Here is a 97494-nt window from a genome sequence, read left to right on the forward strand (position 1 = left end):
CGCGACGCGTACCCGCCCCGGACGGCCTCACGTCGCGGAGCGGTGGAGCCGGCCGGCGGCGCGGCGATCACATGCACGCTCAAGCGTGCGGTGCGCTATCGCCCGCGGCGGGCCCGCCGGGCCTCCGTCAGGGCGTCCGACCAGCCTGCCGCGTACGCCCGTGACTCCCGGGTGAGCAGTTCCTCGTACAGCTGGTCGAGCAGCGCATCGCGGTCGGGGGCAGGGGTGCGCAGGAGGTGGGCGAGGCGGGTGTAGGCGTCGATCGGCTGCTGTGGGGAGTTGCTCGTGCCAGTCACCATGTCTGCCTGCTTTCCGGTCTGTCCGCTGGGCTGGTGGTACAGGTGGCGCCTCTGGGGCGCGTGAACCCCATATTCGAACGAGTGTACGAGCAATCCGGGGGTGCTGTTCCGTGTTCGGCCGGGACGCCCACCCGGCCCATGTCCCACCTGCGGCGATGCGGGGTGCGATGAAGGTCGTGTCGGTGTCGTGGAGTAGGATCCGGCCGTCCTCCCGTCGGTGAATGAAGCGTGAACAGCGGCCCTCATCCGGGGAAGTGAGGGTCTGTCAGACGACGGTGGACGGCGGTGGGGCAGCCGTCCTCGCGCGGGGGCGCGATGGGGCAGGGACGAGAGCAAGGCCTATGGGGTGGATCGGGACGCGAACGCGCGGCATCAGCATGCGATCGACTGGCTTGAACTAGCCCCCGATCTGCCACATCTCATCGCCCGTGTCTCCGAGCTCGTCCTCCGCCTCGGATACGCACCGGACGAACTGGTGATCCTTCCCCGGGGCGAGCTCGACCGGCGCGAACTGTCCGCCTACAGCGCGGGCTGGGCCGATGTGGTCGACGAGCGGCTGCCCGCGATACGGCGGGCGTACGAGGAGCGGATCACCGCCGCCTACCTCCAGGGGCAGGAGGACGCCCGCACGGGACGCCGGCCGCGCCGGGCCCGTCGGCCCGAGGGCGAGCGGGGCGGCGGCGAGGTGATACCGCTGCCGTACGTCCAGCTCCTGCGCCCCCCTTCGGAGGTGACGAGGGTGGAGAGACGCGGGGAGCGGGAGCGGTCCGTGGCGGACGGGACGCCGGTGCGGGGGTCCGGCGCCGGGGGTGCGCCCGGGGCGTCCCGCGATGCCTCCGCCGCGCCGTACGGCCGCGAGGAGGGGGTCCGCGAGGGCGGCGGTCGGCGTGCGGCCGACGCGCTCCCGTCCGTTCCCCCGCCGCCCAGCGGTACGGAGGCTGCTGCCGACGCCGGGGACGAATCAGGGGACCCGAGCGGCTGGCCGGCGACCGGTTCCGCGGCCGACATCCTGCTGTCCGCCCGCGAGATACGCGAGAAGCGGTCGGCGCCGTCGGACCGGCGGCCGGTGGTCCGCCGCAACGGGCGGCCCAGCGTGCCCCCGCTCGACCGGCCCGGTGAGACGGGGGCCGGGCGGGACAGGGGACGACGGGCGGAGCCGGAGGAACGGCAGGAGGATCCCGCCGAGTCCTCGGCGGCCCGGGGCGCGGGACGGCCGCGGCTGTCGGACCGGGCCCGCGCCCTCGCCGACGAACTGGAGGGGCGGGCGGCCGGCCGACGGAGCGACGAGCAGCCCGGGCCGTCGGACTCCCGCTGAGCGGGGCGGGACCGCCCGGTGGTTCAGGCGAAGAACCTGGCCAGTTGCACCGGGGACGGGGCCGTGCCGGTGCCGGTGCCGGTGCCGGTCCCGTCCCCGGTGCCGGCTCGGGAATCGGGCCGGGAGCTCTGCGCGGCACCCGCCCGCGGGGTCGTCGTCCCGGCAGCGCCGTCCTCGGAGCGCTCGGCTTCCGCTCCGCCGTCCGGCTCCTCCGCCGGGTCCGCAGGGCGCGGCACCGGAGCCGGCGGTTCCGGCTGGTCCCCGTCCTCGGCCGAGTTGACGCAGGCGAACATCCAGTTGGCGGCCGCCAGATGGTCCACGGCGGCCGCCAGCAGATGATCCGTCACCGACCAGTCGGCCGCCTCGCCGTGCAGCTCCCGGTTGAGGGCGCTGTCCCGCGGCAGGTGTTTGACCAGCACCGCGAGCCGACGGGCGGAGAGGCGGTCGCGGTGCCAGTCGAGCAGGTCGATGCCGTAGTAGCGGAGCAGGTCCGCTTCGAGGGCCTCGGCGTGTTCGTCGACGAACCCGACGAGGCTCAGTCTTCCCCCAGGCCGAGCCCGGTCTCCTTGCCGTAGGCCTCCAGGACGGCGGCGATGTCCTGCATGGTGACCTCGTGCCGCTCGAAGCGGGTGAACTGCTCCTCGCCCATGAGCAGTCGGAGCAGCCCGTCCACGTCGTTGTCGTCGAGCCTGCGCAGCGACTTCGCGGTCGCGCGCGTCAGCTCGGTGGGCAGGGTGTAGGTCTCGCCATCGAGCTCGAACGACCAGGTGTGGCCGAGGGCTTCCAGGCGCTGGGCGCGGGCGGCGTTGACGTCGAAACGGGCCATGGTGATGTGTGCTCCTTGTGCGTCCGTGGGGCCCAGGGGGCCGAGTGGGTCCTGATGAGCGGATGGGCGGGGCGGGCGGGGCGGCATCGGCCGCCCCGCCCGGTGGATCGGCCGGTGGATCGGCGGGTGGCTCAGACCAGGTACGAGGCGTCCTTCATCACGAAGCTGGCCAGCGCCGACCCGTCGGCGGCGGCCATGGCCGTGAAGGTGATGCCGAGCTGGGCCGCGGCCTTGCGGGCGAGCTTGATGTCGTCCGACGCCGTGACCTGGCCGCGCGGGACGCCGAAGCGGTAGGTCACGGTGGAGCCGTCGTCCGCCCGGACGTCGGTGAACTCCAGGCCGAGCGCGCGGGCGTCGGCGTGCGGCTGGTCCGCGACGTCGTACTGGTAGACGCCCGGGTTGTTGGTGGGGTCCACCGCGTTGACCGTGCCGCCGCCCATGAAGAACGGCAGCGTGTCCTCGTTGAACTGCATCAGCGAGAACTTCAGCGTCAGGTCCCGGTCCGAGTAGACGAAGTGGACCGGGCTGACCGCCTGCCACACGTCGATCGGCTCCAGCTTGTCCTTCTTGCTGAAGGTGACGCCGTCGCCGCTGGTGAAGCCGAGGTCCTTCCAGCCGGTGCCCCAGTCGGCGGCGGAGTCGCCGGTGAAGGCGGTCGGTACGGCCGTGCCGGGGGCGGCGACGTAGAGGCGGCCGACGCCGGCGATGCGGATCTCGGAGGAGTTGGTACCTGCCATGGTTGGTTTTCTCCTTGTACAGAGGGTTGTTGGGGTGCCGTCCCCGTGTTGGTCCGGGTACGGCGAAGGCCCCGCCGGGGACGGCGGGGCCTTCGGTCTGTGGGGGCGGTGGGAGCACCGCCCGGGCGTGAACGTTCGTGGTGCTCAGTAGACGTTCAGGAACACCTTCAGCACGGCCACGTAGCGGTTGGCTCCGGAGTAGAGGTAGTCGGGCAGCCAGCGCGGGCCGTCCATCTCCTCCACCTCGGTGATCTGGTTGGTGCCGTAGGTGTTGCCGGCCGCGGCCATCAGGGCGCGGCGCGCCGAGTTGGCCAGGACGTGCGCGTCGTGCTTGGTCGGGCCGTACACCTCCAGCTCGATGAGCGGCTGGTCGACGTGGAGCTGGCCGATCCAGGCGCCGCCGCGCCGGTTGACGAGGACGGCGGCGGCCGTGCCGTCGAAGCCCGTCGGCGGCTGCACGGTGACGAGCGCCGTGGACAGGGCGGAGTCGGCCTGCAGGATGTCGACGACCAGGGCCTCGACATCGGGGAAGGCGCTCGGTGGGGTGGGTGTGGTCATGCCGGGTCACCTCGGGACGGCTGGGCGGAGTGAGAGACACCGGGCCGGCGCCGCGCGGGGGAGGGGAGGGGCCGCGGCGCCCCGGCCCGGCATACGGCGAGATGACCTGGCCCGCCTCGCGGGCACAGCTCCGCCGCTGCACCAACTGTGACAGATGAGCGTGCGCGCGCGCAACTAAATCGGCGAGGTGCTTGCGGTGAGGGGGGCGAACGTGATGGAAAGGCCGGGCGGGGAGGCGGCGGTCGGCGGCGGGCGAGGCGATGGGACGGGAGGCGGTGAGTGGTGAGCGGTGAGCGGTGGGGAGGTGCCGGGGCCGCGGTTGATGTGTGCGGCGGAGGGCGGTGGGGGAGTGGGGTGGAGCGCGGCGGGGAGCCGGGCGAAGGCGGCGCGGGTGATGTGAACCACCGCCATGGGTGCGGGTCGACGGCGGTGAGGTCAGCCGGTGCCGAGGGAGGTCCCTGTCGCCGGCTCCATCGGCGTCCGCCCGTCCTCCAGTGCCTGGGCCGCCTCGGTCTCCGCCTCGCTCGGCAGGAACTGCTCCACGACCCGCACGAACATGTCCCGCCGGTCGGCGGGCACGCCCAGCAGGTCGGCGACCTCTTCGAGCGTGGGACGGCGGGCGAACTCCGCGCTGGGCGCAGGGGCGGCCAACTGGTCGTGGGGGTCCGCCAGTTCCTCCGCGGTCAGCCGGCCGGAGCGGATGAGCATGTCGCGCACCGGCACGCCCAGGGCGCGGGCGAGTCGGCGCGTGGTCTCCAGGTCCGGCATGCTCTGGCGCTGCAGCAGGCGGGTGACGGCGGCGCGGTGCACGCCCGCCTCGTCCGCGATCCGCGACTTGCCGCCGCCGCGTGGGCTGTCGATGTCGTAGCCGCGGTCGCGCATCAGGCCCTCGACCCACGCGGCGAACGCGTCCAGATCCTGGCTGGTCATCGTGTGCTCGCTTCTCTCGGGGGAAGGCAAGTTTAGCTTGCTTGCGCGCGCGGAATTACATGCTCTCGTGCAAGCGGTGCGGAGAAACCGTCGGGATTCGGGGCGTCCGTGAAGAGGGTGCCGCGGACGGGGACCGAAAAACGTTGCGAGCGCGCACGCAATCTGTAACCGTATGGGCGTTCGCTCCGCCTGGCTCGTCCCCGAGCCGGCGTTCCCGGAGCCACAGGGAGGTCCCATGTCCGCATCCAGCTCCTGCCCACCCGCATCGGCCTGGCGGTCCGCCGCCGCCTGCGCCGGGCTTCCTCCGCGCGTCGTCTTCTCCAAGAAGCCCGGGGAGGCCGCCCCTGCCCTGCGCGCCTGCGCCCGCTGCACCGTGCGCCGCGCTTGCGAGGAGACGGTGGCCCCGGCCGAGAACTGGTTCGACGGTGTCTGCGGCGGCCGCCTCTGGCGCTCCGGCCGGCCGGTCCCCGTACCGGCCCGTCACCTCCCGGCGGCCCTGGCGTACCTCCCCGCGCAGGGAGGTTCCGTTGCCTGAGGAGAGCAGCGCGGCCCAGGCCGCCCTATGGATCACCACCCTCCTCCAGCAGTTCCCGGAGCTGTCCGCCGAACTCGTCCCGGGCCGCACCGCCCCCGCCCACCACCGCCCCTCGGTCCCGCCCCCGCCCGGCCTCGCCGGCCGGATCCGCGAGGAGCGCGAGGAGGCCCTGCTCCTGCAGCAGCGGCACGGCCTCGTCGCCCCCGGGCACAGCGCGGCCCCGCTGCGCCTGCACATCTCCGACGCCATCCGCGACATCACGGACGGCGTGATCGAACTGGAGGAGGCCGTCCGCGACCGGCTGGGCCTGCCCCGGGCGCGCCGCGCCCCGGTGCCCGAGCGGCTGCGCCGCATCGCCTCCCTGCTCGACGGCATCGCAGCCGACCCCGTCCTGGCGGCACATGTGCGCGACGAGACGCGGCGCATGGCCCGCCGCTGCGCCCGCGCCCTGGGCGACACCGAGACCGTCGTACGGGTCTTCGGCCGCTGCCCCTGGTGTGACTCGGTCTCCCTGCGGGCCTTCCCCGACCGCAGCGCGGTGCTGTGCATCAACCCCGCGTGCCGCTGCCCGGACCCGGTCTGCGGCTGCCACGACGATCCGGCCTACCGGCACACCTGGGACGAGGGGGAGTGGGAGCGCGCGGCGGCCACCGGGGAGGCCGGCGCATGACCGACGGCCTGCCGGCGCTGATCCCCGGCCCGCTGGCCGCCCGGGAGGCCGGTGTCGCCCCCGCGACCATCCGCAAGTGGGTCCAGCTGGGCCGCCTCAAGCCGGCCGGCAGGGCGGGCCGGGCCCAGCTCTTCCGCTTGGAAGACGTCTTCGCCGCGGAACGCGCGGTCCGTGGGACGGCCCGCCGGGTGCGGTGATCCGGCGCGGCGGGGCGCGGCGCGGCACGGGAGCGCGGCGCGGCGGGGCGCGGCGCGGCCGTACAGAACCGTCCGGCGTACTTCGTGGGCCGCGACACGCGCGGGACGGATCACACTTCGCCGGTCCGTGTGCCCGGGGCCCACAATGCCGGGGACGACAGGAATACCGCCGCCCCGATGGGGTAGACGAGGAGAGCGTCCGCTACCCGCGCCCGGCTGTCGGCAGTCGGCGGCCGTGCGGGTGCCCGCCGGTCGTCCCGCGCCATGTGGCGCGCCACACACCCGACACGCGGCCCGGACGGCGGGGACGCCGGCCGTGATCGGCCCCGTTGCTTTTGTTTTGACCGGAGTCAGTGCGCTGGGTACGCTCAGACCTTGTGCCTGGGGTGTGCCCTGGCTCTCGTGCGTGCCTGCAAACCGCACCGGGGGCCGTCACCGGCCACCGTAATCTGCGCCTCTTTCTGCCTGGCGGCGGGAGTCCGCGGGATTCGACACACCCGACCGCGTGGGTCGGCGACGTTCCAGGTTAGCTGTACCCATCGGCACACAGAAACCGGAGAAGTAGTGCCTACGATCCAGCAGCTGGTCCGCAAGGGCCGGCAGGACAAGGTCGAGAAGAACAAGACGCCCGCACTCGAGGGTTCCCCTCAGCGCCGTGGCGTGTGCACGCGTGTGTTCACGACCACCCCGAAGAAGCCGAACTCGGCCCTGCGTAAGGTCGCGCGTGTGCGTCTGACCAGCGGGATCGAGGTCACGGCCTACATTCCGGGTGAGGGACACAACCTGCAGGAGCACTCCATCGTGCTCGTGCGCGGCGGCCGTGTGAAGGACCTGCCGGGTGTTCGCTACAAGATCATCCGTGGCTCGCTCGACACCCAGGGTGTCAAGAACCGCAAGCAGGCCCGCAGCCGCTACGGCGCCAAGAAGGAGAAGTAAGAATGCCTCGTAAGGGCCCCGCCCCGAAGCGCCCGGTCATCATCGACCCGGTCTACGGCTCTCCTCTGGTGACCTCGCTGATCAACAAGGTGCTGCTGAACGGCAAGCGCTCCACCGCCGAGCGCATCGTCTACGGCGCCATGGAGGGTCTGCGCGAGAAGACGGGCAACGACCCGGTCATCACGCTCAAGCGCGCTCTCGAGAACATCAAGCCGACCCTCGAGGTCAAGTCCCGCCGTGTCGGTGGCGCCACCTACCAGGTTCCGGTCGAGGTCAAGCCCGGCCGTGCCAACACCCTGGCGCTGCGCTGGCTGGTCGGTTACTCCCGCGCCCGTCGCGAGAAGACCATGACCGAGCGTCTGCTCAACGAGCTCCTCGACGCCTCCAACGGCCTCGGTGCCGCGGTGAAGAAGCGCGAGGACACGCACAAGATGGCCGAGTCCAACAAGGCCTTCGCGCACTACCGCTGGTAGTCGCTACCCCATCGAGACCGAGAGAAGACTGAAGCCTTATGGCTACCACTTCACTTGACCTGGCCAGGGTCCGCAACATCGGGATCATGGCCCACATCGACGCGGGCAAGACGACCACCACCGAGCGGATCCTGTTCTACACCGGCGTTTCCTACAAGATCGGTGAGGTCCACGACGGCGCTGCCACCATGGACTGGATGGAGCAGGAGCAGGAGCGTGGCATCACGATCACCTCTGCTGCCACCACCTGCCACTGGCCGCTGGACAACGTCGACCACACCATCAACATCATCGACACGCCGGGTCACGTCGACTTCACCGTCGAGGTGGAGCGTTCCCTGCGCGTGCTCGACGGTGCCGTGACGGTGTTCGACGGCGTTGCCGGCGTCGAGCCCCAGTCCGAGACGGTGTGGCGTCAGGCGGACCGCTACGGCGTTCCGCGCATCTGCTTCGTCAACAAGCTCGACCGCACCGGTGCCGAGTTCCACCGCTGCGTCGACATGATCTCCGACCGCCTGGGCGCGCAGCCGCTGGTCATGCAGCTGCCGATCGGTGCGGAGGCCGACTTCAAGGGCGTCGTGGACCTGGTCCGCATGAAGGCCCTGGTCTGGTCCGCGGAGGCGACCAAGGGCGAGATGTACGACACCGTCGACATCCCGGCCACGCACACCGAGGCGGCCGAGGAGTGGCGCGGCAAGCTGCTCGAGGCCGTCGCGGAGAACGACGAAGAGCTGATGGAGCTGTACCTGGAGGGCGAGGAGCCCACCGAGGAGCAGCTCTACGCCGCGATCCGTCGTATCACCATCGCGTCCGGCAAGGGCACCGGCACCACCGTCACCCCGGTGTTCTGCGGCACCGCGTTCAAGAACAAGGGCGTCCAGCCCCTGCTCGACGCGGTCGTGCGCTACCTGCCGTCCCCGGTCGACATCGAGGCCATCGAGGGCCACGACGTCAAGAACCCGGAGACGGTCGTCAAGCGCAAGCCGTCCGACGACGAGCCGCTGTCCGCGCTGGCGTTCAAGATCATGAGCGACCCGCACCTGGGCAAGCTCACCTTCGTCCGCGTGTACTCCGGCCGTCTGGAGTCCGGCTCCGCCGTGCTGAACTCCGTCAAGGGCCGTAAGGAGCGCATCGGCAAGATCTACCGCATGCACGCGAACAAGCGTGAGGAGATCGACTCGGTGGGCGCCGGCGACATCGTCGCGGTCATGGGCCTGAAGCAGACCACGACCGGTGAGACGCTGTGCGACGACAAGGCCCCGGTGATCCTGGAGTCCATGGACTTCCCGGCGCCGGTCATCCAGGTCGCCATCGAGCCCAAGTCGAAGGGCGACCAGGAGAAGCTGGGCGTCGCGATCCAGCGCCTGGCCGAGGAGGACCCGTCCTTCCAGGTCCACTCGGACGAGGAGACCGGCCAGACCATCATCGGCGGCATGGGCGAGCTGCACCTTGAGGTGCTGGTCGACCGCATGCGCCGTGAGTTCAAGGTCGAGGCCAACGTCGGCAAGCCGCAGGTCGCCTACCGCGAGACCATCCGCAGGAAGGTCGACAAGGTCGAGTACACCCACAAGAAGCAGACCGGTGGTACCGGTCAGTTCGGCCGGGTGATCATCTCGATCGAGCCGATCGAGAGCGGTGACACCTCCTACGAGTTCGTGAACCAGGTCACCGGTGGCCGTATCCCGAAGGAGTACATCCCTTCGGTCGACGCCGGCGCCCAGGAGGCCATGCAGTTCGGCATCCTCGCCGGTTACGAGATGACCGGCGTGCGCGTCATCCTGCTGGACGGTGCCTACCACGAGGTCGACTCCTCCGAGCTGGCGTTCAAGATCGCCGGTTCGCAGGCGTTCAAGGAGGCCGCCCGCAAGGCCAGCCCCGTGCTGCTCGAGCCGATGATGGCCGTCGAGGTCACCACGCCCGAGGACTACATGGGCGACGTCATCGGTGACATCAACTCCCGTCGTGGCCAGATCCAGGCCATGGAGGAGCGTGCCGGCGCCCGAGTCGTGAAGGGCCTGGTTCCGCTGTCGGAGATGTTCGGCTACGTCGGCGACCTCCGCAGCAAGACGTCGGGTCGCGCGAGCTACTCGATGCAGTTCGACTCCTACGCCGAGGTTCCGCGGAACGTCGCCGAGGAGATCATCGCGAAGGCCAAGGGCGAGTAACGCACCCCGTTACACGCTTTAGGCTTGACACCGACCGCCGGGGGTCCGATCCGCGGCCGAGACCCCGGGTCTCGGGCCCCGGAGAGAACCCCGGCGGGCGGCACCCCAGCAAAGATCACCTGGCGCCGATGAGTAAGGCGTACAGAACCACTCCACAGGAGGACCCCAGTGGCGAAGGCGAAGTTCGAGCGGACTAAGCCGCACGTCAACATCGGCACCATCGGTCACATCGACCACGGTAAGACGACCCTCACGGCCGCCATTACCAAGGTGCTGCACGACGCGTACCCGGAACTGAACGAGGCCACCCCGTTCGACAACATCGACAAGGCGCCCGAGGAGCGCCAGCGCGGTATCACCATCTCCATCGCGCACGTCGAGTACCAGACCGAGTCGCGTCACTACGCCCACGTCGACTGCCCGGGTCACGCGGACTACATCAAGAACATGATCACCGGTGCCGCCCAGATGGACGGCGCGATCCTGGTGGTCGCCGCCACCGACGGCCCGATGCCGCAGACCAAGGAGCACGTGCTCCTGGCCCGCCAGGTCGGCGTTCCCTACATCGTTGTCGCCCTGAACAAGGCCGACATGGTGGACGACGAGGAGATCCTGGAGCTCGTCGAGCTCGAGGTCCGTGAGCTCCTCACCGAGTACGAGTTCCCGGGCGACGACGTTCCGGTCGTCAAGGTCTCCGCTCTGAAGGCGCTCGAGGGCGAGAAGGAGTGGGTGGACTCCGTCCTCAACCTGATGGCGGCTGTCGACGAGTCCATCCCGCAGCCCGAGCGCGACGTCGACAAGCCGTTCCTGATGCCGATCGAGGACGTCTTCACGATCACCGGTCGCGGTACGGTCGTCACCGGCCGTATCGAGCGCGGTATCCTCAAGGTCAACGAGACCGTCGAGATCATCGGCATCAAGCCGGAGAAGACCTCCACCACGGTCACCGGCATCGAGATGTTCCGCAAGCTGCTCGACGAGGGCCAGGCCGGTGAGAACGTCGGTCTGCTGCTCCGCGGCATCAAGCGCGAGGACGTCGAGCGCGGCCAGGTCATCATCAAGCCGGGCTCGGTCACCCCGCACACCGAGTTCGAGGCGCAGGCGTACATCCTGTCCAAGGACGAGGGCGGCCGCCACACGCCGTTCTTCAACAACTACCGTCCGCAGTTCTACTTCCGTACGACGGACGTGACCGGCGTGGTGACCCTCCCCGAGGGCACCGAGATGGTCATGCCGGGTGACAACACCGAGATGAAGGTGGAGCTCATCCAGCCCGTCGCCATGGAAGAGGGCCTGAAGTTCGCCATCCGTGAGGGTGGCCGCACCGTGGGCGCCGGCCAGGTCACCAAGATCGTCAAGTAAGTTCCTCTTGCTTGAGGGTCGGTATCCGGCCTGAAGGGGCCCGTACGACGTGAGTCGTACGGGCCCCTTCGCGTTCCTGGGCAGCGGATCCGACGGTGGCGGCGCAGCCCGCCGGGGGACGGGGGACACGGGTGGGCTGTGACGCACCTGGGGCGTGGCCTGGATCCGCTCGGTCACCTGCGCAGCCCTTGGCCGAGCTGAACTTTGGGGCATGGCGGGTCTTCGCGGCTCGAAGGCCCGTCATGCTTCCGGTGCGGAGGGTGCCGGGCCGGGCGTTCTGAGGCGGCCGGCTGTCCGTCCGCGGTCCGACCGTGGCTCGGCGGTGCGGTCCGGGGGCGTGGGGGTGCCGTCCGGATTCGTCCCGGGTTTCGTGTGGAGGATCTCGCGGGCCTGCTCCGCGGCACGGGCCGTGCTCTCGGCGACGAAGTCGAGGAAGCGGGCGATGTTCTCGAAGCGGACGCCGGCCGGGGTGCGGGGGCCGAGGATGCCGACGCCCTGTCGTGCGGTCTCGACGATCTGGGCCATGGACCGGGCGCTGGCCATCATCGACTGGTACATGATGTCGTCGTCGACGACATAGCGCTCGCGGCGGCGTCCGTCGCGCTCCCGGCGGACCATGCTCTGGCTCTCCAGGAACGCGATCGCCTTGGAGACGGACGCCGGGCTGACATCGAGGCGCTGCACGAGTTCGGACGCGGTGAGGCTGCCGGTGTCGGTGAGGCTGAGGGCGGCCATGACCCGGGCCATCATCTTGGGCATACCCGACTGCATCATGGCGGTGGTGAACGTCTCTTCGTACGCGCGGACCGCCTCGGCGTCGCGCCCGTGGGCCTGCGCGGGCGCCTTCGCGCCCCGGGGAGCGGCCTGCCGGCGGCGGTGGGCGCGGTGCTCGGTGGCGCGTTGGGCGAGGTCGGCGCGGTAGGCGGTGGGGCCGCCGTTGCGCATGACCTCGCGTGTGACGGTCGAGGTCGGGCGCTCCAGGCGCCGGGCGATCTCCGCGTAGGCGAGGCCGTCGGCCAGGCCCAGTGCGATCTGCTGGCGTTCCTGCTGGGTGAGCCTGCCTCCCGGCATCGCGGTCTCCTCGGTGCTCCCTGACGGCCTGTGGCCCGCCGAGTTTAGCGTTCACTCCAACTCATTGCAACGTTGCGCGGATGTGGAATTGCATTGCGTGACAGTGTTGTTGCAACAGAATTGATGCCCGTAGATGCCTTTATGTCAACCATGCGCAACGCATTTGTTTCAATATTTATAAACGCAACGTAGCGTTTTCAATATTGAGAATGGCGGGTCGTTGCCGCCGCCACCGACGCCACTGCTGCGCGGCTGGAAAATCCGGCGACCGGGCTCCGTCGTCCGCTGGAGTTCTGGCCGGACGACGGCTCCTGGCTGGGCGGCGCGGGCACGCGCTTGGAAGCGTACGGCCGCTTCGAGCCGCGCTGACCGCCTGCGGCCCGCCGACCTGCACTCCCCGCGCGCGTGCCGCACGTGGTCCGGCCCGTGACGTCGAGTGCGTACCGGTTCGATCACGTGTTTGGCATGACCCCGCATATGGCTTGTGAGCAGCGGTGACACGGCCTACCAAGGATCTTGCGCCGGTGTCCGGGCCGCGTGTGCCGCGGCCTGCCGTACCCGCGGGGACCGTGCCCCTGCACCGTTTGTCCCATCCCCGCAGTGCCCCGACGAGAGTGAGCCCGTGAGTACCGTCCCGCCACCCGAGCAGCCCGACGAGCGGCCCGGTGAGGAGTCCTCGATACCCGACGAGCAGTGGGAGGCGTTTCTGCGTGACGCCGCGGAGAGTGGCGGCGCCGGTGCGCCGAAGGAGCCGTCGGCGCGCGCCCGGATGGTGACCCGGCGACTGCGGGAGGAGGAAGCGGAGGAGCAGCGCGGCGGTACCCACCGCCGGTGGCGGCCGCGCGCGGGACGGCGCACGCGGCAGCAGGGGCCGCAGCCCTGGACCCCGGCCGGCTGGCACACCGGGCCCGCGTGGCGGGAGATCAACGGAAAGGGCCGCCGTCGGCGGCGGTTCGGTTCGGCGGTCGGGGTGCTGCTGGCCGTGGCACTCGCCGTGGTCGCGGTCCGTCCCGCGCTGGTTCTCGACCGGCTCCCCGGCCGCACCGGTGCCGACGCATCCCCGTCGCCCCTGCCCGCCGAGACGGCGCTGCCGAGCGGCGCCCCCGGCGAGGTCGACCAAACGGGGCTGCCCACGCGCGACCACCCCTTCCGCGGATCGCCCGCCCTGGCCTGGGCCGACGGCGCGGATGCCATCGAACTGCCGACCGCCAAGGCCGTCGGCGGGATGAGCAAAGCCGATGTGGCGCTGGCCCTGCGCCGCACCAAGGAGTTCCTCGTCGGGACGAATCTGGATCCGGCCGTCCTGCGCGGCGGGCAGCCCACCCGGGCGGTCGCCCTCCTCGACCCGAAGGCCGCGGCCATTGTGGTACGACTGCGGCGGTCGCTGCGGGATCCCAGCCGGGACAACGACCCCACGGACCTGGTGAGCCGTTTCGACCCGGACGAGGTGCGCCTGGTCGGCGCGGTGGTCAAGGTGCGCGGCCACATGACCTTCGCCGCCGGGAGACCGGGTGAGGTACGGGTGCACGCGGATTACACGTTCGTCTATCCCCTGGTGAAGGCCGACGGGGGCAGCGATGTGGTGGCGCGCACCATCATCCGCCGAGACCTGACCATGTCCCTGGCAGATCCGCGCAAGTGGGTGGCTACCAAGGGCAAGCTCATGGTGGAGAACTACGACGCCTACTTCTTCAACAGCGAATGCGGTGTCCACGACGGGTACTTCCACCCCGTCTTCCCCAACGAGGCTCCCACCGGCGCACCGCCCAGCGGCCCCGCGTCGGATCCGTACGACCGCAGCCGGCCCCTGTCGAACGAGCCGGACGCCACGTCGGAGGAAGGGGAGTCCTGCGGAACGGTCTCCCGTACGTGAGTGGGTGAGGGGCGGCGGCACGGTCCGGCTCCGCGCTCCTGTCGTGCGACAGGTCGAACAGCGCCTCTGCGTATGTGCCCGATGCCGAGGACGTCTTCCACGCAGGTCGCGGTGATGGCACGCGGGAGCCAGGCAGGCGGGATGTCGGGTACCGGGACGGCACGGCAGAACACACGCCGGCCTCCCCTCCCCCGGAGCCCCGGGCAAGCGATCAGCGCAGGGTGGGAACCTCGCCTCCTTCGGCCCTCGTGAGCGTGACCCCGGCCAGGCCGCGCAGCCGGCGCTCACCGACCGCCGCGAGGTGATCGGCGGTCGGCGGGGTGGGGCCCAGGCCGATGGCGTAGCGGGCGGGGGCCGTGGAGAAGGGGCGGGGCCAGGCGTGGCAGGCCGGGGCCGCCTCCGAGAGATCGGCGACGAGGGCCCGCATCCTGCCCCGGACCCGGCCCTCCTCCGCGCCAGGGCCCACGGTCACGACCGCCCAGGCCGCGTGGCGGCGGTGCAGCGGGGGAGGCGCGAGCAACTCGGCCCACGGGCAGGGGTCCGTGGTCGCGTCCAGCAATTCCCATGCACGGAACAGCTCTTGGGTGACGAGGTCGCGCATGCCCGCCGTGACCTGGTCCGTGCAGGGGCGCACCGGGGCGGACGGTGTCGTGATGGTGAGGGGAAGGGGCCGAGGCGGCCCGTCCGCGGAGCCCACGGGGTCGCGCCAGTCCCAGGCCGCCCAGGTCGCGAAGAAGTGCCGCAGCAGATCGGCCGGCGGCAGGTCGCCGGCCTCACCCGCGGTGCGGGCCGCCAGGACGCACCAGGCCAGGTCCGGCAGGCCCCCGAACGGCGCCGAGTCCAGGCCCCGCGCCTTCGCCCATGCCTTGACCTGCCTGGCCAGCCGGGCGAAGGCCGACCCGTGTGCGCCGGCCGAGGCGAGCACCGCGTCGGCGTCGCTCACGGCGCTGAGCGCGATCGCCGCCGCCTCGCCCAGCTCGGCCCGGCGGTCCACCGCCTCGGGGGGGTCCATCGAGCCGGCGGCGACGACGACCAGGTCCACGTCCAGCCCGTCGAGCCGCAGCCGCAGGCCGGGTACGCGTGCCCCGACCACCTCGCGCACGTCCGCGGCCCCATGCAGCGCGGTCCTCAATCGCGCCTGCACGGCGGCCGGTTCGACCGTGCCGGGCAGTACCGCGACCAGATCCAGGTCCGCACCGGGCAGGGCGCAGCCCATGCGCCGGGAGCCGACGACGTGCACGACGCCGTCGCCGAGCGCGTCCTCGATGCGGCGGGTGACACCTTCGGCCACGGCGGTGTCGGCGGCCATGGCGGCTTCGAGTGGACCCACCGTCTGGACCAGCTTCGGGAAGGCGCCCGACCGCCAGCGCCAGGTCGCGGCGACGGCCTCCTCGACACCGGCGATCCGCCCCTCGGCGCATGCCCTGCGTGCCTCGGCCCGGCAGCGGACGGCGGCGTCGGCCGGCAGATCGGCGAACGCCTCCCGCACCGCACCCTCCGTCCATGGCCGTGATGTCGTCGGCGTGCAGCGCCGACCACTCCACCTGCTCGCGCGCCTCGTCCGTCTCCGCGGTGGCCCGGGCGACAGCGTGCAGCAGACCGAGGTCGGCGGCGTGGGACATCCGCGCCAGGCCGGGCCGCCGCTCCTCGTCCGGATACGGCCGGTGCAGCGCCGGGTGCGGCCCCACGAGATCGGCGACCCGGCGCGCGAGCGGCATGCCCGCCACCCCGGCGAGCCGCGCCGCGAGCCGCGCCCGCCCGCTTTGGTGCAGCAGCGCGGCCAGCACGCCGGCGAGCCGCTCGTCCCCCGCCCACCGCGCCTGATCGAACCGGGCGGCGGCCCGCGGGTCCCCCTCGCCGGGCAGCCCCACGGCCTCCCCCAGCGCCGCGGCCTCGACAGCCGCCCCGGAACGCGCCGCCCACAGGGCGGCCCCCGGCCCGAGCCCGTTCTCGACGACGGCCGCGTGCATCCAGTGCGTGTCCGTGCGCACGGACGGACGCACCGCGGCGCAGGAGGGTTCGAAGCCGAGCCCTGCGGCTTGCCGGTCGGCCTCGCGGTCAGTCCGCGGTCGCGAAGACGTTGCGCTCCACCACGTCGGTGAGAACGCGGCCGACGGCTCGGAAGTCGTGGTCGTCGTGCAGGACGACGAGCCTGTGATGAGCGGCCGTGGCACAGACCAGCCAGTCGACCGTGGACAGGCTCTGATGCTGTCCCCGCTGGGCGAGCCGGTACTGGGCCGCCTCGATCCAGCGCCAGGCCCCCTTGGGGACCGGAACGTCCGGGTACAGATCGGCGAACATATCGGTCATGTGGTCGTACTCGTCGAGGTTCCGCGCCGACTGGAGGAACTCGGTCCGCTGCGCGGCACACGACCCGATGGCTCCTTCGTCGATCTCGTGGGCCCAGAGATCGTTGAGCTTGCGGTGTCGCTGGAGCCGCCACACAGCAGTCGAGTCGGCGAGATAGCGGATCACGGTCAGGCGACGCCCTTCTCCGCTCGGTCCCCGTCAGCGGAGCCCTTCTCCGCCGCGTGGCGGCGCCAGAACCCGTCCTCGTCCCAATGCTGGGCGCGCTCCAGATGGCGCAGCCGTGCCTCTGTGCGCCGCCGACGCTCGGCGTACTCACGCAACGCCAGGTTGACCATCTCCTTCTTGGTCTTCGCGCCGGACAGCCTCATCGCGTCGGCAAGAGCCTCGTCGTCGATGTCGATCTGAGTGGCGGACATGGTGTACCTCCACGAGATGTGCTTCATACAAAGGTATCCAATCTTCCATACATCGGCGATCCTGCCCGAGGACCCTGTGCCCCACGGCCCCGCCACTGCCGACGCGGCCCAGCTCCCGGGGTGCGCGGGCCCTGATCGGCTGCCTCCGGGAGGCAGTCGCGGCAGCGGCCGGGCTCGGGTGCGCGGAAGGCGCGGTCGCAGCCGTCGCAGGTCTGGAGGGGATGCCGGGCGGCTGCCGGCTCGGCCGGTGTGCGGAACGGGGGGCGGGGGTGGCAGCTGGGCAGTGAGCCGATGGGCGAGGAGGGCGGCGGGACGGCGCGGGCCTTCGGGAGGCAGGTCGGTGGCGAGGGCGTGGCGTACGGCGGCGGGGGGCACGTCGCGTTCGAGCCAGGCGGCGACACCGGGGGCCAGGTGGGCCGTGTCGCAGGAGCTGAGCAGCAGGCGGGGGTCTTGGCGGTGCAGGGTGGCGAGGAGGTCCGTGGCCGTCTGGAGGAGGGGCGGGGAGGGGCACGTCGGCTGGGGGACCGGGGGGAGCGGGTGCTTCTTGCGAGGGGCGCGGGGCTTCCTGTGCGGGGTGTGCTCCTCGGGGGCCGTCTTCGCCTCGGCGGGGGTGGTGGCGTGGTGGCGCGTCGGCTTCGGCTGGTTGCAGCTGATCGTGCGGGTGACGATCCGGCCGGTGGGGGTGCGTTCGCGTACGCGGCGCAGGTAGCCGTGCGTCTCCAGATCGCGCAGCCCGGCGGCGATCCGGGCGCGTCCCTCCGGGAAGCGTTCGGCGAGCGTCTTGATGTCCACGGGCGCGTTGCTCGGCAGGGACTGGATGTGCACGGCCAGCGCGATGGCGACCAGCGACAGCTCCGGGTGCTGGGCCAGGTGGTTGCCGATCACCGTGAAGCGGGTGGTGTGGCGGGTGTTGTCGTGGGTGACGCCGTAGGCGCCCCGGCGGGCACGCGTGCGTGGATTCGCCCGGGAGTGGGGTTCGTTGGCGGCTACGGCTGACTCGGCGTGCGGGGGCACGCTAGGGTTCTCGGTACCCATCGGGAAGCTTCCTCTTCCTCGGTGGCCAGGCCCTCGATCGGGATCGCTAGTCCCGGCCGGGGGCCGATGCATGTGTGCAATTGTTTGCGCTGAGCGTAGGGGACTTGAGGGCCGCGAAATCCAGCCGAGCCGTGGATGTTCACCCGCCCGAGTGAGCATGGGCCTCGGGCGGGAGGGGTGGGCTTGGTGGGGTTTCTTTCTCCTCATGTTCCTTGGGAGAAGGAGCCGTCGGGACCGGGGCCCGTGGGGGCGGGTTCCGGCGGTGCGCAGCGCAGTTCCGCCCATACCGTCTTGCGCGGGAAGCGGTCCTCCCGCACGCCCCAGCGGTCCGCCAGCGCGTCCACGAGGAGCAGGCCGCGGCCGGACTCGGCGCCGGGAGCGGGCTGTTGGAGCTGGGGGAGGCGTTCACACCGGGTGTCGGTGACCTCGATGCGGAGCGTGCCGTCGACCACGTAGAGCGTGAGACGGAAGTCCCGGCCCGGGACGCGGCCGTGGGTGACCGCGTTGGCGGCGAGTTCCCCCACGATGTGGCGCGCGGCGTCCGATGGGATTCCCCAGCTGCGGAGCTGGGCGTCCGCGAGCAGGCGGGCGAGGCGGGCACCGCGCGGTGTGGACGACAACAGCACGGTGAAGTGGGGGAAGCGGCATGCCGGTTCGGCGGCCGCGGGCTCGGCGGTTTCCTGGTTCACGTCACTCAGCGTGGCTGTTCCCGCCTACCGTGAGCAGTGATCGAGTGGATGCGTACGGTGACTGTCCGGTGTTTGTCCGGTGCTGTCCGGGCTGTCGGAGCGGTTGGTACGGGCAGGGCGCAGCGGTGCAGCGCGGGACGACGGAGGGGTGCATGCCGGTGGACGGTGAGGCGGTACGGGTCAGGGACGAGGCGGACGAACCGGGGTGGGAGGTGGATCCCGACGACGAGTGGGGCGTCGCCGTCATCACCACGGTGGGACGGCAGTTGAAGCTGCGGCGGGAGGCGGTGGGGATGCGGGCCGCCGAGTTCGGGGCGGCGGTGGGCTATGGAGAGGACCTGGTCTACAAGGTCGAGGGCGGCAAGCGGATTCCGCGGCAGGAATATCTGGACAGGGCTGACGAGGTGTTGGGGGCGGGTGGGCTCATCGCCGCGGCCTGGGAGGACGTGAAGAGGGTCCGGTATCCGAAGAAGGTGCGGCAGCTGGCCAAGTTGGAGGCCCAGGCGGTAGAGATCGGCATCTACGAGAGCAATGGGATCAACGGACTCTTGCAGATCCCTGACCATGCGAGAGCGCTGTTCGAAGCCATGCAACCGCCGTACTCCCCGGACGAGGTGGAGCGGATGGTGGCCGCACGCGTGGCTCGTGCGTCGATCTTCGAGCGCTCACCCGCGCCCGCGCTCAGCTTCGTCCTGGAAGAGGCGGCTCTGCGCCGTCCGATCGGGGGCACAATGGTGCGGCGCCAGCAGCTCGAACGTCTGTTGGAGGTGGGTCGACTGCACAACGTCGTTCTTCAGGTGATGCCGTTGAACTGCGAGACCCACTCCGGCATGGACGGCAAGATCGAACTGCTGAAGTTCGCGGACGGCTCGGCGGTGGGCCGCTCAGATGGCGCGTTCAACGGTCGGCCGACTTCAGATCCCAAACACCTACGCATCTTTGATCTGCGCTATGGCACCATCCGGGCTCAGGCGCTCTCGCCGCGAGAGTCGCTGGTCTTCATTGAGCAACTGCTGGGAGAAACATGATCCGCACGACCACTGCCGGTGATGCCTCCGAGCTGTCGTGGTTCAAGAGCAGCTACAGCAGCGGCAATGACGGCAACTCCTGCGTCGAGATCGCCATAGCCCCCCGCACCATCCACGTCCGCGACTCCAAGAACGTCGAAGGCCCCCGGCTGGCGCTCACGCCCGGCGCCTGGGCGCACTTCGTGGCGTACGCCTCGGGGAGCTGACCCCGGCGCAGTGGCCTCCGGCCCGCGCTCGGGCCGGAGGCGCTGACCGCTACGGCGTCACGACCTTGCCGCCGAAGGTGACGACGAGGGAGCCGCCGGCAGTTGCTACAGACGCGTCAACAGGCGACTGGTTGATTCTTATTCACGCATGTGAACTGCTGGAGGGTTTGCCTTCGGCTGGGCGGGCGCTGCTGCACAACAGGGGTGCCCAGGCGGCGGTGGCGGCTGCCAGGTCGTCTCCGCAGGCCGTACCGGGGCGGGGCCGGGCCGCGGTGGCGAGGACGACCCGGTCGGGGCGGAGCAGGACGGCACCCGCGGTGCCCATCCAGTGGATCAGGGCGCTGGTGCCCGGTGCGGCGGGGTGCTCGGCGCCGCCGGTGCCGGGCTGTTGGTGCCGGGGGGTGCCCAGGTGGACGACGCGGGCGTCCAGCGTTCGCACGAGCGCGTGCAGGGCGGGACCGAGCGGCTCGGTGGTCAGGAGCGCGAAGCCGTCGCCGAGCAGCTCGTCCAGTGGGCGGGGAGTGCCGTCGGCGCCGGGTACGAGGGGCTGGGGGCACAGCGTCCCGGGGCGCGGGTGGCCCGGGCGGCGGGGGCCGGCCAGGGGACCCGGTCTCAGCGGTGGGCTGACGGCGGACAGGACGAGGCGGGAGGCGCCCGGCAGACGGGAGAGCGCGGGCAGGACGGCATTGCGGGCCAGTGCGGTGCCCGTTCCGCCGCCGGTCATGACGGCGCCGACGGCCACGGCGGTGCGAATCAACTGCCGTGCGTGACGCTGGCGTTCGGCCTGGTAGGTGTCGAGCAGGGGTTCGCTCGCGCGGCCGGTGAGGACGCGGGCGAGCTTCCAGGTGAGGTTGTGGGCGTCCCGCACACCCGCGCACATTCCCTGCCCGATGAAGGGCGGGGTGAGGTGGGCGGCGTCACCGAGCAGGAAGACGCGGTCGTTGCGCCAGCGGTCGGCGACCTGGGCGCGGAAGGTGTAGGAGGCGGTGCGCAGGACGTGCAGTTCGTCCTCGGGGATGCCCGGCGTCCAGGGGGCGATCAGTGCGAGCAGACGCCCGCGGTCGGTGAGTTCCTGCGGCTGCTCGCCGGTGCGCAGGCGGAACTCCCAGCGGTAGCGGTCCTCGCCGACACGCATATAGGTGGCCGCCCGCTGCGGGTCGCAGATCTGGTGGACTCCGTCCCAGGCGGGCAGCGGCAGGCGGCAGCGGACATCGACGACGAGCCACTGCTGGGGGGCGGCGAGGTCCTGCATCCGGGAGCCGATGGAGGCGCGGACCAGGCTGTTGGCACCGTCGCACCCCAGGACGGCGTCGGCCAGGAGCGTGCGGGGCACACCGGTGCCCTCGTCCCGGAGGGTCACCCGCACCGGTGCGCCGCTGTGCGGGGGCGGGGTAACGGCGGTGACCTCGACGCCTCCGCGCAGCGTGACCAGGGGCTGGAGCGTGAGGTTGTCCCTGAGCAGCCGTTCGAGTTCGGGCTGGTCGAACATGTTGGCCTGGGGAAAACCGTGCCGGCCGCGGGCGTTGTCGCGCAGGAACTCGGCCAGCACCCGGTGGGAACGGTCCAGCAGCCGCATGCCGCGGGCGGGGCGGGTGATCGCGCCGAACGTCTCATGGACGCCCATGGCCTGGAGGATGCGGTGTACCTCGTCGTCCAGGTGGACGGCGCGCGGCAGCGGATACGGGGCGCGGTGGCGTTCCAGGACCAGGGCGGGCACGCCGTGGCGGGCGAGGAGGGCGGCGGAGGTCAGGCCGGTGGGCCCGGCACCGATCACCGCGACGGGCACATGCTCGGGGGCCGTGGTGTTCACTTGCCCAGGGCTTTCATCAGGCCCAGCAGACGGGCACGGTCGATTTCGTTGTCCTCGCGCAGCGCGGAGAGCGCCTGCAGGAGCGTTCTCGGCGAGGGAGTGGTGCCGAGGAAGTCGCGGGTGGCCGGCGGGCCCCACTGGGCCAGGCCGGAGGCGGACATGGGGGCCCAGCCGGGTTCCAGCGTGTGGTCGAAGACGTCGCCGTCGGCGTAGTGCTCCAGCATGAAGCGGTCGGGGTCGCGCCAGTAGTCGAAGATCTGGCTGCCCTGGATGTGCCGGCCGATGCCCCAGGAGTGGTGGTAGCCGCGTTCGCGCAGGTACTCGCCGCCGGCGGCCAGCGCGTCGAGGTCGGCGACCTGGTAGGCGGAGTGGACATAGCCGGTGTCGGGGCCGAGGTGCATGGCCAGGGTGTGGTGGTCGGCGGGTTCGCTGCCGCGGTCGCAGCGGATGAAGGCCATGGTGGGGCCGCGGTCGCGCTGCCCGTCCAGGTAGAGGAAGTCGCTGACGATCAGCCCGAGGTGCTGCAGGTACCAGTCCAGGGCGCGCCGGAAGACGCGGCTGGAGAGCACGACGTGGCCCAGGCGCTGCACCTGGGAGGGTTGGCGGGGCGGGCGCTGGGCGGCGTTGATGCGGGCGGCGGTGGCGGTGGTGCCCGTGTTGAGGACGAGGGGCCGTTGCAGCGGCCGAGCGGGCTCCTCGGCGACGCCGTGCACGACGCGGACCGGGATGCCGGAGGGGTCGAGCAGGTCGACGGCGCGGCCGCCGCCGTACTCGGTGAGGGTGCGGACCTTGTGGCCGGTGGCGCGGGCCAGCCGGTCGAGGTCGGCGGCGTCGGCGGCCTGGAAGGCCGGGCCGATGAACCGGGAGCCGGGGCCACGGCGGATCACCAGGCAGTGAGTGCCGGTCATGGCGCCGCGCAGATAGAGGGCGTCGTGGGTACGGGCGGCGGTGGTCAGCCCGAAGTCGTGGGCGAAGGTCTCGGCGCGGTCCAGGTCGGGCTTGGTGAATTCCAGCCAGGCCAGGTCGGCCACCTTGATGACGGGCCGGGGCGCGCGGCCGGGGTGTTCGCCGCGCAGGGCGCCCTGGTCGCTGTGCAGGCCCTGGTGGGCGTCGGCGGTGGGGACGGGGGTGGATGCCGGGTCGTTCACGGGGGATTCCCTTCCTGTGGCTCCAGGGGGGCGGGGGTGAGGCCGGGGCCCGGCCCGCCGACCGCGGCGGCGATCGGCGGGCCGGGTGGCGTGGAAGGCGAGCGGTCCCTACCGGGCGAGCAGGGTGTCGAGTGCGGTGGTGAGCTCGGCGACCGGGTCGGTGGCCGCGCCGTGGGCGCGCCAGCCGATGAAGCGGTCCGGGCGCACCAGGACGGCGCCCTGCGGGCTGTGGCCGCGTGCGGCGGTCCAGGTGGAGCGCAGGTCCCGGTAGTCGCCGTCGAGGTGGCCCAGGCGGATCGCGTCCAGCGGCAGCCCGCTCCCGGCGGCGATCTTCTCGGCGGCCTCGCACCAGGCCTGGCCGTCCTCGCCGGCGATCAGCAGGAAGCGGCCGGGCCGGACCAGACGGGCCAGGGCCACGCGGTTTCCGTCCAGGTCCTCCAGCCAGGCGTGCGGCAGCGGGTGTCCGGGGCGGGCGGCGGGCCGGTAGATGCGGACGGGATCGGGGTTCTCGGGTGCGGGAGTGCCGTCGGGGACGATCGCCGCGGAGTCGTAGGTGTAGCCGAACTCGACGGCCAGTTCGTTGAACTCCATGGACTGGGCGGCCACGGCGGCCAGGAAGGTGCGGCGGAACTCGGCGTCGGCGGGGTCCCCGCTCCACAGGCGGCGGGCCTGACGCCAGTTCTCCTCCTCGCCGGCCTCCGGACCGCCGCCGAAGAGGGCGTTGATCGCGATGTGGTTCATGGCGTTCTCCAGCGAGCGCTGGACGTTGGTGGCGTCCGCCGGGCGCCGCTCGGGCTCGTAGGTGTCCAGCAGGGCGTCACCGGCATGGCCGTTCAGTACGGCCGCGAGCTTCCAGGTGAGGTTCTGCACGTCGTGCATGGCCGAGGTCAGGCCGAGACCGCCGGTGGGCGGGTGGCGGTGGGCGGCGTCGCCGGCGATCAGGACGCGGCCGGCGCGGTAGCGGTCGGCGACCACACCCTCCAGGGACCAGCGGGAGATCATGTGGACCGTCACCTGGTCCCCGGCCAGCCCGAGCGCCGTGCGCAGGTCGGCGAGCACGGCGTCGTCGTCCAGCGCACGGCCGTCCTCAGCCCCGTAGTTGAGGTGGAAGACCCACTCCTCGGACTCGGGTCCCCAATGGTCGGGGCCCATGGGCACGAGAACGCCGGGGATGCCGAGGCCGGGCAGCCACAGCCAGCGGATCAGCACCTCCGGATCGCGTGCCCAGCGGGACAGGTCGGCGGAGATGTGGAAGGAGACCACGCGGGCGAGATCGCGCACGCCCTCTTGGACGATGCCCACGGCGGGTCCGACGGTGCGGCCGCCGTCACAGCCCAACAGGTAGCGGGCCCGCACCCGGTAGGTCTGCCCGGTGCCGCGGTCGGTGACGGTGGCGGTGACACCCTCGTCGTCCTGGGTGAGTCCGGTCAGCTCGTGGTGGAAGCGGACCCGGCCGGGCGCGAGTTCCTCGGCGCGGGCGCGCAGGAGCGGCTCCAGGCGGATCTGGGGCAGGTTGGCCTGCCGCTCGGGACTGGCCGCGAGCCACTCGGGGGAGGCGCCGCCGGCCCCCCATGCCTCCATCTTGGCGACCCGGCGGCCGTAGTCCTCGTGGTCGCCGGCCAGGCCGACGTACCAGGCGGTGTGGGACATCTGCTCGGCCGGGGTGGAGGCGGCGTGGATGGCGTCGGCCGCGCCGGCGTCGCGCATGACCTCCATGGCGCGCTGGTTGAGGACGTGGGCCTTGGGCAGGACGGAGGTGCTGGGCCAGGCGGTGACGAGCAGGGACTCGATGCCGATGCGGCTGAGCAGCATGGAGGCGGTGAGCCCCGCACCACCGCCGCCGACGATGAGGACGGGGACGTCGATGTCGATGTCGATGTCGTTCATGGGTACTCCGTGGGGTGTTGCGGCTCGGGGCGTGGGGTGGGTGGGGACGGCTCAGGAGAGGCGGGGGAACAGCGGTAGTGCGTTGCCCCGGTCGATGGCGTGGCGGCCAGCGGCGTCGAGGGCGGGGTAGCGGTCGTACTCGCCGGTGAAGTGGGCGACGGCGAGTTCGGGTGCGAAGGGCCAGTCGGTTCCGAAGAGCACCCGCTCGGCGCGGGCGAAGGCCAGCAGGCTGGGCAGCGCGGTGGGGCTGCCGGACAGGGCGGTGTCGAACCAGAAGCCGCGCAGGTCCTCGAGGATCTCCTCGTAGCCGCGGCCGGTCTCGGCGACCAGGGCGGCGGTGATCCGGTGGGCGGCGTACGGGAGGAATCCGCCGGCGTGGGACAGGATGATCTTCAGGTTGGGGTAGCGGCGCGGGATGCCGTGCAGGACCAGGTTGGCCGCGGCGCGGGTGGTGTCGAGGAGGAAGTCCGCGGCGAACGGCGGCAGCCCGGGGACGGGCGGTGCGGGTAGTTCCGAGGGATGGACGAAGACGACGGCGGCGCGCCGGTCCAGTTCGGCCAGGAGCGGGTCGTGGCCGGGGTGGCCCAGGTAGATACCGTCGGTGTTGGCGAGCAGTACGACGCCGTCGGCGGCCAGTTCGTCCAGGGCGTGGGTGGCGGCGTGTACGGCGGCGTCCAGGTCGGGCAGCGGGACGGTGGCGAAGTAACCGAACCGGTCGGGGCGGTCCTTGACGAGTTCCGCGCCGAACTCGTTGACCTGCCGGGCCATTTCAGCTGCCTCGGCACCGTCGCCCAGCCAGGTGCCGGGGGTGGACAGGGACAGCGTTGCGGTTCCGATGGCGTACGTGTCCATCAGGGCGATGGCGTGCTGCGGGCTCCACTGCGGCAGTTGGCGGCCGCCGGGAGCGTCGATGCCCTTGGACCTCAGCCATCGTGTATAGACCGGGGGCAGCAGATGCTGGTGGACGTCGATGCGGCTCATGGTGGTGCTCTTCTCGGTGCTGGCGGGTGGCTGGACGGTCACGGCCGCGCCCGCTGACGGCGCGGCCCCGTTGTACGGGCCTGCTAGCCGCCGGCCAGCAGGGCGAGATGGGCTGCGGCCAGGGCGCCCATGACGACGGCCGGCAGACAGCGGGCGGCCGGGTCGCCGGCGCGCAGGTGGACGACGACGGCCCCGGTCATGAGCAGGATCAGGCCCGTCGAGGCGGCGGCACCGAGCGCGGGGATCCGCAGGCCGGTCAGCAGCCCGGCCGCTGCCGCCACCTCCATGGCGCCCAGCAGGCGGTAGCGGTTGGTGGTCATGCCGACGTGGGCTGCGGCCTGGCGCATCGCGGCGACTGCCGCGAGCTTGGCCGCCCCCAGGAGGAGGAAGACCCCGGCGAGGAGGACGGCCAGGACGGCGGTGAGGGTACTCATGGAGGTGCTCTCTGTGCGGAAGGGGATGGCTCGGGGCCGTCCGGAAGCGGGTCGCCGCGCCCCGGTTCAGGCGACGGGGCGGGGGGCGTACTGCCAGTGCAGGACGTACCGGTCGAGGGCTTCGGCGACCCTGCGCCGTACCGCTTCGTCGGCGGGTGCGGGCACCGCGCCCCGGTTCAGGCGACGGGGCGGGGGGCGTACTGCCAGTGCAGGACGTACCGGTCGAGGGCCTCGGCGACCCTGCGCCGTACCGCTTCGTCGGCCGGTGCGGGCACCGTGACCCGGACACCGCCGTCGTGCGGCCGGCACACGATGAGTTCCGGGTCGCAGTCCGCGCCCTGCGCCGCCAGTTCGGCACGGACCGCGCGGCGGGTGGCGTCCAGGCGCAGGCCGAGCTTGTAGGGCTTGCCGACGGCGGTGAGCGGGATGGCGTCGATCACGAGCACCTCCCGCGGGGCGGCGGCGCGTTCGGGGACCCGTTCGGTGGCCCAGGCGAGCAACTCGGCGGGGTCGGCCGCGGCGCCGGGGGCGAGGGTGACGTAGGCGACGGGCACCTCACCGGCGTGCGGGTCGGGACGGCCGACCGCCGCGGCGGCGGTGACCTCGGGGTGGGCGAGGAGGGCGTCCTCGATCCCGGCCGGGTCGATGTTGTGGCCCCCGCGGATGATCAGGTCCTTGGCGCGGCCGGCGAGCGAGATGAAGCCGTCGGCGTCGATACGGGCCAGGTCGCCCGTGTCCAGCCAGCCGTCGCGGATCTTCCCCGCGGTCTCCAGACGCGGCCCTCGCGGGGTGTGCTCGGCGACGTAGCCGGCGAAGACCACGGGGCCGCTGACGGCCAGTACTCCGGTGGCGCCTGGCGGCAGGTCGTGCCACTCGCCGGTGTCCGGGTCGATCCGCACGGTCTTGACCTGCTGGTAGGGCAGGCGCCGGCCGACGGTGCCGGGCCGGGTGCGACCGGGCAGGCCGAGGGTGGAGGCACAGGTCGCCTCGGTCAGCCCGTAGCCCTCGCACAGCGGGATGCCGGTGTGCTTCTCGAACGACTCCCGCACGGCGGGCGGCAGCGGGGAGGCGCCGACGGCGGCGAACCGCATGCTGGAGATGTCCGCGTCGACGGGGAGGTGGGCCAGGACGGAGTACACGGTGGGCACCGCCGACATGGCGGCGATGCGGTAGTGCTCCACCAGCTTCCAGAACACCCCGTACAGCTCGGGATCGCGGTAGCCCAGCGGCCCGGCCCACACCACCCGCCGGCCGCGCAGCAGCGGGCCGAGCAGGGTGACGACCAGGGCGTTGACGTGGAACAAGGGCAGCGCCGCGAACATCACCGAGTCCTCGTCCAGGGGAGTGCTCGCGGCCACCGTCCAGGCGTCGACGACCTCGTTGGTGTGCGTGTGCGCGGCGAGCTTGGGAGTGCCGGTGGTGCCCCCGGTGTGGAAGTAGGCGGCCAGGTCGTCGGCGGCCGGGGGCTCGATGTCCACCAGCTTGTCGGCGGGATGGGGCGCGGCGAGCTCCGCGAGGTAGCCCACGCGTACGCCCTCGACGGGCTCCAGAGCGGGGGCCGGGTCCTCGGCCGCGGTGGGGGCCAGGGCCAGCAACGCGTCCAGGCCCAGGGCCGCGGCCACCTGCCGTGCCGCGGTCCACACCTGCGCGTCCAGCTGCGGACCGGCGGCGATGAGCACCCGTGCGCCGCCGCGCCGCAGCAGCTGCTCGATGTGCTCGGCGGCCAGGCCCGGGTTCACCGGGGCGGCGATGCCCGCGGCCTGCGCGGCCAGCAGGGCGGCGGGCAGCTCCGCGGTGTTCGGCGCGAGCAGGCCCACGGCCGCATGGCGGGTGACGCCGAGCGAGCGCAGCAGGTTGGCGGTGCGGTGCACCTGGTCGCGCAGCTGCGCGAAGGTCGTGGTGGCGGGGCGCAGGAAGCGCGCGGCGTCGGGCAGCACCGTCAGGGCCGGTTGGTCGGGCCACAGACGGGCGGCGCGCAGCAGGGTGTCGTAGGTGGTGGCGGGCAGGCCGCGTTCATGGAGCGGGACGGCCTCGATGGCGGTCAGGTCCGCGGGGCTGTCGCAGGCGGGCCACAGCAGGTCGGTGGGTGTGAGTGTCACCGGTGCGCCTTTGCAGGGTGAGGGATGGGGGCAAGGGGCCGACTGGTACGGGGAGCCGGTCGGGCCGGTCCCGGGCGGGGGCCCGGGAGTCGTCAGCGGACGCGCACCACCGTGCGCTGCTCGCCGAGATCCAGTGCGCCGTCGTCCGTCGCGATGCGGGCCGTGACGACGTCGCCGTCCTTCAGGTAATCGGGGTTGGCCCGCTGGCGGGCGAAGAACTTCTGCCAGCGCTTGTGCGGGGGCAGCAGGGCGGCGAGCGTGGCCAGGAGCCTGCCGGGGGACTTCAGGGCGGTGCCGCCGGGAGTTCCGGTGAGCAGGACGTCACCGGGCTGCAGGGTCTGGAAGCGGGCCAGCAGGCTGAGGGCGCGTGCGGGCCGGACGATCATGTCCGTGGTGGTGCGGTCCTGCCGGGTGGCTCCGTTGACCTTCAGGGTGAGACGCAGGTCCGGCAGGCGGGCCAGGTCGTCGGCGTCCACCAGGAGCAGCCGCGGGCCCAGGGGGGTGAAGGTGGGGTACGACTTGGACTCGTAGAACTGCGTCTTGGGCAGCTGCAGGTCACGCGCGCTGACGTCGTCGGCCACGACCAGCGCGGCGACGAACTCCGGCAGAGAGGAATCGGTGACCTCGGCGCCGACCGGTAGGGCCGCGCCCATCACCAGCCCGAGCTCGACCTCGTAGTCCAGGAAGCGCACGTGCGGTGGCCGCACGATGTCCTGGTAGGGACCGCTGACGGATCCGGACGCCTTGCGGAAGAAGGCGGGCGGGACGGTGTCCGGGTCGAATCCGGAATCCGTCGCGTGGGAACGGTAGTTGACCATCTGCGCCACCACCCGGCAGGGGGTGGTGACGGGCGACAGCAGGTCTCCTCCTGCGACGGGAGGCCCGGCGTCGGGGTCCGCCGCGGCGCGGGCGGCCGCCTCCCGGACGGCCGGGCGGTCGGCGAGCAGGCCGGCGGTGGTGGTCGCGTCGGTGCCGACGCGGTGCAGCCGTCCCGTGCCGCTCTCCACCCACCAGCCGTCTGTGGTGCGGACGACCTGGATACTCATCGGCTCTCCTGAGTCCTGGACAGGCGTCGACCGGACCGCCCTCACGAGCAAGCCACGGTCAGTAGTGATGAAAGCATCAATACAGATGGCATTCTCGTCAAGGGTCATCGTTACTGATGTAATCATCAGCACTGATCCATGCACTGATCCATTCGGTAAGGTGGTGGGATGAGTACCGACGGACAGGGCGGGGCCGACAGCCGGACGCCCAGCCATGCGCCCAACCGCCTGGACCGGCGCAAGGCGCGTACCCGGGCCGCGCTGGTCGCCGCCGCGCAGCGGCTCCTCGCCGAGCAGGGCCGGGCCGATGTGAGCATCCAGGAGATCACCGAGGCGGCGGACGTCGGCTTCGGGTCCTTCTACAACCACTTCACCAGCAAGGACGAGCTGTTCGACGCCGCCGTCGCCCTCACCCTGGAGGAACACGGTGCTCTTCTGGACTCCGTCGTGGGAGACCTGAAGGATCCGGCCGAGGTCTTCGCCGCCAGCGTCCGCCTGACCGGCCGGCTGCAGCGCACCCACCCGCAGATGGCGAGAATTCTCGTGCGCACCGGTATGTCCTATCTGACCTCCGACGGCGGCCTGGCCCCGCAGGCGATGCGGGACCTGCAGGCCGCCGCCGACAGCGGACGACTGGACATCGACGACGCGTACACCGCCGTGGCCATGGTCGGCGGGGCGCTGCTCGGCGTGCTGCATCTGCTGGAGACGCGCCCCGACCTGGACGCCGAGCGCGTCACCGATCGACTGGCCTTCCGTCTCCTGTGCATGTTCGGCATGGCGCCGGCCGAAGCGCAGGAGATCGCCACCCGGCCCCTGCCGTCACCGCCCGTGAGCTGACCTGGGTGATGGCGGGCCGGCGCCCGGGCGCCGCACTGCTTCGCATGTCGCTCACACCCCGCGGTCCGGTGGCGGGCCCGGCGCGCTCCGAAGGCGCGCGTCGACGCGGGGCGCCCGTGTCGGCGCGCCGGCGATCCGGCCGGACGACGGCACGCGCTGCTTCGGCGGGAGCGGGCAGAGGCCGCGCGGGAGGCCGCGCGAGGAGGGCGAGACCGCCGCGCCCGTCGAGGCCGGGCGAGGATGCCGTGGCCGTCGGACGGCGGCCGCGGTTTGACCCACGTGACGCCCGGGGTACCCTCTTCCGCCCGATTGGCCAGCCCCCCGCCCGCTGTGGCAGACTAGCGGGGTTGCTCGGTCGAGTGTTGATGCTGCGCGCCTCCCGCCGGGAGGACCGGAAGCGAGTCCCACAGTACTCGTCGTCCTAACTGCCTCACGGCAGCGCTGGGGCGGACGTACGGGAATCTTCCGGGAAGCGTGGGCGCGGCGCCGGCCAGGCACCCGGTGGGCCTTCGCCCTCGGTCTCACGGCTCCGGAAGGGCCGTGTTCCCCCGGCAGGGATGCTCGGTCAAGGGGCATCTGTGTCAGCGGGAGCGCGACACGCCCGACCGCGTGGGTCGGAGACGGGGGATGGGGACACCGGGTTCCGGAGCGTAAGAGAGACAGGACTACGAAGTAGCCATGGCGGGACAGAAGATCCGCATCCGGCTCAAGGCCTACGACCACGAGGTCATCGACTCCTCGGCGAAGAAGATCGTCGAGACGGTGACCCGTACCGGTGCGTCGGTCGCGGGCCCGGTGCCGCTGCCCACTGAGAAGAACGTGTACTGCGTCATCAAGTCGCCGCACAAGTACAAGGACTCGCGCGAGCACTTCGAGATGCGCACCCACAAGCGCCTGATCGACATCCTCGACCCGACCCCCAAGACCGTTGACTCTCTGATGCGACTCGACCTGCCGGCCGGTGTCGACATCGAGATCAAGCTCTGAGGCCGGTGATCTGAAGAGATGGCTAAGCAGATCAAGGGCATCCTGGGCGAGAAGCTCGGCATGACGCAGGTCTGGGACGAGAGCAACCGCGTCGTCCCCGTGACCGTCGTCAAGGCCGGCCCGAACGTCGTGACCCAGGTCCGCACGAACGACGCCGACGGCTACGAGTCCGTCCAGATCGCCTTCGGCGAGATCGACCCGCGCAAGGTGAACAAGCCCCTCAAGGGCCACTTCGCCAAGGCCGACGTCACCCCCCGCCGTCACCTCGTCGAGATCCGCACCGCGGACGCCTCCGAGTACACCCTCGGCCAGGAGATCACCGCCGAGGTGTTCGAGGCCGGGCAGAAGGTCGACGTCACCGGCAAGAGCAAGGGCAAGGGCTTCGCCGGTGTCATGAAGCGTCACAACTTCAAGGGCCTCGGCGCCGGTCACGGCACCCAGCGCAAGCACCGCTCCCCCGGTTCCATCGGTGGCTGCGCCACCCCGGGCCGTGTGTTCAAGGGCCTCCGCATGGCGGGTCGCATGGGCAACGAGCGGGTCACCACCCAGAACCTGACCGTCCACGCCGTTGACGCGGAGAAGGGTCTGCTGCTCATCAAGGGCGCGGTTCCCGGTCCGAACGGCGGCCTCGTCCTGGTCCGCACCGCGGCCAAGGGGGCCTGAGGTAACCGATGAGCACTGTTGACATCCTTTCGCCGGCGGGCGAGAAGGCCGGTACCGTCGAGCTCCCCGCGGAGATCTTCGGCGTTGAGAAGGTCAGCATCCCGCTGATCCACCAGGTCGTCGTCGCGCAGCTGGCCGCTGCCCGCCAGGGCACGCACAAGACGAAGACGCGTGGCGAGGTCCGTGGTGGCGGCAAGAAGCCGTACCGCCAGAAGGGCACCGGTCGCGCCCGCCAGGGTTCGACCCGCGCGCCGCAGTTCGCCGGTGGTGGCGTCGTGCACGGTCCCGTGCCGCGCGACTACTCGCAGCGGACCCCGAAGAAGATGAAGGCCGCGGCCCTGCGCCACGCCCTCACCGACCGGGCCCGCAACAACCGCATCCACGTCGTCACCGACGTGGTCGAGTCGGACATCTCCACCAAGGCCGCCAAGGCTCTCCTCGGCAAGATCAGCGAGCGCAAGAACGTGCTGCTGGTCGTCGAGCGCGAGAACGAGAAGGCCCTGCTGTCCGCTCGCAACCTGCCCCAGGTGCACATCCTGGAGCCGGGCCAGCTGAACACGTACGACGTGATCGTCTCGGACGACGTGGTCTTCACCCAGGCCGCTCTCGAGTCCTTCGTCGCCGGCCCGAAGGCCAACGACACCGAAGGGAGCGACGTCTGATGGCCACGCGTCACCCGAGCATCGCCTCGAAGGCCGCCAAGGCCGCCAAGGCCGCGCGCGTCGCCAAGGCGAGGCGCCATGCCACCGAGGGCAAGAACACCGTCGTCACCCCGGCGAGCAAGGCGTACACGGACCCCCGTGACGTCCTGCTGAAGCCGGTCGTGTCCGAGAAGAGCTACGCGCTCCTCGACGAGAACAAGTACACGTTCATCGTCGACCCGCGTGCCAACAAGACTCAGATCAAGGAGGCCGTGCAGTCGGTCTTCTCGGTCAAGGTCACCGGGGTCAACACGATCAACCGCCAGGGCAAGCGCAAGCGGACCCGCACGGGCTTCGGCCAGCGTGCCGCCACCAAGCGCGCGATCGTGACCCTCGCCGAGGGCGACCGCATCGACATCTTCGGCGGTCCGACCGCGTAAGCGGGTCGGATCGTCCGATATCGGACGAGGACTGAGAAATGGGAATCCGCAAGTACAAGCCGACTACGCCGGGCCGTCGTGGCGCCAGCGTCGCCGACTTCGTCGAGGTCACGCGGTCCACGCCGGAGAAGTCGCTGGTCCGCCCCCTGCACAGCAAGGGTGGCCGTAACAACTCGGGCCGAGTGACCGTCCGCCACCAGGGTGGTGGCCACAAGCGCGCCTACCGCGTGATCGACTTCCGTCGTCACGACAAGGACGGCGTGCCGGCGAAGGTCGCGCACATCGAGTACGACCCCAACCGCACCGCGCGCATCGCGCTGCTGCACTACGCGGACGGCGAGAAGCGCTACATCCTCGCGCCGCGTGGCCTCAGCCAGGGCGACCGCGTCGAGAACGGTCCCGGGGCCGACATCAAGCCGGGCAACAACCTGGCCCTGCGCAACATCCCGGTCGGTACGACGCTGCACGCCATCGAGCTGCGTCCGGGCGGCGGCGCCAAGTTCGCCCGCTCCGCCGGCGCGTCGGTGCAGCTGCTCGCGAAGGAGGGCGCGATGGCCCACCTCCGCATGCCCTCCGGTGAGATCCGCCTGGTCGACGTGCGCTGCCGCGCCACCGTCGGCGAGGTCGGCAACGCCGAGCAGAGCAACATCAACTGGGGCAAGGCCGGCCGCAAGCGCTGGCTGGGCGTCCGCCCCACCGTGCGTGGTGTGGTCATGAACCCGGTCGACCACCCGCACGGTGGTGGTGAGGGCCGTACCTCCGGTGGCCGCCACCCGGTGTCCCCGTGGGGTCAGAAGGAAGGCCGTACTCGTTCTCCCAAGAAGGCGAGCAACAAGTACATCGTCCGCCGCCGCAAGACGAACAAGAAGCGCTAAGGACGGGTTGAGATGCCTCGTAGCTTGAAGAAGGGACCCTTCGTCGACGACCACCTGATGAAGAAGGTGGACGTGCAGAACGAAGCCGGTACCAAGAACGTCATCAAGACCTGGTCCCGCCGCTCGATGATCGTCCCGGCCATGCTCGGCCACACGATCGCGGTGCACAACGGCAAGACCCACATCCCGGTGTTTGTCACCGAGTCGATGGTCGGCCACAAGCTCGGCGAGTTCTCGCCGACGCGCACCTTCCGGGGTCACGTCAAGGAAGACCGGAAGTCGAAGCGCCGCTAGTCAGCGGGGTGAATGACCATGACAGACACTGAAGGGACAACCATGGAAGCCAGGGCCCAGGCGCGGTACATCCGCGTCACGCCCATGAAGGCCCGCCGCGTGGTGGACCTTATCCGTGGCATGGACGCCACGGAGGCTCAGGCGGTCCTGCGTTTCGCCCCGCAGGCCGCGAGCGTGCCGGTCGGCAAGGTGCTGGACAGCGCCATCGCCAACGCCGCGCACAACTACGACCACACCGATGCCGGCAGCCTCTTCGTCTCCGAGGCGTACGTCGACGAGGGCCCGACCCTGAAGCGGTTCCGTCCGCGTGCCCAGGGCCGTGCCTACCGGATCCGCAAGCGGACCAGCCACATCACCGTGGTCGTCGCCAGCAAGGAAGGAACCCGGTAATGGGCCAGAAGGTAAACCCGCATGGGTTCCGGCTCGGTGTCACCACCGACTTCAAGTCGCGTTGGTACGCCGACAAGCTGTACAAGGACTACGTTAAGGAAGACGTCGCCATCCGTCGGATGATGACGTCCGGCATGGAGCGCGCCGGCATCTCCAAGGTCGAGATCGAGCGCACCCGTGACCGCGTCCGCGTCGACATCCACACCGCGCGTCCGGGCATCGTCATCGGCCGCCGTGGCGCCGAGGCCGACCGCATCCGCGGCGACCTGGAGAAGCTCACGGGCAAGCAGGTCCAGCTGAACATCCTCGAGGTCAAGAACCCCGAGACCGACGCTCAGCTCGTGGCCCAGGCCGTCGCCGAGCAGCTGTCCTCCCGCGTCTCCTTCCGCCGCGCCATGCGCAAGAGCATGCAGTCGGCCATGAAGGCGGGCGCCAAGGGCATCAAGATCCAGTGCGGTGGCCGCCTCGGCGGCGCCGAGATGTCCCGCTCGGAGTTCTACCGCGAGGGCCGTGTGCCCCTGCACACGCTCCGCGCGAACGTGGACTACGGCTTCTTCGAGGCCAAGACGACCTTCGGCCGCATCGGTGTGAAGGTCTGGATCTACAAGGGCGACGTCAAGAACATCGCCGAGGTCCGCGCCGAGAACGCCGCCGCCCGTGCGGGCAACCGCCCGGCCCGCGGTGGCGCCGACCGCCCGGCCCGTGGTGGCCGTGGTGGCGAGCGGCGCGGTCGCAAGCCGCAGCAGGCTCCCGCTGCCGAGGCCCCCAAGGCCGAGGCCGCGCCCGCCGCTCCGGCTGAGAGCACCGGAACGGAGGCCTGACCGACATGCTGATCCCCCGTAGGGTCAAGCACCGCAAGCAGCACCACCCGAAGCGGGACGGTGCGGCCAAGGGCGGCACGCAGGTTGCGTTCGGCGAGTACGGCATCCAGGCGCTGACCCCGGCGTACGTGACGAACCGCCAGATCGAGGCGGCTCGTATCGCCATGACCCGTCACATCAAGCGTGGCGGCAAGGTCTGGATCAACATCTACCCGGACCGCCCGCTGACCAAGAAGCCCGCCGAGACCCGCATGGGTTCCGGTAAGGGTTCGCCGGAGTGGTGGATCGCGAACGTCAAGCCCGGCCGGGTGATGTTCGAGCTGTCCTACCCGAACGAGAAGATCGCCCGTGAGGCGCTGACCCGTGCGGCCCACAAGCTGCCGATGAAGTGCCGGATCGTCAAGCGCGAGGCAGGTGAAGCGTGATGTCGGCCGGTACCAAGGCGTCCGAGCTGCGCGAGCTGGGCAACGAGGAGCTTCTTGGGAAGCTCCGCGAGGCCAAGGAAGAGCTGTTCAACCTCCGTTTCCAGGCGGCGACCGGGCAGCTCGAGAACCACGGCCGTCTGAAGGCGGTCCGCAAGGACATCGCGCGGATCTACACCCTGATGCGCGAGCGTGAGCTGGGCATCGAAACGGTGGAGAGCGCCTGATGAGCGAGAAGAACGTGACTGAGCAGACTGAGCGCAATGCACGGAAGACCCGCGAGGGTTACGTCGTCAGCGACAAGATGGACAAGACCGTCGTCGTCGCCGTCGAGGACCGTGTGAAGCACGCGCTGTACGGCAAGGTCATCCGCCGTACCAACAAGCTCAAGGCGCACGACGAGCAGAACGCCGCCGGTGTCGGCGACCGCGTCCTCCTCATGGAGACCCGGAAGCTGTCCGCCACCAAGCACTGGCGCATCGTCGAGATCCTGGAGAAGGCGAAGTAACCAAGCGGGGGCCCGCCCCCCGCTGCCCCGCCGGGGGCTGTCGTCCCAGGCCTCCGGGCCTGGGCGGTCGCCCGGCCCGGCCCGGCCAGGGCCCGTCGGCGGGCCCCGCGAGTCGCCTCGCGGGGCCCGGCCGGACGGCCCGCGGCGATGCCGGCGCACCGGCTGGGTTTCGCCCGACCGGACATCCCCGCGGCTTGCCCGCGGGGTCATACCGCCGCCCCGGCGGGGGTTCCGTGAGCCGACTCGCGCAACCCCTCGTCGGCCCTCCGGCCGGCCGGGGCGGACCACCATCGTCCCGCGGGGTGACCCGCGGGACGGACCGCCGCCCCGGCGAGGTTCGCAGAAGGACCTGTGGATCCCGGTGGGAAACCGGCCGGGCCGTGTGGGCATCCGCGCTCCAGCGGCGCGTGTGCCCCGCGCGGCCCCGTCGGGCAGGCCACGAAATTCCTGCGGGAGCAACCCGCAGGACAGTTCCGCCAGGCTCTCCGGCCGCAATCCGGAGGGAACCGGCAGACGATCAGGAGATAGACGTGATCCAGCAGGAGTCGCGACTGCGCGTCGCCGACAACACGGGGGCGAAGGAGATCCTTTGCATCCGTGTGCTCGGTGGCTCCGGTCGCCGCTACGCGGGCATCGGTGACGTCATCGTCGCCACCGTCAAGGACGCGATCCCCGGTGGCAACGTGAAGAAGGGTGACGTCGTCAAGGCGGTCATCGTTCGCACCGTGAAGGAGCGCCGCCGTCCGGACGGCTCGTACATCCGCTTCGACGAGAACGCCGCCGTCATTCTGAAGAACGACGGCGACCCTCGCGGCACCCGCATCTTCGGCCCGGTCGGCCGTGAGCTGCGCGAGAAGAAGTTCATGAAGATCATCTCGCTCGCGCCGGAGGTGCTGTAAGCATGAAGATCAAGAAGGGCGACCTGGTCCAGGTCATCACCGGCAAGGACAAGGGCAAGCAGGGCAAGGTCATTGCCGCTTACCCGCGCGAGGACCGCGTCCTGGTCGAGGGTGTCAACCGGGTCAAGAAGCACACCAAGGCCGGCCCGACCGCTCGCGGTTCCCAGGCCGGCGGCATCGTGACCACCGAGGCCCCCATCCACGTGAGCAACGTCCAGCTCGTCGTGGAGAAGGACGGCAAGAAGGTCGTCACGCGTGTCGGCTACCGCTTCGACGAGAACGGCAACAAGATCCGCGTTGCCAAGCGGACGGGTGAGGACATCTGATGGCGACCACCACCACTCCGCGTCTGAAGCAGAAGTACCGCGACGAGATCGCCCCCAAGCTGCGTGACGAGTTCAAGTACGAGAACGTCATGCAGATCCCGGGCCTCGTCAAGATCGTGGTCAACATGGGTGTGGGCGACGCCGCCCGCGACTCCAAGCTGATCGAGGGCGCCATCCGCGACCTCACCACGATCACCGGTCAGAAGCCGGCCGTCACCAAGGCCCGCAAGTCCATCGCGCAGTTCAAGCTGCGCGAGGGGCAGCCGATCGGTGCCCACGTCACGCTCCGTGGCGACCGCATGTGGGAGTTCCTGGACCGCACCCTGTCGCTCGCGCTGCCGCGCATCCGCGACTTCCGCGGCCTGTCCCCCAAGCAGTTCGACGGCCGTGGCAACTACACCTTCGGTCTCACCGAGCAGGTCATGTTCCACGAGATCGACCAGGACAAGATCGACCGCGTCCGGGGTATGGACATCACCGTGGTCACCACGGCGACCAACGACGCTGAGGGCCGCGCGCTCCTCCGTCACCTCGGCTTCCCCTTCAAGGAGGCGTGAGCGAGATGGCGAAGAAGGCTCTCATCGCGAAGGCTGCCCGTAAGCCCAAGTTCGGTGTGCGCGGCTACACCCGCTGCCAGCGCTGCGGCCGTCCGCACTCCGTGTACCGCAAGTTCGGCCTGTGCCGCGTGTGCCTTCGTGAGATGGCTCACCGCGGAGAGCTGCCGGGCGTGACCAAGAGCTCCTGGTAACAACCCACTCGGGTTGATCCAGGGCTCTCGGTAAGCAATGGGCCGGCAGGCGGCCCGCCCCACATGCCGTAGGCTTGGGGGGTTGGGCGTCTGCCGCCCGTACGACTTACTACGCCGTAGGTCCACCGCGCCGCACCCGTCCCGTCTCGGATCGGGGAGAGGGATGGCGCACCAGGAAACCCCGGCGAGAGAGGCCGAAGGCCAATTCATGACCATGACTGATCCGATCGCAGACATGCTCACGCGTCTGCGGAACGCGAACTCGGCGTACCACGACACCGTGGCGATGCCGCACTCGAAGATCAAGTCGCACATCGCGGAGATCCTCCAGCAGGAGGGCTTCATCACGGGCTGGCGCGTCGAGGACGCAGAGGTCGGCAAGAACCTCGTCCTGGACCTGAAGTTCGGCCCCAACCGTGAGCGCTCCATCGCGGGCATCAAGCGGATCTCCAAGCCCGGTCTGCGGGTTTACGCGAAGTCCACCAACCTGCCGAAGGTGCTCGGCGGCCTCGGCGTGGCGATCATCTCCACGTCCCACGGGCTCCTCACCGACAAGCAGGCCGGCAAGAAGGGCGTAGGCGGAGAAGTCCTCGCCTACGTCTGGTAACGGAAGGGAACGGAGGAAACAGCTATGTCGCGCATCGGCAAGCTCCCCATCGCGGTTCCCGCCGGCGTGGACGTCACCATCGACGGCCGTACGGTCTCGGTCAAGGGCCCCAAGGGCGAGCTGACCCACACCGTCGCCACGCCGATCGAGGTCGTCAAGGGCGAGGACGGCACCCTCCAGGTGACGCGCCCCAACGACGAGCGTCAGAACAAGGCCCTGCACGGCCTGTCCCGCACGCTGGTGGCGAACATGATCACCGGCGTGACCCAGGGTTACGTGAAGAAGCTCGAGATCAGCGGTGTCGGTTACCGCGTGACCGCCAAGGGCTCGAACCTGGAGTTCGCGCTCGGCTACAGCCACCCGATCACCGTCGAGGCGCCCGAGGGCATCACCTTCAAGGTGGAGACCCCGACCCGTTTCCAGGTCGAGGGCATTGACAAGCAGAAGGTCGGCGAGGTCGCGGCCAACATCCGCAAGCTGCGCAAGCCCGACCCGTACAAGGCCAAGGGCGTCAAGTACGAGGGCGAAGTCATCCGCCGCAAGGTCGGAAAGGCGGGTAAGTAAGCCATGGCATACGGGCAGAAGATCCTCAAGGGCGACGCCTACAAGCGCGCCGCGATCAAGCGCCGCCACATCCGGATCCGCAAGCGGATCGAGGGTACGGCGGAGCGCCCCCGTCTGGTCGTGACCCGCTCCAACCGCCACATCGTGGCGCAGGTGATCGACGACCTGAAGGGCCACACCCTGGCGTCGGCGTCCACCCTGGACGCGTCGATCCGCGGCGGCGAGGGCGACAAGTCCGCGCAGGCCAAGCAGGTCGGCGCCCTGGTCGCCGAGCGTGCCAAGGCCGCCGGTGTCGAGGCCGTCGTGTTCGACCGTGGTGGCAACCAGTACGCCGGGCGCATCGCCGCCCTGGCGGACGCCGCCCGCGAAGCCGGGCTCAGGTTCTGAGCCGCCGTAGCTAGCGGAAAAGAGAGAGGTAAATCCAATGGCTGGACCCCAGCGCCGCGGTGGCGGTGCCGGTGGCGGCGAGCGGCGGGACCGGAAGGGCCGTGACGGCGGCGCTGCTGCCGCCGAGAAGACCGCGTACGTTGAGCGCGTCGTCGCGATCAACCGCGTCGCCAAGGTTGTGAAGGGTGGTCGTCGCTTCAGCTTCACCGCGCTGGTCGTGGTGGGCGACGGTGACGGCACCGTGGGTGTCGGATACGGCAAGGCCAAGGAGGTGCCGGCCGCCATCGCCAAGGGCGTAGAGGAGGCCAAGAAGCACTTCTTCAAGGTCCCCCGGATCCAGGGCACCATCCCGCACCCGATCCAGGGTGAGAAGGCTGCCGGCGTCGTGCTGCTCAAGCCCGCGTCGCCCGGTACCGGTGTGATCGCCGGCGGCCCGGTGCGTGCCGTGCTCGAATGCGCCGGCATCCACGACGTGCTGTCGAAGTCGCTCGGCTCCGACAACGCGATCAACATCGTGCACGCGACCGTGGAGGCCCTCAAGGGTCTGCAGCGCCCCGAGGAGATCGCGGCCCGCCGCGGTCTGCCGCTCGAGGACGTCGCCCCCGCGGCCCTGCTGCGTGCGCGTGCCGGGGCGGGTGCGTGATGGCACAGCTCAAGATCACCCAGGTGAAGTCGTACATCGGCAGCAAGCAGAACCACCGTGAGACCCTGCGCTCGCTCGGCCTGAAGCGGCTCGGCGACGTGGTCGTCAAGGAGGATCGTCCCGAGTTCCGCGGCATGGTGCACACCGTCCGCCACCTCGTGACGGTCGAGGAGGTCGACTGATCATGGCGGAGCAGAACCCGCTCAAGGTCCACAACCTCCGTCCCGCCCCGGGCGCCAAGACCGCCAAGACCCGCGTCGGTCGTGGTGAGGCGTCGAAGGGTAAGACGGCCGGTCGTGGTACCAAGGGCACGAAGGCCCGCTACCAGGTTCCGGAGCGCTTCGAGGGCGGCCAGATGCCGCTGCACATGCGCCTCCCGAAGCTGAAGGGCTTCAAGAACCCGTTCAAGACCGAGTACCAGGTCGTGAACCTGGACAAGCTCGCCACCCTCTACCCCGAGGGCGGCGAGGTCACGGTCGCCGACCTGGTCGCCAAGGGCGCCGTTCGCAAGAACAGCCTCGTCAAGGTGCTCGGCCAGGGCGAGGTCTCCGTGGCGCTGCAGGTGACGGTCGACGCCGTCTCCGGCTCCGCCAAGGAGAAGATCACCGCCGCCGGCGGTACCGTCACCGAGCTCGTCTGAAACCTTCGGGCGTCTCGATGACCTGATTGATCCCGACCGGGGATACCCCACATTTGGGGTATCCCCGGTTGGTCGTTCCAAGGCAGGCGGTGCCGCCGGTAAGGTGGCTTGGACTGCCAACTTTCACAGGGTGCCGCGGTACGGGCACTCGGGGCGGCAGTCGACCGTTACCCAAGTCGTTGTTCAGTCGGAACTCAAGACCGTCACCCTTGACGCAGATGCGCGGGGGTCGCAGGAGGCACCGTGCTCACCGCGTTCGCCCGGGCGTTCAGGACGCCCGACCTGCGCAAGAAGCTGCTCTTCACGCTCGCCATCATCGTGGTGTACCGGGTCGGTACGCACATTCCGATCCCGGGCGTCGACTACAAGAGCGTCCAGACCTGTATCGACGTGGCCAAGGGCAACCAGGGCCTGTTCGGTCTGGTCAACATGTTCAGCGGCGGCGCGCTGCTGCAGATCACGGTCTTCGCCCTGGGCATCATGCCGTACATCACGGCGAGCATCATTCTCCAGCTGCTGACCGTGGTCATTCCGCGTCTGGAGGCCCTGAAGAAGGAGGGCCAGGCGGGTACGGCGAAGATCACGCAGTACACCCGTTACCTGACGGTGGCGCTGGCGATCCTCCAGGGCACCGGTCTGGTGGCCACCGCCCGCAGCGGCGCCCTGTTCCAGGGCTGCCCGGTGGCGACCTCGATCGTCCCGGACCAGTCGATCTTCACCACCATCACGATGGTCATCTGCATGACCGCCGGTACGGCCGTCGTCATGTGGCTCGGTGAGCTGATCACCGACCGCGGCATCGGCAACGGCATGTCGATCCTGATGTTCATCTCGATCGCCGCGACGTTCCCGTCCGCGCTGTGGGCCATCAAGAAGCAGGGCAACCTGGCCGGCGGGTGGATCGAGTTCGGCACCGTCATCGCCGTCGGTCTGGTCATGGTCGGCCTGGTGGTCTTCGTGGAGCAGGCCCAGCGGCGCGTCCCCGTCCAGTACGCGAAGCGCATGATCGGCCGCCGCTCCTACGGTGGTACGTCCACGTACATCCCGTTGAAGGTGAACCAGGCGGGTGTGATTCCCGTCATCTTCGCATCGTCGCTGCTCTACATCCCGGCGTTGATCGCTCAGTTCTCGAGCGGCAACTCGGGCTGGAAGACCTGGATCCAGCAGAACCTGGTCAAGGGCGATCATCCGATTTACATCACTTTGTACTTCTTGCTCATTGTGTTCTTCGCGTTCTTCTATGTGGCGATCTCGTTCAACCCCGAGGAAGTCGCGGACAACATGAAGAAGTATGGTGGCTTCATCCCGGGCATCCGGGCCGGTAGGCCCACCGCTGAGTACCTCTCGTACGTGCTCAACCGGATCACCTGGCCGGGTTCGCTGTACCTGGGTCTGATCGCTCTCGTACCGACAATGGCGTTGGTTGGCTTCGGGGCAAGCCAGAACTTCCCGTTCGGTGGGACCAGCATCCTGATCATCGTGGGTGTCGGTCTTGAGACGGTGAAGCAGATCGAGAGCCAGCTTCAGCAGCGCAATTACGAAGGGTTCCTCCGCTGATGCGAATCGTCCTCGTCGGGCCGCCCGGTGCAGGCAAGGGAACGCAGGCCGCGTTCCTCGCCGAGAACCTGTCGATCCCGCACATCTCCACGGGTGACCTGTTCCGCGCCAACATCAGCCAGCAGACGGAGCTCGGCAAGCTGGCGAAGTCCTACATGGACGCGGGCAACCTGGTTCCCGACGAGGTCACCATCGCGATGGCCAAGGACCGCATGGAGCAGCCGGACGCCGAGCACGGCTTTCTGCTCGACGGCTTCCCGCGCAACGTCTCGCAGGCTCAGGCGCTGGACGAGACGCTCAAGACCGACGGCATGAAACTGGACGCGGTGCTCGACCTGGAGGTCCCCGAGGACGAGGTGGTCAAGCGCATCGCGGGCCGCCGCGTCTGCCGCAACGAGTCGGCGCACGTCTTCCACGTCTCCTACAAGCCGCCGAAGCAGGAGGGCGTCTGCGACGTCTGCGGTGGCGAGCTGTACCAGCGGGACGACGACTCCGAGGACACCGTGCGCAAGCGGCTGGAGGTCTACCACACGCAGACCGAGCCGATCATCGACTACTACAAGGCGCAGGGCCTGGTGATCACCATCTCGGCGCTCGGCAAGGTGGACGAGGTCACCGGGCGCGCGATGGAGGCGCTCAGCCAGAAGACGGACGACAAGTAGTCGTACGTCGGCATCACCGCCGCTCTCAGGCCGCGGTTCCCCGAGGGAACCGCGGCCGAGCCGTGGGCGGAGGGGGAACGCCCGTCCGCCCGTATCGTTGTTGTAGTCCGTCCCCCTCCGGTCCAGAAAGGCCGCAGCCCCCATGGTGCAGATCAAGACCCCCGAGCAGATCGCCAAGATGCGTGAGGCCGGGCTGGTGGTCGCGGCCGTGCACGCGGCCACGCGCGAGGCTGCCGTGCCGGGTGCCACGACGAAGGACCTGGACGAGGTCGCGCGCAAGGTGCTCGACGAGCACGGGGCGAAGTCGAACTTCCTGGGGTACGGCGGCTTCCCCGCCACCATCTGCACGTCGGTGAACGAGGTCGTGGTGCACGGCATCCCGTCCGCCGAGGTCGTCCTCAAGGACGGCGACATCATCTCCATCGACGCGGGCGCGATCGTGGACGGCTGGCACGGCGACGCCGCCTTCACCGCGTTCGTGGGGTCCGGTCACGCTCCGGAGCTGGTCGAGCTGTCCCGGGTGACCGAGGAGTCCATGTGGGCCGGCATCGCTGCTATGCGGCAGGGCAACCGGCTGGTCGACATCTCGCGGGCCGTCGAGACGTACATCCGCCGGCAGCCGAAGCCGGGCGGCGGGCGGTACGGGATCGTCGAGGACTACGGCGGGCACGGCATCGGCACCGAGATGCACATGGACCCCCACCTGCTGAACTACGTGGACCGGCGGCGCGGCAAGGGGCCGAAGCTGGTGCCCGGGTTCTGCCTCGCCATCGAGCCGATGGTGTCGCTCGGGACGCCGAAGACACGGGTCCTCCAGGACGACTGGACCGTCATCACCACCGACGGCACCTGGTCCTCGCACTGGGAGCACTCCGTCGCGCTGACCGAGCGGGGCCCACTGGTCCTCACCGCGCCCGACGGCGGCAGGGCCAAGCTCGCCGAGTACGGGGTCACGGCCGCTCCCGACCCCCTTGCATAGTGATCCCGGGCTCGGGGCAGGCTTCCTCGATTCGTCTTTCCGGGGGCCCTGGCGTAGACTGACTCGTCGGCTCTCGTGCATTCGCATGTCCGCATGCGGGGCGCGCGACCGATCAAGGTAGTCGATTCGAAGGGCGAAGCGTGGCCAAGAAGCAAGGTGCCATCGAGATCGAGGGCACTGTCGTCGAGTCTCTGCCGAACGCCATGTTCAAGGTCGAGCTCCAGAACGGCCACCAGGTCCTGGCACACATCAGCGGCAAGATGCGCATGCACTACATCCGCATCCTCCCTGACGACCGGGTCGTGGTGGAGCTGTCTCCGTACGACCTGACGCGTGGCCGGATCGTCTACCGGTACAAGTAGATCTTGCCCTTGCCCCGTCTTCACGGGGTGGTGGCACTGACCCGGAGAACCTCACATCCCATGAAGGTCAAGCCGAGCGTCAAGAAGATCTGCGACAAGTGCAGGGTGATCCGCCGTCACGGCCGGGTCATGGTCATCTGCGAGAACCCGCGCCACAAGCAGCGCCAGGGCTGACGCACGACCGCACCCTCTGCGACTCGCAGGGATTCGCGCGACGCGAGCAACATGTTCATACGCAGGGCCCGGGCCTGATCCGTCAGGTCTGACACCCCCGGTCCGGAGGCCGGGGACCCAGTCCGTACCTCGTACGGCGGCTGGGAAACGGTTCTGCGGAAGACCTCCGAAGATCAACTGGAGCCATTGAATGGCACGCGTTTCCGGTGTTGACATCCCGCGCGACAAGCGCGTGGAGGTCGCCCTGACCTATGTGTTCGGCATCGGCCGGACCCTCTCCCAGCAGACGCTGGCCGCCACCGGTGTGGACCCGAACACCCGTGTTCGTGACCTCTCCGAGGAGCAGCTGATCGCGATCCGCGAGTACGTCGACAACAACATCAAGACCGAGGGTGACCTCCGTCGCGAGATCCAGGCCGACATCCGCCGCAAGGTCGAGATCGGCTGCTACCAGGGCCTGCGGCACCGTCGCGGTCTTCCCGTCCGCGGCCAGCGCACCAGCACCAACGCTCGCACCCGCAAGGGTCCGCGTCGCGCCATCGCCGGCAAGAAGAAGCCGGGCAAGAAGTAGTCCGCAGCGGACATCTGTCCACGGTCTTCGCTGTAGGACCGACCACCTCCCTAGGAGATAGAGGATGCCCCCCAAGGGACGTCAGGGCGCTGCCAAGAAGGTGCGCCGCAAGGAAAAGAAGAACGTCGCTCACGGCCACGCGCACATCAAGAGCACGTTCAACAACACGATCGTCTCGATCACGGACCCGTCCGGCAACGTGATCTCCTGGGCCTCCGCCGGCCACGTCGGCTTCAAGGGCTCCCGGAAGTCCACGCCGTTCGCCGCGCAGATGGCCGCCGAGTCGGCCGCGCGCCGTGCCCAGGAGCACGGCATGCGCAAGGTCGACGTCTTCGTGAAGGGCCCGGGTTCCGGTCGTGAGACCGCGATCCGTTCCCTCCAGGCCACGGGCCTGGAGGTCGGTTCCATCCAGGACGTCACCCCGACCCCGCACAACGGCTGCCGTCCGCCGAAGCGCCGCCGCGTCTGAGGCACGGCCTGCCTGGCAGGATTCGGGCGGTACGCTCCGTGTTCGGGTCGTACCGCCCGTACCCTTGCAGTACCCGCACTCTTTCGGTGCGGTCCGTCGGGCGTCATATAGCGGGCGCCCACGACTGAAGGATCTGATCCACACATGCTGATCGCTCAGCGTCCCTCGTTGACCGAAGAGGTCGTCGACGAGTTCCGCTCCCGGTTCGTGATCGAGCCGCTGGAGCCGGGCTTCGGCTACACCCTCGGCAACTCCCTGCGTCGTACGCTCCTCTCCTCGATCCCGGGTGCGGCGGTCACGTCCATCCGCATCGACGGCGTTCTGCACGAGTTCACCACCGTGCCGGGCGTCAAGGAGGACGTCACCGACCTGATCCTCAACATCAAGCAGCTGGTCGTCTCCTCCGAGCACGACGAGCCGGTCGTGATGTACCTGCGCAAGCAGGGCCCGGGTCTCGTCACCGCCGCCGACATCGCGCCCCCGGCCGGTGTCGAGGTGCACAACCCCGACCTCGTCCTCGCCACGCTCAACGGCAAGGGCAAGCTGGAGATGGAGCTGACCGTCGAGCGCGGTCGCGGTTATGTCTCCGCCGTGCAGAACAAGCAGGTGGGCCAGGAGATCGGCCGTATCCCGGTCGACTCGATCTACTCGCCGGTTCTCAAGGTCACCTACAAGGTCGAGGCGACCCGTGTCGAGCAGCGCACCGACTTCGACAAGCTGATCGTCGACGTCGAGACCAAGCAGGCCATGCGTCCGCGTGACGCCATGGCGTCGGCGGGCAAGACCCTGGTCGAGCTGTTCGGCCTCGCCCGCGAGCTGAACATCGACGCCGAGGGCATCGACATGGGTCCGTCCCCGACGGACGCCGCCCTCGCCGCCGACCTGGCGCTGCCGATCGAGGAGCTGGAGCTCACCGTCCGCTCCTACAACTGCCTCAAGCGCGAGGGCATCCACTCGGTGGGCGAACTCGTGGCCCGCTCCGAGGCGGACCTGCTGGACATCCGCAACTTCGGCGCGAAGTCCATCGACGAGGTCAAGGCGAAGCTGGCCGGCATGGGCCTGGCCCTGAAGGACAGCCCGCCCGGATTCGACCCGACCGCCGCCGCGGACGCCTTCGGCGCCGACGACGACGCGGACGCCGGGTTCGTCGAGACCGAGCAGTACTGATCGCCACCGGCGGGGCGCGGGGTTTCCCCGCCTCGCCGGGACGATTCTCCGGGGCTGCGCCCCCGGGCCCTGGGACCTCGGTCCCGGAAACCCGGCTCTCGGGCCGGAACGGCGCGGGGCGGCGTGCCCGGTCCTCCGGCCCCGGCCCAACGGGCAGGGAGCGCGCTGCCTGTACTCCGGCTTTCGGGCCGGGACGGGGCCGTTCCTCATGTACCGGCCGTCCGGCCGGGAGGTGGGGGACGGTGCCCGACGCCTCCGGCTTCCGGGCCGGGGGGACGGCGGGGCCGCGGCCCCGCCCATGCGGGCCGTGTCCCGCACCCGCGGGGTGCACCCCGCCGCCAGACCTCCGGGTTCGCCCGGATCTCCGACGGGCGACCGCCCGCTCGGATACTGACTCCGGTACCTGACACGGCCGGGGCAGACACCTAGGAGAAACACGATGCCGAAGCCCACCAAGGGTGCCCGTATGGGCGGCAGTGCCGCGCACGAGAAGCTGCTCCTCGCGAACCTCGCGAAGTCGCTGTTCGAGCACGGCCGTATCACCACCACCGAGGCGAAGGCCCGCCGCCTGCGCCCGTACGCGGAGCGTCTGATCACCAAGGCGAAGAAGGGCGACCTTCACAACCGCCGCCAGGTGCTCCAGGTCATCACGGACAAGAGCATCGTCCACACGCTCTTCACCGAGATCGGCCCGCGCTACGAGAACCGGCCCGGTGGTTACACCCGCATCACCAAGATCGGCAACCGCCGTGGCGACAACGCGCCCATGGCCGTCATCGAGCTGGTCGAGGCGCTGACGGTGCAGCAGAAGGCCGTCGGCGAGGCCGAGGCGGCGACCAAGCGCGCCGTCAAGGAGACCGAGACCGCCAAGGCGGAGGAGGCCACCGAGGCTCCGGCCGCGGAGGCCGCCGTGGAGTCCGAGGACGCCTGAGGCACCGCCGAACGCTGAGCGGGTCCGTCCCTCGGGACGGGCCCGCTTTCGCGTACCTGAGAGGATCTCGACGTGAGTGACGAAGTACAGCCCGGTGACATCCGCGTCCGCCTCGACCTCTCCTACGACGGCAGCGGCTTCCACGGCTGGGCCAAGCAGGCGGGTGGCCGACGGACCGTCCAGGCGGAGATCGAGGACGCCCTGCGCACCGTCACCCGGACCCGGGACGCGGCCTGTGAGCTGACCGTGGCCGGGCGCACCGACGCCGGGGTGCACGCTCGGGGACAGGTCGCCCATGTCGATCTGCCACGGGAGGTGTGGGCGGAACACCACGGGAAGCTGCTGAAGCGGCTCGCCGGGCGCCTGCCCAAGGACGTGCGGGTGTGGGCCCTCAGGGAGGCGCCCAGCGGTTTCGACGCCCGTTTCTCCGCGGTCTGGCGGCGGTACGCGTACCGGGTCACCGACAACCCGGGCGGGGTCGACCCCCTGCTGCGAGGCCATGTGCTGTGGCACGACTGGCCGCTCGACGTCGACGCCATGAACGAGGCGGCCCGGCGGCTGATCGGCGAGCACGACTTCGCCGCCTACTGCAAGCGGCGCGAGGGGGCCACCACGATCCGTACGCTCCAGGAGCTGAGCCTGGTGCGCGGCGGCGACGGGATCATCACCGCCACCGTCCGCGCGGACGCCTTCTGCCACAACATGGTGCGGTCGCTGATCGGGGCGCTGCTGTTCGTGGGGGACGGGCACCGCGCGCCCGACTGGCCGGGAAAGGTGCTGGACGCCGGCGTACGGGACTCGGCCGTGCACGTCGTACGGCCGCACGGGCTGACGCTGGAGGAGGTCGGTTACCCGGCCGACGAGCTGCTGGCCGCCCGGAGCAGGGAGGCACGGAACAAGCGGTCCCTGCCGGGAGCGGCCACGGGCTGCTGCTGAGTGGCAGATCGTCCTGCAGGGCATGTACGACGCCCCGCCGGACCCGGGCGTGCTCTCCGTGGAGCGCTGTGGTCGTAGGCGTCACGGCACTGACCTGCGCGGACACCGAGGCCATGCAGCGGCTGGTGATCCTCTACGGCAAGCGGCTGTTCGCCGCGGTGGTGCTTCCGGATGCCTCCTCCAGTACGTGCAGGGCGCGCCGGTGAAGAAGGAGGCGCAGGGCGTCGCCCACGCGGGCGACGCGGACTTCTGAACGGAACGCCCGCGCCGCCGGGAGCACGGGCCCCGGCTACCGGTTGGACGCCGCCGACGCCTGGGCCTCGCCGCGGCGGCGGATCTGGCGGAACGCGAACTCCGCCAGGTCGTCGCCGGCCGCGAAGACCTTCGCGTCCTTGACCGTCACGTCCTTGCCGTCGGTGAAGCCGGCGAGCGTGAAGTACGCGTAGCGGCCGTAGGAGTTGGTGGTGGAGCGGCAGATCGCCGTACGGCAGAACGTGGGCACGCCCTGACCGGTCAGCGAGGCGAGGATGCTCTTGCCGTCCGCCTGCTGCTTGGCCTTCGTCGCCTGGGCCGCGGTGTCGAAGAGGGCCACGCCGACCGTCACCGCGACGCCGTCCTTGGTGTACGTGGCGCGCATGACGCGGGTGCAGCCGTTCTTGGTGAGCACCGCGGGCAGCGTCCCGCGCACGGCCGACGCGCACTTCGTCGTGGAGGCGGTGGGGCCTTTCTTGTAGACGTTCGTGTCCATGGTCAGCTGGGTGCCCGGGAAGAGCGTGTTCGCGCTGATGGGGGCGGTGTCCTTCGCCGCGCTGGAGATGAAGTCCATCGGGTCCAGCGGGGGAGGGGCCGAGGTCGGCGCGAACGACGGATCGGCGTCGGCACTCTGGCTGGGGATGTCCGCCGTGCCGGGCAGGTCACGGGTGGGTTTGTTCGACGCCTGGGCGTCGCCGTTCGCGGACACGACCGCCACGGCGACGGCGGTGCCCACCGCGACCGTGGCCAGGGCGCCGCCCAGGATCAGCAGCAGGCGGCGGCGCCTGTTGCGTGCCTCCGAGGCCTCGGCGAGCGCGGCCCAGTCCGGGGTGCCGCTCTGGCTTCCCCACGGTGACTGCTGGGAACTCGGTTTCCAGGGATCCCACTGGGGCTCCCCCTGCCCATAACTCATGCGGCGCATCTTAGACGGGGCACGGGGCGCCTTGTGCCGGCCCGGAGAGCCGGGAAACCGGGGGAGCCGGGGCTTTGCGGGGCCTGTGCTGGAATCTCCCCCTCCGCCCGCGTGCGGCCGTCCGGGCCGGGGCCGTCCTGTTCGCCGGCACCTCTCCTCCGCGGCCGGGTACACGCGGTGACCCCCCGGGGCGCCCGCGGGGCGGCGGCACCGCCGTTTTGACCCGTCCGGGCGCCCCCGTTATCCTGGCTGTTCGTTATGTGTATTGGCTTGCTCATTCTCACGTGAGGGGCCCTTACACCGGTCCACCGGGCCGATGACCAGCGACCAGCACGCGGTTTGCGTCACCGCGGTGCGGTCAGGGCTGTCGTGATCGTCTTCGGTGACCTTGTCAGGAACCTCACTGAAGAAGCGAAGGCTACGAACCGTGCGTACGTACAGCCCCAAGCCCGGCGATGTGACGCGTCAGTGGCACGTCATCGACGCTCAGGACGTCGTCCTGGGCCGTCTGGCCACCACCGCCGCCACACTTCTGCGCGGCAAGCACAAGCCGATCTACGCGCCCCACGTGGACACCGGCGACTTCGTCATCATCATCAACGCGGACAAGGTCCACCTGTCCGGCAACAAGCGGACCCAGAAGATGGCGTACCGCCACTCCGGTTACCCGGGCGGTCTGCGCTCGGTCCGCTACGACGACCTGCTGGCGAAGAACCCGGAGAAGGCCGTGGAGAAGGCCGTCAAGGGCATGCTCCCCAAGAACTCCCTGGGCCGTCAGATGCTCTCGAAGCTGAAGGTCTACTCGGGCGACCAGCACCCGCACGCCGCCCAGCAGCCGGTGCCGTACGAGATCAGCCAGGTCGCGCAGTAAGTCCGGCCACCCCCTAAGACCGAAGAGAATCTGAGGAGCATCGTGGCCGAGACCACTGCCGAGCAGCCGCTCGAAGAGCTTGACATCGACAGCTACACCACCGAGACCGAGGTCCCGCTGGAGGGTGAGTACACCTCCGAGTCCCTCGCCTCCCACTTCGGTGAGGCCCAGCCCGCCGCCGGCCTGGGCCGCCGCAAGAACGCCATCGCCCGCGTCCGGATCGTTCCGGGCTCCGGCAAGTGGAAGATCAACGGTCGCACCCTCGAGGACTACTTCCCGAACAAGGTGCACCAGCAGGAAGTGAACGAGCCCTTCAAGGTGCTCGAGCTCGAGGGCCGCTACGACGTCATCGCCCGCATCGCCGGTGGCGGTGTCTCCGGCCAGGCCGGTGCGCTCCGTCTCGGTGTCGCCCGCGCGCTGAACGAGGCGGACGTCGACAACAACCGCGGCCCGCTGAAGAAGGCGGGCTTCCTGCGCCGCGACGACCGTGCGGTCGAGCGCAAGAAGGCCGGTCTGAAGAAGGCCCGCAAGGCGCCGCAGTACAGCAAGCGCTGACGCGTCCACTGGTCGCAGGCGTCCGCGCCTGCCGCAAGCCCGTATCGCCCCGGCTGCACGCTCTGTGCCGCCGGGGCGGTTCGTTTACGGGGGATGGTTGCTTAACACGGGCTTATGGAGCAATTCCGGCAGTCCCGTGGCGGGGACCGGGGATAGGTCCTGAAGGCGAGGTCCGGGCGACCCATATACGTAACCGGTCGCTCTCCGGACACTCGGCATGAGCCGCACATTCGCAGCAAGTTCGGAGGACAGACAGTGGGACGACTCTTCGGCACGGACGGCGTGCGCGGTGTCGCCAACGCGGACCTGACGGCCGAGATGGCACTCGGGCTCTCCGTGGCGGCGGCCCACGTGCTTGCCGAGGCGGGCACGTTCGAGGGCCACCGGCCGAGGGCGGTCGTCGGGCGGGACCCCCGTGCGTCCGGGGAGTTCCTGGAGGCCGCCGTGGTCGCCGGTCTGGCCAGCGCCGGAGTGGACGTGCTGCGCGTCGGCGTGCTGCCCACCCCGGCCGTCGCCCACCTGACCGGCGCGCTCGGCGCCGACCTCGGTGTGATGCTCTCCGCCAGCCACAACGCCATGCCCGACAACGGCATCAAGTTCTTCGCCCGCGGCGGGCACAAGCTCGCCGACGAACTGGAGGACCGGATCGAGGCCGTGTACGAGGAGCACCGCACCGGCGCCCCCTGGGACCGGCCCACGGGCTCCGGGGTGGGCCGGGTGAAGGCGTACGACGAGGGCTTCGACCAGTACGTGGCCCACCTCCTGGACGCCCTCCCGAACCGGCTCGACGGGCTCAGGATCGTCCTCGACGAGGCGCACGGCGCCGCCGCCCGGGTCTCGCCCGAGGCGTTCACCCGCGCGGGCGCGCGGGTCGTCACGATCGGCGCCGAGCCGGACGGGCTCAACATCAACGACGGCTGCGGCTCCACCCACCTGGACCGGCTGCGCGCCGCCGTCGTCGAGCACGGCGCCGACCTCGGCATCGCGCACGACGGCGACGCCGACCGCTGCCTCGCCGTGGACCACACGGGTGAGGAGGTGGACGGCGACCAGATCCTGGCCGTGCTCGCGCTGGCGATGCGGGAGCGTTCCGTGCTGCGCTCCGACACCGTCGTCGCGACCGTCATGTCGAACCTCGGCTTCAAGCTCGCCCTGGAGCGCGAGGGGCTCAAGCTCGTGCAGACCGCCGTCGGCGACCGGTACGTCCTGGAGGAGATGAAGGACAAGGGCTACACCCTCGGCGGTGAGCAGTCCGGCCATGTCATCGCCCTCGACCACGCCACCACCGGCGACGGCACGCTGACCGGCCTGCTGCTGGCTGCACGGGTGGCCGAGACCGGCCGGACGCTCAGGGACCTCGCGTCCGTGATGGAGCGGCTGCCGCAGGTCCTTGTGAACGTGCCGGACGTCGACAAGTCCCGTGTCGCGTCGTCCGCGGACCTGGCCGCCGCCGTCGCCGAGGCCGAGCGGGAGCTCGGCTCCACCGGGCGGATCCTGCTGCGGCCCTCGGGCACCGAGCCGCTGGTGCGGGTGATGGTCGAGGCCGCCGACATCGACCAGGCCAGGTCGGTCGCGGGGCGGCTCGCCGACGTGGTGAAGTCCGCGCTCGGCTGATCGGACCGAACGGCCGGGGCCGGGCTGCTGTGACGGGGCCTTGTGCGCCGACCAGTGTGATGCAGGGTTGCGCGCTGGGGTACACCGTTGCCGGCCCCGGCCCCGGCCCCGGCCCCGGCCCCGGCCCCGGTCCCGGCCCCGGTCCCGGCCCTGGTCCCGGCCCTGGTCCCGGCCCTGGTCCCGGCCCCGGTCCCGGCCCCGGTCCCGGCCCTGGTCCCGGCCCTGGTCCCGGTCCCGGCCCCGGTTGCGGTTCCGGCCCTGGTCCCGGTCCCGGCCCTGGCCCTGGCCCCGGTTCCGGTCCTGGCCCCGGTCCCTGGCCCTGGCCCCGGTTCCGGTCCTGGCCCCGGTTCCGGCCCCGGCCCCGGCCCCGGCCCCGGCCCCGGCCCCGGCCCCGGTCCCGGTTCTGGCCGCGGCCCCGGTCGTACGGCGGGAGCGGCCGCGTGAGGTGAACGCGGCCGTGATCACCAGGAGATCTGCGGACGCTACTGTTCCGTCCTGTGACGAGGCGAAGCGTGTCGTGGGCGAGTGGAAGCGGACGGCGGACGGCGGCGGCCCTCATGCTGGTGTGGGCCGCGACGTGCGGCACGGCCGACGCCGCCGGTTCCGCGGCCGCCACCGCGGTGTCCTGGGACCAGGGCAAAGCGGCCGTGGCCGTGGCGGCACAGGCGCGCGCCCAGGAACTGGCCGCATGGGAGGCGCAGCGCGCGTCGGCCTACGAGGTGGCCGTGCGACGGGCTGTGCTTGAAGCCGAACTGGCCGCGGCACGGGCGCGAGCGGAACGGGCACGGGGCGGGGGGTCCGCCACGCGGGGAACCGGCTCATCGCCTGCGGGACAGGGTGCCGCCGGCGGCACCGCGGGAACGGACTGGGGCGCGACGATCGCCAAGGAGCTGAGCACCCCGCACCCCCGGCCCGAGAGCACGCCTCAGGTGGACCCTGAGCACCAGCAGTTGGTGGAGGACTCCTTCACCCGTCCTGTTGCGGAGTTCACCGGGATGCCGTGACGGGACCCGCTCACAGCTTGCGCAGGCTCAGCCGCTGCACCTTGTGGTCCGGGCCCTTGCGCAGGACCAGGGTGGCGCGGCCCCGGGTCGGGGCCACGTTCTGCAGCAGGTTGGGCTCGTTGATGGTCCGCCACATCGTGCGGGCGTAGTCCAGCGCCTCCTCCTCGGAGACCTGGGTGTACTTGCGGAAGTACGACGACGGGTCCTGGAAGGCGGTCTGCCGGAGCTTCCTGAACCGGCTCAGATACCAGCGCTCGATGTCCTCGGGACGGGCGTCGACGTACACGCTGAAGTCGAAGTAGTCCGCGAGACCCACGCGGGTGCGGCCGTCCTTGCCGGGGAGGGCGGGCTGGAGCACGTTCAGGCCCTCGACGATCAGGATGTCCGGGCGCCGGACCGTGAGCTTCCGGTCCGGGAGGATGTCGTAGATCAGGTGTGAGTAGACGGGGGCCGTCACCTCGTCCTTGCCGGCCTTGATGTCGGCGACGAAACGGGTGAGCGCACGGCGGTCGTACGACTCGGGGAAACCTTTCCGCGACATCAGCCCGCGGGCCTGCAACTCCTTGGTGGGCAGCAGGAAGCCGTCCGTGGTGACCAGTTCCACACGCGGGTGCTCGGGCCAGCGGGAGAGAAGGGCCTGCAGGAGGCGGGCGGCGGTGGACTTGCCCACCGCCACGGACCCCGCGACGCCTATCACGAACGGGGTGCCGGACTGGGAGCGCCGCTCGCCCAGGAAGGTGTTCAGGGCGTCCCTGAGCCCGTTCGTCGCCTTCACGTACAGGTTCAGGAGCCGGGACAGCGGCAGATAGATGTCCCGCACCTCGTCTAGGTCGATGACATCGCCCAGACCGCGCAGCTTCTCGACCTCCTCGGCGGTCAGCGGCAGCGGCGTTTTGTCGCGCAGCGCGCTCCACTCGGCACGGGTGAGGTCGACGTAGGGAGTCGCCTCCGGCCGGGACCGGTGGGCGCTCCGGGGCATCGAGGAGACCGGAGAGATCACAGTCCATTGTTAACGGAGTTCGCCCCGGATGGCGGGTGGAGTCCGTCACGCCGGACGGCCCCGGGCCCTGCGGATCACGGCGCTGTCACGGTTGGGTACCGACCGTCTTATCCATGATCAACACCAGTGGCATGATCGCGTAAAGTCCGAGCAAAGCCGAGGGAGTCGCCGCGGCCAGCCGAAGAAAAGAGAGCGTTCACCTGTGAGATCCATCGCCGTCCGCCGCGCGGCCCTCGCCGCCTCCGCCGCCACTTTCGCCCTCCTCGTCACCGCCTGCGGCGGCTCCTCCGACGACGGGGACAAGGCCGGTGACGGCAAGGGCGCCCAGGCCGGCGCCACCGCGACCGCGACCGCATCCGCGGCGCCCGCCAAGGCCCTGACGTCCGCCGACCTGGAGAAGGCCGCGCTCACGCAGCAGGACGTCAAGAGCGGCACCGTCGTCACCAAGGTGCCCGCGAAGGACGACATCGCGCAGGACAAGGTGACGGCGGACGACGCGGCCTGCACGCCGCTCGCGCTCCTGCAGACCGGCAGTTACGTGGGCAAGCCCGCCGCCACGGCCAAGCGTGCCTGGAGCGATACCCCGAAGAAGCCCGCGGCGGGCGCCTCCGACGCGGACGCCATGCTCGCGGCCGTCGACGTGGCGAAGGTCCAGCTGACCCTGGCGTCCTACGAGAACGGCGGGGCCGAGCAGGTGATGAAGGACCTGACCGCGGCCGCCGGGAAGTGTGCCGGCGGCTTCACCTACACCGCGGCGGGCGAGAAGACCAAGATCCTCAAGGTGACGACGACCCAGGCGCCCGAGGGAGCGGACGAGGCGCTCGCCGTGACGCTGCTCGTGGACGCCGAGGACGACGTGAAGATGCCGGTCAAGGCCGTGGCAGCCCGCAAGGGCGCCACCCTCGTCCTCATCCCCGCCGTCAACTTCGCCTCGGCCGCCACCGGCGAGGACTTCTCCTTCCCCACGCAGATCCTCCAGGCACAGCTCGCGAAACTGGGCTGATCGCTGGCTCCGGGCTGGCCGCCGGCTCCGGTTGGTCGCCGGCCCCGGCCGGCTGCCCGACCTGTTGGTCGCCCACTCCGGCTGGTCGCCGGGCGCCGCTGCTCCGGCCGCGCCGGGGTGCGGGCGGGGGCCGCGGCCGGACCGTACGCCTGGGCCGGCGCCGGAAGCCGCGCTCGAAGCGTTGGTGGGGCTGGGAGTTGGACCGTTGCTGAGGCTGGTGGTCGGGCCGGCATCCGATCCGCCGGGCCGGGCCCGAACCGGTGGCCGGGCCGGAGTGGGAACCGAGCCTGAGGTGGGACCGGCGTCCGAGCCGGAACCGATGCCGGGGCCGGCGTCCGAACCCGAGCCGGAGCCGGAGCCGGAGCCGATGCCGGGACTGGCGTCCGAACCCGAGTCAGAGCCGGAGCCGGAACCGATGCCGGGGCCGGCGTCCGAACCCGAGCCGGAGCCGGAGCCGGAGCCGATGCCGGTCCTGGTCCCGGTTCCGGCGTCCGAGCCGGAGGCGGGACCGGCGTCCGGACACCTTCGTACCCCGGTGGGAATTTCCGATTTCGGGCACGCGGCGGCGGTTTCGGGCGCCGCCAGGCACGTAGGCTGCCGGGCATGTGCGGAATTGTGGGATACGTGGGACCGCAGTCGGCGCTCGACGTGGTCGTGGCGGGACTGAAGCGGCTGGAGTACCGGGGCTACGACTCGGCGGGCGTCGCCGTACTCGCGGACGGGGGCCTGGCCGCGGCCAAGAAGGCCGGCAAGCTGGTCAACCTGGAGAAGGAACTGGTCGACCGGCCACTGCCGGCCGGCAGCACCGGCATCGGGCACACCCGGTGGGCGACCCACGGCGGCCCGACCGACGCGAACGCCCATCCGCACCTCGACAACGCGGGCCGCGTCGCCGTGGTCCACAACGGGATCATCGAGAACTTCGCCGTGCTGCGGGCCGAACTGGAGGAGCGCGGCCACACCCTCGCGTCCGAGACGGACACCGAGGTCGTCGCGCATCTGCTGGCCGAGGAGTTCTCCGCGACCGCGGACCTCGCGGAGGCGATGCGGCTGGTGTGCCGGCGGCTGGAGGGCGCGTTCACGCTGGTGGCGGTCCACGCCGACGACCCGGACGTGGTCGTGGGCGCACGGCGGAACTCGCCGCTCGTGGTGGGCGTCGGCGAGGGCGAGGCGTTCCTCGCCTCGGACGTGGCCGCGTTCATCGCGCACACCCGCTCGGCGATCGAACTGGGCCAGGACCAGGTGGTGGAGCTGCGCCGGGAGGGTGTGACCGTCACGGGCTTCGACGGCCGTTCCGCCGACGTCCGCTCGTACCACGTCGACTGGGACGCCTCGGCCGCCGAGAAGGGCGGCTACGACTACTTCATGCTCAAGGAGATCGCCGAGCAGCCCAAGGCGGTCGCCGACACGCTCCTGGGCCGGATCGACGCGGCCGGTTCCCTCACGCTCGACGAGCTGCGGATCTCCGCGGCCGAGCTGCGCGAGGTCGACAAGGTCGTGATCGTGGCCTGCGGGACCGCCTTCCACGCCGGACTGATCGCCAAGTACGCGATCGAGCACTGGACGCGGATCCCCTGCGAGGTGGAGCTGGCCAGCGAGTTCCGCTACCGGGACCCCATCCTCGATCCGCGCACGCTCGTCATCGCCATCTCGCAGTCCGGCGAGACCATGGACACGCTGATGGCGCTCCGGCACGCCCGCGAGCAGGGCTCGAAGGTACTGGCGATCTGCAACACCAACGGGTCGACGATCCCGCGCGAGTCGGACGCCGTGCTGTACACGCACGCCGGTCCCGAGGTCGCGGTCGCCTCGACCAAGGCGTTCCTGACGCAGCTCGTCGCCTGCTACCTGGTGGCCCTGTACCTGGGCCAGGTGCGCGGCACCAAGTGGGGCGACGAGATCCAGGCGGTCATCCGCGACCTGTCGAAGATCTCCTGCGAGGTCGAGCGCGTCCTGGAGACGATGGAGCCGGTACGGGACCTCGCGCGCTCACTCGCCGCCAAGAACACGGTGCTGTTCCTGGGCCGGCACGTGGGCTACCCGGTGGCGCTCGAAGGCGCCCTCAAGCTCAAGGAGCTGGCGTACATGCACGCCGAGGGCTTCGCGGCGGGCGAACTGAAGCACGGCCCGATCGCCCTGATCGAGCAGGACCTGCCGGTCGTCGTGGTGGCGCCGTCACCGCGCGGGCGCTCGGTCCTGCACGACAAGATCGTGTCCAACATCCAGGAGATCCGGGCGAGGGGCGCGCGCACGATCGTGATCGCGGAGGAGGGCGACGAGGCGGTCGCCCCGTACGCCGACCATCTGATCCGCATCCCGGCGACGCCGACGCTGCTCCAGCCGCTCGTCGCGACCGTGCCGCTCCAGGTCTTCGCCTGCGAACTGGCCACGGCCCGGGGCAACGAGGTGGACCAGCCGCGGAACCTGGCGAAGTCGGTGACGGTGGAGTAGCGGTGCTTCCGGGCGTGGTGTCACCCCGGCCCGGGCGCCGGCGGCCGGGGTGGCCCGGGGGTCAACTGCGGGCGCCCTTGGCGCGGCGGTATGCCCGGCGGGTGTAGTGGACCAGCACGGCGGTCGGCAGGATCGCGCGGGGAAGGTAACTCCACGCCGGGTGGGCCGAGTCGGACGCAAAGACGACGGCGAAGAGAAGACCCAGGCCGAACACCGCGTCCAACGCCACCATCAGGACCAGCCCGAGAGGCCAGTTGCGGGCGGCCGCCTTCCTGCCGGTACCGCGCCCGGCCTTCTGCTCGGGCGTCTCTCGTTCGCGCGGCCGCGGTATCCGTTCCGGGGCCCGGGCCGGCAGTGGGACGACCGCGGCGGTGGGGACGGCCGCGTCCAGCGACGCGATCCGCTCGGCCGTGACGTTTCGGAACATGGTCGGCTCCACCGCCACACGGAAACCGTCGAGGCCGGTCAGGACGCGGGCCCCGTCGGGGCGGGTCGTCATGGCGGCGCAGGCGTCGTACCGCACGGTGACCGGGCCGCCCGGCAGCAGCAGGCTCACGCCTTCGCCGCCGATGACCAGCGTGACGTCGTCGTCCTCCAGCGACCGGTGCCGGGTGCCGGTGACCGAGGACGACGAGTACTGCGGTGCGAGCGTGAAGCCCGCCCAGTCGGCGCCCCGGCCGGGCGCCTGGAACAGCCCGCCGTCCCATGCCTCACGGGCGACCCGGCGAAGGTCCGCGACCGTGACCGCCTCCAACTCGGTCTTGTGCTGCTCGGGAGACAGGAGCCGGTGACCGAGCAGCAGGCTGAGCGCGTACGACGGCAGCAGGGCGGCACCGAGGTCGGGAGCGTCGTACCGCTTGAGCATCTTGCCCCGCGCGGAATCCAGTTCGGCCTGTTCGATGCGGCCCGCACGCAGCCGGGCGAGCGTGTCGACGAACCCGCCGACCACCGCTGCCTGCTTGTCGGGCAACGCGTCGGCGTACGCGGTGAGGGTGGCGAAGTCGGCGTCGCGGGGCGTGTAGTCGGCCTCCGCCGTGTACGAGTAGCCGCCCTCCTGGCGCAGGTCCTGGAACAGCGCGCGGCCCAGGACGTCGGCGAAGAGCGCGGCGGCGGCGGAGCGGCGCAGCACGGTGTCGAAGACGATGTGGCCGGCGTCGCCGCGGATGTGGGCGGGCGTGACGGGCAGCGCGCTGGACGCGGCCGGAGCCGGGATGCGGCTGCCCGCGGGCAGGGTGAGGTCCAGGCCGTCCGGCACGTGGTCACCGGTGATCCACAGCACGGCGTTGTCCCTGGTGAAGCGGGTCTCGGCCCAGTGCCTCACCTGATCGGCCGTCAGGCTCCAGGTGCCGAGTTCGTCATAGCTGGACAGACCGTAGCCCTGGGCGCCGTAACGCCACAGCGGCAGCTGGGAGTTGGGGCCGTTGGCACGGCCCGCGGCCTCCGTGCGGAGAATCTCCTTCTCCGTCTCCAGGCGGTCCAGCGGCAGGTCGCGCAGGGCCGCGCAGACCCCGTTGAGGTACGCGACGGCCTCGTCCTCGTCGCCGATCACGTGGAAGAGCGTGTACGCGTTCGCGGTGGCGCCGTTGAAGTGCACGTCGGACACGCCCAGGCGGTGCAGCGCGAGGTGTTCGACGAGGTGGGTGATGCCCGATGTTGCCAGGGTCTCGTCGGCGCGGCCCACGCGGAAGAAGAGACCGGCGATGATCTCGCCGGGGCCGCTGCCGGTTCGCGGGGCGTGGAGGACGGGCACGCCCTGGACGGTGGTGTGGGTGATCAGGCCGTCGAGGGCGGCGAGGTCTGCGGCAGGGCGTCTCACGGTCGCGTCGTGTGTGGTCATCTGTCCGTCTCCCCCTCAGAGCGTCGCCAGCGCGGCCGCGCGGTATTTCACGAACTGGCTCTTCCAGTCGCCCAGGTACTGCCACGAGGACGTGGAGGCCGTGCTGCCCAGGGCGGCGAAGTGCCGGGCGGCGTCCGCCAGGTGACCGCCGAGGGAGAAGGCCAGAGCGAAGGCGCTGTGCCCCCTGATCCAGTCCCAGCCCGGCCGGTAGTCCGGGTGCAGCACGGACACCTGGGCCGCGTGCCGCAGGTCGTTGCGGACCGAAACGTTCCGCATGTATTGCGTGCCCTCGGCTCCGGACAGGTCCAGCCAGTGTTCGATATGGGCCTCGGCGACCAGGATCCCGGCGTGCGAGCCGTCCGGCGCGGCGCTCGCGCACTCCCGGGCGAAGCCGTGCGCGTCCTCCCAGGAACCGCTCCACTTGGGGCACAGCTGCTGCAGCAGCTGCGACTGCGCGCGGAAGTGGTGCGGGTGGTGGGCCGACAGCCGGTCGTAGCGGCGCCGGGCCTCGGAATGCCCCAGCTCCAGACCCCGAGCGGTCAGCAGCCGGGCGGTCCAGGCGGGGGCGTACGCGGGCTGCTCCGCGCAGACCTCGATCAGCGTCTGCTCGGCCTTGCGTAACCAGGCGTGGAACTGGTCGAACTGGTCCCGCGAGACATGCTCGGCCCGGGCACCGCTGCGGATCGCCCAGCCGATGCGGATGTACCGCTCGGCGAGCAGCGTGCGCGGCAGCGGGTCGCCGGGCAGGGCTTTGGCGGCCTTCTCCAGGTACCCTTCGGTCCCTTCGATGTCGGCGAGGGCGCCGACGGCGAAGGAGACCTTGTCGACGCAGTCCAGTCCGGTGAAGAAGTCCTGGGTGGCCGCCCAGTCGCCGGCCTGGGCGGCGGCGCGCAGCGGAGCGAGCCCCGGCAGGGCGTCGAACGGGTCGGTCACCGGATCCGGCGAGCCGGCGCTTCTGCCGCCGTCTTCGCCGTCGGCTCTACCCCTGGTGGTACTGCTCATGCGTCCGCCCCCCTTGGCGTTCGGATACGTCTCGACTGCGGGGCGCGCCGACGGGCCCCCAGGGCGCGCAAGGTGATCCAGAAGTGCAGGCATGGGCGAGGATGTGAACCACGGCTGTGCACGGATCGATCGAGTCTCCGCAGGCTAGCAGGGAGCTGTGACATGAGGGGACTCAGTTTCGGGGGGTGGCGTTGTCCGGGGGCGGGGGCGTTCTTGAGGGCTTCGACGAAGGTGGTGAGGGCACCGGCCGGGAAGGAGAGGGCGGCCCTGGCCGGGGTCTTGGAGTCGCGGATGGCTATGTGGGTGGGTGCACATCCCCGAGGAGAAGGCGGCGGGCGACTTCCGGAACGGGCTGGAGGATCTCGGGCGGCGCGGAGTTGTTTCCCCGGAGGATCTGGCCGGGATACACGCCCGCATGGACGGGGAGGAACAGGACCACCCCGAGCGATGGGCCGCGGGCTTCACCGCAAGGTACCTCGCGGCCCGGGCCGCGGCGGTCCTGCGCGTCCTGAGCACGTGTGGGGCCGGGTTCTCCGAAACATCTCCACCAGGGCCTCCACCTGTGCCCCGACGCGGATATGTTCACCCGCTTCCTCGACCGGGCCGTCACCGCGGCGCAGGAGGCCGATCTGGTCGCGGGGGAGCCGGGCGTGCGGGCGCCGGACGGATCGTGGGGCGCCCGGACGGGCGGCGCTGCCGGGGGCGGCTCAGCCCCCGAAGGGCATCACCCTGGTCACCTTGCCGTGCTTGTCCGCTTCGAGATACCCGCTCTCGGAGTACGCGTTGCTCAGGTACACCGCCATGCCGGCCGGGGAGTCGAACACGCTGTTCGGCTGCCGGAGCAGCAGATAGCGGGAGTTGACGTGGTCGACCTTGAGATTCTTCTTCGCCTCGGCGAGCAGTGCGGGGACCCTGTCCCAGTTGAAGTCGTCCAGGCTCACCGGCTGGTCCCCGCCGGACAGTGTGCCGCGGATGATGCCCTTCTCCACGCCCGTGCCGGGGCGGTAGGTGTAGGTGTCGTACTTGGTGCTGCTGCCCTTGACCATCAGATACGCGGAGACGTAGTCGGGATACACCGTGAAGTCGCCGAAGCGGTCCCTGCCGGTCTCCTTCTTGAACGCCTTGATCGCGGTGCGGATGCCGTCCGGGGTGAGCAGGTCGGTGGTCTTCGCCGTCTGCGGCGACTCGTGGGCCGTCGGGTCGCCGCCGGCCGGTGCGCTCGCCGTCGGGCGGGATGTCGCCCCACCGCCGGAGCCCGAGGCGTCCGTGCCGCCCCCCGGCAGCAGCGCCCACACCAGGATCCCGCCGAGCACGGCCATGGCGACGGGCAGGAGGATCGCAGCCCGACGCCTCCGGTGGACCGGAGGCACGGGCACCTTCGTCGGCGCGGGAACGGCGTCCTGCGGCGGCGGGAACGCCGGGGGCGGCCCGAAACCCACCGGGGTGGACGGGACGGCGGTGGCGCTGCCGGCGGGCGGCGGCTGCAATTGGTAGGAGGTGGTGGGCTCCTGCCGCCCCTCCGCCACGTCGGCCAGCATCCGGCCCAGCGTCTCCGCGTCCGGCCGCGCCGCCGGGTCCCGTACGAGGACCCGCGTCAGTACGTCTCTCAGCGGTCCCGCCTTGACCGGCGGCGGTACCTCGTCGTTGAGGACGGCGGCGAGGGTGGCCAGCGTCGTACCGCGGCGCAGCGGGTGGTGGCCCTCGACGGCCGTGTACAGCATCATCGCCAGCGACCACAGGTCCGAGGCCGGCCCGTCGGCACGGCCGGAGACGCGCTCCGGAGCCATGTAGTCGGGCGTTCCGATCACCGAACCGGTGGCGGTGAGCGCGGTCGCGTCACGGATCGCCGCGATGCCGAAGTCCGTGAGCACGGGGCGGCCGTCGGGGTGCATCAGCACGTTGGCGGGTTTGACGTCCCGGTGCTGGATGCCGACGTCGTGGGCGGCGCGCAGCGCTGCCAGCACCTCCAGGCCGATCCGTGCCGCCTGCAGCGGAGCCATGGGCCCCCGGGCCAGGAGGTCGGCCAGCGAGCCGCCGCTGACGTACTCCATGACGATCCACGGGTAGGAACCCTCGCCGCCGTCGAATATGTGGTGGATCGTGACCACGTTCGGGTGGTTGATCCTGGCCAGCGCCCTCGCCTCGCGGAGCACCCGTTCCCGCAGCATCCGCGCGGCGTCCGGATCGTACTCGGCCAGGTCCCGGTCGGGCGGGCGGACCTCCTTGACGGCGACGATCCGGTCGAGCACCAGGTCTCTGGCGCGCCAGACCGTTCCCATCCCCCCGCTGCCGAGCCGTGCCTGAAGTTCGAACCGCCCGTCGACGACCCGTCTGCCGTCGCTGCCCACCTCGCTCATGCGCGGCAGCATATTTGGCCGCGCCGACAGGGCGGACGTCGATCTGCCCGACGGGCCCCGCAGCATCCCGAGCCCGGCCCGGCCGGCCGCTCAGCGGGCGCCGGCCAGACCATAGGGTGCTCCGTATGAGCATCATCGGGGTCGGAATCGACGTGGCCGAGATCGACCGCTTCGCGGCGTCGTTGCGGCGTACCCCCGGGCTGGCCGACCGCCTGTTCCTGCCGAGCGAGTTGTCACTGCCCAGCGGCGAACGGCGCGGTGTCGCCTCGCTGGCCGCGCGGTTCGCCGCCAAGGAGGCGGTGGCCAAGGCCCTGGGCGCGCCGATCGGGCTGCGCTGGACCGACGCCGAGGTCTACGTCGAGGACAGCGGGCAGCCGCGGCTGCGCGTGACGGGCACGGTCGCGGTCCGCGCCGCGGAACTCGGCGTGCGGTCCTGGCACGTGTCGCTCAGTCATGACGCGGGTGTGGCCTCCGCGGTGGTCGTGGCGGAGGGATAGGTCCGCCCGCGGCGTACGCGGGTGCGGGAGACTCACGGTATGCGTACTGCGTACAGCGTGGAGACGGTGAGGGCGGCCGAACGCGCGCTCATGGCGCGGCTTCCGGAGGGGGCGCTGATGCAGCGCGCCGCCGCGGGACTGGCCGCGGCCTGCGCCCGGTTGCTGGGGCGGGTGTACGGCAGCCGGGTCGTGCTGCTGGTCGGAAGCGGGGACAACGGCGGTGACACCCTCTACGCCGGGGCGCGGCTGGCCCGGCGCGGGGCGGGGGTCACGGCGGTGCTGCTCTCGCCCGAACGGACCCACCAGGGAGGACTCGCGGCCCTGCGGAGGGAGGGCGGCACCGTGGTGCCCGGAGGCGGACCCGAACCCGCCACGGCCGCCGAGGAGCGGATCCGGCGGGCCGACCTCGTCCTCGACGGCATCGTGGGGATCGGCGGCAAGGGCGGACTCCGGCCGGACGCCGCACGGCTCGCCGCGCTCGCCGGGCGGTCCCGCGCGGCCGTGGTGGCCGTCGACCTGCCCAGCGGTGTCGAGGCCGACAGCGGCGAGGTGCGGGGTGCGGCGGTACGGGCCGACGTGACCGTCACCTTCGGTACGCACAAGCCGGCGCTGCTCGTCGATCCGGCCAGGGACCACGCCGGAACCGTGCGCCTGGTCGACATCGGGCTCGACCTGCCCGCGGAGGCCGAACTGGAGGCGTTGCAGCACGCGGACGTGGCGGCCCTGCTGCCGGCGCCGGTGGCCGAGAGCGACAAGTACCGGCGCGGGGTGGTCGGCATCGCCGCCGGGTCGGCGCGCTACCCCGGCGCCGCCGTGCTCGCGGTGGCGGGTGCGCTGCGGGGCGGGGCCGGGGCCGTGCGGTACGTGGGGCCGGCCGGGGGCGCCGTGATCGCCCGCTTCCCGGAGACCCTCGTCTCCGACCGGGGGCCCGCGAAGGCCGGGCGGGTGCAGGCATGGGTCGTGGGGCCGGGCGCCGGGGACGACGCGTCGGCCGTGGCGGAGGTGCTGGAGGCGGACGTGCCGGTGCTCGTCGACGCGGACGGGCTGCGACTGGCCGACCGGGACGCCGTACGCGGACGTGAGGCGCCGACGCTGATGACCCCGCACGCGGGTGAGGCCGCCGCGCTGCTCGGGGTGTCGCGGGAGGAGGTCGAGGGCGCCCGGCTCACGGCGGTGCGGGAGCTGGCGGCGCGGTTCGGGGCGACCGTCCTCCTCAAGGGCTCCACCACGCTGGTGGCGGACCCGGGGGGCGGCCCGGTACGGGTGAACCCGACGGGCACGCCGTGGCTGGCGACCGCGGGGAGCGGGGACGTGCTGTCCGGGCTGGCGGGCTCCCTGCTGGCGGCCGGCCTGTCCGCGCGGGATGCCGGGAGCGTGGCGGCCTACCTGCACGGCCTCGCGGGCCGCTACGCGGCGGACGGCGCGCCGGCGGGGGCGCACGACGTGGCGAACGCGCTTCCGGAGGCGTGGCGGGACGTGCGGCACTGAGCAAAACCCGGGATCGGCAGATCCGTTCCACTCGGGCACCCGGAAGGGCGTTGTCACCCGTTCCCGCACATGGGACGAAACTGCCGATCGCCGTCACGCCCCCGGCGTGATCACGGGGCTCGGGGGGCTCTGAGAGACTGGGGGGCGATGAGATTCTCCGAAACTGCTTCCCTTCGTGCCTGTGCCGAGGTTGATCTGGCGGCCCTGCGGGCGAACGTCCGTACGCTGCGCGCCCGTGCGTCCGGTGCCGCGCTGATGGCCGTGGTCAAGTCGGACGCGTACGGTCACGGCGCGGTGCCGTGCGCCCGCGCGGCCGTCGAGGCCGGAGCCGAATGGCTCGGCACGGCCACGCCCGAGGAGGCTCTCGCGCTGCGCGCGGCCGGGCTGGACTGCCGTGTCATGTGCTGGCTGTGGACCCCCGGCGGCCCCTGGCGCCGGGCGATCGAAGCCGACGTCGACGTGTCCGTGAGCGGCCTGTGGGCCGTCGGGGAGCTGCGCGAGGCGGCGGCCGCCGCCGGCGCGCCCGCCCGTGTCCACCTCAAGGCCGACACCGGTCTCGGGCGGGGCGGCTGCCAGCCCGGGGACTGGCCCGAACTCGTCGCCGAGGCCCTGCGCGCCCAGGCCGACGGCCTGATCACCGTCGTCGGTGTCTGGTCGCACTTCGCCTGTGCCGACGAGCCCGGCCACCCCTCGATCCAGGCGCAGCTCGCCCGCTTCCGCGAGATGGTGGCGTACGCCGAGGAGCAGGGCCTACGGCCTGAGGTGCGCCACATCGCCAACTCGCCCGCCGCGCTGGCCCTGCCCGAGGCCCGCTTCGACCTCGTCCGTACGGGAGTAGCGGTCTACGGCATCTCGCCCAGCCCGGAGATGGGCACCCCGGCCGACTTCGGGCTGCGCCCCGTGATGACGCTGAAGGCATCGCTCGCCCTGGTGAAGAAGGTCCCCGGTGGCCACGGCGTCAGCTACGGCCACCTGTACACCACTCCCGGCGCCACCACCCTCGGCCTGGTCCCCGTCGGCTACGCGGACGGCGTTCCGCGCCATGCCTCCGGGACCGGCCCGGTCCTGGTGGACGGCAAGCTCCGCACGGTCGCGGGCCGGATCGCCATGGACCAGTTCGTGGTCGATCTCGGCGGCGACGAGCCGCCGCCCGGCACGGAGGTGATCCTCTTCGGCCCCGGAGACCGGGGCGAGCCGACCGCCGAGGACTGGGCGCAGGCGGCCGGAACCATCGCGTACGAAATCGTGACCCGGATCGGAACCCGCGTCCCGCGCGTCTATGTGAATGTGAACCCGGAACAGAATGGGTAACCCACACGGGTGAACCTGGGCAGGTGTACCGCAGCAGGAGCGGAGCCCGGGGCGAGGAGGGGCGGGGACGTGAGCGAGAGCGGCGCCGAGGCCGCGGAGGCCGTCGCGGGGGCTTCCACGGCCGGCAACTGGCGTATCGCCGGCATCGCCGGCGCCGCGGTAGGCGTGGTGGCGGCGGGTGCCGCCGCCGGTGTCGCGATCGAACGGATGACGGTCGGCCGCGGCATGCGCAAGAAGGCCCGGCTCGCCCTCGACTCGACGGGCCCGTACGGCACCCTGCGCGGCACGCCGGGCAAGGCGCACGCGGACGACGGCACCGAGCTGTACTACGAGGTCGACGACATCGAGCCGGAGGGCGGCTCCGCCCCGCGCCGCCGGCGGCTCTTCGGGCGCAAGGCCCCAGCCCCCGTCACCGTCGTCTTCAGCCACGGCTACTGCCTCAACCAGGACTCCTGGCACTTCCAGCGGGCCGCGCTGCGCGGGGTCGTGCGCACCGTGCACTGGGACCAGCGCAGCCACGGCCGCTCCGGACGCGGCATGGACCAGGCCGACGGCACACCCGTCACCATCGACCAGCTCGGACGCGACCTCAAGGCCGTGATCGACGCGGCCGTGCCCGAGGGGCCGATCGTGCTCGTCGGCCACTCCATGGGCGGCATGACGGTCATGGCCCTGGCCGACCAGTACCCCGAGCTGATCCGCGACCGGGTCGTCGGCGTCGCCCTCGTCGGCACGTCGTCCGGGCGGCTCGGCGAGGTCAACTTCGGGCTGCCCGTCGCGGGCGTCAACGCCGTGCGGCGCGTCCTGCCCGGAGTGCTGAGGGTGCTCGGGCAGCAGGCGGCGCTGGTGGAGAAGGGCCGCAGGGCCACCGCCGACCTGTTCGCGGGGATCATCAAGCGGTACTCGTTCGCGTCCCGGGACGTCGACCCGGTCATCGCCCGGTTCGCCGAGCGGATGATCGAGGGCACGCCGATCGACGTGGTCGCCGAGTTCTACCCGGCGTTCAGCGACCACGACAAGACGTCGGCGCTGGCCCGCTTCGCCGATCTGCCGGTGCTCGTACTGGCCGGGCTGCAGGACCTGGTCACCCCGAGTGAGCACAGCGAGGCGATCGCCGGTCTGCTGCCGGACGCGGAGCTGGTGCTCGTACCGGACGCCGGGCACCTGGTGATGCTGGAGCACCCGGAGGTCGTCACGGACCGCCTCGCCGACCTGCTGATGCGCGCGGGGGCGGTGCCGGCAGGGGCTACCGTGGGTGGCTATGGAAGCACCAGCACCGCACGGCCCGGCTGAGCGGCCACGGCCGGGCGTCATCACCGAGTTCACCGTCAGCTCCCCCGAACAGATGCGGGAACTGGGGCGCCGCCTGGCCAAGCTGCTGCGCGCCGGCGACCTCGTGCTGCTGAACGGCGAACTGGGCGCGGGCAAGACCACGCTGACCCGCGGGCTCGGCGAGGGGCTCGGGGTGCGGGGCGCGGTCACCTCGCCGACCTTCGTCATCGCCCGTGTGCACCCGTCCCTCGGCGGCGGCCCGCCGCTGGTCCACGTGGACGCGTACCGCCTGGGCGGTGGCCTGGAGGAGATGGAGGACCTCGACCTCGACGTCTCGCTGCCTCAGTCCGTGGTCGTCGTGGAGTGGGGCGAGGGCAAGGTCGAGGAGCTGGCGGAGGACCGGCTGCACGTCGCCATCCACCGGGCCGTCGGGGACACGACCGACGAGGCGCGGCACGTCTGCGTCACGGGTATCGGCCCGCGCTGGGCGGCCGTCGACCTGGGTGTGCTGTCCGCCTGAGAGGCGTCCCCTGCCCGACCCGGCATGCCGACAGGCCGTCGGCATGATGTTGCGTTGCAGGTGCGCGGCGTGGTCACATGGAAGTCAGCCCGTGGTTAGGTCTGCCTAACCCATCCGCCCCCGTAGCACCAGGAGGCGCCATGCCGGCTTCGGAACGAGACGAGGCGCCGCCGCGCGTGGAGGCGGGGGCGGCGGCCGGTGCGGCCGGAGTGCCGATGCGGGACCTGCTGGCGGCATGCGCCGCGGCGAAGGCGGTCTCGACACCGCCGCGGCCCCCGGCGGCCGGAACGCCACGGAGGACGCCCGCGACCGGCGAGCAGCGCAGGGCCGCGTAGCCGGCCGTACCGAGCGGAGCCGCGCACTCCGGCGCGTCGGCTTCCCGGTGACGGTGGCCGGTGCCTGGTGCCTGGTGGTCCGGTGACGGTGGCCCGGTGGTCCGGTGACGGTGGCCGGTTGCCGGTTGCCGGTTGCCGGTTGCCGGTGCTCGGTGGTCCGGTGACGGTGGTCCGGTGGTCGGGCGCTCGGTGATCCCGTGGTCTGGTGGCCGGTGCTCGGTGCTCGGTGCTCGGTGCTCGGTGGTCCGGTGCCCGTCGGCCCGCTACCCGGTGACGACGACCTTCGTGCCGAGCGTCGCGAACTCCCACATCGCCGTGCCGTCCGCGCGGGACTCGCGGATCCCGCCCAGCTTCTTCGAAGCGTCGGGCCTGGGCGTCGAACCGTCGACCGCCGCGCTGAAGCCGATCACCGCGCCTTCATGGCTCGTGAACCGCACGATGTGTTCGACCAGCCTGCCGTCCGACCCGGGGGACGTGGCGGTCCGGGAGGTCACCGCGTAGGTGCCCGGCAGCGGATCCACCGTTCCCGGCATGACCTTGAACGTGCGCTGGACCTTGCCGTCCGCGCCCACGAGCCACACCCGGTCGCTGTCGAGCGCGTACACGACCCGCTCGCCGGAGCCGGAGGCGCCGGGCAGCGCCGCGGGGTTCTTCCTGGCGGGCGGCTTCGGGGCGGTGGCCGCCGGCGACTTCTTCGCCTGCGGCCTGCCCAGCGAGTCGGGCACATGCGCCGATGCCTGGTAGGCGAGGAAACCGACCGTGACGATGGCCGCCACGGTGAGCCCGGCCACGAATCCCGAGCTGCTCCTAGCCACCTGTGCCCACCTCTCGACCCCGCGCGACGCGCGGGGGGTACTCGTCACCCGTGTCCGACCCGAACGACGTACCGATGCCGTTGACCGAATCCTTCGTACGCCGCTGCTGTGACGGTAGCAGCAGGCGCCGGCCGTACCGGGTCGGCCGTGCGCGGGGCCCGGGCGCCGTAGGCTGTTTGCGTGCTCTTGCTCGCTCTGGATACCGCCACCCCGGCCGTCACCGTCGCCCTCCACGACGGCACTTCCGTCGTCGCGTCCTCGATGCAGGCGGACGCGCGCCGGCACGGGGAACTCCTGCTGCCCACCGTCGACCGTGTCCTCGCCGAGGCGGGCACACGGCTCGACGCCGTCACAGACATCGTCGTGGGCGTGGGCCCCGGCCCCTACACCGGTCTGCGGGTGGGGCTGATGACCGCCGACACCTTCGGGCTCGCGCTCGGCGTCCCCGTGCACGGCCTGTGCACGCTCGACGGCCTGGCGTACGCCTCCGATCTCGACGTGCCGTTCGTGGTGGCCACGGACGCCCGCCGCAAGGAGGTCTACTGGGCGCGGTACGACAACGCCCGCACCAGGGTCACCGAGCCCGCCGTGGACCGGCCCGCGGACATCGCGGAGGCGGTCGCCGGCCTGCCCGCCGTCGGCGGCGGCGCGCTGCTGTATCCCGGCACGTTCCCGCAGACGCGCGAGCCCGAGCACGTCTCGGCGGCCGCGCTCGCCTCCCTGGCGGTGGAGAAGCTGGCGGCGGGCGAGGAACTGGCCGCCCCCCGGCCGCTGTACCTGCGCCGCCCCGACGCGCAGGTGCCCAGGAACTACAAGGTGGTCACCCCCAAGTGACCACGCCCGTGACGCCCGTGACGCCCGTGCTGCGCGAGATGCGCTGGTGGGACATCGATCCCGTGCTGGAGCTGGAGAAGGACCTCTTCCCCGAGGACGCCTGGTCGCGGGGCATGTTCTGGTCCGAACTCGCCCACTCCCGGGGCCCGGAGGCCACCCGGCGCTACGTCGTGGCCGTCGAGGACGAGCGGATCGTCGGGTACGCGGGGCTGGCCGCCCAGGGCGAACTGGGCGACATCCAGACCATCGCCGTCGCCCGCGACCACTGGGGCACGGGGCTCGGCGGGCAGCTGCTGACCGAGCTGCTGCGGGCCGCGACCGCGTTCGAGTGCGCCGAGGTGATGCTCGAATGCCGGGTCGACAACGTCCGTGCGCAGAAGCTCTACGAGCGCTTCGGCTTCGAACCCATCGGGTTCAGACGCGGCTACTACCAGCCGGGGAACGTGGACGCCCTGGTGATGCGCCTGACCACAGCGCCCGACGGCGGCACCGCCGCGGGCTCCCCCTCAGCACAAGGAACCGAGAGCAATGGCTGACGAACCCCTGGTCCTGGGGATCGAGACCTCCTGCGACGAGACCGGCGTCGGCATCGTCCGCGGCACCACCCTCCTCGCGGACGCGGTCGCGTCCAGCGTCGACGAGCACGCGCGCTTCGGTGGCGTCGTCCCGGAGGTGGCGAGCCGCGCACACCTGGAGGCGATGGTGCCGACCATCGAGCGCGCGCTGAAGGACGCGGGTGTGTCGGCGAAGGACCTCGACGGCGTCGCGGTCACCGCGGGGCCCGGTCTCGCCGGCGCCCTGCTGGTGGGCGTCTCGGCGGCGAAGGCGTACGCCTACGCGCTGGGCAAGCCCCTGTACGGCGTCAACCACCTCGCCTCCCATGTGTGCGTGGACCAGCTGGAGCACGGCGCGCTGCCGGAGCCGACGATGGCGCTGCTGGTGAGCGGCGGGCACTCCTCGCTGCTGCTGTCCACGGACATCACGTCGGACGTGCGGCCGCTCGGCGCGACCATCGACGACGCGGCGGGCGAGGCGTTCGACAAGATCGCGCGGGTGCTGAACCTCGGCTTCCCCGGCGGCCCGGTCATCGACCGCTACGCGCGGGAGGGCGACCCGGAGGCCATCGCGTTCCCGCGCGGTCTGACCGGGCCGCGCGATCCGGCGTACGACTTCTCCTTCTCCGGCCTGAAGACGGCCGTGGCCCGCTGGATCGAGGCGAAGCGGGCGGCGGGGGAGGAGGTGCCGGTACGGGACGTGGCGGCGTCCTTCCAGGAGGCGGTCGTGGACGTGCTGACCAGGAAGGCCGTGCGGGCCTGCAAGGACGAGGGCGTCGACCATCTGATGATCGGCGGCGGTGTGGCCGCGAACTCGCGTCTGCGGGCGCTGGCGGGGGAGAGGTGTGCCGCGGCCGGGATCCGGCTGAGGGTGCCCCGGCCCAAGTTGTGCACGGACAACGGCGCGATGGTCGCGGCGCTGGGTGCCGAGATGGTCGCCCGGGGCCGCCCGGCGTCGGCCTGGGACCTGTCCGCGGACTCGTCGCTGCCGGTGACGGACCCGCATGTGCCGGGGCACGGGCACGACCACGTCCACGAGGTGAGCAAGGAGAACCTGTACTCGTGAGAGTCGCGTTGATGTGGGAGGCGCGGGCCGCGGCCGGGCGGGGCGAGGATCTGCTGGCCTGGGCGAGGGAGCAGGAGCTGACGCCCGCGCCGCTGCGCCGGGAGACCTTCCGGGCCCCGCAGGACCGTGTCCTCGTCATCACCTGGTGGGACGCGGACCTCGCCGCCGGCCTTCCCGACCTGCCCGACCCGGACGAGGAACTGGCGGCCCGGCCGGTGCACCGGTGGCGGTTCGAGTCGGTGGACTGCGCCTGAACCCGCAGCCGGGGGCTCCTCCAGCGGGGTTCGAGCTACCGAATGTTTCGACTGGTGTGCCGAATCTTCCCGGCATACCATCCGCCCATGACACCCTCGGAACCCGCCGGACCGAACGCGACCCCGCCGACCTCGCCGACCTCTGAGACCCCGCCGTCGCCGGCACGTCCGGTGCGGACCGCCACGCTCGCCGGGATCGCCCGCGAGGCGGGGGTTTCCGCGCCCACCGTGTCCAAGGTGCTCAACGGCCGGGCCGACGTCGCCCCGGCGACCCGGGCCCGCGTCGAGGGCCTGCTGCGTGCCCACGGCTACCGCCGGCGCCGCTCCGAGGCCACGCGCTCGCCCCTGATCGACCTGATCTTCCACGAACTGGAGAGCTCCTGGGCGCTGGAGGTCATCCGGGGCGTGGAGAACGTGGCGCGCGAGGAGGGGCTGAGCGTCGTGCTGTCCGAGAGCGCGGGGCGGCTCACGCCCGGCCGGACCTGGGCCGACCAGGTCGCCGCCCGCCGCCCGCACGGGGTGATCCTCGTCCTGTCCGGCCTCGACGAGTCCCAGCGCGCGCTGCTGACCAGCCGCTCCATTCCGTTCGTGGTGATGGACCCGGCCGGCGACCCGGGCGACGACGTGCCGTCGATCGGTGCCACCAACTGGCACGGCGGCCTGGCCGCGACCCGGCATCTGATCGAGCTGGGGCACCGGCGGATCGCCGCGTTGAGCGGTCCCGCGCGCATGATGTGCAGCCGCGCCCGGGTCGACGGATACCGGGCGGCGCTGGAGACCGCGGGACTGCCGTACGACCCCGGGCTGATCAGGGCCGGCAACTTTCATCACGACGCCGGCTACCGGCTCGGCCTCGACGTGCTGCGCAGGCCCGACCGGCCGACGGCGGTCTTCGCGGGCAACGACCTCCAGGCGCTCGGGCTCTACGAGGCGGCTCGCGAGCTGGGGCTGCGCATCCCCGAGGACCTGAGCGTGGTCGGGTTCGACGATCTGCCGGTGGCCCGCTGGGTGGGGCCGCCGCTGACGACCGTGCGGCAGCCGCTGAGGGAGATGGCGGAGGCGGCGGCCCGGCTCGTGCTGGACCTGGCGCGCGGGGACGGCGCCACGGCGGCGACCCGGGTGGAGCTGGCGACCAGTCTGGTGGTGCGGAGCAGTACGGGGGCGCCTCCCGCGTGACGCACGGGGCGGCCGTGGCCGGAAGCCGATGTATTGACGGGTGAGGCGAATCCCTCCACACTCCTCCGAAGCCAATCGGTCTGAATACCGAATCTTTCGGAGGCACCCGCCATGAGAACCTCCAGACCATCCTTACGCGTCCGGCTCACCGCCCTGCTGGCCGGCGCCGCGGCCGCCGGGGCCCTGCTCGTGGCCGGCACGAGTGCGGCCCACGCCGCCGGCACACCCCTGCGGGACCTGGCGGCGGCCCGGGGCAAGGTCATCGGCACGGCCGTCACCGGTTCCAGGCTCACCGGCGCCTACGCCGACATCGCCGGCGGCCAGTTCGGTTCGCTCACCCCCGGGAACGCCATGAAATGGGGCTCGGTGGAGCCCAGCCGCGGCACCTACGACTGGGCCGAGGCCGATCAGATCGTCGCCTTCGCCCAGGCCCACGACCAGCAGGTGCGCGGCCACACCCTGGTCTGGCACAGCCAGAACCCCACCTGGCTGACGAACGGCAACTGGACACCGGCCCAGCTCAGCGGCCTGCTCCAGGACCACATCACCACCGAGGTCACCCGCTACAAGGGCAGGCTGGCCGCCTGGGACGTGGTGAACGAGCCGTTCAACGAGGACGGCACCTACCGCTCGACGATCTGGTACGACAACCTCGGCCCGGACTACATCGCACAGGCTCTGACCTGGGCGCACGCGGCCGACCCGAGCGCCAGGCTGTACATCAACGACTACAACGTCGAGGGCGTGAACGCCAAGAGCACGGCCCTGTACAACCTGGTCAAGTCCCTCAAGGACCGCGGTGTCCCGATCGACGGAGTGGGGCTGCAGGCCCACCTGATCCTCGGTCAGGTCCCGTCCACGCTCCAGCAGAACATCCAGCGCTTCGCCGACCTGGGCGTGGACGTGGCGGTCACGGAGCTGGACATCCGTATGCAACTGCCCGCCACCGACGCCAAGCTGGCGCAGCAGCGGGCCGACTACCGCAGCGTGGTCTCCGCGTGTGCGGCGGTGACGCGCTGCGCCGGCGTCACGGTCTGGGGCTTCACCGACTCGGACTCGTGGATCCCGGACGTCTTCGACGGCTACGGGGCGGCGACCCCGTACGACGAGAACTACGCGCCGAAACCGGCCTACGACGGCATCGCGGAGGCGCTCGGCGCGAGCGTGCCGCCCCCGCCGACGGACGGCTGCACGGCGGTGTACGCCGTGACCGGCCAGTGGGACAGCGGCTTCACGGGCCAGGTGACGATCGCCTGCTCGGGCGGCTCGCTGGCGTCGTGGACGGCGAACTGGTCGTTCGGCGCCGGGCAGCGGATCGCCCAGGCGTGGAACGCGGACTGTACCCAGTCGGGTGCGGCGGTGACGTGCTCGAACGCCTCCTGGAACGGGACCGTGCCGGACGGCGGTTCGGTGACGTTCGGGTTCAACGCGTCGTGGAGCGGGAGCAACCCGGTGCCGTCGGTGACATTGGGCTGAGGGCACGCTGAGAAGAGTGAGATTTTCTGAAGAATGGCGGTCAGGTACCGTTACTCGCCATAAATCCGATCTACGTTCCTGCGCGTGACATCAGAAGAGGAGCGCGCGGACGAGAACGGGAGCGCGGGCAACCATGGCGGCCGGCGGCCACGTCTGTGGAGGGCCGCCGGCGCCGTGGCCGCGTGCGGTCTTGTCCTCTCGGCCGCCGGTGCGGGCTGGGCGTACTGGCATCTGAACCACAACATCAGGAGCGTCGACATCAACGGCGCCCTGGGCGACAACCGCCCCGCGGCGGCGGCCCCGGCACCCTCGGGGTCCTTGTCCGCCTCGCGGCTGCCCGACGGCCCCCTGAACATCCTGGTCCTGGGCTCCGACTCGCGCAGCGGCGAGGCCAACGCGGCGCTCGGCGGCGGCCGGACCTTGGGCGCCCGCTCCGACACGGCGATGGTGGTGCACATCGACGCGGGCCGCACGGACGCGACGGTGGTGAGCATCCCGCGCGACACGCTGGTCACCCGGCCCTCGTGCCCGCTGGCCTCGGGCGGTACGAGTCCGGTGGCCCACGACGCGATGTTCAACAGCGCGTACGCGGTGGGCGGCCCGGTCTGCGCGGTCAAGACGGCCGAGTCGATCACCGGCATCCGCATGGACCACTACCTGGAGATCGACTTCTCGGGCTTCGCACGGCTGGTGGACGCGCTCGGCGGGGTCACGGTCACCACCGACGAGGACATCGACGACGCCAAGAGCCATCTGCGCCTCACGGCGGGCACCCACCACCTGACCGGCGCGCGGGCGCTGGCGCTGGCCCGTACGCGCCACGGCATCGGCGACGGCAGCGACCTGGGCCGCATCGGTCTCCAGCAGAACCTGGTGAAGGCGCTGCTGGAACAGATCGCCGCCACGGACCTGCTGACCGACCCCGCGAAGCTCTACCGGGCCGCGGACACGGTCACCGGCAGCCTCACCACCGACACGGGACTGGACTCGCTGCCGGAACTGGTGCGCCTGGGGCAGAGCCTGAAGGGCCTGACGGCGACGTACGTGAAGACGGTGACGATGCCGGTGGTGACGGCCCCGTCGGACCCCAACCGGGTGATCGCGGAGCAGCCGGCGGCAGACGACCTGTGGGCGTCGCTGAGGTGAGGCGGACGGCGCCCGGGAAAACTCCCCGACGGAATTCCGCGGCCGGTGTCGATCCGCCCCGCCGCCGTTCGACGCACGGGTGTGAGGCCGGGACAGGCCCGGCCCCCGACCACGGGAGTCACCATGCCGCGCTATATGTCGCTCGTGCGCATCGACGAGACCACCGCGCCCCCGGAAGGCCCCAGCCCCGAGCTGATGGAGCGGATGGGCGAGCTGATCGAGGAGATCACCAAGGCCGGGGTGATGCTCGACACCGCCGGCCTGACGCCGTCCGCGCAGGGCACCCGGGTGCGCTGGGAGGGCGGGAAGGTCTCCGTCACGGACGGGCCGTTCACCGAGTCCAAGGAGGTCATCGGCGGCTACGTGATCATGCAGTGCAAGGACCAGGCCGAGGCGATGGAGTGGGCCAAGCGGTTCCTGAAGGTGCACGAGGAGCACTGGACGGTCACCTGCGAGGTGCGCGAGATCGCGGAGGGCTGATCACGGCGGTTCCCGGCCCCGTCCGCCGCCTTCTTCGGCGTCGCCCCCGTCGTCGGGGGGCGCGGGGCGGCGGACGCCGCCGGGCGCGCTCCTCGTCACCATCTCGCCGAGCTGCTGGCAGGCCAGCTCGATCTCCCGCCGGGTCTGGTTGCGCTCGGCGACGGATGCCGCGAGCAGCAGCGCGGTGAGGGCGGCGGAGGCGTTGAACGCCTGCAGACTGATCATGGTGGTGAGCAGGTCGTGACCTTCGAACGGGCCCACGCGCTGGGTGGCGGCGACGATCGCGAAGACCGACAGGGTGAGCGCGCAGGGAGCGGCCCCCGCCAGCTGGAAGCGGAAGGCCGCCCAGATCAGTACCGGGAAGGCGAGGAACCTGAGCGGCACCTCGGCGGTCTCCAGGAACCCGGCACCGAGGGTGGCCACCACGAGCAGTGCTCCCTCGCACCATCGTGCCGCCCGGAGGTCCCTCGGCCGGTGCGCCGAGCGCAGGACGAGCAGCACGGGCGCGACCACCAGGACGCCCATCGCGTCGCCGGTCCACCAGACCGACCACGTCGGCCAGAACCCGGCGGGGGGCAGCGCGCCGGCGAGGAGCAGGGCGGCGCTGCCGACCGTCGCGCTGACCAGCATCCCGGTGAAAGCACCGAGGAAGATCAGCGCGAGGGCGTCCCGCAGCCGGTCCATCTCCGTGCGGAACCGCACGCGGCGCAGCAGCGCGTACGAGCCAACCGGCGCGAGCGTGTTCCCCACCGTGATCGCCAGAACGGCGGGGACGGACGGCCCGAGCGTGATGTTGACCAGGAACGCGCCGATCGCGATCCCGGGCCAGACCCACGGGCCGAGCAGGAGCAGCCCGGCCAGGGCGATCCCGGTCGGCGGCCACAGCGGGGTGACCTGGCCGCGCACCAGGTGCTGCAGCAGCCCCAGCCGGGCCGAGCCGTAGTACAGCGCGGCGACCGCGCAGATCTCCAGCGCGGCCACGCCACCGTGCCGCAGCCGCTCATGCCGGGCGAGAGTCATCGGGAGGTCTCCCTGTCGGCTTCGTCCCGTAGTCCATCGTCCGTCGATCACACCCGTTCCACCACGTCACCGGCGACGGCCCGCCTACGGGGCGGCCGTCCGTCCGGTCGGCGGGGTGCGCAGGGCGAGGATGGCCATGTCGTCATGACCGTCGCTGGGGTGTCGGTCGGCCAGCGCCCGGACGAAGTCCTGCAGGGGCAGCCCGGCATGGTCGGCGGCGAGAGCGGCGAGCTGGTCCAGGCTCTCGTCGATGGGGTGGTCCGGGTGCTCGACGAGCCCGTCGGTGAAGAAGACGACGGTGGTGTCCGGGGGCAGGGGGTGGGTGTGGTCGGGGCGGGGCTGGTCGGGGTCCACCCCGAGCGGCGGCCCGGGTTCGGCGAAGAGGTATTCCGCCCTCCGGCCGGGGCTGGCCAGCAGCGGCGGGACATGTCCCGCGGTGCTCCAGTGCAGCCGCCAGGCCGGTCCGTCGGGTTCGATGCGGGCCAGGTTGGTGGTGGTGACGGGATTGTCGGTGATGGCCTGGAGGGTGCGGTCGAGCTGGGTGAGGACCGCGCTGGGCGGACTGCCCCGGTCGAACAGCAGGGCACGCAGCATGTTGCGGGTGGAGGCCATGGCGGCCGCGGCGTGCAGATCGTGGCCGACCACGTCGCCGATGACGACCGCCACCACACCGTCCGGCAGCAGGATGGCGTCGTACCAGTCCCCGCCCAGTCGGCTGGGCTGGGCGGCGGGCCGGTAGATGGCCGCGGCCGTGAACGGCCGCAGGTCCGGCAGGGCCGGCAGCAGGAGCCGCTGGAACTGCTCGGACCCCGTGCGTACCCGTTCGAACAGGCGGACGTTCTCGATCGCGATGCCGGCGGCACTGGCCAGGGCGACGACGATGTTCTCGTCATGGACGTCGAAGGGCCGGCCGTCGCTTCGCTCGCAGAGGTAGAGGTCGCCGTAGACCTCACCGCGGACTCTGATGGCGACCCCGAGCAGATGGCCCATGTGCGGGTGGTCACGGGGGAACCCGACGGAGGCCGGGTGGCTGGAGATGTCCTCGATCCGCAGGGGACCCGGGTGGTGGATCAGATACCCGAGGACGCCTCGGCCGCGCGGCAGATCGACCCCGGCCAAGGCGGCGCGCTGCTGCTCGGACAGTCCGGCGGTGATGAACTCGTCCAGGTAGTCCCCGGACTCGTTGAGGACCCCCAGTGCCCCGTAGCGGGCACCCACCAGGTCCATGGCGGTGGTCACGATGCGGTGCAGCACCCCGGGCAGCTCCACCTCCCGGCTGATGGCCACCACCGCGTCCAGCAGTCCCTGCAGCCGCTCCGTGGCCGTGAGCAGGGCGCGCAACTGCTCGTCGATCCGGCCCAGTTCCTCGCGCAGCCGCAGCCGCAGGTCGGGAAGGCTCGGCGGCTGCTCGGGATCCCGCCCCTCCTTGCTCCCCGCCATCACGGACGCCCGGCGACCTGATGTGCGGACCCGGCGCCGTGCCCGGCCGCCTCCGAGGGCGAGGAGCCCCTGGGGCCCGCCCGGCGGTCACCGCGGATCCGCTCAACCAGCCACTCACCCGAGCGGTACACCCCGGCCTCCCGACCCGACCGTGATCAAACTGACCACAGCGTGGCACGGTCCGACGGCCCGTCCCGGCCATTGCTCCGAAAGCGGCATGCCCCACCCGACTCCGACCACCCGACTCCGGCCCCCCGGTTCCGGCCCCCCGGTTCCGGTTGCCCGGTTCTGGCTGCCCGGTTCTGGCCGTCTGGTTTCGGCTGCCTGGCTCTGGCCGTCTGGCTCTGGCTGTCTGGTTCTGGCCACCCGGTTCCGGTTGCCCGGGTCCTGGCTGTCCGGTTCCGGTTGCCTGGTTCCGGTTGCCTGGTTCCGGCTGTCCGGTTCCGGCCGCCCGGCCTGGGGGGCTCCGTGGCGGGCGGCACGCCGCGTGCCCTCTGCGCGACCACGGCCGCCCCGCCCGACCCGGAGCGTGGCTCCACGGCTTTGCGCGCGACAGACTTGACTCCCGGCCCCGCAGGGCCGGCCGCACGGACCGGAATCCCCGGGCCCCGCAGGGTCGCACGCATCAGGAGGCTCCCCATGACACCGAAGCCCACCGCCGCTGCGGCCGGTGCCATCGAGACCGTGTTCCGGATGGAGTCCGCGCGCGTCATCGCCGGTGTCGCCCGGGTCGTCCGTGACGTCGGGATAGCCGAGGAACTGGCGCAGGACGCGCTGGTCGCCGCCCTGGAGCAGTGGCCGCGCGACGGGGTGCCCGACAACCCCGGCGCCTGGCTGATGACCACCGCCAGGCGCCGCGCGATCGACCTCGTCCGCCGCCGGGAGCGGTACGCGCGCAAGCTGGAGGAGGTCGGGCGGGACCTGGAGGCCGCGCCGTACCACGTCGACGAGCCGTCCTACCCCGACGACATCGACGACGACCTGCTGCGGCTGGTCTTCACCGCCTGCCATCCCGTGCTGTCCGCCGAGTCCCGCATCGCGCTCACCCTGCGGCTGCTCGGCGGGCTGACCACGGCCGAGATCGCCCGCGCGTTCCTGGTGCCGGAGGCCACCGTCGCCCAGCGCATCGTGCGGGCCAAGCGGACGCTCGCCGCGAAGGGCGTCGCCTTCGAGGTGCCGTACGGGCCGGACCGCGAGGCCCGCCTCGACTCCGTGCTGGAGGTCATCTATCTGATCTTCAACGAGGGGTACGCGGCCACCGCGGGCGACGACCTGCTGCGCCCCGCCCTGTGCGAGGACGCGCTCCGGCTGGCCCGTGTGCTGGCCGAGTTGATGCCCAAGGAGTCCGAGGTGCACGGGCTGGCCGCGCTGCTGGAGTTCCAGACGTCCCGCTCCGCCGCCCGCACGGGACCCTCCGGAGAGCCCGTCCTGCTCAGGGACCAGAACCGGGCCCGCTGGAACCGCATGCTCATCGCGCGCGGCATCGCCGCCCTCGGCCGCGCCGACGCGGCCTCCCCCAGGCTCTCGGCTTCGCTCGAGCAGGGAGGACCCCCATCCGGCGCCCTGGGGCCGTACGCCCTCCAGGCCGCGATCGCCGCCTGCCACGCGCACGCCCACACCTACGAGGAGACGGACTGGGCGAGCATCGCGACCCTGTACGGCCTGCTCGCCGCCCGGTCGCCGTCGCCCGTGGTGGAGCTGAACCGCGCGGTCGCCGTCTCCATGGCCCAGGGCCCGGGCCCGGCCCTGGAGATCGTCGACCGCCTCGCCGCCGAACCGGCCCTGCGCGACTACCACTTGCTGCCCAGCGTCCGCGGCGACCTGCTGGCCCGCCTGGGACGGACCGCCGAGGCCCGCACCGAGTTCGCACGGGCCGCCTCCCTGGCCCGCAACGACCGGGAGCGGGAGCTGCTTTGGGCGCGTGCGGAGGACTGCCGCTAACCGGTCGGCTGCCGCCGGGCCGGCCGGCCCAGCAGCATCGTCGGCGCCCCCGCGACCCGCGTCAGGAACACGGTCACCGCGTTCGGTCCCTGCGGCCTGGGCAGGACCTTGCGCCGCAGTTCCTCCGGTTCGACGGCCGAGCCGCGCTTCTTGACGGTCAGGATGCCGACCTCCCGCTCCCGCAGCAGCGCCTTCAGCCTCTTCACGTTGAAGGGGAGCCGGTCGGTGATCTCGTACGCGGTGGCGTACGGCGAGGCGCGTAGCTCGTCCGCCGTGATGTACGCGATCGTCTCGTCGACCAGCCCGCCGTCCAGGTCCTCGGCCACCTCCGCCACCAGGTGCGCGCGGATCGCGGCGCCGTCGGGTTCGTAGAGGTAGCGGCCGAGCGGGCGCACCGGCGGGTCGGGCAGGCCCCGGCCGCGCAGCGTCCGCGGGCCCGGCAGCAGAGTGGCCCGTACGAGTCCCGGTTCCGTGCCGAACCACAGCACCGCCTCCTTCACATCCCCGCCGTCCGAGATCCACTCGGCCTCCGCCTCGGCGGGCACCGCCTCGTGCGGGATGCCCGGCGCGACCTTCAGGGCGGCTCGCGGGGCCTTCAGGGCCGCGGCCACGGCCCAGGACAGCGGGGGTGAGTACGCCTCCGGGTCGAAGACCCTGCCCCTGCCGCCCCGCCGCGCGGGGTCCACGAACACCGCGTCGTAGGGCGATGTGTCCACCTCCGTGACGTCCGCCTCGCGCACCTCGATCAGTGCGGACAGGCCCAGCGCCTCGGCGTTGGCCCGGGCCGCCGCCGCCGTCAGCGGGTCGCGGTCCACGGCCAGGACCCGGATGCCGGCCCGGGCGAGCGCGATCGCGTCGCCGCCGATACCGCAGCACAGGTCGGCGACGGAGGCCGCGCCCAGCTCCCGCAGCCGTCGCGCGCGGTGGGCCGCGACCGTGGCCCTCGTGGACTGCTCGACGCCGTTCGGCGTGAAGAACATCCGCCCCGCGTCCGCGCCGAACTTCGCCGCCGCCCGCTCCCGCAGCCGCGCCTGCGCGAGGGCTGCCGAGACCAGTCCGGCGGGGTGCTCGCGGCGCAGCCGGGTGGCGACGGTCAGTTCCCGGGCGGGAGCGGTGCCGCGCACCTCGTCGAGGAGGGCGCGGCCCTCGGGGGTGAGCAGGGACGCGAAGGAGTGGTCGGTCACGGGCCCATTGTCGGCCAGTCGGCGGACGGCGTGCGTCCGGTCGCGGTGTCGGCCCGGCGTGGCCGCCGGCGGCTGGAAGGATCCGGCACCATGCGATTGGTGCGACAAAACGACAAGAAGTGCGCACGGCGGCGGAAGGGGCGGGTGGTCCGCGTGCAGCGCACCGCGCGGCGCGCCGGGACCACACCCGTCGCGCCTGCCTCCCCCGTCGTCCCGGCCTGCACCGCCCTCGCAGCCGGCCGCGCCGACGCCGGGGCGGGCGGCCGGTTCCGCGGCCGGCCGGACCGGAACGTGCGGCACCGGGTACGCCCCGCGGTGGCACGCCCGGAGGACCACCTGTGAGCGCGCGGCGGCAGGCGCGGACCCTGCTCGCCGGGGCCCTCGCCGTCGCCCTCCTGTCCGGCTGCGCCCAGTCCGTCGACCCCCTCGAACGGCTGGGCGAGAAGGCGGCGCAGGAGGTGCACACCTCGAACGGGCCCCGCGACCGGGCCTACCGTCGCTGGGGGCTGCCCGCCCCGCTCGCGCCCGCACCCCGGCCGGACCGTTCCCCGGGCTTTGCCGACGGCCGCGGGGACAGAGACCTGCCGCTCGTCCTCGACCGCGTCCCCACCCGCGACAAGGTGGTCTTCCTCACCTACGACGAGGGCGCCGAAAGAGACACCCGGTTCGTCGACATGGTGCGTGAACTGCGGCTGCCCGTCAGCGTGTTCCTCACCGCCGGTGCCGTCGGCCGGGGCTACGGGCACGTCGCGCGGCTGCGCGCGGCCGGAGCGGGCATCCAGAACCGCACCCTCGGCCACGCCGGGCTGCGCGGCCGCCCCTACGAGGAGCAGCGTGCCGAGATCTGCGGCCAGCGGGACCGCATGGGACGCCGCCTGGGCCTGCGCCCGCGGCTGCTGCGCCCGCCGTACGGCACCTACGACCACATGACGCTGCGTGCGGCGGCGGACTGCGGCGTCACGGCCCTGATCCTGTGGCGCCCGACCCCGGGCGGGGAGCCCAGCGCGTACGGCAGCGGTATGGCCCTGCGCCCCGGCGACATCGTCCTGCCCCATGAGGCGGGCCGTCCCCGCACGTCCCTCACCGCGGAGACGACCCGGCTCCTGCGCCGCATCCAGGCGACGGGTTTCACGGTGGGGCGCTTGGAGGACTACCTGTAGCCGGGCCGGGAGCGGCCGTTCGGGCGATCCCGGCCGGCGGTCCCGTTCCATGCCCCGCTCCCGCCGGTTCGGCGGGAACCCCGCGGCCCGTCCCGCACGCCGTCGGGCCGCGACCGCCGGGGCGGACGCCCGGTCGGGCGGCCGCCGCGACGAGGGCGACTGGCACTCCGCTTGACCGAGTGCTAATCGCGGTCATAGTCTCAGCTCTGGCACTCACCACTGGAGAGTGCCAACACAGCGACGGGCAGGTCCGGCACCCGCGACGACGGATCGACCTGGTCGCCACCTCAGACAGTTAACCCCGTGAGATCTCCGAAGGGGGAGGTCGGATCGTGACGACCGCCAGCTCCAAGGTTGCCATCAAGCCGCTTGAGGACCGCATCGTGGTCCAGCCGCTGGACGCCGAGCAGACCACGGCCTCTGGCCTGGTCATCCCGGACACCGCGAAGGAGAAGCCCCAGGAGGGTGTCGTCCTCGCCGTGGGCCCGGGCCGCTTCGAGGACGGCAACCGTCTTCCGCTCGACGTCTCGGTCGGCGACGTCGTGCTCTACAGCAAGTACGGCGGCACCGAGGTGAAGTACAACGGCGAGGAGTACCTCGTTCTCTCGGCTCGCGACGTGCTCGCGATCATCGAGAAGTAAGTCACCGAAGCAGACCGCTGTGAGCTGCGCCCCTGGCCCCCGCGACCGTTGACAAGCCGGGCGCCGGGGGCGCCGTTCGTTTTTCACCGCGATGGCGGCCGCTCCGGCAGGGCGGCGGCCGGAGATCGCATTCGAGAGGACTGAAACGCTCCATGGCGAAGATCCTGAAGTTCGACGAGGACGCCCGTCGCGCCCTCGAGCGCGGCGTCAACAAGCTTGCCGACACGGTCAAGGTGACGATCGGCCCCAAGGGCCGCAACGTCGTCATCGACAAGAAGTTCGGTGCCCCGACCATCACCAACGACGGTGTCACCATCGCCCGTGAGGTGGAGATCGAGGACCCGTACGAGAACCTCGGCGCCCAGCTGGTGAAGGAGGTGGCGACCAAGACCAACGACATCGCGGGTGACGGTACGACCACCGCCACCGTGCTCGCCCAGGCGCTGGTGCGCGAGGGCCTGAAGAACGTCGCCGCGGGTGCCTCCCCGGCCTCCCTGAAGAAGGGCATCGACGCCGCCGTCAAGGCCGTCTCCGACGACCTGCTGGCCACCGCCCGCCCGATCGAGGAGAAGTCCGACATCGCCGCCGTCGCCGCGCTGTCCGCCCAGGACCAGCAGGTCGGCGAGCTGATCGCCGAGGCGATGGACAAGGTCGGCAAGGACGGCGTCATCACCGTCGAGGAGTCCAACACCTTCGGTCTGGAGCTGGACTTCACCGAGGGCATGGCCTTCGACAAGGGCTACCTGTCGCCGTACTTCGTGACGGACCAGGAGCGCATGGAGGCCGTTCTCGACGACCCGTACATCCTCATCACCCAGGGCAAGATCTCCTCCATCGCGGACCTGCTGCCGCTGCTGGAGAAGGTCATCCAGGCGGGCTCCTCGAAGCCGCTGCTGATCATCGCCGAGGACGTCGAGGGCGAGGCCCTGTCCACCCTCGTCGTGAACAAGATCCGCGGCACGTTCAACGCCGTCGCCGTCAAGGCCCCCGGCTTCGGCGACCGCCGCAAGGCGATGCTGCAGGACATGGCGGTCCTCACCGGCGCCACCGTCGTCTCCGAGGAGGTCGGCCTCAAGCTCGACCAGGTCGGCCTGGACGTGCTGGGCTCCGCCCGCCGCATCACGGTCACCAAGGACGACACCACCATCGTCGACGGCGGCGGCAAGAGCGAGGACGTCTCGGGCCGCGTCGCCCAGATCAAGGCCGAGATCGAGACCACGGACTCCGACTGGGACCGCGAGAAGCTCCAGGAGCGCCTCGCGAAGCTGGCCGGCGGCGTGTGCGTGATCAAGGTCGGCGCCGCCACCGAGGTGGAGCTGAAGGAGAAGAAGCACCGCCTGGAGGACGCCATCTCCGCGACCCGTGCCGCGGTCGAGGAGGGCATCGTCTCCGGTGGCGGCTCCGCGCTGGTCCACGCCTCCAAGGTGCTGGCCGACGGCCTCGGCAAGCAGGGCGACGAGGCCACCGGTGTCGCCATCGTCCGCCGCGCGGTCGTCGAGCCGCTGCGCTGGATCGCCGAGAACGCGGGCCTTGAGGGCTACGTCATCGCCTCCAAGGTCGCCGACCTGGAGAAGGGCAACGGCTACAACGCCGCCACCGGCGAGTACGGCGACCTGATCAAGGCCGGCGTCATCGACCCGGTCAAGGTCACCCGCTCCGCCCTGGAGAACGCCGCCTCCATCGCCTCCCTGCTCCTGACGACCGAGACCCTGGTCGTCGAGAAGAAGGAAGAGGAGGAGCCGGCCGCGGCCGGCCACGGCCACGGTCACGCCCACTGACGCGGGACGGCCGTCCGCGCCGGGGCCCGGCACTCCGCTCCGGAGTGCCGGGCCCCGGCGTGTTCCGGCACGGCGTCCGCGACGCGCCGACGCCTCGGTGACCCCGCCTCAGGTCTCCAGCTCGTCGAGCGCCCCCAACTGGGCCATCAGCCCGAGCCGGTCGTACTGCCACCAGCTCTCGGCGATCTTCCCGTCCTCGGCGCACCGGAAGACGGTCGTGCCGGTCATGGCGACCTTCCGGCCGGTGGCCGCGATCCCGAGGAACTCGCCCCTGTGCCGGCCGTTCCAGCTCCATCGTGTGCACACCCGGTCGCCCTCGCAGATCTGGTCCTCGACGGTGAACGCGAAGTCGAAGCCGTCCCGCCACACCCGCAGTTCGCGGCGCATGGCGTCCATCCCGATGACCTCCTGCGCGTCGGCGGGATCGTGGTGATGGTGGTCCTCGGTGAGCAGACCGTCGAGCGGCGGCGGCTCACCCTCACCGGGAAGCGTCTCGAAGAACCGCCGGACGGCCGCCGCGTTCAACTGCTCGTCCCGCACCACGTCCAGGTCCGTGAACGTGGGTGCCTCCTCGCAGAGGGAGACCATCTCGCGGAAGATCCGGGCGGTCTCCGGAAGACGCGAGTTCCGCATCGCCTCCTCGTACGAGGGGAACTCCACGATCTCGACGAGGTGCGAGGCGTCGGAGCGGTCCTGGCCGATGACGCTGTGGGTCGCCGTCCGTTTGCCCCGGGTCTGCTCGGCCCATGTGTCCAAGAGCCGGTTCATCTCATCGAACCGACTGGTCTTGCAGTCGATGAGCTGCACGAATGTCATGACGCCGCCTCCGGCCCCCCTGGGTCCGGTGTCTAAGGCCATTTTCCCACCCGAGGGGCGGCGCCACCTGTTCTGCCGCGGCCCGCGGCCGTGCCGTCGAAGGCCGCACCTCTGTCCTACCGCGGCCCGTACTTGCGCCCCGTCCGCGAGCTGATCCCGCCCAGCAGCGCTCGCGGTGTCACCTTCACCACGCCCATCAGCGCCTTGTACCGCGGGTCCGGGACGGACAGCGTCTTGCCCCGGGCCAGGTCCGCGAGTGCGGAGGCCACCAGCTTGTCCGCGTCCAGCCACATCCAGTTCGGGATGTTGTCCGTTCCCATCCCGGCCCGCTCGTGGAACTCCGTGCGGACGAACCCCGGGCACAGCGCCATCAGCCGTACCCCCGACCCGGCCAGGTCCCGCGCCGCGCCCTGTGTGAACTGCACGACCCACGCCTTGGACGCGCCGTACGTGCCGCGCGGGACGAACGCCGCCACCGAGGCCACGTTGACGATCCCGCCGCGCCCGCGTGTGCGCATCGCCTCCGACGCCGCGCTCGTCAGCCGCAGCACGGCCTCGCAGTGCACCTTCAGCATCCGCAGCTCGTCGGCCATCGGCACGTCGAGATAACGGCCCTTGTTGCCGAAGCCCGCGTTGTTGACGAGCAGGTCGACCGGGTTCCTGAGGTCGGACAGACGCCGGGCGACCGTCTCGATGCCGTCGTCCGTTGCCAGGTCCGCCGTCAGGACCTCCGCCTCGATGCCGTGCCGGTCGTGCAACTCGGTCGCCTGCTCCCGCAGCCGGTTGCCGTCGCGGGCCACCAGGACGAGGTCATGGCCGTCGGCGGCGAGCCGCCGTGCGAACGCGGCGCCGATGCCCGCGGTCGATCCCGTAATCAAAGCCGTTGTCATGGGCCAACGATATTGACTGTGCCGCTCTCCGGGAGGAGTGGAGTGCCGGCTCACACCGCCGGGTCGCGCCGGGGAGACGGTGGCCGCCCGGTGCCGAGGGCCCGGACGCCCGGGCCGGTCCGCTCCCCGTACGAGCACGCCCACCGGCTCCGCCGCCGATGTCGCCCCTGCCTCGTCAGCCGTCAGCCGTCAGCCGTCAGCCGTCAGCCGTCAGCCGTCCGCCGCCCGCCGTCCGCCGTCCGCCGCGTGCTTGCGCGCGTACTCACGGACCGCCGCGGCGGTCTCGGTGTCCAGCGTGTCGCCGGCCGCCGACAGACTCGGCAGGAGATGCCGTTCCGTCGTGGACGCCCGGAAATGGACGGCCACGGTGATGTCGTGCTCGGGCCGGTGCACGATCTCGATGGGATCGCCGGCCCGTATCTCACCCGGCTCGATCACCCGCAGATAGGCGCCCGGCGCCCCTCTCCGGGTGAACCGCCTGACCCAGCCGCGCTCACCCAGGTGCTCCTGGAAGGTGCGGCACGGAATCCGCCCGGAGGCGACCTCCAGCACCACCTCGCGCCCGATGCGCCAGCGCTCGCCGATCAGCGCGCCGGACACGTCGAGTCCCTCGGTGGTGAGGTTCTCGCCGAAGGAGCCGCTCGGCAGCCGCCGGCCCAGCTCCCGCTCCCAGTCGTCCAGGTCCTCGCGGGCGAACGCGTACACCGCCTGGTCGTCTCCGCCGTGGTGCCGCAGATCGCACACCGCGTCCCCGGCCAGCCCGCTCGCCCCGGTGCCCTTCGGCCCGGGCGCGGCCACCCGCACCGGCCCGTCCACGGGCCGCTTGTCGATGCCGGTCAGGCCCTCCGGCTGGTCGGTGTACCCGACGGCCCTGGGCCGGCCCAGATTCAGAGACAGAAGCTTCATGGCCGCACGGTAGGGGATGCGGCGTCAAAGCGTCGACGCATTATTGGCCGCGATGCCCAAGGTTCCCTTATGCTCGCAGGGTGATCGAGGCCCGCCATCTCCGTGTGCTGCGCGCCGTGGCCGCGACGGGTTCCTTCTCGGCGGCGGGCCGCGAGCTGGGCTGCACACAGCCCGCCGTCAGCCAGCAGATGAAGGCGCTGGAGTCGTCCGTCGGTACGCCGCTGCTGATCCGCAGCGGCCGCGCGATGCGTTTGACGCAGGCCGGTGAGGCGCTGGTGCGGCACGCGGCGGGCATCCTCGCGGGGCTGACGGCCGCCGAGGAAGAGGTCGCCGCCATCGCCGGGCTCAGGGCCGGCCGTGTGCGCCTGGTCTCCTTCCCGAGCGGCAGCTCCACGCTCGTCCCCGCCGCGCTCGCCGCCCTGCGCGCCGCGCACCCCGGCACCCGGGTCTCGCTGGAGGAGGCCGAACCGCCCGAGTCCGTCGAGAGGCTGCGTGCCGGCGACTGCGACATCGCGCTCGCCTTCCGCTACGAGGGCGCGGCGGGCGCCGAGGAGTGGGGCGACCTGGTCGTGCGCCATCTGCTCACCGACCGGCTGGTCGGGCTGGTCCCCGAGAGGCACCGCCTCGCGCGCGCGGGATCCGTCGCGATCGGCGACCTCGCAGGGGAGCCGTGGATCGCGGGCTGCCCGCGCTGCCGGGGACAACTGGTGGAGGTGTGCGAGAGCGTCGGCTTCACGCCCCGCATCGACTTCGCGACCGACGACTACCCGGCGGTGGCCGGCCTGGTGGGCGCCGGCCTCGGCGTGGCCGTCCTGCCCCAGCTCGCGCTCGAGTCCGTACGCCCGAGGGGCGCCCGCCCGGTCACGTTGGAACCGGCGGTACCACGGGAGATCGTCGCCCTCACGCTGCCCGACCTGGCCCAGGTGCCGGCGGTGGCGGCGACGCTGGAGGAACTGGAACGGGCTGCCGGGCGCTAGGGGGTGTTTCGAAGGTCCTGTGCGGTGCCCGCGGTGTCCGGTGCGTGCTCTCGGAGTGCCGGCCGGGGGTCCTCGTACCGGACACTTGGGCTTTCGGCAGGTGCGGCGAGTGAGGGGTGCCCTCCGCTCGAAGAGCCTGGGGGAGCGTGCCGGGCGACGCGACCGGGCGAACGTTGCCTGTTGGGGCACTGGGCCCGCCTCGAACGGGGATCGCGGCTGGATGAGTGGTGCTTCGCCGTGGAGTCCGAAGAGTGGCTCGCCGCCCGAAGAGGCGGTCTCGCCTCGATTGGGGCCGTTGCCGGAAGGGGGCGCTCGCGCCTCGATCGGGGCGGTTGCGCGAAGAAGGAGGTCTCGCCTCGAGGGCGGCCGTTGGCCCAAGGAGGCGCTAGCGCCTCGTGACGGGCCCTCGCGCCCGCCGTCCTCCCCCTCAAGAAGGGGCCCTCGCCCCAAGAATATGGGCACGCTCGCGCGCGCCCGTCTGCAGAAACGTTACTTCAGTTGTTCGAGGCGGCCGTGCCCCCGCTACTGGTCGACGCCGGTACCAGCCGGTTCCGTGCCCGGCCCATGAGCTCTTCGCGCTCGTCCTCGGTCAGTCCGCCCCACACGCCGTACGGCTCGCGCACTGCCAGTGCGTGGGCAGCGCACTCCGCGCGCACGGGGCACCTCATGCAGACCTCTTTGGCCGAGTTCTCGCGAGCGCTCCGGGCCGCCCCGCGCTCACCCTCCGGATGGAAGAAGAGCGAACTGTCGACCCCGCGGCAGGCCGCATGGAGCTGCCAGTCCCACAGATCCGCGTTCGGACCGGGAAGGCGGGAGAAGTCTGCCATTGCATGTCCCCTCGTTGCCGTTCTGTGCGGATACGTGCCCCCGACCGTGCATAGACGATCTTAGGAGATGAAAATATGACTCATTGCGAATCTAGCTCCAGACACCGCCCAAGGGGAAGAAAAGCGTCTAAATGGGGCATAGGTTGTGTTGAAAGTTCGAGGGTCCGCCGCGCATGTCTGCACCGTGTCCGCACCCTCACGTACAGTGCCGAAGATGGCTTGCTGCACCGTAACTCTTTCGAGTGACCATCGTTGAGAGTGCGGAGGCGGTTGAAACAAGAAGCGCTCGGGCAGGCGTCCGAGGGCGTCGACCGCTCAGGTGACGATTCGTACCAGCCTGGAGGCTCAAGGTGACGCGCATCAGCTGCGGAGGGCGGTCATGACATCCGTCCTCGTCTGCGACGACTCCCCGCTTGCCCGAGAGGCGCTCCGCCGCGCGGTGGCGACCGTGCCCGGCGTCGAGCGTGTGACGACGGCGGCCAACGGCGAGGAAGTCCTCCGCCGCTGGGGTGCCGACCGCTCGGACCTGATTCTGATGGACGTACGCATGCCCGGTCTGGGCGGCGTCGAGACCGTGCGCCGGCTGCTGTCCGCCGACCCGGGGGCGCGCATCATCATGCTCACCGTCGCCGAGGACCTGGACGGGGTGGCGCTCGCGGTGGCCGCCGGGGCGCGCGGCTATCTGCACAAGGACGCCTCGCGCGCGGAACTGCGGGCGACCGTCACCCAGGCCCTGGCCGACCCGACCTGGCGGCTCGCCCCGCGGCGGCTGCGCTCGGCCGAGATGGGCGCCGCGCCGACGCTCACGGCACGCGAGATCCAGGTGCTCGAAGGCATGAGCCACGGCCGCTCCAACGCGGAGATCGGCCGCGAGCTCTTCCTTTCCGAGGACACCGTGAAGACGCACGCCAGGCGGCTGTTCAAGAAGCTCGGCGCCTCGGACCGCGCGCACGCGGTGGCGCTCGGCTTCCGGTGGGGCCTGGTCCGTTAAGTGGATCACCGCGGGGGTGTGCGGATCCCCGCCTACCGCACGGTGGGCGGGGTTGGCGAAGCGGCCCGCCGGGTGCCCGCTGCTCGTTTCGCCGCGGATGCCGCATCCTTGAGGTGTGGAGTTCCTCGGGGACGAGTCGGTCGAGCGTGAGGGGAAGGCGCAGGGGATGAGTTCCGGCGCACCTGCTCATAACGCTTCGGTGCACAACTACGGACGCGGTGCCACGGAGCGAACAACGCCGGGGCACCATGGACCGATGCGCGACGACGAGACGACGGTGATCGGTTCGCTCGTCCACCGCGCCGTCGACGGCGACCAGCAGGCAACTCACGATCTGCTCGCCCGCGTCCACCCCCTGGCCCTGCGCTACTGCCGTACGCGCCTGTCGCGACTGCCCGGTGACGCGCGGCACTTCGTCGAGGACCTGGCCCAGGAGGTCTGCGTCGCGGTGCTCCTCGCGCTGCCGCGCTACAAGGACACCGGGCGCCCCTTCGAGGCGTTCGTCTTCGCGATCGCCGCGCACAAGGTCGCCGATCTGCAGCGCGCGGCGATGCGCCACCCGGGCTCGACGGCGGTTCCCTCGGACGAGATGCCGGAGCGCCCCGACGACTCGCTGGGCCCGGAGGAGCGGGCACTGCTGAGCAGCGACGCCGAGTGGGCCAAGAAACTCCTGGCCAACCTCCCCGAGAACCAGCGCGAGCTGCTCCTGTTGCGCATCGCGGTCGGGTTGACGGCGGAGGAGACGGGACAGATGTTGGGAATGTCACCGGGGGCGGTGCGGGTGGCGCAGCACCGGGCGCTGAGCCGGCTGCGGGCGCTCGCGGAACAGTAGGCCCTCGCGAGGCCCCTTTCCCCGGGGCAGGGCCTCTCTTCGCCGACGGCAGCCCCGGATGAGCAGGCGGCCCGCCGTTTCCGTACGAACATACGAAGCCCGGAGTCGCTCCCGGCCGTGGAATGAGCAAGCCATGCTTCCCGTTAGCATGGACATCCGCACCGAGCAAGGCCATTTGGGGAAGGTGTCATGACTGCCAACGTCGACGGAGTGCCCGAGAAATTCGCGACACTCGGGCTGACCTACGACGACGTGCTGTTGCTGCCGGGTGCGTCGGACATGGCGCCCGACGACATCGACACCGCCTCGCACGTGTCCAAGAACGTCCGGGTCAACATTCCGCTCCTGTCCGCCGCCATGGACAAGGTCACCGAGTCACGCATGGCGATCGCGATGGCCCGCCAGGGCGGCGTCGGCGTGCTCCACCGCAACCTCTCCATCGAGGACCAGGCCAACCAGGTCGACCTGGTGAAGCGCTCCGAGTCCGGCATGGTGGCCAACCCGATCACCATCCACCCGGACGCCACGCTCGCCGAGGCCGACGCCCTGTGCGCCAAGTTCCGCATCAGCGGTGTCCCGGTCACCGACCCCGCCGGCAAACTGCTCGGCATCGTCACCAACCGCGACATGGCCTTCGAGAACGACCGCTCCCGCCGGGTGCGCGAGGTCATGACCCCGATGCCCCTGGTCACCGGCAAGGTCGGCATCTCCGGCGGCGACGCCATGGAGCTGCTGCGCCGCCACAAGATCGAGAAACTTCCGCTGGTCGACGACGAGGGCATCCTCAAGGGCCTGATCACGGTCAAGGACTTCGTGAAGGCGGAGCAGTACCCGAACGCCGCGAAGGACGCCGAGGGCCGCCTTTTGGTCGGCGCCGCGGTGGGCGTCGCGGGTGACGCCTTCGAGCGAGCCCAGGCCCTGATCGAGGCGGGCGTCGACTTCATCGTCGTCGACACCGCGCACGGCCACTCCAGGCTGGTCGGCGACATGGTCGCCAAGATCAAGTCGAACTCGTCGGGCACCGACGTCATCGGCGGCAACATCGCCACCCGCGAGGGCGCCCAGGCCCTCATCGACTCCGGCGTGGACGGCATCAAGGTCGGCGTGGGCCCTGGATCCATCTGCACGACCCGCGTGGTCGCCGGCATCGGCGTCCCCCAGGTGACCGCCATCTACGAGGCGTCGCTGGCCGCCAAGGAGGCCGGCGTCCCGGTCATCGGCGACGGCGGCCTGCAGTACTCCGGCGACATCGCCAAGGCCCTGGTCGCCGGCGCCGACACGGTGATGCTGGGCTCGCTGCTCGCGGGCTGCGAGGAGTCGCCGGGCGAACTGCTGTTCATCAACGGCAAGCAGTTCAAGTCGTACCGCGGCATGGGCTCCCTGGGCGCCATGCAGTCCCGCGGCGACCGCCGCTCCTTCTCCAAGGACCGCTACTTCCAGGAGGGCGTCGCCTCCGACGACGAGCTGATCCCCGAGGGCATCGAGGGCCAGGTGCCCTACCGCGGCCCGCTCTCCTCGGTCGTCCGCCAGCTGGTCGGCGGCCTGCGCCAGTCGATGTTCTACGTCGGCGGCCGGACGGTCCCGGAGCTCCAGGCGAGGGGCCGGTTCGTGCGGATCACGTCCGCGGGCCTCAAGGAGAGCCACCCGCACGACATCCAGATGACGGTCGAGGCACCGAACTACAGCCAGAAGTGATCCACGCGCGCGTGGCACACGTCTGAGGGCGGCACCGGGGACTTCGGGGCCGCCCTCGCCGTACCTCTGGAAGGGCCCCCGCCGCACCCGTCGGGGATACTGGAGGCGCTGAAACGCAGAGGGAAAGGCCACAGACGTGACTGAGATCGAGATCGGGCGCGGCAAGCGCGGCCGCAGGGCGTACGCCTTCGACGACATCGCCGTCGTCCCCAGCCGCCGTACGCGGGACCCGAAGGAGGTCTCGATCGCCTGGCAGATCGACGCCTACCGCTTCGAGCTGCCGTTCCTGGCCGCCCCCATGGACTCCGTCGTCTCTCCCGCCACCGCGATCCGCATCGGTGAGCTGGGCGGCCTCGGCGTGCTGAACCTGGAGGGGCTGTGGACGCGGTACGAGGACCCGCAGCCGCTCCTCGACGAGATCGCCGAGCTGCCCGCCGAGTCCGCGACCCGGCGCCTCCAGGAGGTCTACGCGGCCCCCATCAAGGAGGAGCTGATCGGCCGGCGCATCAAGGAGGTGCGTGACGCGGGCGTGGTCACCGCGGCCGCGCTCTCCCCGCAGCGCACGGCCCAGTTCTCCAAGGCGGTCGTCGACGCGGGCGTGGACATCTTCGTCATCCGCGGCACGACGGTGTCGGCGGAGCACGTCTCCCACTCGCACGAGCCGCTCAACCTGAAGCAGTTCATCTACGAGCTGGACGTACCGGTGATCGTCGGCGGCTGCGCCACCTACACCGCGGCCCTGCACCTGATGCGCTCGGGCGCGGCCGGTGTGCTGGTCGGCTTCGGCGGCGGCGCCGCACACACCACACGCAGCGTCCTGGGCATCCAGGTCCCCATGGCCACGGCGGTCGCGGACGTCGCGGCGGCCCGCCGCGACTACATGGACGAGTCCGGCGGCCGGTATGTGCACGTGATCGCGGACGGCGGCGTCGGCTGGTCCGGCGACCTCCCCAAGGCGATCGCCTGCGGTGCCGACGCCGTCATGATGGGCTCCCCGCTGGCCCGCGCCACCGACGCGCCCGGCAGGGGCCACCACTGGGGGATGGAGGCAGTCAACGAGGAGCTGCCGCGCGGCATGAAGGTCGGCCTCGGCACGGTCGGCACGATCGAGGAGGTCCTCACCGGCCCCTCGCACACCCCGGACGGCTCGATGAACTTCTTCGGCGCCCTGCGCCGGGCCATGGCCACCACCGGCTACAGCGAGCTGAAGGAGTTCCAGCGCGTCGAGGTGACGGTGGCGGACTCCCAGCACAGGCGGTGACGCCCCGCCCGGCCTGAGCGCAGGGGCCCGGTCCACACGTCGGGGTGGGCCGGGCCCCTGCGTGTGACGTTCGCGCGGCCAAGTGCACAGGTGGGGGCGCGTTGGGCGGCGGAGGGGCGCACGGTGGCTTTCGGGGCGAATACGCGGGGGAGGGCCGTGCCGGGGCGGTAGCGTCCTGTCCGGCGACCCGGTTCTCCGGGGCGCCCCCTTCCAAAGACGCGGTTCCGGACCCGGTGGCCCGGGGCCCGGCCCGGAGCCCAATGAACCGCTCACCGGGCAAACGGGCGGCCTCATGGAAGGGGCGTGCCCATGGCCGTCACCGCAAGCCCACCCGCTGGGACCGTATCCGTCTTCGGATGGTGAAGTGCCGGAGGAGGTGGATCTTGCGGATTTGCGGAAAGTGAGCACCCACCCCCAGGAGAAGTAGGGGTGGACACCTCGTTCACTTTTCAGGGGCCTGCCGCAGTGCCCTCTGCGGTGGGCTCCACCTCTTCGCACGGTACCGGATCCGCCGTCGGGCGGTGGGGTGCCGTACGGGTGGGCCTTGCGGAGCCGCAGTGGCCGCTGCGGTGGCCCCACCCCTTCGTACGGTGGCGGCGCCGCCGCCCTCGGACCACCGTCCTCTGCGGCCCGGCCACCCGCGCGCCCCCTTTCACAACCGGTGCGCCGCCCCCGCCGGCGTCGCCCCCCGCGTGTCCAGCAGCAGTTGCGCCTTCACCGACAGGCCCTGGAGGTCGTATGTGCGGTGCTGCTGGAGCAGGATCGTCAGGTCGGCGTCGGCGACGGCCTCGTAGAGGGAGTCCGCGCGCGGGATCGGGCGGTCGAGGACGCTCCACGCGGGGACGTGCGGGTCGTGGTAGCTGACCGACGCGCCCAGCTCCATCAGGCGCAGCGCGATCTCGTGCGCGGGGGCTCCCTGCTGGTCGGCGAGGTCCGGCTTGTAGGTGACGCCGAGCAGCAGGATGCGCGCGCCGCGGGCCGACTTGCCGTGCTCGTTCAGGAGCGCGGCGGCGCGCTGGACGACGTACCGGGGCATGCGGCTGTTGACCTGCTGCGCAAGTTCCACCATCCGCAGGGTGCGCCCGGTCGGGCCCGCCAGGTCCTGGGGCACCGCGTGGCCGCCGACGCCCGGGCCGGGGCGGAACGCCTGGAAGCCGAACGGCTTGGTCTCGGCGCAGCGGATGACGTCCCACAGGTCGACGCCCAAGTCGTGGCAGAGCACCGCCATTTCGTTGACGAGGGCGATGTTGACCTGCCGGTAGTTGGTCTCCAGCACCTGTACGGTCTCCGCCTCCCGCACTCCACGGGCGCGTACCACCTTGTCGGTCAGGCGCCCGTAGAAGGCGGCGGCCGACTCGGTGCACGCGGGGGTGAGGCCGCCGATGACCTTGGGGGTGTTGGCGGCCCCGAAGCGGCGGTTGCCGGGGTCGACCCGGCTCGGCGAGTACGCGAGGTGGAAGTCGCGTCCCGCGCGCAGGCCGGAGCCCTCTTCGAGGAGCGGGCGCAGGAACGCGTCCGTGGTGCCGGGCGGCACCGGCGACTGAAGGATCACGGTGGTGTGCGGGCGCAGCCGCCGGGCGAGCGTCCGGGCGGCGGACTCGACCTGGGTGAGGTCGAGCGCGCCGTCAGCGCCCTGCGGGGTGGGGGCGCAGATGACGGCGGTGCGGACACGGCCGAGTTCGGCGGGGTTGCCGGTGGGCCGGAAACCCCGCGCGAGCATCCGGCGCAGTTCGGCGGCGGTGAGGGAACCCGTCTCGGGGCCCGTCCTGTACCCGAGGGTCGGGATGCCGGCGGCGACGGCGGCCTGGGCCAGGGGCAGGCCGAGAGGACCGAGTCCGATGACGGCGAGATCTGCGGGCATGACGTGGGCGGTCCTTCCCAATAGCCGAAGCGGGACAGGTGCGCAAGCGCTGTGGACACAAGGAGTGAGACGCAATGTCAGACTAGGAGTAAATATGACCGATTTGCGGGATTGACGAGGCGTGTTTCCTTGTGTGTTGTCCACAGGCCGTGAGTGCGTGGTGGCCGAAGCCGGGCATCCCGGTCAGACTTTGGGCAGGGGGTGTGAGCCGGGCTCGCCCGGCGGTGCGGCCGGCGCGACGGAGCGGGAGGCAGCGGTGAGGACAGGGACACTGGGGCCGGCGCAGCGCGCCGAGGCGTTGGCGGGGATGGCCGAGCGTGAGCTGGACGTACTGGTGGTGGGCGGCGGGGTGGTCGGGGCGGGCACGGCGCTGGACGCCGTCACACGTGGTCTGTCCACGGGCCTGGTCGAGGCGCGTGACTGGGCGTCGGGCACCTCCAGCAGGTCCAGCAAGCTGATCCACGGCGGCCTGCGGTATCTGGAGATGCTCGACTTCGCACTGGTGCGCGAGGCCCTGAAGGAGCGCGGACTGCTGCTGGAACGCCTGGCGCCCCATCTCGTGAAGCCGGTCCCGTTCCTGTATCCGCTGCAGCACCAGGGCTGGGAGCGGCTGTACGCGGGCACGGGCGTCGCGCTCTACGACGTCATGTCG

105 protein-coding genes and 5 pseudogenes are annotated in these 97494 nt (G+C 71.5%); 76 read left to right on the forward strand and 34 right to left on the reverse strand.

Features of this window, described 5'->3' with window-relative positions:
- Window positions 1–95: 95 nt before the first annotated feature.
- A complete protein-coding gene (locus ACFSL4_RS11885; protein ID WP_381081443.1) occupies window positions 96–299 on the reverse strand; it encodes a hypothetical protein in 204 nt (67 codons plus the stop codon).
- A 346-nt stretch (window positions 300–645) separates the two neighbouring features.
- On the opposite strand from ACFSL4_RS11885, the gene ACFSL4_RS11890 reads away from it, so the two are divergent.
- Window positions 646–1614: a hypothetical protein gene (locus ACFSL4_RS11890; RefSeq protein WP_381081445.1), complete on the forward strand. Its 969-nt coding sequence runs from the start codon at window positions 646–648 to the stop codon at window positions 1612–1614.
- 164 nt (window positions 1615–1778) lie between these two features.
- Here ACFSL4_RS11890 and ACFSL4_RS11895 read toward each other — a convergent pair.
- The 5 genes and pseudogenes from ACFSL4_RS11895 to ACFSL4_RS11915 all read right to left on the reverse strand — a co-directional run.
- Window positions 1779–2084 (reverse strand): annotated as a pseudogene (locus tag ACFSL4_RS11895) (hypothetical protein); the annotation flags it as partial.
- Between the two features lie 65 nt (window positions 2085–2149).
- Window positions 2150–2440, reverse strand: a complete 291-nt coding sequence (locus tag ACFSL4_RS11900) for a hypothetical protein (protein ID WP_381081446.1) — start codon at window positions 2438–2440, stop codon at window positions 2150–2152.
- 131 nt (window positions 2441–2571) lie between these two features.
- A complete protein-coding gene (locus ACFSL4_RS11905; protein ID WP_381081448.1) occupies window positions 2572–3177 on the reverse strand; it encodes a phage tail tube protein in 606 nt (201 codons plus the stop codon).
- Window positions 3178–3321: 144 nt separating this feature from the next.
- Window positions 3322–3735, reverse strand: coding sequence for a hypothetical protein (locus ACFSL4_RS11910; RefSeq protein ID WP_381081450.1), 414 nt, complete (start codon window positions 3733–3735; stop codon window positions 3322–3324).
- Window positions 3736–4170: 435 nt separating this feature from the next.
- Complete coding sequence (locus ACFSL4_RS11915) at window positions 4171–4665, reverse strand: helix-turn-helix domain-containing protein (RefSeq protein ID WP_381081452.1); 495 nt, start codon at window positions 4663–4665, stop codon at window positions 4171–4173.
- A gap of 235 nt (window positions 4666–4900) precedes the next feature.
- Between ACFSL4_RS11915 and ACFSL4_RS11920 the strand changes: the two genes are divergently transcribed.
- The 7 genes from ACFSL4_RS11920 to tuf all read left to right on the forward strand — a co-directional run bounded on the left by ACFSL4_RS11920 (window position 4901) and on the right by tuf (window position 11003).
- Window positions 4901–5200: a WhiB family transcriptional regulator gene (locus ACFSL4_RS11920; RefSeq protein WP_381081454.1), complete on the forward strand. Its 300-nt coding sequence runs from the start codon at window positions 4901–4903 to the stop codon at window positions 5198–5200.
- Window positions 5193–5870, forward strand: a complete 678-nt coding sequence (locus tag ACFSL4_RS11925; RefSeq protein ID WP_381081456.1) for a hypothetical protein — start codon at window positions 5193–5195, stop codon at window positions 5868–5870. Before ACFSL4_RS11920 ends, ACFSL4_RS11925 begins: the two co-directional genes overlap by 8 nt.
- Window positions 5867–6067, forward strand: coding sequence for a hypothetical protein (locus tag ACFSL4_RS11930; RefSeq protein ID WP_381081458.1), 201 nt, complete (start codon window positions 5867–5869; stop codon window positions 6065–6067). The genes ACFSL4_RS11925 and ACFSL4_RS11930 overlap by 4 nt, the downstream gene beginning before the upstream one ends.
- 564 nt (window positions 6068–6631) lie before the next feature.
- Window positions 6632–7003: a 30S ribosomal protein S12 gene (rpsL, locus tag ACFSL4_RS11935; protein ID WP_003948652.1), complete on the forward strand. Its 372-nt coding sequence runs from the start codon at window positions 6632–6634 to the stop codon at window positions 7001–7003.
- A 2-nt stretch (window positions 7004–7005) separates the two neighbouring features.
- The gene (rpsG, locus tag ACFSL4_RS11940; RefSeq protein WP_003998848.1) at window positions 7006–7476 is read left to right on the forward strand and encodes a 30S ribosomal protein S7; all 471 of its coding nucleotides are present in this window, start codon (window positions 7006–7008) and stop codon (window positions 7474–7476) included.
- Window positions 7477–7514: 38 nt separating this feature from the next.
- Entirely contained in the window at window positions 7515–9641 is a 2127-nt protein-coding gene (gene fusA / locus ACFSL4_RS11945; RefSeq protein WP_381081460.1) for an elongation factor G, read from the forward strand.
- Between the two features lie 168 nt (window positions 9642–9809).
- Window positions 9810–11003, forward strand: coding sequence for an elongation factor Tu (tuf, locus tag ACFSL4_RS11950; protein ID WP_381081462.1), 1194 nt, complete (start codon window positions 9810–9812; stop codon window positions 11001–11003).
- Between the two features lie 240 nt (window positions 11004–11243).
- On the opposite strand, the gene ACFSL4_RS11955 is transcribed toward tuf, so the two are convergent.
- Window positions 11244–12074, reverse strand: a complete 831-nt coding sequence (locus ACFSL4_RS11955; RefSeq protein ID WP_381081464.1) for a helix-turn-helix domain-containing protein — start codon at window positions 12072–12074, stop codon at window positions 11244–11246.
- A 622-nt stretch (window positions 12075–12696) separates the two neighbouring features.
- Here ACFSL4_RS11955 and ACFSL4_RS11960 point away from each other — a divergent pair.
- Complete coding sequence (locus tag ACFSL4_RS11960) at window positions 12697–13947, forward strand: hypothetical protein (RefSeq protein WP_381081466.1); 1251 nt, start codon at window positions 12697–12699, stop codon at window positions 13945–13947.
- Window positions 13948–14158: 211 nt separating this feature from the next.
- Here ACFSL4_RS11960 and ACFSL4_RS11965 read toward each other — a convergent pair.
- The 4 genes and pseudogenes from ACFSL4_RS11965 to ACFSL4_RS11980 all read right to left on the reverse strand — a co-directional run.
- Window positions 14159–15271 (reverse strand): annotated as a pseudogene (locus ACFSL4_RS11965) (poly(A) polymerase); the annotation flags it as partial.
- A gap of 734 nt (window positions 15272–16005) precedes the next feature.
- Entirely contained in the window at window positions 16006–16422 is a 417-nt protein-coding gene (locus ACFSL4_RS11970) for a PIN domain-containing protein (RefSeq protein ID WP_381081468.1), read from the reverse strand.
- Between the two features lie 2 nt (window positions 16423–16424).
- A complete protein-coding gene (locus tag ACFSL4_RS11975) occupies window positions 16425–16673 on the reverse strand; it encodes a type II toxin-antitoxin system VapB family antitoxin (RefSeq protein ID WP_381081470.1) in 249 nt (82 codons plus the stop codon).
- A 152-nt stretch (window positions 16674–16825) separates the two neighbouring features.
- Window positions 16826–17498 (reverse strand): annotated as a pseudogene (locus tag ACFSL4_RS11980) (helix-turn-helix domain-containing protein); the annotation flags it as partial.
- Here ACFSL4_RS11980 and ACFSL4_RS11985 point away from each other — a divergent pair.
- Complete coding sequence (locus ACFSL4_RS11985; protein WP_381081629.1) at window positions 17385–17669, forward strand: hypothetical protein; 285 nt, start codon at window positions 17385–17387, stop codon at window positions 17667–17669. The pseudogene ACFSL4_RS11980 and the gene ACFSL4_RS11985 sit on opposite strands and share 114 nt — an antisense overlap.
- 242 nt (window positions 17670–17911) lie before the next feature.
- Here ACFSL4_RS11985 and ACFSL4_RS11990 read toward each other — a convergent pair whose 3' ends face one another.
- Complete coding sequence (locus ACFSL4_RS11990; RefSeq protein WP_381081472.1) at window positions 17912–18397, reverse strand: ATP-binding protein; 486 nt, start codon at window positions 18395–18397, stop codon at window positions 17912–17914.
- Between the two features lie 152 nt (window positions 18398–18549).
- On the opposite strand from ACFSL4_RS11990, the gene ACFSL4_RS11995 reads away from it, so the two are divergent.
- Window positions 18550–19425 (forward strand): helix-turn-helix domain-containing protein, encoded by an 876-nt coding sequence (locus ACFSL4_RS11995; RefSeq protein WP_381081474.1) that lies wholly within the window; start codon window positions 18550–18552, stop codon window positions 19423–19425.
- Window positions 19422–19631: a DUF397 domain-containing protein gene (locus tag ACFSL4_RS12000; RefSeq protein ID WP_381081476.1), complete on the forward strand. Its 210-nt coding sequence runs from the start codon at window positions 19422–19424 to the stop codon at window positions 19629–19631. The genes ACFSL4_RS11995 and ACFSL4_RS12000 overlap by 4 nt, the downstream gene beginning before the upstream one ends.
- A 142-nt stretch (window positions 19632–19773) precedes the next feature.
- Here ACFSL4_RS12000 and mhpA read toward each other — a convergent pair whose 3' ends face one another.
- The 7 genes from mhpA to ACFSL4_RS12035 all read right to left on the reverse strand — a co-directional run bounded on the left by mhpA (window position 19774) and on the right by ACFSL4_RS12035 (window position 29036).
- On the reverse strand, window positions 19774–21441 hold the full coding sequence (gene mhpA / locus ACFSL4_RS12005) for a bifunctional 3-(3-hydroxy-phenyl)propionate/3-hydroxycinnamic acid hydroxylase MhpA (protein WP_381081478.1): 1668 nt from the start codon (window positions 21439–21441) through the stop codon (window positions 19774–19776).
- Window positions 21438–22589 carry a VOC family protein gene (locus ACFSL4_RS12010; RefSeq protein ID WP_381081480.1) on the reverse strand — a complete coding sequence of 384 codons (1152 nt, stop codon included), beginning with the start codon at window positions 22587–22589 and terminating at the stop codon, window positions 21438–21440. Before ACFSL4_RS12010 ends, mhpA begins: the two co-directional genes overlap by 4 nt.
- A 108-nt stretch (window positions 22590–22697) precedes the next feature.
- Complete coding sequence (locus ACFSL4_RS12015; protein WP_381081482.1) at window positions 22698–24476, reverse strand: FAD-dependent monooxygenase; 1779 nt, start codon at window positions 24474–24476, stop codon at window positions 22698–22700.
- A gap of 51 nt (window positions 24477–24527) precedes the next feature.
- The gene (locus ACFSL4_RS12020) at window positions 24528–25457 is read right to left on the reverse strand and encodes an amidohydrolase family protein (protein WP_381081484.1); all 930 of its coding nucleotides are present in this window, start codon (window positions 25455–25457) and stop codon (window positions 24528–24530) included.
- Between the two features lie 83 nt (window positions 25458–25540).
- A complete protein-coding gene (locus ACFSL4_RS12025; protein WP_381081486.1) occupies window positions 25541–25891 on the reverse strand; it encodes a DoxX family protein in 351 nt (116 codons plus the stop codon).
- Between the two features lie 176 nt (window positions 25892–26067).
- Window positions 26068–27990, reverse strand: a complete 1923-nt coding sequence (locus ACFSL4_RS12030) for an acyl-CoA synthetase (protein WP_381081488.1) — start codon at window positions 27988–27990, stop codon at window positions 26068–26070.
- 92 nt (window positions 27991–28082) lie between these two features.
- A complete protein-coding gene (locus tag ACFSL4_RS12035) occupies window positions 28083–29036 on the reverse strand; it encodes a fumarylacetoacetate hydrolase family protein (RefSeq protein WP_381081490.1) in 954 nt (317 codons plus the stop codon).
- A 168-nt stretch (window positions 29037–29204) separates the two neighbouring features.
- On the opposite strand from ACFSL4_RS12035, the gene ACFSL4_RS12040 reads away from it, so the two are divergent.
- From ACFSL4_RS12040 to ACFSL4_RS12200, 33 genes and pseudogenes are all read left to right on the forward strand, one after another.
- Entirely contained in the window at window positions 29205–29876 is a 672-nt protein-coding gene (locus ACFSL4_RS12040; protein WP_381081492.1) for a TetR/AcrR family transcriptional regulator, read from the forward strand.
- A 678-nt stretch (window positions 29877–30554) separates the two neighbouring features.
- Entirely contained in the window at window positions 30555–30863 is a 309-nt protein-coding gene (rpsJ, locus tag ACFSL4_RS12045; protein WP_003948644.1) for a 30S ribosomal protein S10, read from the forward strand.
- Between the two features lie 18 nt (window positions 30864–30881).
- Window positions 30882–31526, forward strand: a complete 645-nt coding sequence (gene rplC, locus ACFSL4_RS12050; RefSeq protein ID WP_381081494.1) for a 50S ribosomal protein L3 — start codon at window positions 30882–30884, stop codon at window positions 31524–31526.
- A gap of 8 nt (window positions 31527–31534) precedes the next feature.
- Entirely contained in the window at window positions 31535–32188 is a 654-nt protein-coding gene (gene rplD / locus ACFSL4_RS12055) for a 50S ribosomal protein L4 (RefSeq protein WP_381081496.1), read from the forward strand.
- Window positions 32188–32607, forward strand: coding sequence for a 50S ribosomal protein L23 (gene rplW / locus ACFSL4_RS12060; RefSeq protein WP_381081498.1), 420 nt, complete (start codon window positions 32188–32190; stop codon window positions 32605–32607). Before rplD ends, rplW begins: the two co-directional genes overlap by 1 nt.
- Window positions 32608–32645: 38 nt before the next feature.
- The gene (gene rplB, locus ACFSL4_RS12065; protein ID WP_381081500.1) at window positions 32646–33482 is read left to right on the forward strand and encodes a 50S ribosomal protein L2; all 837 of its coding nucleotides are present in this window, start codon (window positions 32646–32648) and stop codon (window positions 33480–33482) included.
- Window positions 33483–33494: 12 nt separating this feature from the next.
- Window positions 33495–33776 (forward strand): 30S ribosomal protein S19, encoded by a 282-nt coding sequence (gene rpsS, locus ACFSL4_RS12070; protein ID WP_086726223.1) that lies wholly within the window; start codon window positions 33495–33497, stop codon window positions 33774–33776.
- A 42-nt stretch (window positions 33777–33818) separates the two neighbouring features.
- Window positions 33819–34166 carry a 50S ribosomal protein L22 gene (rplV, locus tag ACFSL4_RS12075; RefSeq protein ID WP_381081621.1) on the forward strand — a complete coding sequence of 116 codons (348 nt, stop codon included), beginning with the start codon at window positions 33819–33821 and terminating at the stop codon, window positions 34164–34166.
- Window positions 34166–34987, forward strand: coding sequence for a 30S ribosomal protein S3 (gene rpsC / locus ACFSL4_RS12080; protein ID WP_381081502.1), 822 nt, complete (start codon window positions 34166–34168; stop codon window positions 34985–34987). Before rplV ends, rpsC begins: the two co-directional genes overlap by 1 nt.
- 5 nt (window positions 34988–34992) lie before the next feature.
- Window positions 34993–35412, forward strand: coding sequence for a 50S ribosomal protein L16 (gene rplP / locus ACFSL4_RS12085; RefSeq protein ID WP_046732372.1), 420 nt, complete (start codon window positions 34993–34995; stop codon window positions 35410–35412).
- Window positions 35412–35636 carry a 50S ribosomal protein L29 gene (rpmC, locus tag ACFSL4_RS12090; protein ID WP_030174543.1) on the forward strand — a complete coding sequence of 75 codons (225 nt, stop codon included), beginning with the start codon at window positions 35412–35414 and terminating at the stop codon, window positions 35634–35636. Before rplP ends, rpmC begins: the two co-directional genes overlap by 1 nt.
- Window positions 35636–35917, forward strand: coding sequence for a 30S ribosomal protein S17 (gene rpsQ, locus ACFSL4_RS12095; protein ID WP_381081504.1), 282 nt, complete (start codon window positions 35636–35638; stop codon window positions 35915–35917). The genes rpmC and rpsQ overlap by 1 nt, the downstream gene beginning before the upstream one ends.
- A 530-nt stretch (window positions 35918–36447) precedes the next feature.
- Window positions 36448–36816: a 50S ribosomal protein L14 gene (gene rplN / locus ACFSL4_RS12100; RefSeq protein WP_003998823.1), complete on the forward strand. Its 369-nt coding sequence runs from the start codon at window positions 36448–36450 to the stop codon at window positions 36814–36816.
- A 2-nt stretch (window positions 36817–36818) separates the two neighbouring features.
- Window positions 36819–37142: a 50S ribosomal protein L24 gene (rplX, locus tag ACFSL4_RS12105; protein ID WP_381081506.1), complete on the forward strand. Its 324-nt coding sequence runs from the start codon at window positions 36819–36821 to the stop codon at window positions 37140–37142.
- Window positions 37142–37699, forward strand: a complete 558-nt coding sequence (rplE, locus tag ACFSL4_RS12110) for a 50S ribosomal protein L5 (protein WP_055493174.1) — start codon at window positions 37142–37144, stop codon at window positions 37697–37699. Before rplX ends, rplE begins: the two co-directional genes overlap by 1 nt.
- Before the next feature lie 5 nt (window positions 37700–37704).
- Entirely contained in the window at window positions 37705–37890 is a 186-nt protein-coding gene (locus ACFSL4_RS12115) for a type Z 30S ribosomal protein S14 (RefSeq protein WP_003948630.1), read from the forward strand.
- Window positions 37891–38098: 208 nt separating this feature from the next.
- A complete protein-coding gene (rpsH, locus tag ACFSL4_RS12120; RefSeq protein ID WP_381081508.1) occupies window positions 38099–38497 on the forward strand; it encodes a 30S ribosomal protein S8 in 399 nt (132 codons plus the stop codon).
- A 24-nt stretch (window positions 38498–38521) separates the two neighbouring features.
- Window positions 38522–39061, forward strand: coding sequence for a 50S ribosomal protein L6 (rplF, locus tag ACFSL4_RS12125; RefSeq protein WP_381081510.1), 540 nt, complete (start codon window positions 38522–38524; stop codon window positions 39059–39061).
- Between the two features lie 3 nt (window positions 39062–39064).
- Window positions 39065–39448 carry a 50S ribosomal protein L18 gene (gene rplR, locus ACFSL4_RS12130; RefSeq protein ID WP_381081512.1) on the forward strand — a complete coding sequence of 128 codons (384 nt, stop codon included), beginning with the start codon at window positions 39065–39067 and terminating at the stop codon, window positions 39446–39448.
- Window positions 39449–39485: 37 nt separating this feature from the next.
- A complete protein-coding gene (rpsE, locus tag ACFSL4_RS12135) occupies window positions 39486–40091 on the forward strand; it encodes a 30S ribosomal protein S5 (protein WP_009190144.1) in 606 nt (201 codons plus the stop codon).
- Entirely contained in the window at window positions 40091–40273 is a 183-nt protein-coding gene (gene rpmD / locus ACFSL4_RS12140; protein ID WP_381081514.1) for a 50S ribosomal protein L30, read from the forward strand. Before rpsE ends, rpmD begins: the two co-directional genes overlap by 1 nt.
- Window positions 40274–40275: 2 nt before the next feature.
- Window positions 40276–40731: a 50S ribosomal protein L15 gene (gene rplO / locus ACFSL4_RS12145; RefSeq protein ID WP_381081516.1), complete on the forward strand. Its 456-nt coding sequence runs from the start codon at window positions 40276–40278 to the stop codon at window positions 40729–40731.
- A gap of 243 nt (window positions 40732–40974) precedes the next feature.
- On the forward strand, window positions 40975–42288 hold the full coding sequence (gene secY, locus ACFSL4_RS12150) for a preprotein translocase subunit SecY (RefSeq protein ID WP_381081518.1): 1314 nt from the start codon (window positions 40975–40977) through the stop codon (window positions 42286–42288).
- The gene (locus ACFSL4_RS12155) at window positions 42288–42950 is read left to right on the forward strand and encodes an adenylate kinase (protein WP_381081520.1); all 663 of its coding nucleotides are present in this window, start codon (window positions 42288–42290) and stop codon (window positions 42948–42950) included. The genes secY and ACFSL4_RS12155 overlap by 1 nt, the downstream gene beginning before the upstream one ends.
- Before the next feature lie 142 nt (window positions 42951–43092).
- Window positions 43093–43929: a type I methionyl aminopeptidase gene (map, locus tag ACFSL4_RS12160; protein ID WP_381081522.1), complete on the forward strand. Its 837-nt coding sequence runs from the start codon at window positions 43093–43095 to the stop codon at window positions 43927–43929.
- Between the two features lie 140 nt (window positions 43930–44069).
- On the forward strand, window positions 44070–44291 hold the full coding sequence (gene infA / locus ACFSL4_RS12165) for a translation initiation factor IF-1 (protein WP_003948620.1): 222 nt from the start codon (window positions 44070–44072) through the stop codon (window positions 44289–44291).
- Between the two features lie 60 nt (window positions 44292–44351).
- Window positions 44352–44465 (forward strand): 50S ribosomal protein L36, encoded by a 114-nt coding sequence (gene rpmJ, locus ACFSL4_RS12170; protein WP_003998809.1) that lies wholly within the window; start codon window positions 44352–44354, stop codon window positions 44463–44465.
- Window positions 44466–44655: 190 nt separating this feature from the next.
- Entirely contained in the window at window positions 44656–45036 is a 381-nt protein-coding gene (gene rpsM / locus ACFSL4_RS12175) for a 30S ribosomal protein S13 (RefSeq protein WP_381081524.1), read from the forward strand.
- Window positions 45037–45100: 64 nt separating this feature from the next.
- Window positions 45101–45505, forward strand: a complete 405-nt coding sequence (rpsK, locus tag ACFSL4_RS12180) for a 30S ribosomal protein S11 (RefSeq protein WP_003956432.1) — start codon at window positions 45101–45103, stop codon at window positions 45503–45505.
- Between the two features lie 144 nt (window positions 45506–45649).
- Window positions 45650–46672, forward strand: coding sequence for a DNA-directed RNA polymerase subunit alpha (locus ACFSL4_RS12185; protein ID WP_003966937.1), 1023 nt, complete (start codon window positions 45650–45652; stop codon window positions 46670–46672).
- A 439-nt stretch (window positions 46673–47111) separates the two neighbouring features.
- Window positions 47112–47603, forward strand: coding sequence for a 50S ribosomal protein L17 (gene rplQ / locus ACFSL4_RS12190; RefSeq protein WP_381081526.1), 492 nt, complete (start codon window positions 47112–47114; stop codon window positions 47601–47603).
- A 72-nt stretch (window positions 47604–47675) separates the two neighbouring features.
- Window positions 47676–48539, forward strand: coding sequence for a tRNA pseudouridine(38-40) synthase TruA (truA, locus tag ACFSL4_RS12195; protein ID WP_381081528.1), 864 nt, complete (start codon window positions 47676–47678; stop codon window positions 48537–48539).
- 62 nt (window positions 48540–48601) lie between these two features.
- Window positions 48602–48706, forward strand: a pseudogene (locus ACFSL4_RS12200) (poly-gamma-glutamate biosynthesis protein PgsC/CapC); the annotation flags it as partial.
- A gap of 122 nt (window positions 48707–48828) precedes the next feature.
- Here the strand turns inward: ACFSL4_RS12200 and ACFSL4_RS12205 are convergent.
- The gene (locus tag ACFSL4_RS12205) at window positions 48829–49704 is read right to left on the reverse strand and encodes a hypothetical protein (protein ID WP_381081530.1); all 876 of its coding nucleotides are present in this window, start codon (window positions 49702–49704) and stop codon (window positions 48829–48831) included.
- 427 nt (window positions 49705–50131) lie between these two features.
- Between ACFSL4_RS12205 and rplM the strand changes: the two genes are divergently transcribed.
- The 4 genes from rplM to ACFSL4_RS12225 all read left to right on the forward strand — a co-directional run bounded on the left by rplM (window position 50132) and on the right by ACFSL4_RS12225 (window position 53748).
- The gene (gene rplM, locus ACFSL4_RS12210) at window positions 50132–50575 is read left to right on the forward strand and encodes a 50S ribosomal protein L13 (RefSeq protein WP_381081532.1); all 444 of its coding nucleotides are present in this window, start codon (window positions 50132–50134) and stop codon (window positions 50573–50575) included.
- A 42-nt stretch (window positions 50576–50617) separates the two neighbouring features.
- Window positions 50618–51130 carry a 30S ribosomal protein S9 gene (gene rpsI, locus ACFSL4_RS12215; protein ID WP_381081535.1) on the forward strand — a complete coding sequence of 171 codons (513 nt, stop codon included), beginning with the start codon at window positions 50618–50620 and terminating at the stop codon, window positions 51128–51130.
- A gap of 255 nt (window positions 51131–51385) precedes the next feature.
- Window positions 51386–52744: a phosphoglucosamine mutase gene (gene glmM, locus ACFSL4_RS12220; protein ID WP_381081537.1), complete on the forward strand. Its 1359-nt coding sequence runs from the start codon at window positions 51386–51388 to the stop codon at window positions 52742–52744.
- 497 nt (window positions 52745–53241) lie between these two features.
- Window positions 53242–53748 carry a hypothetical protein gene (locus ACFSL4_RS12225; RefSeq protein ID WP_381081539.1) on the forward strand — a complete coding sequence of 169 codons (507 nt, stop codon included), beginning with the start codon at window positions 53242–53244 and terminating at the stop codon, window positions 53746–53748.
- 10 nt (window positions 53749–53758) lie between these two features.
- On the opposite strand, the gene coaA is transcribed toward ACFSL4_RS12225, so the two are convergent.
- A complete protein-coding gene (coaA, locus tag ACFSL4_RS12230; RefSeq protein WP_381081623.1) occupies window positions 53759–54727 on the reverse strand; it encodes a type I pantothenate kinase in 969 nt (322 codons plus the stop codon).
- A gap of 223 nt (window positions 54728–54950) precedes the next feature.
- On the opposite strand from coaA, the gene ACFSL4_RS12235 reads away from it, so the two are divergent.
- Both ACFSL4_RS12235 and glmS read left to right on the forward strand, forming a co-directional pair.
- Window positions 54951–55751, forward strand: a complete 801-nt coding sequence (locus ACFSL4_RS12235; RefSeq protein WP_381081541.1) for a hypothetical protein — start codon at window positions 54951–54953, stop codon at window positions 55749–55751.
- 603 nt (window positions 55752–56354) lie between these two features.
- Window positions 56355–58202, forward strand: coding sequence for a glutamine--fructose-6-phosphate transaminase (isomerizing) (glmS, locus tag ACFSL4_RS12240; RefSeq protein WP_381081543.1), 1848 nt, complete (start codon window positions 56355–56357; stop codon window positions 58200–58202).
- 61 nt (window positions 58203–58263) lie between these two features.
- On the opposite strand, the gene ACFSL4_RS12245 is transcribed toward glmS, so the two are convergent.
- From ACFSL4_RS12245 to ACFSL4_RS12260, 4 genes and pseudogenes are all read right to left on the reverse strand, one after another.
- On the reverse strand, window positions 58264–60039 hold the full coding sequence (locus ACFSL4_RS12245; protein WP_381081546.1) for a M16 family metallopeptidase: 1776 nt from the start codon (window positions 60037–60039) through the stop codon (window positions 58264–58266).
- Window positions 60040–60054: 15 nt separating this feature from the next.
- On the reverse strand, window positions 60055–61041 hold the full coding sequence (locus ACFSL4_RS12250; protein ID WP_381081548.1) for a hypothetical protein: 987 nt from the start codon (window positions 61039–61041) through the stop codon (window positions 60055–60057).
- A 209-nt stretch (window positions 61042–61250) separates the two neighbouring features.
- Window positions 61251–61349 (reverse strand): annotated as a pseudogene (locus ACFSL4_RS12255) (DUF397 domain-containing protein); the annotation flags it as partial.
- Between the two features lie 399 nt (window positions 61350–61748).
- Complete coding sequence (locus tag ACFSL4_RS12260) at window positions 61749–63398, reverse strand: serine/threonine-protein kinase (protein WP_381081550.1); 1650 nt, start codon at window positions 63396–63398, stop codon at window positions 61749–61751.
- A 125-nt stretch (window positions 63399–63523) separates the two neighbouring features.
- Between ACFSL4_RS12260 and ACFSL4_RS12265 the strand changes: the two genes are divergently transcribed.
- The 6 genes from ACFSL4_RS12265 to ACFSL4_RS12290 all read left to right on the forward strand — a co-directional run bounded on the left by ACFSL4_RS12265 (window position 63524) and on the right by ACFSL4_RS12290 (window position 68821).
- Window positions 63524–63895: a holo-ACP synthase gene (locus ACFSL4_RS12265; protein ID WP_381081553.1), complete on the forward strand. Its 372-nt coding sequence runs from the start codon at window positions 63524–63526 to the stop codon at window positions 63893–63895.
- Between the two features lie 39 nt (window positions 63896–63934).
- The gene (locus tag ACFSL4_RS12270) at window positions 63935–65383 is read left to right on the forward strand and encodes an NAD(P)H-hydrate dehydratase (protein WP_381081555.1); all 1449 of its coding nucleotides are present in this window, start codon (window positions 63935–63937) and stop codon (window positions 65381–65383) included.
- Between the two features lie 147 nt (window positions 65384–65530).
- Window positions 65531–66694, forward strand: a complete 1164-nt coding sequence (alr, locus tag ACFSL4_RS12275) for an alanine racemase (protein WP_381081557.1) — start codon at window positions 65531–65533, stop codon at window positions 66692–66694.
- A 69-nt stretch (window positions 66695–66763) separates the two neighbouring features.
- Entirely contained in the window at window positions 66764–67987 is a 1224-nt protein-coding gene (locus ACFSL4_RS12280) for an alpha/beta fold hydrolase (protein WP_381081559.1), read from the forward strand.
- Complete coding sequence (tsaE, locus tag ACFSL4_RS12285) at window positions 67956–68486, forward strand: tRNA (adenosine(37)-N6)-threonylcarbamoyltransferase complex ATPase subunit type 1 TsaE (RefSeq protein WP_381081561.1); 531 nt, start codon at window positions 67956–67958, stop codon at window positions 68484–68486. The genes ACFSL4_RS12280 and tsaE overlap by 32 nt, the downstream gene beginning before the upstream one ends.
- Window positions 68487–68626: 140 nt before the next feature.
- On the forward strand, window positions 68627–68821 hold the full coding sequence (locus ACFSL4_RS12290) for a hypothetical protein (protein ID WP_381081563.1): 195 nt from the start codon (window positions 68627–68629) through the stop codon (window positions 68819–68821).
- 263 nt (window positions 68822–69084) lie between these two features.
- Here the strand turns inward: ACFSL4_RS12290 and ACFSL4_RS12295 are convergent, their stop codons facing one another.
- Window positions 69085–69636 carry a L,D-transpeptidase gene (locus ACFSL4_RS12295; RefSeq protein ID WP_381081565.1) on the reverse strand — a complete coding sequence of 184 codons (552 nt, stop codon included), beginning with the start codon at window positions 69634–69636 and terminating at the stop codon, window positions 69085–69087.
- Window positions 69637–69816: 180 nt separating this feature from the next.
- On the opposite strand from ACFSL4_RS12295, the gene tsaB reads away from it, so the two are divergent.
- The 8 genes from tsaB to ACFSL4_RS12335 all read left to right on the forward strand — a co-directional run bounded on the left by tsaB (window position 69817) and on the right by ACFSL4_RS12335 (window position 76622).
- Window positions 69817–70470, forward strand: coding sequence for a tRNA (adenosine(37)-N6)-threonylcarbamoyltransferase complex dimerization subunit type 1 TsaB (gene tsaB / locus ACFSL4_RS12300; protein WP_381081566.1), 654 nt, complete (start codon window positions 69817–69819; stop codon window positions 70468–70470).
- A gap of 38 nt (window positions 70471–70508) precedes the next feature.
- Window positions 70509–71006: a ribosomal protein S18-alanine N-acetyltransferase gene (gene rimI, locus ACFSL4_RS12305; RefSeq protein WP_381081625.1), complete on the forward strand. Its 498-nt coding sequence runs from the start codon at window positions 70509–70511 to the stop codon at window positions 71004–71006.
- Window positions 70999–72090 carry a tRNA (adenosine(37)-N6)-threonylcarbamoyltransferase complex transferase subunit TsaD gene (gene tsaD / locus ACFSL4_RS12310; protein ID WP_381081567.1) on the forward strand — a complete coding sequence of 364 codons (1092 nt, stop codon included), beginning with the start codon at window positions 70999–71001 and terminating at the stop codon, window positions 72088–72090. The genes rimI and tsaD overlap by 8 nt, the downstream gene beginning before the upstream one ends.
- On the forward strand, window positions 72087–72344 hold the full coding sequence (locus tag ACFSL4_RS12315; protein WP_381081568.1) for a hypothetical protein: 258 nt from the start codon (window positions 72087–72089) through the stop codon (window positions 72342–72344). Before tsaD ends, ACFSL4_RS12315 begins: the two co-directional genes overlap by 4 nt.
- Window positions 72345–72431: 87 nt before the next feature.
- Window positions 72432–73520, forward strand: coding sequence for a LacI family DNA-binding transcriptional regulator (locus ACFSL4_RS12320; protein ID WP_381081570.1), 1089 nt, complete (start codon window positions 72432–72434; stop codon window positions 73518–73520).
- A gap of 111 nt (window positions 73521–73631) precedes the next feature.
- Window positions 73632–74996, forward strand: coding sequence for an endo-1,4-beta-xylanase (locus ACFSL4_RS12325; RefSeq protein WP_381081572.1), 1365 nt, complete (start codon window positions 73632–73634; stop codon window positions 74994–74996).
- A gap of 78 nt (window positions 74997–75074) precedes the next feature.
- On the forward strand, window positions 75075–76142 hold the full coding sequence (locus tag ACFSL4_RS12330; protein WP_381081627.1) for an LCP family protein: 1068 nt from the start codon (window positions 75075–75077) through the stop codon (window positions 76140–76142).
- A 123-nt stretch (window positions 76143–76265) separates the two neighbouring features.
- A complete protein-coding gene (locus ACFSL4_RS12335) occupies window positions 76266–76622 on the forward strand; it encodes a YciI family protein (RefSeq protein WP_381081574.1) in 357 nt (118 codons plus the stop codon).
- Here ACFSL4_RS12335 and ACFSL4_RS12340 read toward each other — a convergent pair whose 3' ends face one another.
- Together ACFSL4_RS12340 and ACFSL4_RS12345 are read right to left on the reverse strand one after the other, a co-directional pair.
- A complete protein-coding gene (locus tag ACFSL4_RS12340; protein WP_381081576.1) occupies window positions 76623–77642 on the reverse strand; it encodes an MASE1 domain-containing protein in 1020 nt (339 codons plus the stop codon).
- An 84-nt stretch (window positions 77643–77726) separates the two neighbouring features.
- Entirely contained in the window at window positions 77727–79082 is a 1356-nt protein-coding gene (locus ACFSL4_RS12345; protein ID WP_381081578.1) for a PP2C family protein-serine/threonine phosphatase, read from the reverse strand.
- A gap of 639 nt (window positions 79083–79721) precedes the next feature.
- Here ACFSL4_RS12345 and ACFSL4_RS12350 point away from each other — a divergent pair.
- The gene (locus tag ACFSL4_RS12350) at window positions 79722–81023 is read left to right on the forward strand and encodes an RNA polymerase sigma factor (RefSeq protein WP_381081580.1); all 1302 of its coding nucleotides are present in this window, start codon (window positions 79722–79724) and stop codon (window positions 81021–81023) included.
- Here ACFSL4_RS12350 and ACFSL4_RS12355 read toward each other — a convergent pair.
- A complete protein-coding gene (locus ACFSL4_RS12355; RefSeq protein WP_381081582.1) occupies window positions 81020–82207 on the reverse strand; it encodes a THUMP-like domain-containing protein in 1188 nt (395 codons plus the stop codon). The two genes, ACFSL4_RS12350 and ACFSL4_RS12355, sit on opposite strands and share 4 nt — an antisense overlap.
- A gap of 90 nt (window positions 82208–82297) precedes the next feature.
- Here ACFSL4_RS12355 and ACFSL4_RS12360 point away from each other — a divergent pair, with 90 nt between their 5' ends.
- The 4 genes from ACFSL4_RS12360 to groL all read left to right on the forward strand — a co-directional run bounded on the left by ACFSL4_RS12360 (window position 82298) and on the right by groL (window position 85786).
- A complete protein-coding gene (locus ACFSL4_RS12360; protein WP_381081584.1) occupies window positions 82298–82549 on the forward strand; it encodes a hypothetical protein in 252 nt (83 codons plus the stop codon).
- Window positions 82546–83367, forward strand: a complete 822-nt coding sequence (locus ACFSL4_RS12365) for a polysaccharide deacetylase family protein (RefSeq protein ID WP_381081586.1) — start codon at window positions 82546–82548, stop codon at window positions 83365–83367. The genes ACFSL4_RS12360 and ACFSL4_RS12365 overlap by 4 nt, the downstream gene beginning before the upstream one ends.
- Window positions 83368–83699: 332 nt before the next feature.
- Window positions 83700–84008 carry a co-chaperone GroES gene (groES, locus tag ACFSL4_RS12370; RefSeq protein WP_014178834.1) on the forward strand — a complete coding sequence of 103 codons (309 nt, stop codon included), beginning with the start codon at window positions 83700–83702 and terminating at the stop codon, window positions 84006–84008.
- Window positions 84009–84160: 152 nt separating this feature from the next.
- On the forward strand, window positions 84161–85786 hold the full coding sequence (gene groL, locus ACFSL4_RS12375; protein WP_381081589.1) for a chaperonin GroEL: 1626 nt from the start codon (window positions 84161–84163) through the stop codon (window positions 85784–85786).
- Window positions 85787–85894: 108 nt separating this feature from the next.
- Here groL and ACFSL4_RS12380 read toward each other — a convergent pair whose 3' ends face one another.
- From ACFSL4_RS12380 to ACFSL4_RS12390, 3 genes are all read right to left on the reverse strand, one after another.
- On the reverse strand, window positions 85895–86602 hold the full coding sequence (locus ACFSL4_RS12380; RefSeq protein WP_381081591.1) for an ester cyclase: 708 nt from the start codon (window positions 86600–86602) through the stop codon (window positions 85895–85897).
- A 116-nt stretch (window positions 86603–86718) separates the two neighbouring features.
- Window positions 86719–87492, reverse strand: coding sequence for an SDR family NAD(P)-dependent oxidoreductase (locus ACFSL4_RS12385; RefSeq protein ID WP_381081593.1), 774 nt, complete (start codon window positions 87490–87492; stop codon window positions 86719–86721).
- 210 nt (window positions 87493–87702) lie between these two features.
- On the reverse strand, window positions 87703–88398 hold the full coding sequence (locus tag ACFSL4_RS12390) for an MOSC domain-containing protein (protein ID WP_381081595.1): 696 nt from the start codon (window positions 88396–88398) through the stop codon (window positions 87703–87705).
- Window positions 88399–88478: 80 nt separating this feature from the next.
- Between ACFSL4_RS12390 and ACFSL4_RS12395 the strand changes: the two genes are divergently transcribed.
- The gene (locus tag ACFSL4_RS12395) at window positions 88479–89375 is read left to right on the forward strand and encodes a LysR family transcriptional regulator (RefSeq protein WP_381081597.1); all 897 of its coding nucleotides are present in this window, start codon (window positions 88479–88481) and stop codon (window positions 89373–89375) included.
- A gap of 494 nt (window positions 89376–89869) precedes the next feature.
- Here the strand turns inward: ACFSL4_RS12395 and ACFSL4_RS12400 are convergent, their stop codons facing one another.
- Window positions 89870–90202, reverse strand: a complete 333-nt coding sequence (locus ACFSL4_RS12400) for a WhiB family transcriptional regulator (protein WP_381081599.1) — start codon at window positions 90200–90202, stop codon at window positions 89870–89872.
- 379 nt (window positions 90203–90581) lie between these two features.
- Between ACFSL4_RS12400 and ACFSL4_RS12405 the strand changes: the two genes are divergently transcribed.
- The 4 genes from ACFSL4_RS12405 to ACFSL4_RS12420 all read left to right on the forward strand — a co-directional run bounded on the left by ACFSL4_RS12405 (window position 90582) and on the right by ACFSL4_RS12420 (window position 94981).
- Window positions 90582–91193, forward strand: coding sequence for a response regulator transcription factor (locus tag ACFSL4_RS12405; RefSeq protein ID WP_003948568.1), 612 nt, complete (start codon window positions 90582–90584; stop codon window positions 91191–91193).
- Window positions 91194–91449: 256 nt separating this feature from the next.
- Window positions 91450–92025, forward strand: coding sequence for a sigma-70 family RNA polymerase sigma factor (locus tag ACFSL4_RS12410; RefSeq protein ID WP_381081601.1), 576 nt, complete (start codon window positions 91450–91452; stop codon window positions 92023–92025).
- Between the two features lie 189 nt (window positions 92026–92214).
- Complete coding sequence (guaB, locus tag ACFSL4_RS12415) at window positions 92215–93720, forward strand: IMP dehydrogenase (RefSeq protein WP_381081603.1); 1506 nt, start codon at window positions 92215–92217, stop codon at window positions 93718–93720.
- A gap of 136 nt (window positions 93721–93856) precedes the next feature.
- Entirely contained in the window at window positions 93857–94981 is a 1125-nt protein-coding gene (locus ACFSL4_RS12420; protein WP_381081605.1) for a GuaB3 family IMP dehydrogenase-related protein, read from the forward strand.
- Between the two features lie 652 nt (window positions 94982–95633).
- On the opposite strand, the gene ACFSL4_RS12425 is transcribed toward ACFSL4_RS12420, so the two are convergent.
- Window positions 95634–96842, reverse strand: a complete 1209-nt coding sequence (locus ACFSL4_RS12425) for a nucleotide sugar dehydrogenase (protein WP_381081607.1) — start codon at window positions 96840–96842, stop codon at window positions 95634–95636.
- A gap of 256 nt (window positions 96843–97098) precedes the next feature.
- On the opposite strand from ACFSL4_RS12425, the gene ACFSL4_RS12430 reads away from it, so the two are divergent.
- The coding region (locus ACFSL4_RS12430; protein ID WP_381081609.1) for an FAD-dependent oxidoreductase at window positions 97099–97494 on the forward strand (396 nt) is incomplete at its 3' end.

Origin of the sequence: Streptomyces caeni (assembly GCF_042678285.1) — a bacterium.
Taxonomy (GTDB): Bacteria; Actinomycetota; Actinomycetes; order Streptomycetales; family Streptomycetaceae; genus Streptomyces; species Streptomyces caeni.

What these genes read in the sequence shown, in the direction of transcription:
- rpsQ (WP_381081504.1), top strand. Translation starts at nt 35,636, where the DNA reads ATGAGCGAGAAGAACGTGACTGAGCAGACTGAGCGCAATGCACGGAAG.
- rplQ (WP_381081526.1), top strand. Translation starts at nt 47,112, where the DNA reads ATGCCGAAGCCCACCAAGGGTGCCCGTATGGGCGGCAGTGCCGCGCAC.
- ACFSL4_RS12350 (WP_381081580.1), top strand. Translation starts at nt 79,722, where the DNA reads ATGACACCGAAGCCCACCGCCGCTGCGGCCGGTGCCATCGAGACCGTG.
- ACFSL4_RS11910 (WP_381081450.1), bottom strand. Translation starts at nt 3,735, where the DNA reads ATGACCACACCCACCCCACCGAGCGCCTTCCCCGATGTCGAGGCCCTG.
- ACFSL4_RS12015 (WP_381081482.1), bottom strand. Translation starts at nt 24,476, where the DNA reads ATGAACGACATCGACATCGACATCGACGTCCCCGTCCTCATCGTCGGC.
- ACFSL4_RS12265 (WP_381081553.1), top strand. Translation starts at nt 63,524, where the DNA reads ATGAGCATCATCGGGGTCGGAATCGACGTGGCCGAGATCGACCGCTTC.
- ACFSL4_RS12320 (WP_381081570.1), top strand. Translation starts at nt 72,432, where the DNA reads ATGACACCCTCGGAACCCGCCGGACCGAACGCGACCCCGCCGACCTCG.
- ACFSL4_RS11975 (WP_381081470.1), bottom strand. Translation starts at nt 16,673, where the DNA reads ATGTCCGCCACTCAGATCGACATCGACGACGAGGCTCTTGCCGACGCG.
- ACFSL4_RS11920 (WP_381081454.1), top strand. Translation starts at nt 4,901, where the DNA reads ATGTCCGCATCCAGCTCCTGCCCACCCGCATCGGCCTGGCGGTCCGCC.
- ACFSL4_RS12400 (WP_381081599.1), bottom strand. Translation starts at nt 90,202, where the DNA reads ATGGCAGACTTCTCCCGCCTTCCCGGTCCGAACGCGGATCTGTGGGAC.
- ACFSL4_RS12325 (WP_381081572.1), top strand. Translation starts at nt 73,632, where the DNA reads ATGAGAACCTCCAGACCATCCTTACGCGTCCGGCTCACCGCCCTGCTG.
- rplV (WP_381081621.1), top strand. Translation starts at nt 33,819, where the DNA reads ATGGAAGCCAGGGCCCAGGCGCGGTACATCCGCGTCACGCCCATGAAG.
- rpsG (WP_003998848.1), top strand. Translation starts at nt 7,006, where the DNA reads ATGCCTCGTAAGGGCCCCGCCCCGAAGCGCCCGGTCATCATCGACCCG.
- ACFSL4_RS11885 (WP_381081443.1), bottom strand. Translation starts at nt 299, where the DNA reads ATGGTGACTGGCACGAGCAACTCCCCACAGCAGCCGATCGACGCCTAC.
- map (WP_381081522.1), top strand. Translation starts at nt 43,093, where the DNA reads ATGGTGCAGATCAAGACCCCCGAGCAGATCGCCAAGATGCGTGAGGCC.
- rplF (WP_381081510.1), top strand. Translation starts at nt 38,522, where the DNA reads ATGTCGCGCATCGGCAAGCTCCCCATCGCGGTTCCCGCCGGCGTGGAC.
- rplW (WP_381081498.1), top strand. Translation starts at nt 32,188, where the DNA reads ATGGCCACGCGTCACCCGAGCATCGCCTCGAAGGCCGCCAAGGCCGCC.
- glmS (WP_381081543.1), top strand. Translation starts at nt 56,355, where the DNA reads ATGTGCGGAATTGTGGGATACGTGGGACCGCAGTCGGCGCTCGACGTG.
- ACFSL4_RS12020 (WP_381081484.1), bottom strand. Translation starts at nt 25,457, where the DNA reads ATGAGCCGCATCGACGTCCACCAGCATCTGCTGCCCCCGGTCTATACA.
- rpsE (WP_009190144.1), top strand. Translation starts at nt 39,486, where the DNA reads ATGGCTGGACCCCAGCGCCGCGGTGGCGGTGCCGGTGGCGGCGAGCGG.
- rpmD (WP_381081514.1), top strand. Translation starts at nt 40,091, where the DNA reads ATGGCACAGCTCAAGATCACCCAGGTGAAGTCGTACATCGGCAGCAAG.
- rplO (WP_381081516.1), top strand. Translation starts at nt 40,276, where the DNA reads ATGGCGGAGCAGAACCCGCTCAAGGTCCACAACCTCCGTCCCGCCCCG.
- alr (WP_381081557.1), top strand. Translation starts at nt 65,531, where the DNA reads ATGAGATTCTCCGAAACTGCTTCCCTTCGTGCCTGTGCCGAGGTTGAT.
- ACFSL4_RS12205 (WP_381081530.1), bottom strand. Translation starts at nt 49,704, where the DNA reads ATGAGTTATGGGCAGGGGGAGCCCCAGTGGGATCCCTGGAAACCGAGT.
- ACFSL4_RS12425 (WP_381081607.1), bottom strand. Translation starts at nt 96,842, where the DNA reads ATGCCCGCAGATCTCGCCGTCATCGGACTCGGTCCTCTCGGCCTGCCC.
- ACFSL4_RS12025 (WP_381081486.1), bottom strand. Translation starts at nt 25,891, where the DNA reads ATGAGTACCCTCACCGCCGTCCTGGCCGTCCTCCTCGCCGGGGTCTTC.
- rplX (WP_381081506.1), top strand. Translation starts at nt 36,819, where the DNA reads ATGAAGATCAAGAAGGGCGACCTGGTCCAGGTCATCACCGGCAAGGAC.
- ACFSL4_RS12380 (WP_381081591.1), bottom strand. Translation starts at nt 86,602, where the DNA reads ATGACATTCGTGCAGCTCATCGACTGCAAGACCAGTCGGTTCGATGAG.
- ACFSL4_RS12245 (WP_381081546.1), bottom strand. Translation starts at nt 60,039, where the DNA reads ATGACCACACACGACGCGACCGTGAGACGCCCTGCCGCAGACCTCGCC.
- ACFSL4_RS12155 (WP_381081520.1), top strand. Translation starts at nt 42,288, where the DNA reads ATGCGAATCGTCCTCGTCGGGCCGCCCGGTGCAGGCAAGGGAACGCAG.
- rpsM (WP_381081524.1), top strand. Translation starts at nt 44,656, where the DNA reads ATGGCACGCGTTTCCGGTGTTGACATCCCGCGCGACAAGCGCGTGGAG.
- rplC (WP_381081494.1), top strand. Translation starts at nt 30,882, where the DNA reads ATGGCTAAGCAGATCAAGGGCATCCTGGGCGAGAAGCTCGGCATGACG.
- rpmC (WP_030174543.1), top strand. Translation starts at nt 35,412, where the DNA reads ATGTCGGCCGGTACCAAGGCGTCCGAGCTGCGCGAGCTGGGCAACGAG.
- fusA (WP_381081460.1), top strand. Translation starts at nt 7,515, where the DNA reads ATGGCTACCACTTCACTTGACCTGGCCAGGGTCCGCAACATCGGGATC.
- ACFSL4_RS11995 (WP_381081474.1), top strand. Translation starts at nt 18,550, where the DNA reads ATGCCGGTGGACGGTGAGGCGGTACGGGTCAGGGACGAGGCGGACGAA.
- coaA (WP_381081623.1), bottom strand. Translation starts at nt 54,727, where the DNA reads ATGCCCCGGAGCGCCCACCGGTCCCGGCCGGAGGCGACTCCCTACGTC.
- ACFSL4_RS12335 (WP_381081574.1), top strand. Translation starts at nt 76,266, where the DNA reads ATGCCGCGCTATATGTCGCTCGTGCGCATCGACGAGACCACCGCGCCC.
- rpsJ (WP_003948644.1), top strand. Translation starts at nt 30,555, where the DNA reads ATGGCGGGACAGAAGATCCGCATCCGGCTCAAGGCCTACGACCACGAG.
- ACFSL4_RS12340 (WP_381081576.1), bottom strand. Translation starts at nt 77,642, where the DNA reads ATGACTCTCGCCCGGCATGAGCGGCTGCGGCACGGTGGCGTGGCCGCG.
- rpsS (WP_086726223.1), top strand. Translation starts at nt 33,495, where the DNA reads ATGCCTCGTAGCTTGAAGAAGGGACCCTTCGTCGACGACCACCTGATG.
- rpmJ (WP_003998809.1), top strand. Translation starts at nt 44,352, where the DNA reads ATGAAGGTCAAGCCGAGCGTCAAGAAGATCTGCGACAAGTGCAGGGTG.
- ACFSL4_RS12345 (WP_381081578.1), bottom strand. Translation starts at nt 79,082, where the DNA reads ATGGCGGGGAGCAAGGAGGGGCGGGATCCCGAGCAGCCGCCGAGCCTT.
- rpsH (WP_381081508.1), top strand. Translation starts at nt 38,099, where the DNA reads ATGACCATGACTGATCCGATCGCAGACATGCTCACGCGTCTGCGGAAC.
- ACFSL4_RS12390 (WP_381081595.1), bottom strand. Translation starts at nt 88,398, where the DNA reads ATGAAGCTTCTGTCTCTGAATCTGGGCCGGCCCAGGGCCGTCGGGTAC.
- ACFSL4_RS12270 (WP_381081555.1), top strand. Translation starts at nt 63,935, where the DNA reads ATGCGTACTGCGTACAGCGTGGAGACGGTGAGGGCGGCCGAACGCGCG.
- ACFSL4_RS12360 (WP_381081584.1), top strand. Translation starts at nt 82,298, where the DNA reads ATGCGATTGGTGCGACAAAACGACAAGAAGTGCGCACGGCGGCGGAAG.
- ACFSL4_RS12115 (WP_003948630.1), top strand. Translation starts at nt 37,705, where the DNA reads ATGGCGAAGAAGGCTCTCATCGCGAAGGCTGCCCGTAAGCCCAAGTTC.
- rplD (WP_381081496.1), top strand. Translation starts at nt 31,535, where the DNA reads ATGAGCACTGTTGACATCCTTTCGCCGGCGGGCGAGAAGGCCGGTACC.
- ACFSL4_RS12185 (WP_003966937.1), top strand. Translation starts at nt 45,650, where the DNA reads ATGCTGATCGCTCAGCGTCCCTCGTTGACCGAAGAGGTCGTCGACGAG.
- ACFSL4_RS11955 (WP_381081464.1), bottom strand. Translation starts at nt 12,074, where the DNA reads ATGCCGGGAGGCAGGCTCACCCAGCAGGAACGCCAGCAGATCGCACTG.
- ACFSL4_RS12385 (WP_381081593.1), bottom strand. Translation starts at nt 87,492, where the DNA reads ATGACAACGGCTTTGATTACGGGATCGACCGCGGGCATCGGCGCCGCG.
- rpsK (WP_003956432.1), top strand. Translation starts at nt 45,101, where the DNA reads ATGCCCCCCAAGGGACGTCAGGGCGCTGCCAAGAAGGTGCGCCGCAAG.
- ACFSL4_RS12410 (WP_381081601.1), top strand. Translation starts at nt 91,450, where the DNA reads ATGCGCGACGACGAGACGACGGTGATCGGTTCGCTCGTCCACCGCGCC.
- guaB (WP_381081603.1), top strand. Translation starts at nt 92,215, where the DNA reads ATGACTGCCAACGTCGACGGAGTGCCCGAGAAATTCGCGACACTCGGG.
- rplP (WP_046732372.1), top strand. Translation starts at nt 34,993, where the DNA reads ATGCTGATCCCCCGTAGGGTCAAGCACCGCAAGCAGCACCACCCGAAG.
- ACFSL4_RS12250 (WP_381081548.1), bottom strand. Translation starts at nt 61,041, where the DNA reads ATGAGCAGTACCACCAGGGGTAGAGCCGACGGCGAAGACGGCGGCAGA.
- ACFSL4_RS11915 (WP_381081452.1), bottom strand. Translation starts at nt 4,665, where the DNA reads ATGACCAGCCAGGATCTGGACGCGTTCGCCGCGTGGGTCGAGGGCCTG.
- rplR (WP_381081512.1), top strand. Translation starts at nt 39,065, where the DNA reads ATGGCATACGGGCAGAAGATCCTCAAGGGCGACGCCTACAAGCGCGCC.
- tsaE (WP_381081561.1), top strand. Translation starts at nt 67,956, where the DNA reads ATGGAAGCACCAGCACCGCACGGCCCGGCTGAGCGGCCACGGCCGGGC.
- rimI (WP_381081625.1), top strand. Translation starts at nt 70,509, where the DNA reads ATGCGCTGGTGGGACATCGATCCCGTGCTGGAGCTGGAGAAGGACCTC.
- ACFSL4_RS12000 (WP_381081476.1), top strand. Translation starts at nt 19,422, where the DNA reads ATGATCCGCACGACCACTGCCGGTGATGCCTCCGAGCTGTCGTGGTTC.
- ACFSL4_RS11900 (WP_381081446.1), bottom strand. Translation starts at nt 2,440, where the DNA reads ATGGCCCGTTTCGACGTCAACGCCGCCCGCGCCCAGCGCCTGGAAGCC.
- ACFSL4_RS12290 (WP_381081563.1), top strand. Translation starts at nt 68,627, where the DNA reads ATGCCGGCTTCGGAACGAGACGAGGCGCCGCCGCGCGTGGAGGCGGGG.
- ACFSL4_RS12040 (WP_381081492.1), top strand. Translation starts at nt 29,205, where the DNA reads ATGAGTACCGACGGACAGGGCGGGGCCGACAGCCGGACGCCCAGCCAT.
- ACFSL4_RS11905 (WP_381081448.1), bottom strand. Translation starts at nt 3,177, where the DNA reads ATGGCAGGTACCAACTCCTCCGAGATCCGCATCGCCGGCGTCGGCCGC.
- rplB (WP_381081500.1), top strand. Translation starts at nt 32,646, where the DNA reads ATGGGAATCCGCAAGTACAAGCCGACTACGCCGGGCCGTCGTGGCGCC.
- rplE (WP_055493174.1), top strand. Translation starts at nt 37,142, where the DNA reads ATGGCGACCACCACCACTCCGCGTCTGAAGCAGAAGTACCGCGACGAG.
- ACFSL4_RS11930 (WP_381081458.1), top strand. Translation starts at nt 5,867, where the DNA reads ATGACCGACGGCCTGCCGGCGCTGATCCCCGGCCCGCTGGCCGCCCGG.
- ACFSL4_RS12035 (WP_381081490.1), bottom strand. Translation starts at nt 29,036, where the DNA reads ATGAGTATCCAGGTCGTCCGCACCACAGACGGCTGGTGGGTGGAGAGC.
- rpsC (WP_381081502.1), top strand. Translation starts at nt 34,166, where the DNA reads ATGGGCCAGAAGGTAAACCCGCATGGGTTCCGGCTCGGTGTCACCACC.
- ACFSL4_RS12260 (WP_381081550.1), bottom strand. Translation starts at nt 63,398, where the DNA reads ATGAGCGAGGTGGGCAGCGACGGCAGACGGGTCGTCGACGGGCGGTTC.
- tsaD (WP_381081567.1), top strand. Translation starts at nt 70,999, where the DNA reads ATGGCTGACGAACCCCTGGTCCTGGGGATCGAGACCTCCTGCGACGAG.
- groL (WP_381081589.1), top strand. Translation starts at nt 84,161, where the DNA reads ATGGCGAAGATCCTGAAGTTCGACGAGGACGCCCGTCGCGCCCTCGAG.
- ACFSL4_RS12405 (WP_003948568.1), top strand. Translation starts at nt 90,582, where the DNA reads ATGACATCCGTCCTCGTCTGCGACGACTCCCCGCTTGCCCGAGAGGCG.